Annotated in this window: 112 protein-coding genes and 1 other RNA gene (2 of these 113 running past the window's edge); 46 read left to right on the top strand and 67 right to left on the bottom strand. The window is 70.3% G+C overall.

The annotated features are described in order from the left end of the window. The 6 genes in view from VO99_RS14605 to VO99_RS14580 are tightly spaced (at most 58 nt apart) and all read left to right on the top strand, a layout consistent with a single transcriptional unit that may run on beyond the window. A protein-coding gene (locus tag VO99_RS14605) for a twin-arginine translocation signal domain-containing protein (protein WP_046113584.1) crosses the window boundary here: on the top strand, positions 1-658 show its 3' portion. The gene continues 464 nt to the left of window position 1, outside the view; the window shows 658 of its 1,122 coding nt (coding positions 465-1,122); its start codon lies off the left edge, out of view; its stop codon occupies positions 656-658. Between the two features lie 16 nt (positions 659-674). Next, positions 675-1,298, top strand: coding sequence for a putative 2OG-Fe(II) oxygenase (locus tag VO99_RS14600; protein ID WP_046113583.1), 624 nt, complete (start codon positions 675-677; stop codon positions 1,296-1,298). Positions 1,299-1,332: 34 nt separating this feature from the next. Beyond that, complete coding sequence (locus tag VO99_RS14595) at positions 1,333-2,352, top strand: TRAP transporter substrate-binding protein (protein WP_046113582.1); 1,020 nt, start codon at positions 1,333-1,335, stop codon at positions 2,350-2,352. A gap of 11 nt (positions 2,353-2,363) precedes the next feature. Beyond that, a complete protein-coding gene (locus tag VO99_RS14590) occupies positions 2,364-3,065 on the top strand; it encodes a DUF4286 family protein (RefSeq protein ID WP_046113581.1) in 702 nt (233 codons plus the stop codon). Between the two features lie 58 nt (positions 3,066-3,123). Continuing rightward, a complete protein-coding gene (locus tag VO99_RS14585) occupies positions 3,124-4,428 on the top strand; it encodes a DUF445 domain-containing protein (protein WP_046113580.1) in 1,305 nt (434 codons plus the stop codon). Further along, positions 4,425-5,174: a DUF72 domain-containing protein gene (locus VO99_RS14580; RefSeq protein WP_046113579.1), complete on the top strand. Its 750-nt coding sequence runs from the start codon at positions 4,425-4,427 to the stop codon at positions 5,172-5,174. The genes VO99_RS14585 and VO99_RS14580 overlap by 4 nt, the downstream gene beginning before the upstream one ends. Positions 5,175-5,301: 127 nt before the next feature. On the opposite strand, the gene VO99_RS14575 is transcribed toward VO99_RS14580, so the two are convergent. The 11 genes from VO99_RS14575 to VO99_RS14525 form a co-directional block, all read right to left on the bottom strand. Then, on the bottom strand, positions 5,302-7,551 hold the full coding sequence (locus VO99_RS14575) for a phosphocholine-specific phospholipase C (protein WP_046113578.1): 2,250 nt from the start codon (positions 7,549-7,551) through the stop codon (positions 5,302-5,304). 120 nt (positions 7,552-7,671) lie between these two features. Further along, positions 7,672-8,223 (bottom strand): hypothetical protein, encoded by a 552-nt coding sequence (locus VO99_RS14570; protein WP_046113577.1) that lies wholly within the window; start codon positions 8,221-8,223, stop codon positions 7,672-7,674. Positions 8,224-8,348: 125 nt separating this feature from the next. Beyond that, positions 8,349-9,695 carry a S8 family serine peptidase gene (locus tag VO99_RS14565; protein WP_046113576.1) on the bottom strand — a complete coding sequence of 449 codons (1,347 nt, stop codon included), beginning with the start codon at positions 9,693-9,695 and terminating at the stop codon, positions 8,349-8,351. Positions 9,696-9,796: 101 nt separating this feature from the next. Further along, complete coding sequence (locus VO99_RS14560) at positions 9,797-12,634, bottom strand: CHAT domain-containing tetratricopeptide repeat protein (RefSeq protein ID WP_046113575.1); 2,838 nt, start codon at positions 12,632-12,634, stop codon at positions 9,797-9,799. Then, on the bottom strand, positions 12,631-13,170 hold the full coding sequence (locus VO99_RS14555) for a peptidase associated/transthyretin-like domain-containing protein (protein WP_046113574.1): 540 nt from the start codon (positions 13,168-13,170) through the stop codon (positions 12,631-12,633). Before VO99_RS14555 ends, VO99_RS14560 begins: the two co-directional genes overlap by 4 nt. A 94-nt stretch (positions 13,171-13,264) precedes the next feature. Continuing rightward, positions 13,265-13,873, bottom strand: a complete 609-nt coding sequence (locus VO99_RS14550; protein ID WP_052736336.1) for an RNA polymerase sigma factor — start codon at positions 13,871-13,873, stop codon at positions 13,265-13,267. A 121-nt stretch (positions 13,874-13,994) separates the two neighbouring features. After that, complete coding sequence (locus VO99_RS28840; RefSeq protein WP_157039569.1) at positions 13,995-16,853, bottom strand: PAS domain-containing hybrid sensor histidine kinase/response regulator; 2,859 nt, start codon at positions 16,851-16,853, stop codon at positions 13,995-13,997. 37 nt (positions 16,854-16,890) lie between these two features. Continuing rightward, a complete protein-coding gene (locus VO99_RS30275) occupies positions 16,891-17,163 on the bottom strand; it encodes a hypothetical protein (RefSeq protein WP_157039568.1) in 273 nt (90 codons plus the stop codon). A 41-nt stretch (positions 17,164-17,204) separates the two neighbouring features. Further along, positions 17,205-19,787, bottom strand: a complete 2,583-nt coding sequence (locus tag VO99_RS14535) for a cbb3-type cytochrome c oxidase subunit I (RefSeq protein WP_083440600.1) — start codon at positions 19,785-19,787, stop codon at positions 17,205-17,207. Beyond that, entirely contained in the window at positions 19,784-20,767 is a 984-nt protein-coding gene (gene coxB, locus VO99_RS14530; protein ID WP_046113572.1) for a cytochrome c oxidase subunit II, read from the bottom strand. Before coxB ends, VO99_RS14535 begins: the two co-directional genes overlap by 4 nt. Continuing rightward, positions 20,730-21,104: a c-type cytochrome gene (locus VO99_RS14525; protein WP_046113571.1), complete on the bottom strand. Its 375-nt coding sequence runs from the start codon at positions 21,102-21,104 to the stop codon at positions 20,730-20,732. Before VO99_RS14525 ends, coxB begins: the two co-directional genes overlap by 38 nt. Before the next feature lie 88 nt (positions 21,105-21,192). On the opposite strand from VO99_RS14525, the gene VO99_RS14520 reads away from it, so the two are divergent. Then, on the top strand, positions 21,193-21,819 hold the full coding sequence (locus tag VO99_RS14520; protein ID WP_052736334.1) for a c-type cytochrome: 627 nt from the start codon (positions 21,193-21,195) through the stop codon (positions 21,817-21,819). Here VO99_RS14520 and VO99_RS14515 read toward each other — a convergent pair. The 3 genes from VO99_RS14515 to VO99_RS14505 all read right to left on the bottom strand — a co-directional run bounded on the left by VO99_RS14515 (position 21,758) and on the right by VO99_RS14505 (position 23,716). After that, the gene (locus tag VO99_RS14515; protein WP_052736333.1) at positions 21,758-22,405 is read right to left on the bottom strand and encodes a cytochrome b; all 648 of its coding nucleotides are present in this window, start codon (positions 22,403-22,405) and stop codon (positions 21,758-21,760) included. The genes VO99_RS14520 and VO99_RS14515 overlap by 62 nt on opposite strands. Continuing rightward, positions 22,402-23,181: a cytochrome c oxidase assembly protein gene (locus tag VO99_RS14510; protein ID WP_046113570.1), complete on the bottom strand. Its 780-nt coding sequence runs from the start codon at positions 23,179-23,181 to the stop codon at positions 22,402-22,404. The genes VO99_RS14515 and VO99_RS14510 overlap by 4 nt, the downstream gene beginning before the upstream one ends. Before the next feature lie 61 nt (positions 23,182-23,242). Continuing rightward, positions 23,243-23,716, bottom strand: a complete 474-nt coding sequence (locus VO99_RS14505) for a GFA family protein (RefSeq protein ID WP_046113569.1) — start codon at positions 23,714-23,716, stop codon at positions 23,243-23,245. Between the two features lie 176 nt (positions 23,717-23,892). On the opposite strand from VO99_RS14505, the gene VO99_RS14500 reads away from it, so the two are divergent. The 4 genes from VO99_RS14500 (at position 23,893) to VO99_RS14485 (ending at position 29,430) form a co-directional block, all read left to right on the top strand. Further along, positions 23,893-24,231: a hypothetical protein gene (locus VO99_RS14500; protein WP_157039567.1), complete on the top strand. Its 339-nt coding sequence runs from the start codon at positions 23,893-23,895 to the stop codon at positions 24,229-24,231. A gap of 73 nt (positions 24,232-24,304) precedes the next feature. After that, complete coding sequence (locus VO99_RS14495) at positions 24,305-28,003, top strand: histidine kinase (protein WP_157039566.1); 3,699 nt, start codon at positions 24,305-24,307, stop codon at positions 28,001-28,003. Between the two features lie 15 nt (positions 28,004-28,018). Continuing rightward, entirely contained in the window at positions 28,019-28,636 is a 618-nt protein-coding gene (locus tag VO99_RS14490; protein WP_046113566.1) for a hypothetical protein, read from the top strand. A gap of 38 nt (positions 28,637-28,674) precedes the next feature. Then, positions 28,675-29,430 (top strand): restriction endonuclease subunit S, encoded by a 756-nt coding sequence (locus VO99_RS14485; RefSeq protein WP_046113565.1) that lies wholly within the window; start codon positions 28,675-28,677, stop codon positions 29,428-29,430. Between the two features lie 53 nt (positions 29,431-29,483). On the opposite strand, the gene VO99_RS14480 is transcribed toward VO99_RS14485, so the two are convergent. Continuing rightward, positions 29,484-29,864 carry a hypothetical protein gene (locus VO99_RS14480; RefSeq protein WP_052736332.1) on the bottom strand — a complete coding sequence of 127 codons (381 nt, stop codon included), beginning with the start codon at positions 29,862-29,864 and terminating at the stop codon, positions 29,484-29,486. 148 nt (positions 29,865-30,012) lie between these two features. On the opposite strand from VO99_RS14480, the gene VO99_RS14475 reads away from it, so the two are divergent. Further along, positions 30,013-30,816 carry a hypothetical protein gene (locus VO99_RS14475; protein WP_046113564.1) on the top strand — a complete coding sequence of 268 codons (804 nt, stop codon included), beginning with the start codon at positions 30,013-30,015 and terminating at the stop codon, positions 30,814-30,816. 19 nt (positions 30,817-30,835) lie between these two features. On the opposite strand, the gene VO99_RS14470 is transcribed toward VO99_RS14475, so the two are convergent. Beyond that, complete coding sequence (locus tag VO99_RS14470; protein WP_046113563.1) at positions 30,836-31,630, bottom strand: LysR family transcriptional regulator; 795 nt, start codon at positions 31,628-31,630, stop codon at positions 30,836-30,838. A 103-nt stretch (positions 31,631-31,733) separates the two neighbouring features. Here VO99_RS14470 and VO99_RS14465 point away from each other — a divergent pair, with 103 nt between their 5' ends. After that, positions 31,734-32,573 (top strand): SDR family oxidoreductase, encoded by an 840-nt coding sequence (locus VO99_RS14465; RefSeq protein WP_046113562.1) that lies wholly within the window; start codon positions 31,734-31,736, stop codon positions 32,571-32,573. 31 nt (positions 32,574-32,604) lie between these two features. Here the strand turns inward: VO99_RS14465 and VO99_RS14460 are convergent, their stop codons facing one another. Beyond that, the gene (locus tag VO99_RS14460) at positions 32,605-33,258 is read right to left on the bottom strand and encodes a PEP-CTERM sorting domain-containing protein (protein WP_046113561.1); all 654 of its coding nucleotides are present in this window, start codon (positions 33,256-33,258) and stop codon (positions 32,605-32,607) included. A gap of 330 nt (positions 33,259-33,588) precedes the next feature. Here VO99_RS14460 and VO99_RS14455 point away from each other — a divergent pair, with 330 nt between their 5' ends. Further along, positions 33,589-33,882, top strand: a complete 294-nt coding sequence (locus tag VO99_RS14455; RefSeq protein ID WP_046113560.1) for a hypothetical protein — start codon at positions 33,589-33,591, stop codon at positions 33,880-33,882. A gap of 87 nt (positions 33,883-33,969) precedes the next feature. Here the strand turns inward: VO99_RS14455 and VO99_RS14450 are convergent, their stop codons facing one another. The 7 genes from VO99_RS14450 to VO99_RS14420 form a co-directional block, all read right to left on the bottom strand. Next, positions 33,970-34,413, bottom strand: a complete 444-nt coding sequence (locus VO99_RS14450; protein ID WP_046113559.1) for a hypothetical protein — start codon at positions 34,411-34,413, stop codon at positions 33,970-33,972. Positions 34,414-34,495: 82 nt separating this feature from the next. Further along, positions 34,496-35,494, bottom strand: coding sequence for a porin (locus tag VO99_RS14445; protein WP_083440598.1), 999 nt, complete (start codon positions 35,492-35,494; stop codon positions 34,496-34,498). Between the two features lie 94 nt (positions 35,495-35,588). After that, on the bottom strand, positions 35,589-36,530 hold the full coding sequence (locus tag VO99_RS14440; RefSeq protein WP_052736331.1) for an SMP-30/gluconolactonase/LRE family protein: 942 nt from the start codon (positions 36,528-36,530) through the stop codon (positions 35,589-35,591). Between the two features lies 1 nt (position 36,531). Beyond that, entirely contained in the window at positions 36,532-37,287 is a 756-nt protein-coding gene (locus VO99_RS14435; protein WP_046113557.1) for a ribonuclease activity regulator RraA, read from the bottom strand. After that, positions 37,280-38,482 (bottom strand): mandelate racemase/muconate lactonizing enzyme family protein, encoded by a 1,203-nt coding sequence (locus tag VO99_RS14430; protein ID WP_046113556.1) that lies wholly within the window; start codon positions 38,480-38,482, stop codon positions 37,280-37,282. Before VO99_RS14430 ends, VO99_RS14435 begins: the two co-directional genes overlap by 8 nt. After that, on the bottom strand, positions 38,479-39,465 hold the full coding sequence (locus tag VO99_RS14425) for a Bug family tripartite tricarboxylate transporter substrate binding protein (RefSeq protein ID WP_046113555.1): 987 nt from the start codon (positions 39,463-39,465) through the stop codon (positions 38,479-38,481). Before VO99_RS14425 ends, VO99_RS14430 begins: the two co-directional genes overlap by 4 nt. Positions 39,466-39,509: 44 nt before the next feature. Continuing rightward, on the bottom strand, positions 39,510-40,169 hold the full coding sequence (locus VO99_RS14420; RefSeq protein ID WP_046113554.1) for a GntR family transcriptional regulator: 660 nt from the start codon (positions 40,167-40,169) through the stop codon (positions 39,510-39,512). Positions 40,170-40,270: 101 nt separating this feature from the next. Here VO99_RS14420 and VO99_RS14415 point away from each other — a divergent pair, with 101 nt between their 5' ends. Then, on the top strand, positions 40,271-41,137 hold the full coding sequence (locus tag VO99_RS14415) for an NAD-dependent epimerase/dehydratase family protein (protein ID WP_046113553.1): 867 nt from the start codon (positions 40,271-40,273) through the stop codon (positions 41,135-41,137). On the opposite strand, the gene VO99_RS14410 is transcribed toward VO99_RS14415, so the two are convergent. Continuing rightward, positions 41,091-42,020, bottom strand: coding sequence for a LysR family transcriptional regulator (locus VO99_RS14410; RefSeq protein WP_046113552.1), 930 nt, complete (start codon positions 42,018-42,020; stop codon positions 41,091-41,093). The two genes, VO99_RS14415 and VO99_RS14410, sit on opposite strands and share 47 nt — an antisense overlap. 117 nt (positions 42,021-42,137) lie before the next feature. On the opposite strand from VO99_RS14410, the gene VO99_RS14405 reads away from it, so the two are divergent. Genes VO99_RS14405 through VO99_RS14395 form a run of 3 tightly spaced genes read left to right on the top strand, consistent with a single transcriptional unit; the run spans position 42,138 to position 43,929 of the window. Then, positions 42,138-42,896, top strand: coding sequence for a 3-oxoacyl-ACP reductase family protein (locus VO99_RS14405; protein WP_046113551.1), 759 nt, complete (start codon positions 42,138-42,140; stop codon positions 42,894-42,896). Positions 42,897-42,923: 27 nt separating this feature from the next. After that, a complete protein-coding gene (locus VO99_RS14400) occupies positions 42,924-43,538 on the top strand; it encodes an NADPH-dependent F420 reductase (RefSeq protein WP_198156947.1) in 615 nt (204 codons plus the stop codon). After that, positions 43,531-43,929 carry a nuclear transport factor 2 family protein gene (locus VO99_RS14395; RefSeq protein WP_198156946.1) on the top strand — a complete coding sequence of 133 codons (399 nt, stop codon included), beginning with the start codon at positions 43,531-43,533 and terminating at the stop codon, positions 43,927-43,929. Before VO99_RS14400 ends, VO99_RS14395 begins: the two co-directional genes overlap by 8 nt. Before the next feature lie 89 nt (positions 43,930-44,018). Here VO99_RS14395 and VO99_RS14390 read toward each other — a convergent pair whose 3' ends face one another. From VO99_RS14390 to VO99_RS14375, 4 genes are all read right to left on the bottom strand, one after another. Then, positions 44,019-45,236 (bottom strand): RNA polymerase sigma factor, encoded by a 1,218-nt coding sequence (locus VO99_RS14390; protein ID WP_046113550.1) that lies wholly within the window; start codon positions 45,234-45,236, stop codon positions 44,019-44,021. Between the two features lie 2 nt (positions 45,237-45,238). Beyond that, entirely contained in the window at positions 45,239-45,598 is a 360-nt protein-coding gene (locus VO99_RS14385; RefSeq protein ID WP_046113549.1) for a YciI family protein, read from the bottom strand. 239 nt (positions 45,599-45,837) lie between these two features. Then, positions 45,838-46,452 (bottom strand): hypothetical protein, encoded by a 615-nt coding sequence (locus tag VO99_RS14380; protein WP_046113548.1) that lies wholly within the window; start codon positions 46,450-46,452, stop codon positions 45,838-45,840. Between the two features lie 517 nt (positions 46,453-46,969). Further along, the gene (locus VO99_RS14375; RefSeq protein WP_046113547.1) at positions 46,970-48,226 is read right to left on the bottom strand and encodes a PEP-CTERM sorting domain-containing protein; all 1,257 of its coding nucleotides are present in this window, start codon (positions 48,224-48,226) and stop codon (positions 46,970-46,972) included. Positions 48,227-48,497: 271 nt separating this feature from the next. On the opposite strand from VO99_RS14375, the gene xth reads away from it, so the two are divergent. Further along, entirely contained in the window at positions 48,498-49,274 is a 777-nt protein-coding gene (gene xth / locus VO99_RS14370) for an exodeoxyribonuclease III (RefSeq protein WP_046113546.1), read from the top strand. Between the two features lie 36 nt (positions 49,275-49,310). Here the strand turns inward: xth and VO99_RS31850 are convergent, their stop codons facing one another. The 12 genes from VO99_RS31850 to VO99_RS14310 form a co-directional block, all read right to left on the bottom strand. Beyond that, complete coding sequence (locus VO99_RS31850; protein WP_046113631.1) at positions 49,311-50,858, bottom strand: methyl-accepting chemotaxis protein; 1,548 nt, start codon at positions 50,856-50,858, stop codon at positions 49,311-49,313. Positions 50,859-50,911: 53 nt separating this feature from the next. Beyond that, positions 50,912-52,441, bottom strand: a complete 1,530-nt coding sequence (locus VO99_RS31845) for a methyl-accepting chemotaxis protein (RefSeq protein ID WP_157039565.1) — start codon at positions 52,439-52,441, stop codon at positions 50,912-50,914. Between the two features lie 112 nt (positions 52,442-52,553). Beyond that, positions 52,554-54,227 carry a nitrogen regulation protein NR(I) gene (ntrC, locus tag VO99_RS14355; RefSeq protein WP_046113545.1) on the bottom strand — a complete coding sequence of 558 codons (1,674 nt, stop codon included), beginning with the start codon at positions 54,225-54,227 and terminating at the stop codon, positions 52,554-52,556. Between the two features lie 31 nt (positions 54,228-54,258). Further along, a complete protein-coding gene (glnL, locus tag VO99_RS14350) occupies positions 54,259-55,341 on the bottom strand; it encodes a nitrogen regulation protein NR(II) (protein ID WP_046113544.1) in 1,083 nt (360 codons plus the stop codon). Continuing rightward, positions 55,338-55,853 carry a hypothetical protein gene (locus tag VO99_RS14345; RefSeq protein ID WP_046113543.1) on the bottom strand — a complete coding sequence of 172 codons (516 nt, stop codon included), beginning with the start codon at positions 55,851-55,853 and terminating at the stop codon, positions 55,338-55,340. Before VO99_RS14345 ends, glnL begins: the two co-directional genes overlap by 4 nt. Positions 55,854-55,962: 109 nt before the next feature. Next, positions 55,963-57,378 carry a type I glutamate--ammonia ligase gene (gene glnA, locus VO99_RS14340; RefSeq protein ID WP_046113542.1) on the bottom strand — a complete coding sequence of 472 codons (1,416 nt, stop codon included), beginning with the start codon at positions 57,376-57,378 and terminating at the stop codon, positions 55,963-55,965. A 219-nt stretch (positions 57,379-57,597) separates the two neighbouring features. After that, positions 57,598-58,392 (bottom strand): competence/damage-inducible protein A, encoded by a 795-nt coding sequence (locus VO99_RS14335; protein WP_046113541.1) that lies wholly within the window; start codon positions 58,390-58,392, stop codon positions 57,598-57,600. After that, on the bottom strand, positions 58,389-59,228 hold the full coding sequence (locus VO99_RS14330; RefSeq protein ID WP_046113629.1) for an EI24 domain-containing protein: 840 nt from the start codon (positions 59,226-59,228) through the stop codon (positions 58,389-58,391). Before VO99_RS14330 ends, VO99_RS14335 begins: the two co-directional genes overlap by 4 nt. Positions 59,229-59,236: 8 nt before the next feature. Continuing rightward, positions 59,237-60,208, bottom strand: a complete 972-nt coding sequence (locus VO99_RS14325) for a sterol desaturase family protein (protein ID WP_046113628.1) — start codon at positions 60,206-60,208, stop codon at positions 59,237-59,239. A gap of 7 nt (positions 60,209-60,215) precedes the next feature. Then, positions 60,216-61,007: a polysaccharide deacetylase family protein gene (locus tag VO99_RS14320; protein WP_046113540.1), complete on the bottom strand. Its 792-nt coding sequence runs from the start codon at positions 61,005-61,007 to the stop codon at positions 60,216-60,218. Next, on the bottom strand, positions 60,991-61,959 hold the full coding sequence (locus VO99_RS14315; RefSeq protein ID WP_046113627.1) for a YVTN family beta-propeller repeat protein: 969 nt from the start codon (positions 61,957-61,959) through the stop codon (positions 60,991-60,993). Before VO99_RS14315 ends, VO99_RS14320 begins: the two co-directional genes overlap by 17 nt. Positions 61,960-62,119: 160 nt before the next feature. Next, complete coding sequence (locus VO99_RS14310) at positions 62,120-62,935, bottom strand: TIGR00266 family protein (protein WP_046113539.1); 816 nt, start codon at positions 62,933-62,935, stop codon at positions 62,120-62,122. A 118-nt stretch (positions 62,936-63,053) separates the two neighbouring features. On the opposite strand from VO99_RS14310, the gene VO99_RS14305 reads away from it, so the two are divergent. Next, the gene (locus VO99_RS14305; protein ID WP_046113538.1) at positions 63,054-63,878 is read left to right on the top strand and encodes an IclR family transcriptional regulator domain-containing protein; all 825 of its coding nucleotides are present in this window, start codon (positions 63,054-63,056) and stop codon (positions 63,876-63,878) included. Positions 63,879-64,112: 234 nt separating this feature from the next. Here the strand turns inward: VO99_RS14305 and serC are convergent, their stop codons facing one another. The 3 genes from serC to upp form a co-directional block, all read right to left on the bottom strand. Then, positions 64,113-65,195, bottom strand: coding sequence for a 3-phosphoserine/phosphohydroxythreonine transaminase (gene serC / locus VO99_RS14300; RefSeq protein ID WP_046113537.1), 1,083 nt, complete (start codon positions 65,193-65,195; stop codon positions 64,113-64,115). 62 nt (positions 65,196-65,257) lie between these two features. Then, a complete protein-coding gene (locus tag VO99_RS14295; RefSeq protein WP_046113536.1) occupies positions 65,258-65,740 on the bottom strand; it encodes a universal stress protein in 483 nt (160 codons plus the stop codon). Positions 65,741-65,805: 65 nt separating this feature from the next. Next, complete coding sequence (gene upp, locus VO99_RS14290; protein WP_046113535.1) at positions 65,806-66,447, bottom strand: uracil phosphoribosyltransferase; 642 nt, start codon at positions 66,445-66,447, stop codon at positions 65,806-65,808. Between the two features lie 99 nt (positions 66,448-66,546). Between upp and VO99_RS14285 the strand changes: the two genes are divergently transcribed. After that, positions 66,547-67,125 carry a histidine phosphatase family protein gene (locus VO99_RS14285; protein ID WP_046113534.1) on the top strand — a complete coding sequence of 193 codons (579 nt, stop codon included), beginning with the start codon at positions 66,547-66,549 and terminating at the stop codon, positions 67,123-67,125. Between the two features lie 63 nt (positions 67,126-67,188). Here VO99_RS14285 and VO99_RS14280 read toward each other — a convergent pair whose 3' ends face one another. The 10 genes from VO99_RS14280 to ompA all read right to left on the bottom strand — a co-directional run bounded on the left by VO99_RS14280 (position 67,189) and on the right by ompA (position 73,645). After that, on the bottom strand, positions 67,189-67,932 hold the full coding sequence (locus VO99_RS14280) for an SIR2 family NAD-dependent protein deacylase (RefSeq protein WP_046113533.1): 744 nt from the start codon (positions 67,930-67,932) through the stop codon (positions 67,189-67,191). Next, positions 67,925-68,677 carry a 23S rRNA (guanosine(2251)-2'-O)-methyltransferase RlmB gene (gene rlmB, locus VO99_RS14275; protein WP_046113532.1) on the bottom strand — a complete coding sequence of 251 codons (753 nt, stop codon included), beginning with the start codon at positions 68,675-68,677 and terminating at the stop codon, positions 67,925-67,927. The genes VO99_RS14280 and rlmB overlap by 8 nt, the downstream gene beginning before the upstream one ends. 43 nt (positions 68,678-68,720) lie before the next feature. Further along, complete coding sequence (locus VO99_RS14270) at positions 68,721-69,143, bottom strand: universal stress protein (RefSeq protein WP_046113531.1); 423 nt, start codon at positions 69,141-69,143, stop codon at positions 68,721-68,723. A 63-nt stretch (positions 69,144-69,206) separates the two neighbouring features. Next, positions 69,207-69,941, bottom strand: coding sequence for an acetyltransferase domain-containing protein (locus VO99_RS14265; protein WP_046113530.1), 735 nt, complete (start codon positions 69,939-69,941; stop codon positions 69,207-69,209). Further along, entirely contained in the window at positions 69,938-70,615 is a 678-nt protein-coding gene (locus VO99_RS14260; RefSeq protein ID WP_046113529.1) for an RES family NAD+ phosphorylase, read from the bottom strand. The genes VO99_RS14265 and VO99_RS14260 overlap by 4 nt, the downstream gene beginning before the upstream one ends. After that, positions 70,606-71,034, bottom strand: a complete 429-nt coding sequence (locus VO99_RS14255) for an MbcA/ParS/Xre antitoxin family protein (protein WP_046113528.1) — start codon at positions 71,032-71,034, stop codon at positions 70,606-70,608. The genes VO99_RS14260 and VO99_RS14255 overlap by 10 nt, the downstream gene beginning before the upstream one ends. A 108-nt stretch (positions 71,035-71,142) precedes the next feature. Further along, positions 71,143-71,515, bottom strand: a transfer-messenger RNA (tmRNA) gene (ssrA, locus tag VO99_RS29545). A gap of 13 nt (positions 71,516-71,528) precedes the next feature. Next, on the bottom strand, positions 71,529-72,197 hold the full coding sequence (locus VO99_RS14250) for an HAD-IA family hydrolase (protein ID WP_046113527.1): 669 nt from the start codon (positions 72,195-72,197) through the stop codon (positions 71,529-71,531). Continuing rightward, the gene (ubiG, locus tag VO99_RS14245; protein WP_046113526.1) at positions 72,194-72,898 is read right to left on the bottom strand and encodes a bifunctional 2-polyprenyl-6-hydroxyphenol methylase/3-demethylubiquinol 3-O-methyltransferase UbiG; all 705 of its coding nucleotides are present in this window, start codon (positions 72,896-72,898) and stop codon (positions 72,194-72,196) included. The genes VO99_RS14250 and ubiG overlap by 4 nt, the downstream gene beginning before the upstream one ends. A 93-nt stretch (positions 72,899-72,991) precedes the next feature. After that, positions 72,992-73,645: an outer membrane protein OmpA gene (gene ompA / locus VO99_RS14240; protein ID WP_046113525.1), complete on the bottom strand. Its 654-nt coding sequence runs from the start codon at positions 73,643-73,645 to the stop codon at positions 72,992-72,994. Positions 73,646-73,911: 266 nt separating this feature from the next. Here ompA and gyrA point away from each other — a divergent pair, with 266 nt between their 5' ends. The 16 genes from gyrA to VO99_RS14160 all read left to right on the top strand — a co-directional run bounded on the left by gyrA (position 73,912) and on the right by VO99_RS14160 (position 90,838). Then, on the top strand, positions 73,912-76,545 hold the full coding sequence (gyrA, locus tag VO99_RS14235; protein WP_046113524.1) for a DNA gyrase subunit A: 2,634 nt from the start codon (positions 73,912-73,914) through the stop codon (positions 76,543-76,545). Next, entirely contained in the window at positions 76,545-77,114 is a 570-nt protein-coding gene (locus tag VO99_RS14230; RefSeq protein WP_046113523.1) for a DUF2059 domain-containing protein, read from the top strand. Before gyrA ends, VO99_RS14230 begins: the two co-directional genes overlap by 1 nt. Before the next feature lie 19 nt (positions 77,115-77,133). Then, positions 77,134-78,240, top strand: coding sequence for a prephenate dehydratase (pheA, locus tag VO99_RS14225; RefSeq protein ID WP_046113522.1), 1,107 nt, complete (start codon positions 77,134-77,136; stop codon positions 78,238-78,240). 2 nt (positions 78,241-78,242) lie between these two features. Then, positions 78,243-79,145 carry a prephenate dehydrogenase gene (locus VO99_RS14220; RefSeq protein ID WP_046113521.1) on the top strand — a complete coding sequence of 301 codons (903 nt, stop codon included), beginning with the start codon at positions 78,243-78,245 and terminating at the stop codon, positions 79,143-79,145. Between the two features lie 45 nt (positions 79,146-79,190). After that, on the top strand, positions 79,191-81,206 hold the full coding sequence (locus VO99_RS14215; RefSeq protein WP_046113520.1) for a bifunctional 3-phosphoshikimate 1-carboxyvinyltransferase/cytidylate kinase: 2,016 nt from the start codon (positions 79,191-79,193) through the stop codon (positions 81,204-81,206). Positions 81,207-81,367: 161 nt separating this feature from the next. Continuing rightward, positions 81,368-83,083 carry a 30S ribosomal protein S1 gene (gene rpsA / locus VO99_RS14210; protein ID WP_198156945.1) on the top strand — a complete coding sequence of 572 codons (1,716 nt, stop codon included), beginning with the start codon at positions 81,368-81,370 and terminating at the stop codon, positions 83,081-83,083. Between the two features lie 28 nt (positions 83,084-83,111). Beyond that, positions 83,112-83,450, top strand: a complete 339-nt coding sequence (locus VO99_RS14205) for an integration host factor subunit beta (protein WP_046113518.1) — start codon at positions 83,112-83,114, stop codon at positions 83,448-83,450. A gap of 113 nt (positions 83,451-83,563) precedes the next feature. Next, a complete protein-coding gene (locus tag VO99_RS14200) occupies positions 83,564-83,884 on the top strand; it encodes a LapA family protein (protein ID WP_046113517.1) in 321 nt (106 codons plus the stop codon). Continuing rightward, the gene (gene lapB / locus VO99_RS14195; RefSeq protein WP_046113516.1) at positions 83,874-85,028 is read left to right on the top strand and encodes a lipopolysaccharide assembly protein LapB; all 1,155 of its coding nucleotides are present in this window, start codon (positions 83,874-83,876) and stop codon (positions 85,026-85,028) included. The genes VO99_RS14200 and lapB overlap by 11 nt, the downstream gene beginning before the upstream one ends. Positions 85,029-85,041: 13 nt before the next feature. After that, entirely contained in the window at positions 85,042-85,611 is a 570-nt protein-coding gene (gmhA, locus tag VO99_RS14190; RefSeq protein WP_046113515.1) for a D-sedoheptulose 7-phosphate isomerase, read from the top strand. Between the two features lie 59 nt (positions 85,612-85,670). Beyond that, positions 85,671-86,573 (top strand): D-glycero-beta-D-manno-heptose-7-phosphate kinase, encoded by a 903-nt coding sequence (gene rfaE1, locus VO99_RS14185; protein ID WP_232315367.1) that lies wholly within the window; start codon positions 85,671-85,673, stop codon positions 86,571-86,573. Beyond that, positions 86,570-87,061: an adenylyltransferase/cytidyltransferase family protein gene (locus VO99_RS14180; RefSeq protein ID WP_046113513.1), complete on the top strand. Its 492-nt coding sequence runs from the start codon at positions 86,570-86,572 to the stop codon at positions 87,059-87,061. Before rfaE1 ends, VO99_RS14180 begins: the two co-directional genes overlap by 4 nt. Continuing rightward, positions 87,058-87,630, top strand: coding sequence for a D-glycero-beta-D-manno-heptose 1,7-bisphosphate 7-phosphatase (gene gmhB / locus VO99_RS14175; RefSeq protein ID WP_046113512.1), 573 nt, complete (start codon positions 87,058-87,060; stop codon positions 87,628-87,630). Before VO99_RS14180 ends, gmhB begins: the two co-directional genes overlap by 4 nt. Next, positions 87,627-88,691 carry a glycosyltransferase family 9 protein gene (locus VO99_RS14170; RefSeq protein ID WP_232315365.1) on the top strand — a complete coding sequence of 355 codons (1,065 nt, stop codon included), beginning with the start codon at positions 87,627-87,629 and terminating at the stop codon, positions 88,689-88,691. Before gmhB ends, VO99_RS14170 begins: the two co-directional genes overlap by 4 nt. Then, positions 88,688-89,803 carry a glycosyltransferase gene (locus VO99_RS14165; protein WP_046113511.1) on the top strand — a complete coding sequence of 372 codons (1,116 nt, stop codon included), beginning with the start codon at positions 88,688-88,690 and terminating at the stop codon, positions 89,801-89,803. The genes VO99_RS14170 and VO99_RS14165 overlap by 4 nt, the downstream gene beginning before the upstream one ends. A gap of 6 nt (positions 89,804-89,809) precedes the next feature. Beyond that, a complete protein-coding gene (locus VO99_RS14160; RefSeq protein WP_046113510.1) occupies positions 89,810-90,838 on the top strand; it encodes a polysialyltransferase family glycosyltransferase in 1,029 nt (342 codons plus the stop codon). On the opposite strand, the gene VO99_RS14155 is transcribed toward VO99_RS14160, so the two are convergent. Continuing rightward, the gene (locus tag VO99_RS14155) at positions 90,839-91,861 is read right to left on the bottom strand and encodes a glycosyltransferase family protein (RefSeq protein WP_046113509.1); all 1,023 of its coding nucleotides are present in this window, start codon (positions 91,859-91,861) and stop codon (positions 90,839-90,841) included. 189 nt (positions 91,862-92,050) lie between these two features. Between VO99_RS14155 and VO99_RS14150 the strand changes: the two genes are divergently transcribed. Then, a complete protein-coding gene (locus tag VO99_RS14150) occupies positions 92,051-92,374 on the top strand; it encodes a ComEA family DNA-binding protein (protein WP_046113508.1) in 324 nt (107 codons plus the stop codon). Positions 92,375-92,400: 26 nt separating this feature from the next. Here VO99_RS14150 and VO99_RS14145 read toward each other — a convergent pair whose 3' ends face one another. Next, a complete protein-coding gene (locus tag VO99_RS14145) occupies positions 92,401-92,874 on the bottom strand; it encodes a hypothetical protein (RefSeq protein ID WP_046113507.1) in 474 nt (157 codons plus the stop codon). An 85-nt stretch (positions 92,875-92,959) separates the two neighbouring features. Beyond that, entirely contained in the window at positions 92,960-96,472 is a 3,513-nt protein-coding gene (gene dnaE / locus VO99_RS14140; protein WP_046113506.1) for a DNA polymerase III subunit alpha, read from the bottom strand. A 30-nt stretch (positions 96,473-96,502) separates the two neighbouring features. Between dnaE and VO99_RS14135 the strand changes: the two genes are divergently transcribed. Further along, the gene (locus VO99_RS14135; RefSeq protein WP_046113505.1) at positions 96,503-97,279 is read left to right on the top strand and encodes a sulfurtransferase; all 777 of its coding nucleotides are present in this window, start codon (positions 96,503-96,505) and stop codon (positions 97,277-97,279) included. Further along, entirely contained in the window at positions 97,276-98,295 is a 1,020-nt protein-coding gene (locus VO99_RS14130; RefSeq protein WP_052736327.1) for an alpha/beta fold hydrolase, read from the top strand. The genes VO99_RS14135 and VO99_RS14130 overlap by 4 nt, the downstream gene beginning before the upstream one ends. Before the next feature lie 10 nt (positions 98,296-98,305). Here the strand turns inward: VO99_RS14130 and VO99_RS29540 are convergent, their stop codons facing one another. Both VO99_RS29540 and VO99_RS14125 read right to left on the bottom strand, forming a co-directional pair. Then, complete coding sequence (locus VO99_RS29540) at positions 98,306-98,482, bottom strand: DUF3563 family protein (RefSeq protein WP_083440596.1); 177 nt, start codon at positions 98,480-98,482, stop codon at positions 98,306-98,308. Positions 98,483-98,637: 155 nt separating this feature from the next. After that, entirely contained in the window at positions 98,638-99,360 is a 723-nt protein-coding gene (locus VO99_RS14125; RefSeq protein ID WP_046113504.1) for a pirin family protein, read from the bottom strand. A 93-nt stretch (positions 99,361-99,453) separates the two neighbouring features. On the opposite strand from VO99_RS14125, the gene VO99_RS14120 reads away from it, so the two are divergent. The 3 genes from VO99_RS14120 to VO99_RS14110 are packed head-to-tail and all read left to right on the top strand — an operon-like array spanning position 99,454 to position 101,761. Next, positions 99,454-100,446, top strand: coding sequence for a LysR family transcriptional regulator (locus tag VO99_RS14120; protein WP_046113503.1), 993 nt, complete (start codon positions 99,454-99,456; stop codon positions 100,444-100,446). 2 nt (positions 100,447-100,448) lie between these two features. Then, positions 100,449-101,369 (top strand): tRNA glutamyl-Q(34) synthetase GluQRS, encoded by a 921-nt coding sequence (gene gluQRS / locus VO99_RS14115; protein ID WP_046113502.1) that lies wholly within the window; start codon positions 100,449-100,451, stop codon positions 101,367-101,369. A gap of 35 nt (positions 101,370-101,404) precedes the next feature. Continuing rightward, positions 101,405-101,761, top strand: a complete 357-nt coding sequence (locus tag VO99_RS14110) for an FKBP-type peptidyl-prolyl cis-trans isomerase (protein ID WP_046113501.1) — start codon at positions 101,405-101,407, stop codon at positions 101,759-101,761. Positions 101,762-101,826: 65 nt separating this feature from the next. Here the strand turns inward: VO99_RS14110 and VO99_RS14105 are convergent, their stop codons facing one another. Both VO99_RS14105 and orn read right to left on the bottom strand, forming a co-directional pair. After that, the gene (locus VO99_RS14105; protein ID WP_083440595.1) at positions 101,827-103,227 is read right to left on the bottom strand and encodes a DEAD/DEAH box helicase; all 1,401 of its coding nucleotides are present in this window, start codon (positions 103,225-103,227) and stop codon (positions 101,827-101,829) included. Between the two features lie 299 nt (positions 103,228-103,526). Continuing rightward, complete coding sequence (orn, locus tag VO99_RS14100) at positions 103,527-104,105, bottom strand: oligoribonuclease (RefSeq protein ID WP_046113500.1); 579 nt, start codon at positions 104,103-104,105, stop codon at positions 103,527-103,529. 52 nt (positions 104,106-104,157) lie between these two features. Here orn and VO99_RS14095 point away from each other — a divergent pair, with 52 nt between their 5' ends. Both VO99_RS14095 and rsgA read left to right on the top strand, forming a co-directional pair. Further along, positions 104,158-105,429 carry a M48 family metallopeptidase gene (locus VO99_RS14095; RefSeq protein WP_046113623.1) on the top strand — a complete coding sequence of 424 codons (1,272 nt, stop codon included), beginning with the start codon at positions 104,158-104,160 and terminating at the stop codon, positions 105,427-105,429. Further along, on the top strand, positions 105,426-106,355 hold the full coding sequence (gene rsgA / locus VO99_RS14090; protein ID WP_046113499.1) for a ribosome small subunit-dependent GTPase A: 930 nt from the start codon (positions 105,426-105,428) through the stop codon (positions 106,353-106,355). Before VO99_RS14095 ends, rsgA begins: the two co-directional genes overlap by 4 nt. Positions 106,356-106,367: 12 nt before the next feature. Here rsgA and VO99_RS14085 read toward each other — a convergent pair whose 3' ends face one another. The 6 genes from VO99_RS14085 to rpsP form a co-directional block, all read right to left on the bottom strand. Continuing rightward, positions 106,368-107,357, bottom strand: a complete 990-nt coding sequence (locus tag VO99_RS14085) for a CobD/CbiB family protein (RefSeq protein WP_046113498.1) — start codon at positions 107,355-107,357, stop codon at positions 106,368-106,370. A 24-nt stretch (positions 107,358-107,381) separates the two neighbouring features. Then, a complete protein-coding gene (locus VO99_RS14080) occupies positions 107,382-108,074 on the bottom strand; it encodes a CoA pyrophosphatase (protein ID WP_046113622.1) in 693 nt (230 codons plus the stop codon). Positions 108,075-108,152: 78 nt separating this feature from the next. Further along, positions 108,153-108,506, bottom strand: coding sequence for a 50S ribosomal protein L19 (gene rplS, locus VO99_RS14075; RefSeq protein ID WP_046113621.1), 354 nt, complete (start codon positions 108,504-108,506; stop codon positions 108,153-108,155). 111 nt (positions 108,507-108,617) lie between these two features. Then, on the bottom strand, positions 108,618-109,373 hold the full coding sequence (trmD, locus tag VO99_RS14070; protein WP_046113497.1) for a tRNA (guanosine(37)-N1)-methyltransferase TrmD: 756 nt from the start codon (positions 109,371-109,373) through the stop codon (positions 108,618-108,620). 13 nt (positions 109,374-109,386) lie between these two features. Then, positions 109,387-109,947: a ribosome maturation factor RimM gene (gene rimM / locus VO99_RS14065; protein ID WP_046113496.1), complete on the bottom strand. Its 561-nt coding sequence runs from the start codon at positions 109,945-109,947 to the stop codon at positions 109,387-109,389. 17 nt (positions 109,948-109,964) lie between these two features. After that, entirely contained in the window at positions 109,965-110,213 is a 249-nt protein-coding gene (rpsP, locus tag VO99_RS14060) for a 30S ribosomal protein S16 (protein ID WP_046113495.1), read from the bottom strand. Positions 110,214-110,416: 203 nt separating this feature from the next. On the opposite strand from rpsP, the gene VO99_RS14055 reads away from it, so the two are divergent. Beyond that, positions 110,417-110,693: the 5' portion of a GNAT family N-acetyltransferase gene (locus VO99_RS14055; RefSeq protein ID WP_046113494.1), read on the top strand. Its footprint extends 263 nt past the window's final position; 277 of the gene's 540 nt are visible here — the first part of the coding sequence; the start codon lies at positions 110,417-110,419; its stop codon lies beyond the right edge, outside the window.

Below are 110,693 nucleotides of genomic sequence, written 5' to 3'. Positions count from 1 at the left end.
CTCGGGCGCGGTGGGCTTCGGCAGCAACACCTTCGGCGCGCAGATCACCACGCTGCTGGACGGCGTGCGGCTCAACCACCGCCGGCTGGCCGCCATCAATGCGCAGTACGGCGGCCTGTGCGGCGTGGCCCACACCCATGCCTCCAACATCGGCGTGACGGTGTACGACTACGCCTATGCCATGCAGGGCATCTCGCCCCAGCTCATCGGCATCAACCTGGCCATCGGCCACACCGCCACCGCCGCGCCCGGCACGATGTGGCAGCTGGAGATGCGCCGCAACATGCCGCACATCCAGTGCGTGGCGGTGGAGGACCTGGCCGCCACGGTGGACCCGGAAACCGGCGCCCTGAGCATCGGCCGCGTGCAGCCGCCCGGCGCCACCGGCACCGGCGGCGGCGTCATCAACTGGGCCACCTTTTATTCGCTGCTGCGGCTGGGTGGCTACAGCGGCGCGGTGGAGTCGCAGATCGAGTACCGCATCGCCGGCGCGGACGGCAGCCCGGTGAGCCTGAACAGCGCCTTCTTCGCCGACCATGCGCAGTTCGCTTCCGGCAACCTCACCCCGGCCATGATGATCGCGGCGATGCGGAAGGACTCCGACTTCATCCGCCAGCGCGCAGTGGCCGGCGGCTGGTCGCCCGACCAGGTGCTGTGAACAACGGCCCCGCATGATGGACGAGGTGTTCGGCGTGTTTCCCACGCCCGTGCTGCGCGCGGCCGGCGCGCTGGAGGGCGAACTGGTGCAGGGCCTGCTGCGCCACTTCGCCGGCCTGGCCGACAGCCCCAATGCCGCATCCGGCGCGCTCAGCCACACCCGCCTGCTGCGCCCGGCCGACAGCCCGCTGCTGGGGCAGGTGGCCGCGCGCATCACGCCGCGCATCGTGGACATCGGCGCGCTGATGTTCGGCCAGCGCCTGGGCTGGTCCATCAAGGAGATGTGGGTGAACCTGATGGACGGCGGCGGCCACCAGGCCATGCACCAGCATGCCAACAGCTTCGTCTCCGGCGTGGTGTACCTCACGCCGCTGGAGCCCGCGGCGCGCACCGTGTTCCACAAGCCGGTGGGCGGCACCGAGTTCGTGTTCCGCAACGAGCACGCCGAGGTGGCGCCCACGCCCTTCAATGCCGACCGCTGGATCAGCCCGTCCACCGCGCCCGGCGACCTGCTGCTGTTTCCCAGCTACCTGCTGCATTCCGTGCCGCCCAACCCGGGCGGCCGCCGCATCACCCTGTCGTTCAACGCCATCCCGGGCGGGCTGGACGCCTGGGGCTATGCGGTGCGCTTCGGCGCATGAAGAACCCAACCCACTTCCCTAACGGGGACAAGCCATGAACCTCCACCTCCTCAAGACCACCCTGGCCATCGCCGGCCTTGCCTTCGCAGCCGCCAGCGGCATGGCGCAGGCACAGGACATCAAGGAGCGCAACCTGCGCTTTGCCTTCAGCCTGGCCAAGGACCATCCGCTGGGCCAGGGCGCGCAGAAGTTTGCCGATGCCGTGGCCGCCCGCAGCGGCGGCAAGATGAAGGTGAGCCTCTTCCCCAATGCGGTGCTGGGCAGCGACCCGCAGAACCTGTCCGCCGTGCGCGGCGGCACGCTGGACTTCACCTCGATGGCCACCGGCATCGTCGCCTCGCTGGACAAGCAGTTCATGGTGTTCGACCTGCCCTTCCTGTTCAACGACGCGAAGGAGGCCTATGCCATCACCGACGGCCCGGTGGCCACGCGGCTGCTGGACGGCCTGTCGGCGCACGGGCTGGTGGGCCTGGGCATCTGGGACCTGGGCTTCCGCAACATGACCAACAGCAAGCGCCCCATCGTACGCGCCGAGGACATGCAGGGCCTGAAGATGCGGGTCATCAGCTCGCCGATCTTCATCGACCTGTTCACCACGCTGGGCGCCAACCCGCTGCCCATGACCTTCGGCGAGGTGTACGGCGCGCTGGAGTCCAAGGCCATCGACGGCCAGGACAACCCGGTGGCGGTGATCGAGTCGGCCAAGTTCGCCGAGGTGCAGAAGTACCTGTCGATCACCCGGCATGTCTATACAGGCATGCCCTTCATGATGAGCAAGAAGACCTGGGACGGCATGTCGGCCGACGAGCGCAAGGTGATCCGCGAGGCCGCGCAGGAGGCCAAGACCGAGGAACGCAAGCTCACCCAGCAGAAGGAGGCCCAGGCCATCGACAACCTGCGCAAGACCATGACCGTCAACGAGGTGAGCGAGGCCGAGATGGCCCGCTGGCGGCAGAAGGTGCAGCCGGTGATGGACAAGTTCAGCCGCGAGATCGGCGAAGGCGTGGTCGGCGAGGTGAATGCCGAGCTGGCCCGCATGCGCGCGGCGCGCTGAGGCGGCCTGGCATGGGCTTGATGGGCAAGGCGGCATTGGCCATGTGGTGGGACATGGCCGCCGAGACACGACCCGACTTCGAGCACTGGCACAGCCACGAGCACTTCCCGGAGCGGCTGGGCATCCCCGGCTTCCTGCGGGCCTCGCGCTGGCGCAGCACGGTGGGCCACGAGGACGGCGGCGAAGGCTTCTTCGTGATGTACGAGCTGGCCGACCACACCACGCTGTCCAGCGCGGCCTACCTGGCGCGGCTGAATGCGCCCACGCCCTGGTCCACGCGGCTGATGCCGCACCACCGCCACATGGTGCGCAGCCAGTGCCGGGTGATGGCCTCGGCCGGCAGCGCGGTCAGCGGCCATGCGCTCACGCTGCGCATGGCCACCGGCGGGGTCACCCAGGCGGGCATGGTGGAGGCCTTCGGGCCGCTGTGCGCCCGGCTGGCGCTGCTGCCCGGCCTGGCGGGCGCGCACCTGCTGCGCCATGAGCCGCCGGACATCGCGCCCACCACCGAGCAGCGCATCCGCGGCCTGGGCGACCAGGCCGCCGACTGGGTGCTGCTGGTCACCGGCTACGAGGCGCCGGCCGTCGCCGCGGTGCTGCAGCAGCCGGGCCTGCAGGCCGCACTGGGGGCGGCCGGCGCCACGCAGATGGCACCGCAGGCCTTCCGGCTGTGTCACTCCGCGGTGGCGGGCGAGCCGGCCGCGCTGCAGTAGGCCGCCATTCGTCCCATAACATGGGGCGGATGAAGGAAGTGTCGAGCGAGGTGCTGCCATGAGCACGGGCGCGCTGCCCACCCCGGCCGAGCGCCTGCGCCGCGCCAAGGGGCAGGCGCTGGCGGTGCTGCTGCTGGTGCCCGGCGGCTTCTATGCCGCCTCGCTGGCCTTCGGGCATCCGGTGGCCGCGGGCCTGTGCCGCTCCATCGCCGAGGCCGCGCTGGTGGGCGGCCTGGCCGACTGGTTCGCGGTGGTGGCGCTGTTCCGCCGGCCGCTGGGGCTGCCCATCCGCCATACCGCGGTGATCCCTTCCAACCAGGCCCGCATCGCCGACAACCTGGGCCGCTTCATCCACGAGAAGTTCCTGGACCCCCGGGCGTTGGCCGCGCTGATGCAGCGCACCGACCCGGTGGCGCTGCTGGCCGGCTGGTTCAGCGTGCCGGCCAATTCGCAGCGGCTGGGCACCCATGCGGTCACGCTGGTGCGCCATGGCCTGGCGCTGGTGGACGACCGGCGGGTGCAGGGCTTCGTGTCCGATGCGATGCAGTCCTTCATCGGCAAGCTGGACCTGGCGCAGGCGCTGGGCAACGTGCTGCAGATGCTGACGCGCCAGGGCCGCCACCAGCAGCTGCTGAGCGACGTGGTGGGCCTGGCGCTGCAGCACCTGAAGAAGGACTCGGTGCGCGAGGCCATCGTGGCCCGCGTGCTGGCCTGGATGAAGGCCGAGCATCCGATGCTGGAGAAGGTGCTGCCCAGCGACTGGCTGGGCCAGGAGGCCGCCTCGGTGGTGCAGAAGGTGCTGGGCCAGCTGCTGGAGGAAATGTCGGCCCGCCCGGACCACGACTACCGCGTCGCCTTCGACCGCATGGCCGAGCGCCTGGTGCAGCAGCTGCGCGAGGACGACGAGCTGCGCGAGCGGGCCGAGCAGCTCAAGCGCTACGTGCTGGAGGACCCGCACCTGCTGGCCTTCACCCGCGGCGTCTGGCAGGACATCCGCGGCTGGATCAGCGACGACATCGGCAAGCCGCCCGAGCAGTCGGTGATGGCCGCGCAGGTGCAGCAGATGGGCCTGTGGCTGGGCCGCAAGCTGGGCGAGGACGCGGCGCTGCGCGAATCCCTGGCCGGCCATGTGGTGCAGCTCACGCAGGACCTGGCGCCCGCCTTCGCGGACCACCTGGTGCGCCACATCCGCAACACCGTGCGTACCTGGGACCCGCAGGAGATGGCCCGGCAAGTGGAGCTGCAGATCGGCCCCGACCTGCAGAGCATCCGCATCAGCGGCACGCTGGTGGGCGGGCTCATCGGCGGGCTGTTGTTCGGTGCCGGGCAGTTGCTGCAGCAGCTGCGGGGCGGCACGCCATGACGGTGCAGATCGGCACCGCCGGCTGGTCGATCCCGCGCGACTGCGCGGCGCAGTTTCCCGGCGAAGGCCAGCACCTGCAGCGTTATGCCGGGGTGCTGGGCGTGGCGGAGATCAACAGCTCCTTCCACCGGCCGCACCAGCCCCAGGTGTACGCGCGCTGGGCCGCGATGACGCCGCCGGGTTTCCGCTTCTCGGCCAAGCTGCCGCGGGCCATCACCCATGAAGGCCGGCTGCGTCGTGCGCGGGCGCCGCTGCAGCAGTTCCTGGGCGAAGCCGCCGGCCTGGGGGACAAGCTGGCGGTGCTGCTGGTGCAGCTGCCGCCTTCCCTGGCCTACGAGGCGCGGCCGGTGCGCAGCTTCTTCACGCTGCTGGCCAGCCTGTTCCGTGGAGCGGTGGTGTGCGAGCCGCGGCATGCCAGCTGGTTCACGCCGGGCGCCGATGCGGCGCTGGCGGGCCTGCGGGTCTCGCGCGCGGCGGCCGATCCCGCCCGCTGGCCCGCGGCGGCCGTGCCGGGCGGCTGGCTGGGGCCACGCGGCGATGGCGGCGGTGCGCTGCTGTACCACCGCTGGCATGGCGCGCCGCGCATCTACTGGTCGCGCTACGAGGAGGCCTGGCTGCAGCAGCGCGCCGACGAACTGCACGCCTGGCCTGCCGACGCGCAGCCCTGGTGCATCTTCGACAACACCGCCGGCGGCGGCGCGGCCGCGAATGCACTGCGGCTGCGCCAGCTGCTGGCAGGCCCCTGAGCGAGCACGCACGCAAGCCGGGATTCCGGCCCCGGCCACCACAGCTCCGGCGCTGCGAACGTCCATGGCCGGCAGCCACCCGCCGGACGCCCGGTCCGTGGAGCGCCAGGCGGCGGTGTGGCCGCCGTCAGCCCTGACCCAGCGCCGGATCGCTGACGGTATGGCGCCCGGTTTCCACCCGGCCGGCAAAGCGGCGCAGGTACTCGGGGTGGCCGGTCACCGTGGCGCTGAAGTCGTACCACCAGCCGCTGTCGGCCACCGGCAGGCGCAGCGACAGTTCGCTGCGCGCGGCCAGCACATGGGTGGCCGTCAGGCTGCGGTAGGCGTTGGACCGCAGCGTGAAGGTGCACGGGCCCGAGCCCGCATTGGCCAGCAGCAGCACCAGCTCGCCGGTGCGGGCATCGCTGCGCACCTGCAGCTCCGGCCGCGGCTGCGCCGCCGATACGGCGCGGAATGCGCTGCCGGTGAAGTGCCGGTGGTAGCCGTCGGGGCCCAGCACCCACAGGTCGTACAGGCCGCCGGCGGCGGGCACCCAGGTGTCGGACAGCTGCTTGCCCGGCTCCACCATGTAGCGCCGCGGCACCGCGGCCAGGTCGAGGCGGTTGTAGACATGGAACACGGCCGCCTGCCGGCCGGTGTTGAAGAAGCCCAGCCGCACCCGCGCGTCGGCGATGCTGCGCGTGGCCGGTGGCAGCACGTCGCAATGGGTGGCCAGCTCATACGGCAGTGCGCGCGACGGCCGGGTGCCGGACACTTGTCTAGGCAACTGCTGCTGCGCCGGCGGGCGGATCTGGCCCAGCCTTTCCTGCTGGCGGCGCAGTGCATCGGCCTGCGCCTTGGTGGCACGGCCCTGCAGCACCGGCAGCACCTCGGTGTTGGGCGTGGCGAAGTTGAAGGCGCTGGTGAGGTCGCCGCACACCGCGCGGCGGAACGGGCTGATGTTGGGCTCCATCACGCCGAAGCGCGCTTCCAGGAAGCGCAGCACCGAGGTGTGGTCGAACACCTGCGAATTGACCCAGCCACCGCGGCTCCAGGGCGAGATGAGCAGCATGGGCACCCGCGGGCCGGGGCCGTAGACACGGCCGTCCGGCGGTGGCTGCCGGGTGCTGCCGGGCGGCTTGGGCTGGGTGAAGTACTCGGCCGCCATCTCGGCCGCGCCCAGCGTGGTCTTGCCGGCCAGGCCGCCATGGCCATCGGGCGAGGGAGCGGAGGGCGAAGGCACGTGGTCGAAGTAGCCGTCGTTCTCGTCGAAGTTGACGATCAGCACCGTCTTGCTCCAGACCTCGGGCACGGCGGTCAGCGCGTCCAGCACCTCCTGCAGGAACCAGGCGCCCTGCACCGGGCTGGATGGGCCTGGATGCTCGCAATAGATCGACGGCGCATTCATCCAGGAGACCTGCGGCAGCCGGCCCTCCCTGATGTCGCGGCGGAAGGCGTCCAGGTAGTTCTCGGGCTGGGTGCCGGGCAGCGTGTTGGCGATGCCCTTGTACAGCGGGTTGCCGGCGTTGTCGGTGGCCGGGTCGTAGGCCTTGTAGGGCACGGCCTGGCCGGTCTGGGTGTAGGGCCGGCCCGGCGAGCCGCCGCTGGAGACGGGATAGCCCGAGGCGATGTTGGCACGCTTGAACTGCCGGAACGCGCCCAGCATGTTGTCGCCCCACTCGTCGGGCATGTTCTGGTAGCTGATCCAGCTCACACCGGCCTGCTCCAGCCGCTCGGCATAGGTGGTCCAGGTGTAGCCGGTGTCCACGCCGCCGGGCAGGCCGTCGATGGCATCCCATTCGTTGGTGACGAAGGCGGTGCCGGTCGGCACGGCGCCGTTGGTGCCGGTGAGGAAGAAGGCCCGGTTGGCATCGGTGCCGGTGTGCATCGAGCAGTGGTACGCGTCGCAGATGGTGAAGGCATTGGCCAGCGCGAACTGGAACGGTATCTCGGCCTGCTCGAAGTAGCCCATCGAGATCTGGTTCTTGTAGCGCGGCCACTGGTCCATGCGGCCGTGGTCCCAGGCCTGCTGGCTGTCGTTCCAGTCGTGCGGCGTGCCGTTGGCGCGCTGGGCATTGCCCGCCGTGCCGTCCAGGTGGAAGGGCATCAGCACCTGGCCGGTGGCGGTGCGTTGCTGCCAGACGTTGCGGCCATCGGGCAACGGTATGGGAAAGCGGTCGCCGAAGCCCCGCACGCCGTGCAGCGTGCCGTAGTAGTGGTCGAAGGCCCGGTTCTCCTGCATCAGGATCACCACGTGCTGCACGTCCTGCAGCGTGCCGGTGGCGTTGTGCGCGGGGATGGCCAGGGCGCGCCGGATCGATTCGGGGAAGGCGCCGAGCGAGGCCGCCGCGATGCCCGCCTGGGCACTGCCGCGCAGGAAGCTGCGTCGTGAAGTCATGGGTGTCGGATGAAGGCTGCGTGTGATCGCTGCGCAGCGTAGGCGCGGGGCATGACATGGCCGTGAAGGCCCTGCCCTGCCCCGCGCGGCCGGCTCATCCGGGTCCGGTGGGCGCTGGCCTCACAGCCGGGCGCACTGGTCTTCCTTGCTGGCCGCGCGGTTGCCGCTGCCGGTGGGCGCCGGGATGTTTTCCTTGCACTGCAGGTTGCCGTTCATGCGGTTGTTCAGCAGCGTCACGCCGGCCATGTTCTTGAAGGCCTGCAGGTCGCCGCCCACCACATTGCTGCCGGCCCACAGCGGACCCACGTTCTCGTCGAACTGGATGTCGCCGTTGATGCGCGCGCCGCCAATGGAGGCCGAGCCGCCCTTGACGATCTGCACCGAGCCGCCGAAGGTGGAAGCACCGCCCACCCGCACGTCGGCCGCACCCTCGGCCTGCAGGTTGCCGTTGATCGACACGCTGGTGGCCTGCAACCGGGCGTTGTGGCCCACCACGATGCTGCCCTTGGCGCGGGTGCGGTCCAGCACGCAGCTGGCGTTGTCGGGCACGTAGATGTTGTCCAGCGCCACGGCGCCCACGCGCCCGGTGCAGCGGAATTCCTCCGCCGCGGCCGGAAGGCCGGCAAGGCCCAGCAGGCCGCCCAGGGTGCCGACGATGATCGAGTGCTTCATGAGGTTGCTCCGTCCAGGTTGGGGGTTGATGGCACCGGTGCCCGCAGGCTGTTTCCGGTGCCGCCCTACAGAGCGCTTGCTCAGGCACTTGATACGTCGTCGGCCCGTATTCTTCAGGAAAAATCTCAGCAGGCGATGTCGCGCGGCACTTCGTCGCGCACCGCGCCGGCGGCGTCCACCCGGCGCAGCGTGCTGCCGCACAGCATGGCGCTGCGGTCGGCCAGGCGCTTGGTCACGTCCACCGGCTTCCAGTCGGGGTTGCGCGCCAGCACCAGCGCGGCGATGCCGCTGGCCAGCGGCGCGGCCATCGAGGTGCCACTCCACACGCCGTAGCCGCCGCCGGGCACGGTGCTCGTCAGGCCTTCGCCGGGGGCCGCGGCCATGATCCACGGCCCGCGGTTGCTGAAGGCCGCCACGCGCGCGCCGGCGGTGGAGGCCGCCACCGACAACGCGCCTTCGGCGCCTTCGGCCGCCGGGTACTGGCGCTCGGTGCTGCTGGCGCCATTGCCGGCCGCGGCCACCACCACCGAGCCATGGTGCTGGTTGCAGCGGTCCTGGTCCTGGCGGAAGCCGGCGTCGCTCCAGTCGTCGTCGTCCTCGTCCTCGTCGTCGTCGCTGCAGGTCACCAGTTCCACCACCACGTCCAGCATGCGGGTGGGGCGGGTGGTGCCCAGGCTCAGGTTGATGATGTGCGCGCCATCGTCGGTGGCGCCCACGCCGTCGGGGTCGGCGGCATGCAGCAGGGCTTCGGCGATGGCCCATACGTTGCCGCGGCCGTCGGCGTCCAGCACCCTCAGCGGCAGGATGCGCGCGGCGGGCGCGGCCAGCGCCACCAGGCCGGCCACGTGGGTGCCGTGGCCCCAGGCGGGCCGGCCGGGGCCGCCGCCTTCCGACGCATCGAAGTCGCCGTCGACGAAGTCGCGGCCCGGCAGCAGCCGCGCGGCCAGCGCCGGATGGTTGCGATCCACCCCGGTGTCCAGCACCGCCACGCGCACGCCTGCACCCCGGCTGAGCTGGTGGGCGGCCGCCAGGCCGAGGGTCTGCGGCGCCCATTGCGCGGTGTACTGGCCTTCGCGGCCGATGGCCCACACCGCGGCCTTGCGGGCCTCGGGCGCGCTGGCGCGGTAGTTGGGCTCGGCGATCAGCACCCGTGCGTCGGCCCGCAGCGCGGCCAGCCGGGTGTCGAGTGACGCACCCGCGGGCAGATTGAGGCGGAACATCGGCCGCGCGCCGAAGCGCCCGGCCAGCGTCAGCCGGTGGGTGGACAGCACGCCCGGCAGGTCGGCGCCGCGGCGCAGCTTGACCAGCACCTCGCCGGCCACGGCAGTGTCGGCCGTGGTGGTGCTGGTGGACGCGATGCGCGCCGTGCCGGCCTCACCCTCGGCCCCCTGCGCGGCCTCTTCCTCTTGGCCACCACCGCAGGCAGCCAACAACACGCTGGCGGCAGCGCCCAGCAGGACTCGTCGGACCATGTCGTGTCTCCTCTCGGCGTACCACCGCCGGATGCGCCCACAGAAGGCCCGGCCCGCCGGTTGATACATGCCGCGGTGCGGTGGTTCCGCAACCGGTGGTTTCAGGCGACGCCGTAGAGCCGGAAGGCGGCCCAGTGCGCCGGGTGCGGCCGCTGCGCGCGCAGCGCGCGCTGGGCATCGGCCAGCGCCGCATCGGCCGGCTGGCCGGCCGCCCAGCGGCGGTAGAAGGCGTCCATGAAATCGGCGCTGGCCGCGTCGTCCACCGCCCAGGGGCTGGCCAGCACCTGCCGCGCGCCGGCCATCAGGAAGGCCCGCACCAGGCCCACGCCCTCGTCGGTGGCGCCGGGCTCGCCCAGGCCGGTCTCGCAGGCGCTGAGCACCACCAGCCGCGCGCGCAACTGCAGCTGCTGCACCTGGTCGGCGGTGAGGGCGCCGCCTTCCAGGTACAGCGCGGAGAACAGCGGGCTGTCGGCACGGAAGCGGCCATGGCAGGCCAGGTGCAGCAGCTCGGCCTGGCCGACCGCGACCGCCGCGGCCGTGTCGCCGAGCCCGCCCGCCTGCACCACCTGCGGCCAGCCGAGCGAGTCGGTCACCGCCTGCAGTTCGCGAGCCACATGCGGCAACCGGGTGGCATCGCCCAGCAGCAGCGCGCAATGGCCGGGCGCGGTGGCCACGGAGCCCGCAGCGGCGGCGGCGCGCTGCAAGGCATGCAGGGCCACGCCGGCGCTGGCGGCCAGCGTGATGTCGTGGCGGTCCACCAGCGCCTGCGTGCCATCGTGCAGCGCCGCGAAGGGCAGTTCGTGCAGTGGGCCGTGCGGCACCACCAGCAGTCGACGGCAATCCGCCACCGACGCCGCCAGCGGCGCCCACACCAGCGCATGCAGCTGCTGCAGCCGGCCCTGGGCCCGCTGGCACAGCTGCGCCATCGGGCCCGGGCCCCAGGCCTGGCCGGCGCGCAGCGCATCCACCTGCAGCTGCAGGCCGCGCACGGCTGCCTGCAGCGGCGCCAGGGTGCACAGGCGGCGGTGCAGCCGCAGCCCGTCGTGGCGCAGCACCAGCGCCAGCAGTTCGTCGTCCACGATGCCGTAGCACACCATCACCCGCTGCGGGCCCAGGGCCGCCTGCAGCGCGGCGACGTCCAGCGGGCCGGGTCGGGCGTAAGGCGCCTGGGTGTCGCCGGCAGCCCTGGTCGGTGCATCGGCCCCGGCCAGCAGGCGCTGCCGGCGCGCGCCTTCCAGCAGCCGCTGCTCCAGCGCGGCGGCCTCGGCGCGCAAGGCCTGCGGCGATTCGCCGTCGTCCTCCACCAGGCGCTGCTCGCGGCGGTACAGCCAGTCCAGCCGCTGGCGCAACGGCTCGTCGTCGGCCGCGTTCAGCGGCGGCCGTGCGCTGCCGCCCAGGCGCTCCAGCAGGCTGCGGGCCTTGAAGCGGTCCAGCCAGTGCAGCACCTCGGCCACGCCGGGGCCGTCCGGCGGCTGCGCCTCCTGCAGCGCCAGCCTCAGCCGCTGCAGGTAGGGCTGCAGCGCATCGGCCAGGAAGGCGCGCTGGAAGTCCTCGCCGGGCAGCACCGCGCGCAGGTCTTCCAGCTCGGCGATGGCGGATTCCAGCGCCTGCTGCGCCGGTGCGCGCCGGCCCAGTGCCAGCAGGGCCTGCGCCGATTCGGCACGGGCCCGGGCACGCACCTGCGGCGGCAGCGTGGCATCGGCCAGCAGCGCCTGGCATTCGGCCAGCGCGGCGGCGGCATCGCCGGCGCGGCCGCGGGCAGCGGCGGCCTGGACCCGCGCCGCCGCGGCATGCGCCACCAGCCCCGCCGCCTCGAAGCCCCGCACCGCCTGCTGCGCCGCCGCCACCGCCGCATCCACATCGCCCGCGGCCAGGCGCAGCTGCGATTCGATGGCCTGCGCGGTGGCCTGCCCGGCCGCATTGCCCTGCGCCGCGAAGCCGGCGGCGGCCTCGGCCAGGCAACGCAGCGCGGCCGCCGGCTGGCCGGCGCCGGCCCAGGCACGGGCCAGCTGCGCCTGCACCCAGGGCAAGGTGGCCTGCGCGTCCTGCAGGGCCAGCGCCTCGGCCAGGCCGGTGTACAGCGCGATGGCCTCGGGCAGCAGCCGCAGCTCCAGGTAGGCGTCGGCCACGCTTTTTTCGGCCTCGATGCGGCGATGCACCAGGCCCAGCGCATCGAAGTCCCGGCGCGTGGCCTCCAGCCCGGCCAGCGCCTCGCGGTAGCGGCCCTGGGCCAGCGCCAGCAGGGCGCTGCCGTTGGCGGCGGAGGCGGCCAGCACCTGCTGCCCATGCGCCTGCGCACGCAGCCGGGCACGGTTATAGAAGTGGCCGGCCTCGTCGAAGCGACCCAGGTAGGACATGGCATCGGCCAGGCCGATGTCTGCCATCACCGAATGCTCCGGATCGCCGGCACGGGCAAAACGCACCGCGGCGGCGCGGTAGTGCGCCACCGCGCCGGCATGGTCGTCGCGCGAGAAGGCCAGGCTGCCCTGGTTGAGCCGCACCTTGGCCGCGGCCAGCTCGTCGCCGCCGGCATGCAGCGCGGCCTCGGCCTGCAGCGCCAGGGCCTGCGCGTCATCAAAGCGGCCCAGCACCGCCAGCGCCATGATCTGCGGCACCTGCACCCGCGCGGCCTGCAGCGGCTGCCCCAGCGCCTGCCAGCCGCCACCGGCGCGGCCCAGCACCTGCAGTGCCTCGGCCATGCGCCCATCGATGAGGCAGGCGATGCCCGCCGTCCAGTCGCACAGTGCCTGCAGCTCGCTGCGCACGGCAGGCGCGGCCGTGGGGCCGGCCTGGTCCAGCAGTTGCTGCAGCGCTGCCGCCGCCGCCAGGGCCCGCGGCGGCTCGCTGCTCCAGGCGGCATAACACTGGGCCTTGAGCGCCCAGGCCGTGGCGAGAGCGGCCTGGCCCGCCGCGTCCTCGCCTGCAGGGGCCGCGCTCACGCGCCGACCTGGTCGTCGAGCGCCAGCTCGGGCAGCTCGATCAGCAGCTCGCCGATCTGCACGCTGAACTGGTAGCGGCCCGGCGGCAGCAGGCCGAACTGGAAGTCGCCGAATTCGTCCAGCACCGCGCTGGCCACGTCGACACCGGCCGACTGCAACAGCACGCGACCGCCCTCGCCCGGCCCCAGCACCTGCCCGCTGAGCACGAAACCGCCGGCCTGCGGCGGCTGCGGCCGCGCGATGCGCAGGTCGATGTCGTGCGCGCCGGCATGGAACAGCAGCTGCCGCACCGATGGGGCCGCGCTGCGCATCGCCATCGCCGGCTGCGCGGCCAGGCTGTCGAAGCCCAGCACCGCGGCCAGGCGCTGCAGCATTGGCGCCGGCGCTTGCACCGCGGCGGCAGCGGGCGCCGCCCGGGCCGGCCACAGCGCCAGCGCCTGCTGCAGCAGCGCCGGCGGGGCATCGGGCAGCCGCACGCGGGCCTGCGCGGCCAGTGCGGCCAGTTCGTCGTCGGGCAGGTCGGCGGGTGCGGTCATGGGCACGACTCCAGGAAAGGCGCCGGGCGGCCCGGCAATGTGCTTGCCGGCCCACAGAGGCCCCGCGGCCGGCGGAAATACACGATGGGCGGCTTCATCGCGCGCCGTCCTGCAGCGCCAGCAGCAGGGTGCGCAGCCGGGCCAGGCAGCGTGCCCGGGTGGGCCCGATGCTGCCCACCGGCATGCCCAGCTCGACGGCGATGCGTTCGTAGGGCACGCGCTGGTCGTCGTCGGTGAAGAGCCGGGCCAGCAGGCCGGCACAGCGCTCGTCCAGCCGGTCCAGCGCCAGGCGCAGCAGGTGCAGCTGCTGCAGCTCGTCCAGCTCGGCCTCGGGCAGCGGCAGGTCGCCGGGCAGCTCGTCGATCACGATGTCGCCCGGCGCCGCATCGGCGGCGGACACCAGCGGCAGGTCGCGCCGGGCGCGCCGCCACTGCAGCAGCGATTCACGCTTGGCGGTGGTGACGATCCAGGCGCGCAGCCGGTCGGGCTGGGCCAGCGTGGGCAGCGCCTGCAGCAGCCGGGTGAACACGGTCTGGAACACGTCGGCGGCGGCATGTTCGTCCAGGCCGGTGCGGCAGGCCACCGCGTACACCAGGCGCTGGTAGCGCATCACCAGGGCCTGCCACCCGGCGGCGTCGCCCCGGCGGCAGCGGGCCACCAGGTCGGCATCGGCCACGGCATCGTCGTCGGCATGCATCGTCATGGTCGTGGACCCGGGCTGGGAGGGTCGGCCGATGATAGGGGCGCCACGCCGCCGGGCTCAGCACCCAGTGCTTGAAGCGCACCGGCCCGTCCCGCTGCGCGCGGCGCTCGGGTGGCTGCGATCAGCCGGCCGCCTCGCGCTGCAGCAGCGCGCCGATGCAGGCCTCCAGCTCGTCGAGCGTGAAGGGCTTGCGCAGCATGCCCACGCCGGCGCCCACGGCCTGCTGGATGGCCGACGAATCGGAATAGCCGCTCATCAAGGACACGGGCAGGTTCGGCCGCTTGGCCATGGCCTCGCGGGCCACCACGGCGCCGCTCATGCCCGGCATCGCGAAGTCCACCAGCGCGGCGTCCACGGCGTGGCTGTCCAGCAGGGCCAGGGCCTCATGGCCGTTGCCGGCCTGCAGCACCACGTAGCCCGCGGCTTCCAGCGATTCGGCCACCACTTGGCGCACCGCCTCCTCGTCGTCCACCACCAGCAAGGTGGCGGCGCGGCGCACGGGCGGCAAATCGGCCTGCGCGTCGGCCGCATCGTCGGACGGCGGCTCGCAGGCCGGCAGCGTGAGCACGACGGTGGTGCCGCGCGCAGGGGCGCTGTCCAGCCGCGCGGCGCCGCCCAGGCCGGTGGCCAGGCCATACACCTGGCTCAGGCCCAGGCCAGTGCCGCTGCCCACCTCCTTGGTGGTGAAGAACGGGTCGAAGGCCTTGGCCGCCACCTCCGGCGGCATGCCGCAGCCGGTGTCCGCCGCGCGCAGCTCCACGTAGGCACCCGGCGGCAGGCCGCTGCCGGCGCCGGGCTCCTGCACCGGCCGCACCGACAGCTGGAAGCGGCCGCCCTCGCGCATCGCGTCGCGCGCATTGATGGCCAGGTTGAGCACCGCCGTCTCCAGCTGGGTGCGGTCGCCCATCACCCACAGCGGCTGCGCCGGCACGTCCACCGACAGCGCGACCGCCGGCCCGAAGGTGGTGCGCAGCAGGTCGTGCATGCGCAGCAGCACATCGCACACCGGCACCGGCCGGGTCTCCAGCGCCTGCCGGCGCGAGAAGGTGAGCAGCTGGGAGGTCAGCCGCGCGGCGCGCCGGGTCACCTCGATGCCCTTGCCGGCGTAGTTGACCACCCGCTCGTCGGCGCGGCCCACGCGGCGGATCAGCTCCAGGTTGGCCGAGATGGCCTGCAGCAGGTTGTTGAAGTCGTGCGCGATGCCGCCGGTGAGCTGGCCGATCGCATCCATCTTCTGGCTCTGCCGCACCGCCGATTCGGCCAGCGCCAGCCGTTCCTGCTCATGCAGCCGCTCGGTCACGTCGTACACGAACTGGTAGGCGCCGATCTGGCGGCCCTGCTCGTCGCGCAGCGCATCGAAGTGCACCTCGTAGTAGCGGCGGTGGCGGTTCAGGTCGCCGAAGGGCGCGATCTCGGTGAAGCGCTCTCCCGCCAGCGCACGCGACCACATGGTGCGCACCTCCTGCTGGTGCTCGGGCTGGTGGGACAGCACCGCCAGCATGTTGTCGCCCACGCGGGCATCCACGTCGTAGGCCCGGCGGAACTCGCGCGCGCCGGCCGGGTTGACGGCCAGCCAGTTGAAGTCCATGTCCAGGATGTGGACCATGGCCGCGGTGCCGTCCACGATGTCGGCCAGCAGCTTGCGTTCGGCCAGCGACTGCGACACCCGCTGCTGCAGCGTCGCCGCCAGCTCGTGCAGCTGGGACTCGCGCCGCTTGCGCTCGGTGATGTCCAGCGCCACGCCGATGCCGCGGATGCACTCGCCCTGCTCGTTGAAGAAGCCGCGGCCGCGCGCGGCCACCCAGCGCAGCATGCCGTCGTCCAGGCCCACGGTGCGGTACTCCACGTCGTACACGCTGCGGCGCGCCGGGTCCATCGCGGAGTCGAAGGCCTCCAGCGTGGCCTGCCGGTCGTCCGGGTGCAGGCCGGCATGGAAGTCGTGCAGGGTCACCGGGCGCTCGGTGGTGATGCCGAACAGCCGCTGCACCCGCGGCGGCCAGTACAGCGTGTGGCTGCGCGGGTCCACGTCCCACAGGCCGATGTCGCCCGCCTCGATGGCCAGGCGCAGTCGCTCCTCGCTCAGCTCCAGCTCGGCCTCGGCGCGCTTGTGCGAGGTGACGTCGATGCCCATCACCATGATGCCGGCGGTGCGGCCGTGCTCGTCGGCGATGGGCTGGAACACGAAGTCGAAGAACTGCTGCTGGTACGGCGCATCCGGGCTGCTGGCGCGGAATTCCGAGCCATGCGCGGTGGCCGCCACGCCGGTGGCATACACCTCGTCCAGGATGCGCGCATAACCCTGGGCCACCGTCTCGGGCAGCGCATCGGCCAGCTTGCGGCCGACGAACTGGCTGCGGCCGGTGAAGGTCATGTAGCGCTGGTTGACGAACTCGTACACATGCTCCGGGCCCTTGAGGATGGCGATGAAGGCCGGCGCGTTCTCGAACAGCCGCGCCCAGTGCGAGTTGGCCGCGGCCAGCCGCTGCTGCGACTGCACCGCGGCGGTGGTGTTGGCGCACAGCACCAGCACGCCGCCCACGCCGTGCGGCGCCTGGTCGTCGAACAGCGGCGTGTGCGAATAGGTCCAGAAGGACTCCTGCACCCGCCCGTCGCGCAGCAGCGGCACCGGCTCGTTCTCATGCCAGGTGGAAGGCCCGCCGGCCAGCACCGTCTGCACCTGCGCACCGATGCGCGGCCATGACTCGGGCCAGGCCTGCGCGCCCGGCAGGCCGAGCACGGACGGATGCCTGTCCGGCCCGACCAGGTCGCGGTAGCCGTCGTTGTAGAAGCAGAAGCTGGCCGGCCCCCACAGCACCAGCGCCGGATGCCGCGTGGCCAGCATCGAGCGCAGGGCCTGCTGCAGCGCCGGCGGCCACTGCGCCGGCGGGCCCAGCGGATGGCGGGACCAGTCGTGGCCACGGATGCACTCGGCCATCTCGCCGGCGGCCTGCAGGAACTTCGGGGGCTCGTCCAGCGGCATGTGCTTCAACCCTCCAGCAAGATCGGCCGCAGCCGCCTCATTCCATGAACACCACCGAGGGCAGCGCGGTGAACAGCACCGCCACCGTGGCGATGGCGATGGCGCCCTGCGCGAAGCGGTGGCCGAAGCCCAGCACCTCGCCCTGCTGCGCCAGGCGGGCCACCTGGCGGACATGCCGGCCCATGGCCAGCAGCGCCAGCGCGGTGAAGGCCCAGGCCAGGTGGTTGGCGCGGTCCTGGCCGGGCCAGATCTCCACCGCGGCCCAGCACAGCATGAAGTGGCCGAACCAGATCAGGAAGGCGGTGAGCATCAGCCGCCGCACCGGCCGGCTCGCCGGCACGCCATCCCGCCTCATGCACCACCCCACGGCACCACGCGCGGCAGCAGCAGGCCGGCCGTGCCTTCCAGCGCGGCATAGAGGAACAGCAACCGCAGCGCTTCCAGCGTCTTGTTGGCCGGCCCGGGCGCCAGGCCGCGCAGCCAGCGCAGCAGGTAGAACAGCGCCGACAGCACCACCGACACCACGATGCAGCCATGCCAGGCCAGCATCGCGTACACCGTGGCGCCCTGCCCGCTGGCGCTGCCGCGCAGCCCGGCCTGCCACCAGTCGTGCACGTCCAGCGCCAGCGCGGCCACCAGGCACAGCGCGCTGAGCATCATCGCCAGCGTGCTGAGGCCGGCGCCGCGCCGCAGGCGCGCCATCACCGGCCGCGCCAGCCAGGCCAGCCCGCCGGCCGCACCCAGCAGCACGAGCCCCGGCACCAGGGTGGCCTGCGGCGCGCTCACGAGCCACCAGTCGGGATGGGCATTGAACAGGTACAGGTACGAGAACATCGCCATGACGAAGATGGTGCCCAGCACCACGTCCAGCAGCACCGCGGCCCACCAGCCGTGGGACTGCGGCCCGGCGACGTAGGTGGGCAGCAGGATGCCGGCGCCCACGTCCACCTGCTTCTGCGGCACATGGCGGTCGTTGTCCCACAGCCAGCGCATCAGCCCGGCCACCGCCAGCACCGCGCACACGGCGCTGAGGGCCAGCGCCTTCACCGTCAGCAGCAGGAAGAAGCCGGCGGTGAACGCCGCCGCCAGAAAGGGCCACCAGGAAGGCCCGGGCATGATCTGCACGTACTGCGGCTCGGCCTGCACGGTGCTGGTGATCAGCGTCTCGCGCGCGCCGGTAGTGGTGCCGGGCAGGAAGTAGCGGCCGGCTTCCACGTCGGCCGCCATGCGCGGCGAGGTCCACAGCGGCTCCAGGTCGCCCACCACCGGGATGGAACGCACCGAGTAGTTGTCCGCGGGCAGCCATTCCAGCGTGCCGCCGTTGAACACGTTGCCGGCGCTGCCGCCGTTCTCCTTGGCGCCGCGGCTGTAGCAGCGCACCGCGTCGATGACGAACAGCAGCGCGCCCGCGGCCATGATGAAGGCGCCCACGGTGGAGATCATGTTCGGCAGGTCCCATGCGCGGCCGGGCAGGTAGGTGTCCACCCGCCGCGGCATGCCCATCAGCCCGACCAGGTGCATGGGCAGGAAGCACACGTGCACGCCGGTGAACATGAGCCAGAAGACCCAGCGGCCCGCCTTCTCCGACAGGCGGCGGCCGTTGATCATCGGCGTCCAGTAGTAGAAGCCGGCGAACAGCGGGAACAGCATGCCGCCGATCAGCACGTAGTGGAAATGCGCGACCACGAAGTAGGTGTCGTGCGCCTGGCCGTCGAAGGCCACCATGCCCACCATCACGCCGGTGAGGCCGCCCATCACGAAGATGAGGATGCCGCCCACCACGAACAGCGAGGGCACGTTGCGCTGCACCTTGCCCGAGGCCAGCGTGGCGATCCAGGCAAACACCTGCGCGCCCGCCGGGATGGCCACCGCCATCGAGGCCGCAGAGAAGTAGCCGGCCGCCAGCCCCGGCATGCCCACGGTGAACATGTGGTGGGCCCACACGCCGAAGCTGATGAAGCCGGTGGCGATCATCGCCAGCACCACGATCTCATGGCCCACCAGCCGCTTCTGCGCGATGGTCACCACCATGGTGGAGACCATCGCCGAGGCGGGGATGAAGATGATGTAGACGTCCGGGTGGCCGAAGAACCAGAACAGGTGCTGGTACAGCAGCGGATCGCCGCCGCGGGTGGCGTCGAACAGCGGCCAGTTGAAGGCGCGCTCCAGCTCCAGCAGCAGCGTGACCAGGATCATCGACGGAAAGGCCAGCAGGATCATCACGCCGAAGATCAGCACCGCCCAGGCGTAGACCGGCATGCGGGCCAGCGTCATGCCGGGTGCGCGGGTGCGCAGCACGCCCACCACCAGCTCGATGGCGCCTGCGATGGCGCTGATCTCGATGAAGCCGATGCCCAGCAGCCAGAAGTCGGCGTTGATGCCCTTGGAGTACACGCCCGAGCTGAGCGGCGGGTACATGAACCAGCCGTCGGCCGGCGCCAGGCTGAAGAACACCGAGCCGAAGAACACCGTGCCGCCGATGGCATAGGTCCAGTACGAATAGGCCGACAGCCGCGGGAAAGGCAGGTCGCGCGCAGCCAGCATCTGCGGCAGCAGCATCACCGCGATGGCCTCGATGGCCGGCACCGCGAACAGGAACATCATCACCGAGCCGTGCATGGTGAACAGCTGGTTGTAGGTCTCCTGCGGCACGATGCCGGCCAGCGGCGCGGCCAGCTGCACCCGCATCACCAGCGCCAGCACGCCCGCGCCGATGAAGAAGGCGAAGGCGGTGACGATGAAGATGAAGCCGATGAAGTTGTTGTTGACGTCGCTCAGCTTGGCCATGCCGGTCGGTGGCGCCCACACCTTCTCCAGCGCCTCCAGCTCCTCCTTCGGTCGCTGGCCGGCGGTGGGAAAGCGCCCGTACAGCCGGGTGTCGAATCCCGTTTCCGACGGCTCGGCCGCCGACCCGGGCACCGTGGCCTGCGTCACCGCAAGGACTCCATGTAGGCCGCCAGCGCATGCAGCTCGGCCGGCTGCAGCGAGCGGTAGGCCGGCATGCGGTTGTTGGGCTTGATCGACTGGCTGTCGCCGATCCAGCCCACCAGCGTGCCGCGGTTGTTGGGCAGGATGCCGGCGCCCAGGCTTTGGCGGGAACCCACGTGCGTGAGGTCCGGCCCCGAGATGCCCTGCGCATCGGTGCCGGCCACGCGGTGGCAGGCCGCGCAGCCCACCTCGCTGAACAGGCGCGCGCCGCGCTGCACCTCGATGTCGGCCGTGGGCAGCGGCGGCCGTGGCGCGCGGCGCGCCTCCATCCAGCGTTGCCAGTCGGCCGGCTCATGCGCCACCACCACGAAGCCCATCAGCGAATGCGCGCCGCCGCAGAACTCGGCGCACTGGCCGCCATAGCTGCCGGGCTTGTCGGCCTGCAGCTTCAGCCGGTTGGTGCGGCCGGGGATCATGTCCATCTTGCCGCCCAGCTTGGGCACCCAGAAGCTGTGGATCACGTCCTCCGACACCATGTCGATGACCACTGGCCGGCCGGTGGGGATGTGCAGCTCGTTGGCATCGGCCATCACCTCGTTGCCGGCCGCATCCAGGTACGAGACACGCCACCAGTAGATGTTGCCGGACACCCGCATGCGCAGCTCGTCGCCCTGGATGGTGGTGATGCCGGCCACCAGCGTGGTGCCGCCGGCCAGCAGCAGCAGCAGGATGCCCGACGGGATGATGAGGCCCAGCCACTTCACCACCTTCTCGCCGCCCAGTCGCGCGCGCAGGCCCGGGCTGCCGTACAGCGCCACCCACATGGCTGCGCACACGAACAGGAAGATCAGCGTCACCAGGGCCAGCAGCACCCAGGCCAGCGTGGTGACGCTGTTGGACAGCGGGCCGTGCGGATCGAGCACCGGCGGCGGCCAGCCGCTCAGCGCCTCAGCGAGGGGCGAGCTGGACGAGATAGGCTGTGACATCGCGGGCATCCTGGTCGGACATGGGAAAGGCGGGCATCGCGGTGCCCGGCACCAGCTCGGGTGCATTGCGTATGAAGGCCATCAGCACGCCGGGCTGGTTGGGCAGCTGCCCGGCGATCAGGCCCTGGCGGCCGAAACCCTCCAGCGACGGGCCGAGCCGGCCACGCGGCCACGGCACATCGGGAAAGGCATGGCAGGCGGTGCAGCCGTGCTGCGCCACCAGCTGGCGGCCGCGCTGCACGTCGGCATCGCCGAGCGCCGGCGTGCGGTCGGGCGGGCCGTCGCAGCCGGCCAGTGCGGCGCAGGCCAGCAGCAGCGCCCGGCTTGACCATGGCATGCTCGCCAGGGAAGATGGCCCGGACCCGATGTTCAACAACTCATTCCCCCTGCTCGTTCAACGCCGTCGATGTGCCCGCTGGGCCATCGTGCTGGCATTCCTGGTGCCCGCGTCGGCCTGCACCGACCGGATGACCCCCAGCGACGATCGTTTCGGCCGCGGCGGCGAGCTGATCGCGATGAGCGGCGGCGAGGGCGGCGCGCGCTACGCCTGCGTCACCTGCCATGGCGCGCGGGGCGAAGGCAACGGCTTCGACGCACCGCGTCTGGCCGGCCTGCCGGCGGGCTACCTGCAAAAGCAGATGGAAGACTTTGCCGCCGGGCTGCGACCGCATGCGCTGATGATGGACGTGGCGCAGTTCCTCGACAGCGACGAGCGGGTGCTGGTGTCCAACCACTATGCCGCCCTGCCGCCGGCCGGCCTGCCGCCGGCCACCACCGAGCAGGCCGCCGCCGGCACGGCCGCGCTGTATGCCCGGGCCTGCCAGAGCTGCCATGGCGCCGAGGGCGTGGGCACCGCGCAGGCACCGCCGCTGAACGGGCAGCCCGCGTTCTATCTCGCCCAGCAGTTGCAGGACTGGCAGCAATCGAAGCGGCGGAACGATGGCGACCATGCAATGTTGAAGGCGGCGCAGCAGCTGGAGGCCGCCGAGGTCAGGCAGCTGAGCCTTTATCTGTCCGCGATCCCAGCACGCCCGGCATCCCCGGCCCGTTGATGTCCAGCATCGACTGCAGCACCCGGTCCTTCTTGATGACGTAGTGCAGCACCGCCGCGCCGGCATGGCCGGGGATGGCCAGCGTGGTGATCCAGACGATCCACAGGTGGGCGGTGGCCGCCCAGCGCATCAGGCGCAGCTGCAGCGCCTCGGAGAGCTGGTCGAACGGCAGGTTGGGAAACGGCACGATGCCGGCGATGAGCAGCGGCAGGTCGCTGGGCAGCGTGGACCACATCACCCAGCCGCTGATGGGCAGCGCGAAGAAGCTGAAATAGAACCAGTTCTGCAGCAGGCGGCTGGCGCGGCCCTCGAAGGAATCCTCCTCCACCGTCTCGGGGCCCTTGATCTGGCTTTTCCAGAAAAATCGAAGCGAGCCCAGCGCCATCAGGGTCAGGCCGATCTGCGTGTGGGTCTGGTAGCCCAGGTACTTGTCGCCGCCGGCGGGCAGCCAGGCCAGATACCAGCCATGGCCGATCTGGAAGAACATCATCGCCGCCATGATCCAGTGGAAGGCCACGCCGATGGGCGAATACAGGCCGCGCCGGTTGTAGCCCTCCGCCCATTCGATGATGCCGACCAGGTTCATGCCGGCTCCACGCGCAGCCGGCGGTCACGCTCCACCCGCATCCAGCGCCAGCCGATCCACACCGCGGCCAGCAGGTAGGCGATGCTGCCCGGCGCCCACATCACGATGCCGGCCAGCTGCTGGTCTTCCAGCGGCGAGACGCCCCAGCCCAGCGTGGAGGCGATGTGCGGCTCGTACAGCGGCCGCGCCGCGAAGGTGATCAGCGCACCCAGCAGGCCCATCAGCACGGTGGTCACCAGGATGGCCGCCAGCGCCTCGGCCGGCCCGCTGCGGCGCACCGCCAGCCAGAAGGCCAGCGCGCTGCCGGCGATGGACAGCTGCATCAGCGCATACACCGCATGGGAGGACAGTGCCGCCGCATACGGCGCCGGCACATGCCAGGTCCAGAAGGCCAGCGCCGCGATGGCGGTGCAGGGCCACAGCGGCGCCGGCAGCCGGCGCAGCGCCGGCTCCAGGCCATGGGCCAGCAGCGGCGCCACCACCAGCACCAGCGCCATGTGGTGCACCACCCGCATGGTGAAGAAGGCGGAGCTGAGGGCGCACAGCGGCGAAAGGTACAGCAGCGCGGTGAAGGCCCAGGCCCAGCGCAGCGCGGTGCGCCGCGACGCGCTGGCGGCCGTCGGCAGCGCGGAGGTTGTTCGTGCGGGCCACCACAAGGCCACCGCCAGCAGCGCCAGCACGGCCCACAGCAGCGGGTCGTCGTTCCACCGCCCCAGCCAGGCTTCGGGCGACGGCGCCTCGCCGCAATAAGGGATCCACCTGCGAACTTCTTGCATGGCGTGTGGGCTGGGCAACTGCAACTTCGTTCGGACCAGTGTAGCGGTCGGGCCTGCCGGGTCAGGCCGTGTCCAGGTCGCCGGCGACGGACGGGTTGTCGGCCTCGTATTCGGCCCGGGTCTTGCGCCGGTGGTCGCCTGCCAGCCGCAGCGAGGCCATCGCCCGGTCCACGTAGATCTCCGAGCGCAGCGGCCAGCCGCGGGCCGCATCGAACAGCCCGGGCATCAGCTCGTAGTGCCGGGGCTCGCCGCCCTCCTCCACGTCGTTGAACCAGAGGTGGGAGCCGCACTGCGGGCAGAAGGCGCGCTCGGCGAAGGAGGAGGACCGGTAGCGCCTGACCTCGCCGTGGACGGTGACGGCCTCGGCATCCGCCTCGAAGCACAGGAACAGCCCGCCCGACCAGCGCTGGCACATCCGGCAGTGGCAGGCGCCCACGCGCGGATCGTGGGCACCTGCCACGGTGATGGTCACGCCGCCGCACAGGCAGCGGCCGGTCAGGGACCGGGACTCGGAGGTGTCGGTCGATGGCTCCATCGCAAAACTCCTGGCGGGATCTTCGACGCGGCAAGCATGCCATGGCAGGCGACCCGCCACCAAAGAGGGGAGCTCCCTCCCACCGATGGAGGGCGAAAAGCGGGCAGCCAGCGCCGATGCTGGTCTCGGCGGGCGGCGAGGTTGCGGCCCGCGTCCGCACCGAGAGGAAGTCGACCATGATCTCCCGCCTGCCCGCAGCGCAAGCCACCGCCCTGCCCGGTGCGCCATCCACCAGGAGAACGGTCTACCTGCGGCTGCTGACCTGGCTGTTCACGCTGTTCAACTCGGTGCGGGTGCTGGCCTACGTGCCGACCGCCTGGGCCATCTTCGTCAGCGGCGACTCCAGCCAGCATTCGCTGTGGACCTGGGGCACCTGGTTCGGCGCCAACCTGACGATGGCCGCCTGGCTGCATGAGCAGAACGGCCAGCACATGAACCGGGCCGCCGTCGTGTGCGCCTGCAATGCCTTCATGTGCGGTGCCACCGCCGTGCTGATCCTCGTCTTCCGCCTGTGAAGCACCGGCTTTCGGCCCGGCTTGTGCGAACGAAGCCACTTCCTACAATCGCCGCGCAAGCGAGGAGTGCGCCATGACGGTCGTTCCTGTGCAACTCGAGGAGGGTCGGTCCGCCCCGGCGGAGGCCCTGCGCGTCGGACGGTGGATCACGCCGGCAGGCACCGGGCCGGCGGCCGAGGAAGCCCGGCGCCGCGGCCACCACCGCCTGCAGGTGGCCATCGACACCATCGCCTACGCGCACAACGTGCCGCTGCGGCTGCTGCTGCCGGAACGCCTGGCGCATCTGCCGCGGGTGGTCGCCGGCGTGCTCGAGGAACCCAGCATCCGCGCCGTGCTGGCGGCCGACGCACCCGAGATGCGCGCGGCCGACTATCCCAGCCTGGCCGATCCCGCGGTGCTGGCGCTGGCCCGGGACTGGATCCTGCAGCTGCCCGTGGCGCTGGCGCCGCCGCCACCCTCGCTGCCGCCGCACTGGCTGCAGGGCGCGCTGGCGCTGCTGCCCTACGTCGAGCGCAAGATCTGGCTGACCGAGATGGGCAATCCCCTGCCCGCCCATGCGCTGTGCCGCATGCAGGACCACTGGGCGCTGTATGTGCTGATGTGGACCTGGAAGCATGTGGCCCAGCTCGGCAAGCCGGATGCGGTGCTGGCCGGCGCCCTCAACGTGACCGGCCTGGAGGTGCGCACGCTGCGCAGCTTCCTGCTGATGCGCCCGGATGGCGTTGAGCAGCTGTGCCTGCCGGTGGTGGGCCCGTACTTCGTGACCGCCGAGGACACCGACGAGGCGCCGGACCACGATGCCTTCTGCGACCGCTTCGAGCGCTTCGTCGAGCATGTGGTGCAGATCGACCGCGACCGCGACGGCCGCATGCACACCGTGCCGCTGCGCGAGGAACTGAAGGACGCCCTCGGCACCCGCATCGGCCTCACGCCTTCGGAGGCCAGCCTGCGCGTGGCCACCACGGCGCACACGCTGGAGCTGTTCCGCAATGCGCGCATCCTGGACGCGGCGGATGCCGACGCGATGACCCGGCCCGACTGGGAACTGGTGGCCGCCCTGTGCGCCTGGCTGGCGCGCTGGGACGACGTGCTCATCCCGGAGATGCGCAGCGGCCAGCAGGTGCTGCTGAGCCATGGCAACGACGTGCCGGCCCTGCTGGTGGACCTGGACACCGACAGCCCGGTGGACCGCCGCACCAAGCCGCGCGTGCGCGTCAGCCTGGTCACGCGGGCCGGCGGGGCTGCACGTGCCCTGGCGCTGGGCGACCTGCTGCGGCGCATCGATGCCGAGCACGGCGCGGCCATGCGCGGCGCCGAGTTCGATGCCTACCGCATCGACCGCCCGGAGCGCTACTACAGCCGCCTGCGCGAACGCCAGAACTCGATGTGGTCCTCCCAGGTCATCGCCATCAATAACCTGCTGAGCCGCCATGCACCTCGCGACGTCTACATCGGCGCCGACGAATTCCCCAGGGAGGATGCCCACGGCCGGCCCGCGGTGCGCCGCGACGAGGCCGAGCACCTGCTGCGCGGCTTCGGCGGCCGCATCTGCCGCTACCTGGTGAGCATGACGCGGGCCGACGCCGCCGCCATCTACTGGCTGGACTATGCGCAGGCGCCGCCGCGGCTGCTGCCGGTGGGCGACTATGCGCGCCATGCCGCGCACCGCGCCCAGGGGCATGCGGTGTGGGAGCAGCTGGACCGCTGGGCCTGGTCGCCCGGCCCGCGCAGCGACAACGACTGCCCGGCCAACCAGCGCGCCCGCTCGGCCGCGCAGGCCTACCGGGTGGCAGCCAGCGGGCAGGAGGATCCGCCGCCGGTGCCGGGCCTGGAGACAGGCCAGCGCAAGGGATCGCCGCCCCGCCAGCGTGTCGTGCCGGTGGAAGCGCAGCCGGCGCCCGGCGGTGAGCCCGCCGACGACCTGGGCGTGCCCACCTACCTGCTCAACTATGCGGAGCCGCGGCCGGTCGATGCGCTGGCCGCGCCGCTGCTGGTCAACGGGCGGGTGATCGGCGTGGTCACGCTGCTGGGCCTGGTCAAGGGCCAGTTCGAGCCGCGGCTGTTCTGGCCGCTGCGCCGCACCACCGGCCTGATGGCCGCCTGCATGAACCACCAGAACCAGGTCTGGCACATGCGGCGGCTGAACTACCTGTTCGCACGCCGCGGCCTGCATGAATTCCAGCGGCGCGGCGGCAATCCGGCCGTGAGTCCGCTGCGCGATGTCTCCCGCTGCCTGGCCAATGTGTTCCTGTGCCCGGTGGCGCACATCTGGCTGCAGAGCGCGAGCAATCCCAACCGCTTCCAGCTGGTGGGCCACAACTGGAACGGCCTGTTCAACTTCGACGGCGCCCCGCCGGAGTTCGCGCGGGAGTTCCAGTACAGCCCGCGGACCGAGCCGCCAGCGGACTGTGTCGCGCGGCCCTTTGCCGCGATGGCCATCGACGTCGCGCGTGCCGAACGCGCCGAGGCCAATCCGCTGGGGCGCTTCGTGCAGGGCCACTTCGATGCCCGGGCCGCCACCACCTCCGGCTACGACGCCGACACCGCCAGCCGGCGCGGCGTGCGGCTGGGGCGCGACTGCTACGACAGCCAATCGACCGACGCCCTCAACCCCACCCATCGCACCCGCGCCCGCATCTACGGCGCGCCCGGCGAAGGCGGCTATGCGCTGCACGACATCATGTCCTTCGCCCTGATGCTGCCCGAGGCGGCCGGCTGGAGCACCGTGGGCGTGGTGACGCTGCATGACAAGGGCGACAGCCAGCGCGACCCGCTGCGCGAACTGCAGCCCTGGGACCGCGGCTGGGCCTCGGTGGTGGCGCACATGCAGACCTACCTGCCCTACCTGTTCCGCCAGGCCGAGGTGCTGAACAACCCCGAGGTGGATGCGCGCCGCTACCTCATCCATGCCGGCCGCGCCGAGCTGATCGCGGTGCGCGACAACATGACCCGCCTGCGCCAGCGCCTGGAGGTGGCCCTGGCGCCCGGGCGCGGCGTGCGCCACATGCTGGACAAGGTCATGTCGCCCCACTTCAACGGCGACTACCGCGAGGCCTTGCGTACGGCGCAGCTCAACGTGGCGGATGCCTGGGAGACGCTGTCGCTGGCCGCCTCGCCCAACTGGGAGCAGAACCTGCGGCTGCTGTCCAACGTCATGCACGAGTACCGGGAGCTCAGCGCCCTGCCGGGCGTGTCGCTCACCGCGGCGCCGGAGCGGGTGCGCATCCATGCGCTGCTGGAGGAGACCATCCTGCGCTTCGCCCATGAGTTCAAGCATCGCCGCAGCCGCCGGCTGGACGTGCCCGAGAACCTGGAGCTGAACGTGCCCGGCCAGTGGCTGCGCATCGTGCTGCGCGACCTGGTGCACAACGCGGCCAAGTACACCACCGGCGACAGCTTCACCGTGAGCTGGGACCACGACACGCGCACGCTGCTGATGGTCAACGAAGGGCCCTACCAGAGCGACCAGGACAGCCAGGAACAGCTGCTGGCCGTGGGCGGCCAGGGCACGGCGGGCAAGGTGGCGCGCCAGCTCGCCTCCGACCGCCGCGCCACCTCCGACAGCCACGGCCACGGCCTGGGTCTGTGGGGCGCCAAGCTGCTGTGCAACGTGATGGACATCGAGTTCTCGATCGAGCCGAAGCCGATGGGCGCCACCCTCAAGGTCGACGGCCAGGGCGTGCAGCGCGGCACCGCCCGCTACAACGTCAGGCTCGTCTTCTCATCCGCTGCGGTGGCCAGCGCGCGCCCGGCCGGCAAGGGCTTCTACTGACAGGAGGAGTTGGACATGTCCGAACGCATCAACCTGCTGTGGTTCGACGACGACCTGCGGCCACGGGCCGAAGGCGCCTCGTCGGAACGGGAACGCCTGCAGACCTGGCTGCGCTACCTCTACACCACCGACCGCATCGAGCGCATCTGCCTGATCGAGGTGCGCGACCTGGCCGGCCTGCGCGAGCAGCTGCAAAGGCGCTGCGACAAGCCGCTGCACGATCCCGACCACATCGATGCCTTCCTCATCGACGTGCTGTGGCGCGAGGACGGCCAGGACGGCGGCTGGAACTTCGGCGAGCTGGCGCCGCAGTTCAGCAGCGAGAAGGTGCTGCCGCTGGACGCCGGCGCGCAGTTGATCGGCCTGATGCGCAACCGCCGCTATGCAGGCCAGCGGCCACCCTGGCTGAGCGCGTTCGAGCAGCATCCCATCGCCGTGCTGACCACGCTCACCGACCACACCGGCACGGTGGAAAAGCACATCGACCAGGAGGTGCTGGCCCAGCTGGACGTGCTGCTCAAGGGCGCCTCCGCCGAGGCCGACATGCCCGACGAGGCCTTCTGCCACTGGGTGAAGAACCTCTCGCGCCGCGCGGCACGGGCCAGGGCAGACAGCGGCCGCGCGCTGCGATGAACCAGCCGGCCGGGCATCGTCGCGGATGGGCCAGGCGCGTGGCGGTGCTGGCCCTGGTGGCCGGCGGCGTGCTGGCCAGCGCGGCCATGCTGGCCGTGATGCTGAGCCTGAGTGCGCAGGTGACCGCCTCCGTGTTCCCGGACGTCAAGCGGCTGATGCAGCCCACGGCAGCCTTGGCGCCCGCGGACACGGCGGCCTCGGTGCCGGCTTCGCCCGTGTCCATGTCGGACGCCAGTGCCACCGTGGGCAATGCGATGACCGCCATCGGCACCGCGGTGGCGGCGGTGGCGCTCATCCTCAGCGTGGGCACCACCTGGTTCGCGCTGCGCCTCAAGGAAATGGAGAACATGACCTTGAAGCTGGAGGAGGCCGACGCGGAGTACGAACGTCGGCTGGCCAAGCTGTCCGAGGCGATCGAACGCAGCGAGCAGGACCGCGCCGACCGGGAGGAGATCCGCCAGCTGCTGCTGGATGCGCTGTTCGCGCTGCGTAAGTGGGTGGACCGCAACGGCGCCGCGGTGACCCGGTATTCGGTGCTGGCGGACCTGGGCGCGCACCTGGAGATGCTGATGTCGCAATCGGCCGACCAGCGGCAGCGGTCGTATGCCGAGCTGACCAAGTTCCTGCCGCGGGCCTCGACGCCCGAGCTGGCGCCGATCGACGCCTATGCCAAGCGCTGCCATCGCCTGCATGGCGGCACCGAGTCCACGCACGGCCTGTGGTGCGACCTCTTCAGCGGCATCGAGCGCGAGGCCTTTCTGAAGTCACGCGCGCAGGACAGGCCGTTCTACTGAGCGCAGGCCGAGGCCGCACGCGCCGAGGCCGTGCGGGCTTGGCGCAGACCGCCCTAGGGCAGCTTGGTCTCCACCGTGCGCACGCCCTTCTCGGGCGGTCCGTACCGGCGCAGGACGGTCGCGCCCTTGGCAAACTCGAATCGCGCAAGCACGGGTTCGACGGCGCGCAGGAGCCGGTCGGCATCCGGGCCGTACAGGTAGAACCGGCCATTGCTGCCATCGACCGCCACGTCGTAGCCGTCCAGCTGGCCGACACCTGCCGCCTCGATCGCCGCCGCCAGCTGGCTTTCGGCCTTCGACAAGGCGTCCAGGTTGGTGCTGCCATAGCGGAAATGCACGATGACCGCATGGCCGTCCGTCGGCGGTGCGGCCACCGCGGCAACGCACCAGGTCCACGCCGCGGCCACCGACACCAGGATCTTCTTCCAACGCACTGCTGTTCCTTCGTGGAGCTGGTCGACGCCGGGCCGGCGGCCGGTGGTCGCAGGACGACGTCGAGGTTCTGGGGCCAGTCTATCGCCCGCAGTTCAGCAGCCGGCCTGCGGATTGACGGAGCGCAGGAACAGGCGCACAACCACGTGCATGGACGGCAAGCACTTCGAGGCCACGGCAAGGCGGCGCACGCTCGCCGCCGCCTGCCTGCTGGTGGGCATTCCGGCGGCGCTGGCCATTGGCATCGGCATGGCGATCGACGACGGCGAGCTGCGCAAGACGCTGTACACCGCCGCCATCACGCTGGTGTTCGCCGGCCTGTTGGGTGGCCTGCTGAAGATGCAGCTCGACGAGGTGGCGGCCTTCAAGCGCCGGCAGGAGGATGCGGCTGCCTTCGTGACCCATGTGCTGGCAGACCTCAAGGGCGTGTTCGACGAGGTCGCGCGCGCCCGCATCCTGATCCCGGCCCACCAGTCGGTGGCCACCCATGGCGAGGAAATGCGCGCCCTGATCCTGGCGCGGGTGCAGCTGCGCAACGTGATCCGGGCGCTGGAGCGCAGGACGGACGGCATCGACGAGGCCACCCGCTCCGAGGTCACCCGCCAGGTGCGGCGCATGGACCACTTCGTGGAGACGCTGACGACCGAGTTCCGCGACCACTACAAGGCGCTGTCCGACCAGCAGCGCGGCTACGAGGAGCGCGCCAGGGTGCTGATGAAGCAGTTCGGCGAGGACCTGGACCAGCAGGTGCCCCCGGCGCTGCCCGCCTTCGTCTGGCAGGCGATCTCCCGGCTGCCGCGCCTGGCCGACTTCATGGGCCCGGCCACCGCCTACCAGGCGGAGTTCGAGGCACCGTTGGACGAGGCCAGCGCATGGCTCAGGGACGAGCTGGCGCGCATCCTCGGCAGCACCTCGGCGCGCCGGCGCAGTGCGTCGCGCAGGTCGAGCCCATGAAGGCGGCCTGCCGGCCCCGCTAGGCCGGCCCCGGCTGCGCCGCGCCCAGCAGATCGACGAAGGCCCGCAGCGGCGCCGGCATGTGGCGGTTGGCAGGGAAGTACAGGAACAGGCCGGGCACCGGCGGGCACCAGTCGTCCAGCACGCGCACCAGCCGGCCTGCGTCGAGCTCGGCCTGCGCGGCGGTCTCGGGCACGTAGGCGATGCCCAGGCCGCGGAGCGCGGCCTCCACCATCAACGGCACGTTGTCCAGCGTGAGGGCGCAGGGCACGTCGACGGCGACCTCCTGGCCGTGCTGCATGAACTCCCAGCGGTAGCGCTTGCCGCTGGGCAGCCGCTGCCGGATGCAGCGGTGCTGGCGCAGGTCTTCCGGCAAGGCCGGCGGCGCACGATCCGCCAGGTAGCCCGGCGAGGCCACCGCGATGAACCGCAGCGGGCCGCCGATGGGCACGCCCACCATGTCCTGCGGCAGCGATTCGCCCAGGCGGATGCCGGCGTCGAAGCCCTGCTCCACCACATCCACCAGCCGGCCATCGGCCACCAGGTCCAGTTCCACGTCCGGATGCGCCGCAAGGAAGCGCGGCACCACCTGCTGCAGCAGCAGGCGCTCGAGCAGCCGCTGGCCCAGCTCCGTCGGTGCCACGCTGCGGGTGGTGCGGTTGAGCAGCCGTGCGCCCAGCTGCGCCTCCAGTCCCCGCATGGCATGGCTGAGGGCGGAGCGCGACTGGCCGAGCGCATCGGCGGCCTGCCGGAAGCTGCGATGCGCCGCGACGGTCTGGAAGGCGACCAGGTCGGCCAAGGTGGCCTTTGCCATTGGTGAATTCTCCTCACGGGCTCATGCCGCCCGGGCTGGCTTCCGCGGGCGGCGCTGGATTTCCAGAATGCAGGCTCCTGCCCACCCCTCCTGGAAGTACACCATGACGACCCCCAAGACCTGGTTCATCACCGGCGCCTCCTCCGGCCTCGGCCTCGGACTGACCGACACCCTGCTGGCCCGCGGTGACCGCGTCGTGGCCACGGTGCGTCGGCAAGGCGCGCTCTCGACGCTCGAAGCCCGGCATGGCGACCGCCTGGCCGTGCTGCCGCTGGACGTGACCGACGTGCAGGCAATCCGCGCAGTGACGGCCGAGGCCTTCCAGCGCATGGGCCGCATCGATGTGGTGGTGAGCAATGCCGGCTACGGCCTCTTCGGCGCCGCCGAGGAACTCAGCGACCCGCAGATCGACCGGCAGATCGCGACCAACCTGCTGGGTTCGATCCAGCTCATCCGGGCCTGCCTGCCGCTGCTGCGTGCGCAAGGCGGCGGCCAGGTGCTGCAGGTGTCGTCGGAAGGCGGGCAGATCGCCTACCCCGGCTTCAGCCTGTACCACGCGACGAAGTGGGGCATCGAGGGCTTCGTGGAATCCGTGGCGCAGGAAGTGCAGGGCCTGGGCATCGACTTCCTGCTGGTGGAGCCGGGTCCCACCGCCACCGGATTCGGCTCGGCGCTGGACCAGGCCGAGCCCCTGCCCGCCTACGAGCCGACGCCAGCGGGCGCCCTGCGACGGGCCTTCACCAGCGGTGGCTTCGCGTTGCGCGGCGATGCGCAGCGCACCGTCGCGGCCATGATCGCGGCCGCCGACGAACGCACGCCCGGCCTGCGGCGCCTGGCGCTCGGCAGCACCGCCTATGCCTCCATCCATGCCGCCCTGCAGCTGCGCTGCCGGGAACTGCGGGCGCAGCAGGCACTGGCCTTCTCGGCGGACATCGACGGCTGAGCGGCCGACCGAAGCGGCAGGCGCTGCGCCCTCAGGTGGGGCGGCGGCGCCGGGCCAGCAGGCCGACGGCCCCCAGGCCGGCCAGCATCAAAGCCGTGGTGCCGGGCTCCGGCACGGCCAGCACACCGGCGGTGCTGGTGAAGTTGGCGTTGTCCGGCGCGAAGTCCGAGATGGCGGCGAAGCCGGTGAAGGCGCCGTCGCGCGGCCACAGGTTCCAGGTGTAGTCCAGCTTGTTGAAGCCGGTGGAAGGCAGCAGCGAGCCGCTGACGTAGCCGGTGATGGAGTTGCCGGCGATCTTCACCGAGCCAGGCGCCAGGCCCACGCCGCCGATGCTGCCGGTGCCATCGGGACGCAGCAGCACCACGCTGTCGAAGCGCACGCCGGTGATGCCGCTGGCCTGGAAGTTGGCCACGCCGCTGCCGCGGTTGACGCCCCACACGTAGAAGCCCTTGTCGGTGGAGCCGATCGCGCCGGCCATGGTGCTGGTGAGTTCGAAGAGGTCCTTGCCGGCGTCGTAGGTGACGGTGGCGCTCAGCACGTCCAGGTCGGTGCTGGTGATGCTGCCGGCGAAGGTGGGCAGGAAGTCTCCCGCCGTGTCGGTGATGCCGCTCAGGGCATGGCTGGCGAAGGGCACGGCGCACAGCGCCGCGGCACAGGCCAACTGGCCAAGGATCCGGGTCTTCATCTTGCTCGCTCCTGCAATGTGGATGTGCTGCAGGCGCCCCATGCGCCCCGGCACACCCAGGCATACGCGCGACCACGGCGGAACATTCCCCTGCGCCCGACGAACCCGCATCCATGGCGCTGCGCTGGCTTAGACTCGCGCCATGCCTGCCCGCCTGCCCCTGGTCCTCATCGCGATCATTCGAATTCCGCGCTGACCGGGCACGTGCGCGTCGTCCCGGTCAGCCGGGTCGATGTTGCAGCCAGCTTCTTTCCGTCCGCTGTCCTTCGATCCACGCGCACCGCCGCCGGCGCCTCGCGCGCCCGCCCTTGTGGATCACCGGAAGACAGCATGAACGCCCAAGACCTCTTCTCCCGCGCACCGCGCCTGGTGCAGACCTACCTGATGGACCGCGATGCCGGCCTGATGTGCCGCATCCTCGGCCTGTACGCGGCCCGCGGCCTCGACCTGCTGCACGTGGACTACGCCTATGCGGCGCAGGACGTGATGAAGCTGGAAGTGGCCGTGTGCGGACAGCCGGCCGCCACCGCCGACTGCGTGCGCGTGCTGGTGGACAAGGCCTCCACCTTCATCGGCGTGATCGTCGCGACCGAGCAGCCGGTGACGCAGCGCCTGTCCGCATAGCGCCAGCGCCGAGACCACACCGCACCCTGCACAGCACCCACTCGCCGCCGATCAGTTTCAGGAAGGGCGAATGCGCAGGCATGGCCATCACCGCAGCGACCGGGCCACGAAGCCGGGATCGGCGACCAGCACCGGCCAGTCGGCCACCGGCACCTCCACCTTGACGCCGCCGCCCGCCGCGGCGCCCACGGCGGCAGCCGGCATGCGGTAGGCGCGGCCGTCCATCAGGTCGATGTAGAGCGGTCGCTGCGGCTCGCGCCAGGCCAGCCTGCTGCAGCTGATGGACACCACGGCCCGCGGCTCGGCGGTGTCGGCCACCGGCAGCGGCGTCATCTTCCACACGCCCAGCACCGTGTGCTCGCGGCCGCTGCGGTCCTTCTGCAGCCAGGCATGGGCCACGTAGCCGGCCGGCACGGTGCAGCCATGGTCGGCCACCGCCGTGGTGCGCTCGTCGAACAGCGCCGTCACGTTCTGGAAGGCACCGAAGGCGATCTTCTTGCCCTTGACCGACTGGTCGCCGTTGGTGAACACGCTGTCGTCGTTGGGGTCCCAGGTGCCGGTGGTCAGCAGGCCCTTGGTGTTCTTCGCATCGTTGTAGTGCCGCTTCGGGGGTTCAGAAGGAATGCTTGAGGCCGAAGTCCACCGCGGTGGTGCGCGTGCGCTCGACGCCGGCCAGCCGGCCCTGCTGCCTGGCGGAACCCAGGTCGGCATAGACCGAGGTGCGCTTGCTCAGCAGGTGTTCGTAGCCCAGACCGAGCTTGGTGATGTTGTTGTCATCGCCGTCCGGGTCGAGCCGGGCGATGGCGGCGCGCAGGATGCCCCGGCCCAGCGGCACGGAGGCGCCCAGGGTCAGGTTCACCACGTCCTTGGCGGCCACGCGTGAATCGGTGTAGGTGAACATCGGTCGCACCCAGCCCAGGTCATAGGCCGCACCGGCCACCACCACCCGCGTGTCGGCGTTCTGGCGGTCGACGCCCAGGCCGGCGTACAGCGGACCGCTGGCGTATTCCACGTTGGCGCCGGTGGCGCGGTCGCGTGCCGCCTCGCCGGCCGCCACGGCCACGTTGGCGCTGAAGCCGTTCCACTTCGGCGTCTTGTAGCCCACCGAGTTGTTGCCGCGCGCATGGCCGTCGATGCGGTAGGTCGCGAACTGGTGGTTGAGACCGGGCGAGCCCACCGTGTCCCACAGCCACGGGTCGGTCTTCAAGGCGGGCCAGAACGCGGGCACGTACTCGCGGCCGAGATACAGCGTGCCCACCTGTGCACTCTCCAGGTACACATAGGAGCGCGCCTTCCAGAACACCGGATCGGCTTCGCCGGTGTCGCTGCGGAACCGATGCTCGATCTGGAAGCCCGCGCGCAGCCCGCTGCCCAGGTCTTCCACGCCCTGGAAGCCGAGCCGGCTCTCGGAGCCGTGGCGCACGTCCCAGCGCTCGCCCTCGCGGCCCAGGCGGCCGTTGCTGCCGCTCAAGCTGGAGGTGCCGTCGTTCTGCCGCGTGACGCCCAGGTCGAAGCGGCCATAGATCGTGACGTTGGACTGCGCATGCGCGGGCATGCCGGTGCCGCCGGTGAGGGTGGCCAGGGCTGCGAGCGCCAAGACTCTGTGTTGCATCGTTGTCTCCAGGGTCGCGGACTATGGATAGTCCAGTTAATAAAATGTTTGCGGACGTGCGCTTTGGCTGGGCGTGCGCCTGGCGCGGCCTTGTCTAAAGGAAGCGGAAGCTGGCGGCCGGCAGGCCCAGACCGTCCGACACCAGGCGGAACAGGCTGCCGTCGCAGCTGCCCGCGTGCTGCTCATCGTCCTGCGGCGGTCCGGCGGTCCACTCCGGGCGGACCAGCGAGGTGACGAACCACCACTGCAGCGACGGTCCGCCATAGCAGCACATGGTCGGCGCGCGGCAAGGCAGGTGCAGCGCGGGCAGGCGCAGGCCGTCGGCCGAGAACCGGTTGAGCCGCCCGGCGGACACGCCGGCCGACAGGTAGTCGCCCCGGCGGTTGACCACGGCGCCGTCGGGCCGGCCCTCCGCCTCGCCGCTGAACACGAAGTGCCGCGGCGCGCCCAGGTCGCCCCGTGCCTCGTCCCAGGGCGCGACCCACACCTGCCCGGCATGGCTGTCGGAGAAGTAGATCTGCAGGCCGTCCGGGCTGAAGGCGATGCCATTGGCCACGCACAGGCCGCCGCGCAACCGGCGCACGCGGCCGTCGGCACCCAGCACATGCAGGCTGCCGGTGGGCAGCTTGTGGCTGCCGTCGTTCATCGAGCCGAAGACGAACCAGCCCCCGCCCGGCGATACCTTGCCGTCGTTCAACCGGTTGCCCGGTGGCTCGGTGTCCACCTCGGCCACCGGCTTCAGGCTGCCGTCGCGCCGGTCCAGCAGCACCAGCCGCCGCCGCAGCGCCAGCAGCACGCGGCCGTCGGCGCACAGCGCCATGGCACCCACCGGCTCGTCCAGCTGCCAGTGCTGCACCGTCGGCTCGTCGGACTGGGGGTCGATGGACAGCAGCTGCTGCCGCCGGACGTCGATCCACAGCAGGCGGCCGCTGCCGGCGTCCCACACCGGGTTCTCGCCGACGCGGTTGTGCACGCGGTACTCGGTCATGGCGCTGCCGCGCCCGTCCAGGTGCTGGTGCCGGGAGACGTGCCGCATGTCAGCCCGCAACGCGGTGGGGGTAGCGGGCCGCCTGCGCCGCCTTCCACGCCTGGAAGCGCGGCCGCAGTGCATCGTCGGTCAGCGGATACAGCCCGAACAGGCCATCGCCCTGCCCCAGCCGCTCGGCCACCCAGTCTTCGTAGATGGTCTGCTCGTAGGCTTCAGTGGCCACCTCGCTGGCGATGCCTGCAGGGATGACCACCACGCCCTCGGCATCGCCCACCATCACGTCGCCGGGGTACACCGCCACGCCGCCACAGGCGATCGGCAGCTGCAGGTCGATGGCATGGTGGCGGATCAGGTTGGTGGGCGCGGAGGGCCGCTGGTGGTAGGCCGGAAAGGCCATCTGCGCGATCTCCGGGCTGTCACGGAAGCCGCCGTCGGTGACGATGCCGGCGCAGCCGCGCTGCTGCAGCCGCGTGACCAGCAGGTTGCCCGCCGAGGCGGCCGTGGCGTCGCCCCGGCTGTCGATCACCAGCACGCTGCCCGCAGGGCACTGCTCCACCGCCACGCGCTGCGGGTGGGCCCGGTCGTCGAAGGCGCGCAGGCCATCGAGGTCCTCGCGCGCCGGGATGTAGCGCAGCGTGAAGGCACGGCCCACCATCGCCTGGCCGGCGCCGTGCAGCGGGCGCAGGCCCTGCAGGAAGGTGTTGCGGAAGCCACGCTTGAACAGCACGGTGGTGAGCGTGGCCGTGGAAACGGCCGCCAGCCGCTGTGCCGTCAGGCGGTCGAGAGGGGTCGAATGGTCATTCATCGTCTTGCTTCCGTCGGGTGAGTGCCGCGCGCGGCCGGCAGGGCTGCAGGTAGATCGCTTCGTGTTCGGTGCCCGCATTCCAGCCGCCGCTGGCAATGGCGCAGTTGCGCTGGCTGGGGTGGGCCTGCACCGCCGCCAGGTCGAGCGCCACGCCCAGCCCCGGGCGTTCCGGCACGGCCACCGTGCCGTCGCACACCGCCAGGCGGCTCGTCACCACCGCGTCGCGCCCCGGCCAGTCGGGCTCCATGCGTTCCAGGACCAGCACGTTGGGCGTGGCCGCCATGAAGTGCACCGCGGCGAACTCGGCCACCGGCCCCAGCGAGCCGGAATGCGGCGCGATCACCAGGCCATGGGCCTCGCACAGGCCGGCCAGCTTGCGCATCTGCGTCAGGCCACCGAAGCGGCCGGTGTCGGGCTGCAGCACATCCAGCAGCCGCGCCTCGATGAAGCGCTGCATGTCGGCCAGCGTGGCCAGGCGCTCACCGCCGGCCAGCGGCAACGCCACGCCGTCCCGCACGCGCTTCCAGCCGTCGATGTCGTCGGGCGCCACGGGTTCCTCCAGGAACAGCAGGTCCAGCGGTTCCAGTGCACGGCCCACCGCCACCGCATCGGCCGCGCTGGACCAGGGCGGGCCGTGCAGGTCCACCATCAGGTCGATGCCGGGGCCCACCGCGGCACGCACCGCGAAGGCGCGGTCGACCACGCCGGCCCGGCCGCCCACCTTCAGCGCCTTGACGCCACGTGCGACCGCGGCCTGTGCCTGGGCCGCGTCGGCCACATGGCAGTAGTACGGGATGCGGGCGCGCACATGGCCACCCAGCAGCTGTGCGACCGAAGCACCCAGGGCCTGGCCCTTGAGGTCCCACAGCGCCATGTCGATGGCGGCCAGCGCGCCCATGCCGACCACGCCGGTCTGGCCATGGCCCATCATGGCCACCCGCAGCTTCTGGCCCAGCCGTTCGATGTCGAAGGCCGGCTCGCCCAACAGCAGGGGCGCCAGGTCCTCGATGGCGCTGCGCACCACCCGCGGCCACCCGGAGCCTTCTCCGGTGCCCACCAGCCCGGCGTCGGTGTGCACGGTGACGAACAGCCAGTTGCGGCTGGCGGCCAGGGCGCTGGTGCCGGTGGCGCTCCAGCCGGTGTGCGGTGGAGCGCCGGCCTGCATCAGGTGGCACTCGATGGCGGTGATCTTCATTCGGTGCGGATGTTGGCGGCCTTGATGATCCCGGTCCAACGGACCAGCTCGGCGCGGTAGAGCTGCTGGAACTCGGCCGGAGAACGACTGGTGGTCAGCTCGGAGCCCAGCTGCTCGATGCGCTCGCGCACCTGGGGCGAACTGGCCGCCGCCACCGTCGCCGCATGCAGCTTGTCGACGATGTCGGCCGGCGTGCCGCTGCGCACTGCCAGGCCCTGCCAGCTGCGGATGTGGGTGCTGCTGTCCAGCCCCAGCTCCTTGGCGCTGGGCACGTTGGGCAGGGTGGCGATGCGGCTGTCCTGCATCACCGCCAGCGGGCGGATGCGCTGGCCGTCGATCAGCGACTTCAGCGAGCCCGACATCAGGTCGAACATCAGGTCCAGCTCGCCGCCCATCAGCGCCTGGTTGGCCGGCGCGCCGCCGCGGTAGGGCACGTGCAGGATGCGCACCTTCTCCGCCCGCGAGAACAGCTCGGCCGCCAGGTGCGACGAGGTGCCGTTGCCGCCCGATCCCACCTTCAGGCCGGGCTCGATGCGGCCGGCGGCGATCACGTCGGCCGGCGTCTTCAGCCTGCCGGCGGCGGGCACCAGCATGACCACCGGAACGCTCGTCACCTGGGCCACCATCTGCAGGTCGGTCGCCGGGTCGTACTTCACGCCCATCAACGCCGGGTTGGTCGCCAGGTTGATGGCCGCCAGCAGCACCGAGTAGCCGTCCGCCGGCTGCGAGACGACGGCCTGCGTGGCCAGGTTGCCGCCGGCTCCACTCTTGTTCTCGATCACCACGCGCTGGCCGAGCCGCTTGCCCAGTTCCTCGCCCAGCACACGGGCCACGATGTCGGCCGCGCCGCCAGGCGCGAAGCCGACGTACAGGGTGACGGGCCGCTCGGGCCAGGCGCCGGCTTGGGAGGGGGTGGCGGCCGCGCCGAGCAGGCATGCAGCGGCGGCACCGAGCGCCAGGCGGCGCCGGAAAGGGAACTTCATGGTGTCTCCAGTGGAAGAAGGGTCCGGCCAGCCCGGACCGGGCGTCAGCCTCGGCCGGGCTGATCGAGCAGGCGCAGCAGGTCGCGGCGCGAGGCCTCGACATGCTCCATGGCGGCGGCGGCCGCCTTGTCCTCGTCGCGGCGAGCGATGGCCCGCACGATCTTGCGGTGCTGGGCGATCACGCTGTCCAGCCGGCCGCCGCCATAGCCATGCGCGCGGCGGAAGGCATCCACCAGGCTGGAGCGCGACTCCAGCACCTCCAGCGCCAGGGGGTTGTCGGCCATGCCGTCCAGGTGCCGGTGCAGCGCCCGGTTGGCCTTGACGCAGGCCGCCACGTCGTTGCTGGCGGCGGCCGCCTCATGCGCCTCCGCCAGCGCCTGCAGCCGTTCGATCTGCACATCGCTGCCGAGGCGGGCCGCGTCGCGCGCCAGCATCGCTTGCACCGCGCCGCGCAGGCGGTACACGTTGTCGATGTAGCGCGCATCCACCTGCGGGATGACGGCGCCGCGGTGCATGCGCATGTCCACCACGCCTTCACCCTGCAGCTGCAGCAGCGCCTCACGCACCGGGTTGGCACTCACGCCGTAATGGCTGCTCAGCTCCGCCAGCGTCACATGGCTGCCCAGCGCCCAGATGCCGGCAACGATGTCGGCGCGGATCTGCTCGCGCAGGCGGAGGTAGGTGGGAGTGTTGATCGCGTCCATGGCAGCCACTCTACAGCGTGCATTTTATAAAATCAACGTCCGTTCATATATTTTATGAAATCCATAATGCGACCATCGCCACCCGTCGAGAGGACCCGACCATGAACCCCGCCTCCCCCTCCCCCTGGCCCGCCTGCGTGCTGCTCACCGGTGCCGGCGGCAAGGTGGCGCGCGCCGTGCGCCCCTACCTGGCTGCACGCTGCCAAACCCTGCGGCTGACCGACATCGCCGTCAACGACGACGACCCGGCTGCGGACGAGATGCACCTGGCGGATCTCGCCGATCCGGCCCGCGTGCGGGAGCTGCTGCAGGGCGTCGACGCCGTGGTGCATTTCGCCGGCTACCCGCGGGAGGCCGACTGGCCGGCCCTGCTGCATGCCAACGTGCAGGCGGTGGCCTGCCTGTGGGGAGCGGCCGTGGACGCCGGCGTGCAGCGCATCGTGTATGCCAGCTCCAACCATGCCGTCGGCTACTACCCTCGCAGCCAGCGCATCGATGCCGACGCGCCTGCACGGCCCGATTCACGCTACGGGGTGACCAAGGTGTTCATGGAGGCGCTGGCCAGCCTGCATGCGGACAAGCACGGGCTGCGGGCCCTGGGCATCCGCATCGGCTCCTGCGGGCCCCGTCCGGTGGACGCCCGTGCGCTTGCGCACTGGGTGCATCCCGAGGACCTGGCGCAGCTCATCGGCATCGGCCTGACAGCGCACCTCCATCACCAGGTGGTGTATGGCGTGTCCGCCAATCGCCGCAGCTGGTACGACAACCGGGCCGCCGAGCAACTGGGCTACCAGCCCGTGCACAGCGCCGATGGTTTCGAGCCCGCCCTGCTGCATGCGGTGTCGCCCGATCCGGTGGCCGAGCACTTCCAGGGTGGCAGCTTTGCCGCTGCCGGGCACAGATCTCCCGTGCCCAACCGCATCACCCCAGGCTGCCCGCAAAACGCCGCGCGAGGTCCTGCTGCCTGAAGGCCTCGACCACGTGGTCGATGAACGCACGGGTCTTGCCCGGCAACAGGTCGCGGCTGGCGTAGTACAGCGAGATCGCGCCGGCATCGGCCCACCATGCGGGCAGCAGCCGCACCAGCTCGCCCGATTCCAGCGCGGGCAGCGCATCGGGCACCGCCAGCATCGCGATGCCCAGGCCCAGGCGCGCCGCTTCCCGCGCCGCGGCCGGGTCGTTGACGACCACGGCAGGCCGCAGGACGGCAGCGGCCTCGTCGCCCGCTGCATTGCGCAGGGTCCAGGTCCGCACCCGGCCGGTGGCCAGCGAGCGGGTCACCACACCGTCCAGCGTCATCAGGTCGGCCGGCGCGCACGGCGCCGGGTGGCGCTGCAGGAACGAGGGCGATGCCACCGGGACGATGTGCGCCGGTGCCAGGGTGCGCGCCACCACGCCCGGCGCCAGGTCGAAGCCGCCGCCAATGGCGGCGTCGTAGCCCTCGGCGATCAGGTCCACCGCGCGGTTCTCGAAGTGCCACTCCGGCTGCACGCGCGGGTAACGCTGCAGGAAGTCCGGCAACAGCGGCAGCACATGGCCCAGGCCGAAGGTGGGCGGCAGGCTCACCTTCAGCACGCCGGCCGGCTGGCCGTCCTCCGCCGACACCGCGGCGATGGCGCTCTGCAGCGACTCCAGCGTGCCGCCGATGGCCGACAGGAAGCCCTCGCCAGCCTCGGTCAGCGTCAGCCGGCGGGTGGAGCGCTGGAACAGCCGCACACCGAGATTGCGCTCGAGCATGGCCACGTTGCGGCTCACCGCGGCCGGCGTGAGTGCCAGGCGCCGCGCCGCGGCCGAGAAGCTGCCGCCCTCCGCACTGCGCACGAAGGACTCGAGGTTGGCCAAGGTTTCCATGGCCGGATGTTAAACAGACGCTTGAAGATGCTCCAAGCGATTCGCCACTTATCAGCGGGCAATCGCCGGGCGACAGTCACTCCATGCCGAAGCCATCGGCCCTCACCAGGAGTGAACATGAACCCGACCACCTCCTTCCAACCGCTGGCCGGCAAGACCGCGCTGGTCACCGGCGGATCGCGCTCGATCGGCGCAGCGATCGTGCGGCGCCTGGCCGCCGAGGGCGCCCAGGTCGCCTTCACCTACGCCGGATCGGCCGCGCAGGCCGAGCAGGTCGCCGCCGCCATCGTCGCCGCAGGCGGACGCGCCCTGGCGCTGCGCGCCGATGCCGGGCAGCCGGACGAGGTGCGTGCCGCCGTGGCCCGCACCGTCGACACCTTCGGCTACCTGGACATCCTGGTGAACAACGCCGGCATCGCGCTGGGCGGCCCGATCGAGGACATCCGCTTCGAGGACTATCAATCGATGATCGCGGTCAACGTGACCGGCGTCTTCGTCGCGACGCAGGAGGCGGTGCGCCACATGAAGGACGGCGGGCGCATCGTGCACATCGGCAGCTCGATGACACGGTATGCCTCGTTCCCTGGTGCCTCGCTCTACACCTTGACCAAGGGCGCCATCACTGGCTTCAACCGCAGCCTGGTGCGCGACCTGGGCCCGCGCGGCATCACGGTCAACACCGTGCACCCCGGCCCCACCGGCACCGACATGAACCCGGCCGATGGCGAGCTGGCCCGCCGGCTGACGCCGCAGATCGCGGTCGGCCGCTATGGCCAGCCGAACGACATCGCCAACGTGGTCGCCTTCCTGGCCAGCCCGCAGGCCGGTTTTGTCACCGGCGCCGACATCCTGGCCGACGGCGGCTTCACCGCCTGAATCGCCACCCACCCAAGGAGCTTCAACATGAGCAACACCCTGCCCTCCATCGGCATCATCGGCGCCGGCCAGATCGGCAGCGCCTTCGCCCACGCCCTGGCCCGGCACGACATCCCGGCGGTGCTGTCCAACAGCCGCGGGCCGCAGAGCCTGCAGGCCCTGGTGCAGGCCATCGGCCCCAGCGTGCGCGCCGGCACGCGCGAGGAAGCGGCGGCGCAGCAGATGGTGCTGGTGGCCGTCAACTGGTCGAAGCTGCCGGCCGCCCTGGCGGGCCTGCCCGACTTCGATGGCCGCATCGTCATCGATGCCAACAACCCGATCGAGGCACCGCTGTTCAAGCCGGTGGAACTGCAGGGTCGCAGCTCCAGCGAGGTGTTCGCCGGCCTGGTGCCGGGCGCCCGGGTGGTGAAGGCCTTCAACCACCTGAAGCCGGCCCTCGTGGCAGGCGATCCGGCGCAGCGTGGTGGTCAGCGTGTGCTGTTCCTGGCAGCCGACGACACGGCCGCCAAGCAGGCCGTGGGCACGCTGGTGCAGGCGCTGGGCTTTGCGGGCATCGACCTCGGCAGCCTGGCCGGCGGTGGCCGCCTGAGCCAGTTTCCCGGCGGGCCGCTGGCCGCGCAGGAACTGGTGCGCTTTGCCTGAGGCCATCGACATGAGCAGAGAAGCACCCACCGATGTCGACGCGCTGCTCCAGGCGAACCTGGAGCGTGTGTTCAACGAGCGCGACGATGCGAGGCGCGCAGATGCCGTCGCAGCGCTGTACACCGAAGCGCCCGTGATGTACGAGCCCGCCGGTCCGGTGCACGGGCGTGGCGACATCCACCGCATTGCGGGCGAACTGCTGCAGCGGTTCGGGCCCCGCTTCCGCTTCGCCGCCCAAGGCATGGCAGCGGGCCACCACGGCATGGCCACCCTGCTCTGGACCGGCGGCGAACCGGGCCAGCCACCCGTGGTGCAAGGCTTCGACACGGCGGAGATCGTCGACGGCCGCATCGCGCGGCTGTGGGTGCTGATCGAGCCGCCCGGGCGATGAGGCGCACATTGCGCGCATGACCGCCTGTTTCGATCCGTTCAGCGGCCACCCTTCACCCACACGGAAGGGGCCGTCCGGCCAAGAACCCTTCAAGGCGTCATGCGCCAGTCGGCAAGGAAGCGTCGGACGGCGGCGTCCTCCGTCAACCCGATCGCGGTCTGCATGGACTCGGACGCCTCGCTACGCTGGCCTGCGGCCGCACGCGCATGCGCCAACGTCACCCAGTAGGGCTGGTACCTGGAGACGCTGGCCGGCGGCAGGCCGAGCAGCAGATCGAGGGCCTGCCGATGCGCGCCGGCTTCCACCAGGGCTGCAGCGCGCGCCACCAGTACCCCGGTACTCGGACAGCGGTCGGCCAGCAGCCCGTACAGGACGGCCAGCGCCTCATGCCGAGTGCGGCCGGTGATGGCGCGCTGTGCGTGCACCGACTGGATCGCCGCTTCGCATTGGTAGCGGCCGAACACCGCGGCGCGGGATGCCGCGATCAGTTCGTTCTCGGCCTCCACGATCATCTCGTGCGACCACAGCCGGGTATCCTGCAGCTTCAGGGGCACGAAGCTGCCGTCCGGCCCCCTGCGCGCGGCGCGGCGCGCTTCGCAGTGCAGCAGCAGCGCCAGCAGGCCGCGCACCTCCGGCTCGTCGGGCAACAGGGCGACCAGCAGCCGGCTCAGGAACAACGCTTCATCGGCCAGGTCCTGCTGCCCGGTGTCGGCGCCGGCCACCGCGTCCCAGGCCGTGCCGTAGGCCGCATAGATGGCGTCGAGCACGTCGGACAGCCGGGAGGACATGTCCTCGGCCGCAGGCAGTTCGAAGCGCAGGCCCGTGTCCTTGATCCTGGCCTTGGCGCGCACCAGGCGCTGCCCCATGGTCGCCGGGGCCACCAGGAAGGCCGCCGCAATCTGTGCCGCATCCAGGCCGAGCACGGTCTGCAGCATCAGCGGTGCGCGCGCGGCTTCCTCGATGGCCGGGTGGGCGCACACGAACAGCAACTTCAGCCGGTCGTCGGGGATGTCCGGCTGCTCGGGTGCGGCTTCGTCGTGAAGCAGCAGCAGGTCCGCCACCGACGCGTCGACCACCGCCCGGTGACGGGCCGTGTTCCTGGCGCTGTTGCGCGCGGCAGTGAGCAGCCATGCCTCGGGATTGCGCGGCACGCCCGCCGACGGCCAGCTGCGCAAGGCGGCCAGGAAGGCTTCGGCCAGTGCATCTTCAGACGACGCGATGTCGCGCGAGCGCGCCGCCAGGATCGACAGCAGGCGACCGTAGGAAGCCCGGGCCGCCTTTTCCGCGGCCCGACGCGGGTCGTCCATGCTCAGGGCGCCGGGGGCGGCATCACCGGCCGCACTTCGACCGAGGCGGTCGAAGCCGAGGGCGCCCGGGCCGCCCAGGCCAGCGCGGTGTCCAGATCCGGCACGTCGATCACGAAGTAGCCGCCCAGTTGCTCCTTGGTGTCAGCGAACGGACCGTCCTGGACCACGCGCTTGCCATCGCGGATGCGCACCGTCGTGGCCGTGTGCGGCCCGTGCAGACCATCGCCCTTGACGATGACGCCGGCCTGCGCCATGGCGCCGATGAAGGCATTCCAGCCGCCCCAGTAGGCGCCAGCCTGCGCGGGGTCGTCGCGCTTGGCGAATTCACTCGCGGGTTCGTTGAGCAGAAGCATGTAGTGCATGGTGGGGTCCTGTCGTGGTGCGGTATCGAGGAAGAATGGATGTCGACCGAGCAGCTGGCGACGTGCGGCTGTCTGCGCCGCCCAGTTCACCGGAACGCTGCTACCCGGATGACACCCGGATCGATGCGATTTCGACAGGCTGGGCCTTGTCATCAGGCTTTTCAGGTGTGCGCTGTGACCCTGACAGCGGCGTGAAAGGACTGGACCCGGGGAGATTCCGGGTAGCTCCGCCGGGCCGCCTAGGTTTGCTTGTGGGTCAGGTGGCTTGCAATCCGCTTCAGGATGCCGGGTCGGTGGTTGGGTGAAGCCGCCGCGGTCCCGGGGGAATCGTCCAGGATCTGCTGAACCATCGCAGCAGCAGGCTTGCGCTCTTCGCCGCCACGGCCCGGCAGGTACTTGTCCAGCGCCGCCTTGCCGACGTACTGGGCGGTGAAGCCCACCACGACTGCGCCCCAGAAGTCGGTGACGCTGATCTTCACCAGGAACTGGGACTCGGACAGGCGCGCCATCAGGATGGTGATGATGGCGGCATACAGGAAGACACCGAGAATGGCAGAAGCGTTCGCGCTGACCTTCCACAAGCTCGCCCCCCAGGAGCCATCGCGTGGAATGGCTCGGTCTTGACCTGGAAACAGCAGCCAACAGGCGAGCCCGCCGATCATGGCCCCGAAGATGATCACGAACTGGGGCGCGCCGGCCTTGATGGTGGCCACCTGGGAGAAGGTGTAGTAGCCCGGCTCGGTGGGCAGCTCGTTGGCGCCCACCTTGGCCTGCACGAGGATCTTGTAGTCCCCGGGCGAGAAGAACAGGTAGCGCATTTCCATCATGATCTGCGTCCAGGCGGAGTCGGCCACCTCGGCAAGGGTGTAGGCAGGCGCACGCGCGGGGCCGATTTGGCACGCTTCGAGGTGTTCTTGAACACCGCGGTGATGCCGAGGTCGGAGCCGACGACCGGATTGGCTCGCGAGGTCTGCACTTCGATGTCGAGGGTGATGTCCTCCGCCGTCGCCGGCACTGGCACGCTCGCGGCGGCCGCCTGCCGTGTGGCTGCCGTCTTTGCAGCAGGTGCCCCACGCGTCGGGAGCGTCGAGACGGCCATCAACACAAACACCACCCACTTGCAGATCGCTCCTGATGGCATCCGTCGCCTCCCACGCCTGGAGCAGCCGCCAGTGACCACGGCGGGCGCTCGATCCAGCGCCGAGTGTCATGTCGCCGGATGTGCCGGCGGTACCCCTACGTTGGCAGTCGCCAGGTGTCGGCGGTCATGCCCACGGGCACGAACTGCTCCGTGCCACGTTGGCAGAGCTGACCGTCCAGGTTCGTGCTGGCGAAGAGGGCTCTCCTGCGCCTCCCGCCAAAGTCATGGGCTCAATCAGGGCGTCCGCGTCTGACCTGGCTGCTTGGCAGGCCACCCCAGCCGGCCGGCGGCCATGTGGCGCGGCGACCTGCCATTGCCCCGATAAGAGCGAGGCCGCTCAGCATCATGACGACCGATGCGGGCTCGGGCACCGCTGTCAGCGCGTTGATCGTGTCGATCTGCGCGCTTGTCACCGAGTAGACCCACGTGGCAGCACCGTGGTCTCGCGTGGCCCATTCGCCCTGCTCCAGCCGGATGTCGCCGACGCTGATGTTCGAGACGACGGCGGAACTCCCTGCGACGCCCGAATCGACCAGGAAGGTGATCTCGGTGGCGTCGACAGGCTGCAGCGTGAGATCGATGTGCCGCAGGCTCACGGCGCTTGCAAAGGATTCGGTTCGGTAGACAGTGAATCCACCAAGCAGCACACGGAACGTCGTGTTCGGCTCAAGGATCGAGAGGTCGAACTCGAGACGAATCGGCGCGGAGGTGCCCGGCAGCGAGTGGGCTATCGAAGCCGGCGAAGCCGTTTGCAGCCATATGCCGAGGTCGCCAAGGGTCGGCGCCGCGTTCGACTGCCAATCGTTGCGCAGCAGGTCGGTCGCGTCGGTCCGTCTGTCGAGATAGCCTGGCGTCAGGGTCGGCCGCTCATTCGAGTCGCTGTTGAAGAAGAACAGGCGGTCCTGCAAGCCATCGCGCCAGTTGTCCAGGCGCTGCAGCAGACCCGAGCGCGGGGTTGTCTGCGAGGCGGGCGCCTGAACCGACAGCGTGTTGCGCAACGCAACGCGCAGATCGCCGGTGGCCTTGACGCTGGACTCCGGCAGGCCGCCCATCACCGTGAGCAGTTCATAGCTGCCGAGCCGCGGGGTGAACGTCCTGGTGCCTGCGACACCAAGCTCCAGATCCACGGGGTTCGTGCCAAGCACCTTCCGCTGCTCATCTCTCAGCCGGAGCTGCGTTCCAAAGGGCTGCTGCGTGAGCTGCACGAGCAGAGTCGCCGGAACGTTGATGTCGTTCACGCCGCCATCCATGCGACTCAGTGCACCACCAAAGCGTCCGGTCATCGCAACGTTCGAAGCCACAATCGAGGAAATGTCGAGATCGGCGGCTGGCGCAAAGCTGAATGGAAGCTCCCTCACCGAGCCCGTTGCCCTTTCCCAGCGATAGTCGAACACCTTGTCGAGAAAGACATCCTGTGGCGTCGACGATGCGAAGCCCGGCGTTGCGACCATGATGACGGTGAGGCCGAGTGCATGAAGCTGTCTCATGGTGCAAGTGCCCTCCTGCTCGAAGTCACCGTAGCACAGCTCATGGCCTCCGTGCCGGGCCTGGGATCCGTCGTGTTCGAGCCCCCCTAACTTGCATCACGGTCAGCCCGGCGCAGCGCGGCCTGCGTCAGGATGCAGGAGCTCAGCTTGTAGGATGCCAAGAACACCGCGCGACGCACCGACCTGAAGCGTGCACGCGCAAGAAGTGGCGGGGCAGCCTCGACCCGCCTGGCGCACGCGCCCCTTTCAAATCCAATCGGTTAGGACGGCCTTGAAACTCGCCACCTGGAACGTGAACTCCCTTGCCGTGCGGCTGCCGCAGCTGCTGGACTGGCTGGCCCTGCACCAGCCCGATGCCATGGTGCTGCAGGAAACCAAGCTGACCGACGACAAGTTCCCGCATGAGGCGCTGAGCGCCGCGGGTTACCACCCGCAGTGGTTCGGCCAGAAGACCTACAACGGCGTGGCGCTGCTGTCGCGCACGCCGGCCGACGCCATCGCCAGGAACATCGTGGGCGTGGAGGACGAGCAGGCCCGCGTCATCGCCGGCACGGTGGCCGGGGTGCGGGTGATCGGCGCCTACTTCCCGAACGGGCAGGCGCCGGCCAGCGACAAGTTCGCCTACAAGATGCGCTGGCTCGACGGCCTGCGCGCGTGGCTGGCCAGCGAGCTGGCGGCCCATCCGCAACTGGTGCTGATGGGCGACTTCAACATCGCGCCGGAAGACTGCGACGTGCACGATCCGCTGGCCTGGGCCGGGCAGATCCACTGCACGCCGGAAGAGCGGGCGCACTTCCGCGCCCTGCTGGACATGGGCCTGGTCGATGCCTTCCGGCTGTTCGACCAGCCGCCCAAGAGCTGGAGCTGGTGGGACTACCGCGGCCTGGCCTTCCGCAAGAACCAGGGCCTGCGCATCGACCACATCCTGGTGAGCCCGGCACTCAAGCCTCGCGTCACCGCCTGCACCATCGACAAGCTGCCGCGCAAGAACGAACGGCCCAGCGACCACGCACCGGTGGTGGTGGAGCTGGGCCTGCCGGCCGCCTGAGTTCGCGTCACAGCGCCGCGCGCCTGGGGGCCCTGCTCAGGCCGCGATGCGGAAGCGCGACACCGCGCCGGCCAGCTGCTCGGCCTGCGACTTCAGGCTTTCGGCCGCGGCGGCCGACTGCTCGACCAGCGCCGCGTTCTGCTGCGTCATCTGGTCCAGCTGGGTGACGGCGGTGTTCACCTCGCCGATGCCCATGCTCTGCTCGGCGGCCGAGGCGGTGATCTCGCCGATGATGTCGCTCACGCGCTGCACGCTGGCCACGATCTCGTTCATCGTGCGGCCGGCATCGCCCACCAGGCGGGTGCCCGATTCCACGCGGTCCACGCTGGCGCCGATCAGGCTCTTGATCTCCTTGGCGGCTTCGGCGCTGCGCTGGGCCAGGCTGCGCACCTCGCCGGCCACCACCGCGAAGCCGCGGCCCTGTTCGCCCGCGCGGGCGGCTTCCACCGCCGCATTCAGCGCCAGGATGTTGGTCTGGAAGGCGATGCCGTCGATGGTGCCGATGATGTCGGCGATCTTCTGCGAGCTGGTCTGGATGTCGCCCATCGTGGCCACCACCTGGGTCACCACGTCGCCGCCGCGCTGGGCCACCTGGGCCGCCGAATGCGCCAGCTGGTTGGCGGTGCTGGCGGCATCGGCACTCTGGCGCACCGTGCCCGTCAGCTGCTCCATGCTGCTGGCCGTCTGCTGCAGGTTGCTGGCCGTCTGCTCGGTGCGCATCGACAGGTCGGCATTGCCGGTGGCGATCTCCGACGACGCATGGTGGATGCTGTCGGTGGACTGGCGCACGCTGCCCACCATGCCGGCCAGCGCATCGTTCATGTGGCGCAACGCCCGCATCAGCGCGCCGATCTCGTCGCCGCGGCTGGTGTCGATGCGGCGGGTCAGGTCGCCTTCGGCGATGGCATTGGCTGTCTGCACCGCCTCGTCCAGCGGACGCTGGATGGAGCGCACCAGCATGGCCGTGGCGGCTGCGCCCAGCACCAGCACCAGCAGGCCCAGGCCGGCGGCGATGGTGATGACGCGGCTGCGCGCGCTGGTGGCGTCGGCCGCGGCCTGCTCGGCCTTGCGGCGCTGCAGCTGGCCGAACTCGTCGATACTGGCCAGGTAGGCCGCCACCGCGGGCTGGTACTCGCCCTTGAGGATGCTGTCCATCTTCGCGCGGTCGCCGCTGGCGCCGGCTTCCTTGGCCTTGGCGCTGGTGGCCAGCACGGCCTTGCCGTTGGCGGCGATCACCGGGGCCAGCTTCTTGTCCTCGGGCGTCTGCGCCTTCTTCATCAGCTGCTCGCGCAGCTTGGTGATGAAGGGCGCGTCCTTGGCCACGTTCTCCTTGAACAGCTCGCCCACCGCGGGGTCGGTGCTCACCACGGCGGCCATGCTGCGGGCCACGGCGGTCTCGGTCAGGCCTTTCCAGAGCGTGGCCTGCTCCACCAGCGCATGGCTGCTCGCCTGGTCGGCCAGGGCCTGGTCGCTGATGGCGGTGGCCTGCTGCAGCGCCACGCCGGCGCCGCCCACCATCACCACCTGCAGCGCCACCATCACGCCCCACAACTTGCCTGACAGGCGCAGGTTCTCGAACTTCATCGGGTCATCACTCCACTGCGGATTCCAAAGGAACGGGATGCGGGGTCGGGCGATCAGCCGGCCACCACGCGGAAACGGGCCACGGCGCCGGACAGGCTCACCGCCTGCGCCTTGAGGCTTTCGGCGGCGGCGGCGGATTGCTCCACCAGCGCCGCGTTCTGCTGGGTCATGTGGTCGAGCTGGCTGACGGCCTGGCCAACTTCGCCGATGCCCTGGCTCTGCTCGCTGGCCGAGGCGGTGATCTCGCCCACGATGTCGGCCACGCGCTGCACGCTGGCCACGATCTCCTGCATCGTGCGGCCGGCGTCGCCCACCAGGCGGCTGCCGGTGTCCACCCGCTCCACGCTGCTGCCGATCAGCCCGCGGATCTCGCGTGCGGCCTCGCCGGAGCGCTGCGCCAGGCTGCGTACCTCGGAAGCCACCACCGCAAAGCCGCGGCCCTGCTCGCCGGCCCGCGCCGCTTCCACTGCGGCGTTCAGCGCCAGGATGTTGGTCTGGAAGGCGATGCCATCGATGGTGCCGATGATGTCGGCGATGCGGCGCGCACTGGCCTGGATCTCGTCCATCGTGGCCACCACCTGGCCCACCACGGTGCCGCCGCGCTGGGCCACCTCGGCCGCCGAATGGGCCAGCTGGTTGGCGGTGGTGGCGGCATCGGCGCTCTGGCGCACGGTGCCCGTCAGCTGCTCCATCGCGCTCGCGGTTTCCTGCAGGCTGCTGGCCGCCTGCTCGGTGCGGTTGGAGAGGTCGGCATTGCCGCTGGCGATCTCGGCCGAGGCCTGCTGCAGGCCTTCGGTGGAAGCCCGCACGCTGCCCACCATGGTGGAGAGCGCACCGTTCATGTGATGCAGCGCGCGCATCAGTGCGCCAAATTCATCGCCGCGCGTGGTGTCGATGCGGCGGGTAAGGTCGCCCTGTGCAATGGCGTCGGCCGCCTGCACCGCCTGGTCCAGCGGCCGCTGGATGGAGCGCACCAGCAGCGCACCGGCCACGCCCGACATCACCAGCACCGCCAGCGCACCGGCGGCCAGTTCCCAGGCCAGCGTCGCGCGCCCGGCTTCGGCATCGAGCCGGGCCTGCTGGGCACGCTGCACCTGCCAGGCGGCGAATTCGTCGATGCCGGCCACATAGGCCTTGGTGGCGGGCTCGTATTGCTGCTTGACCAGCTCTTCCACCGCCGATGGATCGCCCGCGGTCATCGCCTGGCGAATGCGTTCGTTCACCGCGTCCAGCGTGCTGCCCAGGGCGCGCACGCGGTCGCTGATGGCCTGGTCCTCCGGCGAGGTGGCCAGGGCCAGCACTTCGTCGCGCAGCGCCGCGATGCGCTGGGGATCGGCAGCCACCGCGTCCTTGAACCAGGCGGCCACCGCAGGGTCGGCGCCGATGGCGCCGGCGATGCTGCGGATGGCAGCGGCCTCGGCGGCGGCCTTCCATTGCACCGCGCGTTCGGCCAGGCGGGCCAGCGCGGCTTCGGCGCCGGCGGCATCGCGCGCCATGGCGAATGAACGCATCAGGCCCAGGCCGCCGGCCGTCACCAGCAGCAACTGCAGGCACAGGATGGCGGCCCACAGCTTGTGGGACAAGCGCAGGCGGTTCAACAGCGACACGGCGAACCTTTACAACGGCTAGAGACCGTTGGGGTATCGGCCGGCGCACCGCCCGGCTTGAATCCATGAAGCGCCCGCGCGGGGCGCGTCAGTCGTCCAGGCCCAGTTCCTGGATCTTGCGGGTGATGGTGTTGCGGCCGATGCCCAGCTTGTGCGCCGCCTCGATGCGGCGGCCGCGGGTGATGTCGAGCGCGGTGTGGATGAGCTGGCCCTCGAACTGGCGCGTGAGCATGTCCCACACCTCGGGCGAGCCGGCTTCCAGCAGCTGCCGCGCTTCGCGCTCCAGGTCGGCCAGCCAGGGGCGTGGCCCGCCGGCCGGCGGCATGCCGGTGGCCGCATGCCCCCCGCTGCCCGCATTGCCTAGGCCACCCAGGCCACCCAGCCCGCCTGCGCTGCCCAGCCCACCCAGGCCGCCGGCCATGCCCGCCGGGTCGGACGACAGCGGCGGATAGCCGGCGGGCGTACCCGTCGGCGGCGCGCCGCCCTGGCCCACCGGCTCATGCAACGGGCTGGCCGGTACGCCACCGGCCGACACCACCGGCTCGAAGTGGCTGGCCGCAGGCGCGGCGGCATCGGACGGCGGCGGCACCATCATCGGGATGGAAGGCGACACCGCCAGCAGCTCCGGCGGCAGGTCCTTGGCTTCCACCACCTGGGCCGGCGCCATCACCGTGAGCCAGTGGCACACGTTTTCCAGCTGGCGCACGTTGCCGGGGAAGTCGAAGCCCATCAGCCGTTCCAGCGCGGCATCGGTGATGCGCTTGGCCTCCACGCCCAGTTCCTTCGCGCTCTTCTGCAGGAAGAAGCGGGTGAGCGCGGGCACGTCCTCGCGGCGCTCGCGCAGCGCGGGCAGCCGCAGCCGGATCACGTTGAGTCGGTGGAACAGGTCTTCGCGGAACACGCCCTGCTTGACGCGTTCCTCCAGGTTCTGGTGGGTGGCGGCGATCACCCGCACGTTGCTCTTGAGCGGCTGGTGGCCGCCCACGCGGTAGAACTGCCCGTCGCTCAGCACCCGCAGCAGCCGGGTCTGCAGGTCGAACGGCATGTCGCCGATCTCGTCGAGGAACAGCGTGCCGCCGTCGGCCTGCTCGAAGCGGCCGCGGCGCATGGTCTGTGCGCCGGTGAAGGCACCGCGCTCATGGCCGAAGAGCTCGCTCTCCAGCAGGTCCTTGGGGATGGCGGCGGTGTTGATGGCCACGAACGGGCCGTTGCCGCGCGGGCTGTGCTTGTGCAGAGCGCGGGCCACCAGCTCCTTGCCCGAGCCGCTCTCGCCGGTGATCATCACCGTGACGTTGCTCTGGCTCAGCCGGCCGATGGCGCGGAAAACGTCCTGCATCGCCGGGGCCTGGCCCAGCATCTCGGGCATTTCGGCCTGGCGCTCGTCGATCACCGACTCGCGCATGCTCTCGTCCACCGCGCGGCGGATCAGCTCCACCGCCTTGGGCACGTCGAAGGGCTTGGGAAGGTACTCGAACGCGCCACCCTGGAAGGCCGACACCGCGCTGTCCAGGTCGGAGTAGGCCGTCATGATGATGACGGGCAGGCCGGGATGGCGCGCCTTCACCTTGCTCAGCAGCTCGATGCCCGAGCCACCCGGCATGCGGATGTCGCTCACCAGCACCTGGGGTGCTTCCTCGTCCAGCGCACTCAGCACATCGCGCGGGTTGGAGAAGCTGCGGACCGCGAACTGCTCGCGGGCCAGGGCCTTCTCGAGTACGAAGCGGATGGATTGGTCGTCGTCGACGATCCAGATGGGTTTCATGCGCGCGGAGTTGCTTTCTAGAGCGGTGTGATCACGGCAGCGGGATCACGATCTTGAACACCGTCCGCCCCGGAACGCTGTCGCATTCGATCGTGCCCTGGTGCTGCTGCACGAAGGTCTGCGCCAACGTGAGCCCCAAGCCCGACCCGCCATCGCGCCCCGATACCAAGGGGTAGAAGATGCGATCGCTGATGGACTCCGGTACTCCCGGGCCGTTGTCCTCGATATGCAATTCAAGTGCCAGCCGGAAGCGGTTCTTGCCGATGGTGATCTGCCGCGCGATGCGGGTGCGCAGCCAGATGCAGGCGTCGCCCGCGAAGATGCGCTCGTGCAGCGCCTGCGCCGCGTTGTGCGCGATGTTCAGCACCGCCTGGATCAGCTGTTCGCGGTCGCCGCGGAACTCGGGGATCGAGATGTCGTAGTCGCGCTCGATCGTCAGCCCGCGCGGAAACTCCGCGGTGATCAGCGCCCGCACCCGCTCGCACACCTCGTGGATGTTGACGTCGCTCACCACGTGCGGGCGACGGTGCGGCGCCAGCAGCCGGTCCACCAGCGCCTGCAGCCGGTCGGCTTCCTGCACGATCACCTGCGTGTACTCGGTCAACTCCTTCGATTCGAGCTCCATCTCCAGCAGCTGCGCCGCGCCGCGGATGCCGCCCAGCGGGTTCTTGATCTCGTGCGCCAGGTTGCGGATCAGCTCCTTGTTGGCCTTCACCTGCCCCAGCGTGCGCTCCTCGCGGTCGTGGCGGGTCTGCTGCTCGATCTCGATCACCTCGACCAGGACGCGCTCGGTCTCGCCGTCGATCTGGTTGACGATCACATGCACCGGCATCGGCTCCAGGTGCACGTTGGGCTGGCGGCGCAGTGCGGCCTCGAAGCGGCCGGTGGCGTAGTCGTTGCGGGCCACCGCCAGCAGCGTGTCGCGCAGCTGCTGCGGCTCGACGAAACAATCCAGCAGCGAGCCGCGTTGCAGCGTGCGCCGCGACAGGCCCATCACCTGCTCGAAGCTCGCATTGGCGAACAGGCATTCGCCGGTGGGCCGGGCCACGGCGATCATCGTGGCCAGCAGGTCGAAGGTGTCGAAGTGGTTCGACGGATGAGACGGCTGCTTCATGAGGGCAGGCGCGACAGCTCGCGGCGGATGGCTTCCACATCGCCCTCCTTGCGCTGGATGGCGCTGCGCATTTCCTCCACGCGGTCGAGGTAGCGCTGGTAGTTGCGTTCGTTGCCTTGCCGCTCGGGCTGGCCGTTGTTGAATTCCTGCTTCATGGTGGCCAGGCGGTCCTGTTCCTTGCGGAGTTCGGCTTCGAGGATGCGGCGCGCATCGGCATCGCGGGCGCGCTGCTCGCCGGGGTCGATGCGGCCTTCGCTGCCACGCGCCGCCGGCGCGGCGGGCGAGCCGCCGGGTGGATTGGGCGACGCCACCGGCCGAGGCTTGCTGTTCTGCATGACGGTGACCGGTGCGCTCTCGATGGTGCGGCAGCCGCGGTCCTGGGCCTCGCGCGGGCTCAGCTGGTCGGTGTAGAGCACCGGCGGGCCCGGGCAGCGGTAGACCGTGGTGGCCTGCGCCCACGCACTTCCTGCATTCGCCAGCAACACCACCAGCAGCCATCGACGAACCGTCATGCAGAGTCTCTCCAAGGGTCGGGTCGATGATTGTGCTGCAGCGGCATTGCCATTCCTTTAACGAAAAAGGGACGGCCGAGGCCGTCCCTTCGAGGCAAGCCCGGGGGGCTTACAGGCTGTAGTACATGTCGAACTCGACCGGGTGCGTGGTCATGCGGAAACGCTGCACTTCCTGCATCTTCAGGTCGATGTACGCATCGATGTACGAATCGGTGAACACGCCGCCCTTGGTCAGGAATTCGCGGTCCTTGTCCAGGTACTCCAGCGCCTGGTCCAGGCTGTGGCACACGGTCGGGATCAGCTTGTCCTCTTCCGGCGGCAGGTGGTACAGGTCCTTCGAGGCGGCTTCGCCCGGATGGATCTTGTTTTCCACGCCGTCCAGGCCGGCCATCAGCAGCGCCGAGAAGGCCAGGTACGGGTTGGCCATGGGATCGGGGAAGCGCGCCTCGATGCGGCGGCCCTTCGGGTTGGCCACGAACGGGATGCGGATCGAGGCCGAGCGGTTCTTGGCCGAGTAGGCCAGCTTTACCGGGGCTTCGAAGCCCGGCACCAGGCGCTTGTAGCTGTTGGTGGTCGGGTTGGTGATCGCGTTCAGCGCGCGGCCGTGCTTGATGATGCCGCCGATGTAGTACAGCGCGAACTCGCTCAGGCCGGCGTAGCCGTCGCCGGCGAACAGGTTCTTGCCGTCCTTCCAGACCGACTGGTGCACGTGCATGCCCGAGCCGTTGTCGCCCACGATGGGCTTGGGCATGAAGGTCAGCGTCTTGCCGTAGCTGCGCGCCACGTTCTGCATCACGTACTTCTGCAGCTGGCACCAGTCGGCGCGCTGCAGCAGGGTGCTGAACTTGGTGCCGAGTTCCATCTGGCCGGCGTTGGCCACCTCGTGGTGGTGCACTTCGACGGGGATGCCCAGCGATTCCAGGATCAGGCTCATTTCCGAGCGCAGGTCCTGGCCCGAATCAACCGGCGGCGTGGGGAAGTAGCCGCCCTTGACGGTGGGGCGGTAGCCGGAGTTGCCGTGCTCGTAGTCCTTGCCGGTGCTCCAGGCGCCTTCCTCGGACTCGATCTTCACGAAGCAGCCCGACATGTCGACCTGCCAGCGCACGCTGTCGAACACGAAGAACTCGGGTTCGGGGCCGAAGAAGGCGGTGTCGCCCAGGCCCGACGACTTCAGGTAGGCCTCGGCGCGCTTGGCCAGCGAACGCGGGTCGCGCTCATAGGCCTTGCCGTCGGCCGGCTCCAGCACGTCGCAGGTGAGGATGACCGTCGGCTCTTCGAAGAACGGGTCGATGTTGGCGGTGTTCGGGTCCGGCATCAGCAGCATGTCCGATGCCTCGATGCCCTTCCAGCCGGCGATCGACGAACCGTCGAAGGCATGGCCGGAGGTGAACTTGTCTTCGTCGAAGTGCGAGATGGGAACCGTAACGTGCTGTTCCTTGCCGCGGGTGTCGGTGAAGCGGAAGTCAACGAACTTGACTTCGTTTTCCTTCACCATGGTCATCACGTCGGCGACAGTCTTTGCCATCAGGAATCTCCTAGCGGGCGCTGGTCTGGGGTGGTTTTAGGGGTAAGAAACGGCAGATCGGGGAATTGCAGGCGGCCCAGGAACGCTGGCTGCCAAGCCCCAAAAAGGCGCATCGGAAATTAGCAGAAAGTGTGCCCGCGGAATCTTACCGGTTCCGGGGCATGGAAACCCCATCTTGGTGCAGCCGAGCGCACCGACTTGGGCCGCCTTGCTGCGGCGTCAACGCACCATTTCCGGGCCAAGCGAAAGCTGCATCGCTTGCAGGCTGCCCAGCAGCTGCGCATAGGCGGCCGGCACGCCGGCGGCGGCACCCTTGACGCCCAGTTCGATGTGGCGGCCGTACTGGGGATGGTCGACGCTGGGCAGGCTGAACACCTTGATGCCGGGGTGGTCGCGCTCCACGGTCTCCATCAGCGGCGTCAGCGTGGCTTCCAGTCCGCCGAACACGATGACCGACTGCTCCACCTGCCGGTGGCTGCCATGCAGCGCGGCATAGCGGCCGTCCAGCAGCCACTCGATCATCGGATGCGCCATCACCGGGAAGCCGGGCACGAAATGCACCTCGCCCACGCTGAAGCCCGGGATCTTGTTGTACGGGTTGGGGATGATGGCCGCGCCCTCGGGGAACACGCCCATGTTGAGCCGGTGCAGGTTGTCGGGCCGGTCGGGTTCGTAGGGGGTGCCCTGCTCGGCCGCCACGTCGCGCATGCGCTCCTGGATCAGCGCCTTGGCCTCGGGGTGCAGCACCAGCGGCACGCCCAGGGCCGCGGCGGCGGCCTGGCGGCTGTGGTCGTCGGGCGTGGCGCCGATGCCGCCGCAGCTGAAGACCACGTCGCCGCTGGCGAAGGCGTCGCGCAGGGTGGCGGTCATGCGCTCGCGGTCGTCGCCCACGTAGCGGGCCCAGGCCAGCGACAGGCCGCGGGCGGACAGCAGCTCGATGACCTTGGCCAGGTGCTTGTCCTGCCGCTTGCCCGAGAGGATCTCGTCGCCGACGATGATGAGGCCGAAATTCATGGCAGCTGCTCCAGGGGCGCGGGGGTGATGACGGTGGGGCCGGCCTGCATGCGCAGGCGCTGCAGCGCCGCCAGGCCGTAATGGGTGAACCAGAGCGACGAGAAGGCGAACACCAGCGTGTACAGCCAGACCGAGGCCACGATGAGGATGGGCGCCAGCACCAGCGTCATGGCGCTCACCGCCCACAGCAGCGAAGGCGCGGCGCCGAGGTAGCCGCACACCACGCCGATGCCCATCAACGGCCAGCGGTGCTGGCGCAGCAGCAGCTTGCGCTCCTCGGCGCTGGCATGGTCGGCCAGCGCATCGAAGGCCATCACGCGGTAGGTGAGCCAGCCCCACACCAGCGGCGGGATCACCAGCACCAGCGGCGGGATGAGCCACAGCGGCACGCTGGCCGCCAGCACGATGAAGGCCAGCAGCGTGTAGCCCAGCGAATAGGCCACCGAGCTGGCCAGGCCCGCGCCATGCCGGCGCTCCAGCATCGGGAAGCGGCGGCGGGCCACCAGGGACACCAGCGCCGGCGTCATCATCATGGCCACCAGCACCAGCGATACCAGCACGATGACCGGCACCGCCAGCGCCACCACGATCAGCGGCGCGAGCACTGCGCGAAAGCCCTGCGCGCCCATGGAGTCCAGCCACTGCAGGAAGGCCGAGGTGAGCAGCCAGCTCTCCATCGTGGCGCGCACGCCGTCGATGGCCGCTTCATAGAAGAACCAGCCGGCGGCCAGCGTGAGGCCGCCGGCCACCAGCAGCGGCAGCAGCGACATCGCGATCACGCGCGGGTGCAGGCAGTAGGCGCTGGCGCGCCAGAAGGCATCGATGAGTGCTTTCATGCCGCCCATCATCCCCTGCCGGCCAGGCGCTTGAGGCCCAGCCACTGCTGGGCCCAGAAGCCGCGGCCGTAGTCCCGGCCGCCCTGGTCGGGCAGCTGGTCGCGGATGCCGGTGGGCTCCACCGGCCGGTCGAACTCGGCGGTGCGGAACAGCAGGTCCCACAACGGGAACAGCACCGCGAAGTTGTGGCCACCCAGCGTGCCCGCGCCGTTCGATTCATGGCCGATGCCGATGGCGTGGTGCACCCGGTGGAAGCGCGGGCTGACCAGCAGCCGGTCGCCCCAGCGGCCGAAACCCAGCCGCACGTTGGCATGCGACAGGCTTTCCAGCAGCTGCGTGATCACCACCACCGTCACGAACTGTCCCGGCGCGATGCCCACTGCCAGACCCACCAGCACGAACACGCTGTCGTGGATGAGGTCGTCCAGCAGGTGGTTGCGGTTGTCGCTCCACAGGGTCATCTGGCGCTGGCTGTGGTGCACCGCATGCAGCTGCCACCACCAGCTGAACTGGTGCTGCGCCCGGTGCAGCGCATAGCCCACCAGGTCGAACAGCAGCAGGTACATCAGCAAGGACACCCAGGCCACGTCGGTGACGCCGGGCCACAGGTTGTCCAGGTGAAAGGTAGGCAGGCCCTGCAGCCGCAGCCAGCCGATGCCGTCGTTCCACAGCGGCACCAGCGTGAAGAAGAGGGCCAGCCGGAAAACGCCCAGGCGGTGGATCAGCGTGTACAGCACGTCGGTGCGCACGGCGGCGCGGTCGGTCAGCGGCTCGGCGGGCCGCCAGCGCTCCAGCGCACGGAAGACGGTGAGCATCACCACGATCTGCAGCAGCCCGGCCAGCAGCCAGCCGGTGGCGTCGAAGGCGTCTTCCAGCAGGTTGCCCATGCCCAGCGTGTACAGCGCCGGCTGCACCGCCTGCTCGAACAGCCACTGCTGCGCGGTGCCGAAGGCGTCGATGAAGGGGTCGAGAACGGTCATGGACAGGTCAACGCGGCGCGGCCGCGGCGGCATACAGCGGATGCTCGCGCAACGTGGCGAAGCACAGGCCGCGGGCCTGCAGGCCGGTGACCAGCGGCTCCAGCACGGCCGGCGCCCAAGGGTCCTGGCGCGACCAGATGCCCAGGTGCGCCAGCAGGATGTCGCCCGGCCGCACCTTCTGCAGCGCCTGGGACAGCAGCTTGTCGTTGGGGTACTTGTCGCTGGGCAGCTCGTCGCCCAGGAAGCCGGCCGGCGACCAGCCGACGTGGGTGAAGCCGCAGGCCTTGGCCGCGGCCAGCAGCGCCGGCGAGGTGCGGCCGGCGGGCGCGCGGAACAGCGGCAGCATCGTCTGGCCGGTCATTGCCTGGAAGCGCTCGGCAGGCCGGCGAAGCTCGGCGCAGTACTGCGCGGGCGTGAGCGTCAGCGTCTTGCCTGCATCCGGCCCGGCGGTGGGCCGCAGGCGCAGGCCGGCGGCGGTGTCGGCCTGCCACACCAGATGGTCCCAGGTATGGGAGCCGAAGGCATGGCCCTCGGCGGCGCGCGCCCTCCACCAGGGCGCCCATTCGTCGTCCAGGCTGCTGCCGTCGGTGCGGGTGCGCTCGTTGGCCAGGAAGAAGGTGGCCTTCACGCCGTGGCGGGCCAGCACCTCGGCCACCAGCGGCGCCACGCCCATGTGGCCGGTGTCGAAGGTGAGGTAGACCGGTTTGGCGCAGCCGGCAGCGGCCGCCGTGCCCGCAGCGGCCAACGCCGCCGCGGCGGCCAGGAGGCGCAGGCCGCTGCGGCTAGATGCGGCTCGCATGGGCCAGCGTCCACACCCCGTGCGGCGACTTGCCCACGGGCACCTGCCGCACCACCTCGCGCCGGGTGATGTCGATGAAGGTGAGCTTGCGCGCCCAGCGCGAGGTCACCATCAGCGTGCGGCCGTCGTTGAGCATCTCCATGCAGTCCGGGCCGCCGGGCGCGGGATAGTGCTCCACCACGCTCAGCGACTGGGTGTCCAGCAGGCTGATGGTGTTGGCCACCCGGTTGCTGACGAACACATGCCGCCGGTCGCCGCGGGCGCGGAAGGCATGGGCGCCGGCCGCCGTCTTGATGCGCTTGACCAGCCGCGGCTGCGCGCCGGTGACGTCATAGGCCTCGACGAACTGGTCGCCGGTCAGCGCCACCAGCAGCGTGCGGTCGTCGGCGGTGAGGAACACATCCGCCGGCATCTTGCCGATGGGCACCTTCCAGCGCGGCGCCTGGGTGTGGATGTCGATGGCCATCAGCTCGTCGCTGTCCTGCATCGACGAATAGATGACGCTGCTGCGGCTGTCGATGGCCAGGTGGCTGGGCGTGCGGCTGGCGGCCACGCGCTTGACCAGCGCCAGCGGTTGCGCGGCGTCGGCCGGCTGCCAGCGGTACAGGTCGATGTGGTTCAGCCGGTTGGCGGCGGTGACGAACCACTTCATGTCCGGCGAGAAGCGCAGGTGGTAGGGATCGATGATGTCGGTCACCACCCGCTGCACGAGGCCGCTGACGGGATCGATGAAGGTGAGCGAGTCGCTCAGCGCATTGGCCACGATGACGGACTTCTCATCGGGCGTCAGGTACAGGTGGTGCGGCTCCTTGCCGGTGGGCAGGCGCCGGATCTCGGTGAAGCTGGCCGGATCGATCACGCTGACGCTGGCGTCCAGCGAGTTCAGCACGAAGATGGGACCCGCCTTGGCCGGCGGGGTGGCCGGCTGGGCGATGGCCGCACCGGGCAGCACCCCGGCGCTGGCCAGGCCGGCCGCGGCACCCGCCGCCAGGAACGTTCGCCGGCACAGCGGCCGGGCCGAAGGAATGACTTTCAAGACGCACCACCCGGAAACGGGCTGCCGTTATGCAACCCGCTAGTGTAGGCGGAGCGCCCTGCCGGGCACCTGCCGTTTACTCGTCGTCCCCGCCGCCGAGGATGCCACCCAGCAGGCCGCCGGCGGCCACGCCGCCCAGCACCGAACCCTCTTCCCGCGCGCCGCCGCGCTGCGGTGCCGCGGCGAAGATGCGCGAGGCCAGGCGCGACAGCGGCAGGCTCTGCAGCCAGATGGTGCCGGGGCCGGTGAGCTTGGCGAAGAACAGGCCCTCGCCGCCGAATAGCGCCGTCTTGATCTTGCCCACGTACTGGATCTCGAAGCTGACGTTGGGCGTGTAGGCCACCACGCAGCCGGTGTCCACCAGCAAGGTTTCGCCGGGCTGCAGCTCGCGCTTGACCACGGTGCCGCCGGCGTGCACGAAGGCCAGGCCGTCGCCTTCCAGCTTCTGCATGATGAAGCCTTCACCCCCGAAGAAGCCGACCGACAGCTTCTGCTGCAGCGCGATGCCCAGCGACACGCCACGCGCAGCGCACAGGAAGGCGTCCTTCTGGCAGATGAGCGTGCCGCCCAGGCGGCTCAGGTCCATTGCCATGATCTTGCCGGGGTACGGCGAAGCGAAGGCGATGCGGCGCTTGACGTTGGCCTCGTTGGTGTAGATGGTGGTGAACAGCGATTCGCCGGTGACCAGCCGCTTGCCCGCGCCCAGCAGCTTGCCGAAGAAGCCGCCCTGGCTCTTGGAGCCGTCGCCGAACACCGTGTCCATGCCGATGCCGGCATCCATGAACATCATGCTGCCGGCTTCGCCGATGGCAGCTTCGCCGGGGTCGAGCTCGACCTCGACGTACTGCATTTCGGCGCCCTTGATCTCGTAGTCGACGACGTCCATGGCCATGATGGTGGCTCCTGTCTCTGGCATGAGGTGGTTGAAACGGGCGCGATGGTAACGAAGCGGCGCTGCCGATAATGCGCCGCCCGCAACGCCCGCGGCGAGCCGCCCGCCCGCCCCTTCGATGCCCGACCTGCCGCCCTCCCCCGCCCCTGCTGCCCAGGCCGATGCCGCCGAGCGCCCGAAGCCCGGCGACACCTATGTGCAGTCGTTCGCCCGCGGGCTGGCGGTCATCCGCTCCTTCAGCGCCGAGGCCCCGACGCAGACGCTGACGGAGGTGGCCACCCGCACCGGCCTCACCCGCGCCGGCGCGCGCCGCATCCTGCTCACGCTGGAAGGCCTGGGCTACGTGGAGGCGCAGGGCCGGCAGTTCCGCCTCACGCCCAAGATCCTGGACCTGGGCTTTGCCTACCTGTCGTCGCTGCCGCTGTGGAACCTGGCCGAGCCGGTGATGGAAACCCTGGTGGCCGAGGTGAAGGAGAGCTGCTCGGCCGCGGTGCTGGACGGCGCCGAACTGGTGTATGTGCTGCGGGTGCCCACGCACAAGATCATGCGCATCAACCTGGGCATCGGCAGCCGGCTGCCGGCTTTCTGCACCTCGATGGGCCGGGTGCTGCTGGCTGGCCTGCCGCCCGAGGAAGCGCGGGCCCGGCTCGCCTCGCGCGAGCGGCTGCCCTGGACCTCGCGCACCGTGGTGGAGCTGGAAGCCCTGGTGGCGCTGGTGGAGGAAACCCGGCGGCAGGGCTGGTGCCTGGTGAACCAGGAACTGGAGGAAGGCCTGGTTTCGCTGGCCGCACCCATCGTCGACCGCACCGGCCGCACCATTGCCGCGCTGAACATCAGCGGCCAGGCCAACCGCACGCCGCCGGCGGTGATGGTCGAACGCTTCCTGCCGCTGCTGCTGCAGGCCTCGCGGGACATCGCGCGGCTGCTGCAGTTCAAGACATAGCATTCAGCCGCCGGGCCGCCCCAAGGCTGAATGCGCCCCCCTGGGGGGCAGCGAGCGCAGCGAGCTTGGGGGCTTCACGTTCAGCCGCCGGGCCGCCCCAAGGCTGAATGCGCCCCCCTGGGGGGCAGCGAGCGCAGCGAGCTTGGGGGCTCCACGTTCAGCCGCCGGGCCGCCCCAAGGCTGAATGCGCCCCCTCGGGGGGCAGGGAGCGCAGCGAGCTTGGGGGCACCATGCTCAGCCCTTTTCAGCCTCGAACTCCTTCATGTAGTCCACCAGCGCCTGCACCGCCTCCAGCGGCACCGCGTTGTAGATCGACGCGCGCATGCCGCCCACCACGCGGTGGCCCTTGAGCTGCACCATGCCGCGCGCCTCGGCGCCCTTCAGGAACGCAGCGTCGAGCGACGGGTCGGACAGGCGGAACGGCACGTTCATCAGCGAGCGGTCCTCGCGCGCCACCGGGCTGGTGTAGAAGCCGCTGGCATCGATCGCGCCGTACAGCAGGCTGGCCTTGGCCTGGTTGAGGCGGGCCATGCCTTCCAGCCCGCCCTGCGCCTTGATCCACTTGAACACCAGCCCGGCAATGTAGATCGCGTAGGTGGGCGGCGTGTTGATCATCGAATCGTTGTCGGCCAGGTGCTTGTAGTCGAACACCTGCGGCGTGATGGGCAGCGCACCGCCCAGCAGGTCGTCGCGCACGATCACCAGCGTGAGGCCGGCCGGGCCGATGTTCTTCTGCGCACCGCCATAGATCAGGCCGTAGCGGCTCACGTCCACCGGCTTGCTCAGGAAGTTGCTGGACATGTCGGCCACCAGCGGCACGTCGCCGGTGTCGGGCGTCCAGTGGTATTCCACGCCGCCGATGGTCTCGTTGCTGCAGATGTGCACGTAGGCCGCATCGGGGTCGAGCTGCCAGCTGTCCTGCTTCGGCACGTGCGTGAAGCGGCTGCCTTCGGCGGTGGCGGCCACGCGCGCAGTGCAGTACTTGCCGGCTTCCTCGATCGACTTCTTCGACCACTCGCCGGTGTGCACGTAGTCGGCGCTTTGGCGCCCACGCAGCAGGTTCATCGGCAGGATGGCGTTCTGGCCCAGGGCGCCGCCCTGCATGAACAGTACCTTGTAGTTCGGTGGGATGTTCAGCAGCTCGACCAGCAGCGCCTTGGTCTCGGCCAGGATGCCCATGAACTCCTTGCCGCGGTGGCTCATCTCCATGACGGACATGCCCGAGCCGTGCCAGTCCAGCATCTCGGCCGCGGCCTCGCGCAGCACCGGTTCAGGAAGCGCGGCCGGGCCGGCGCTGAAGTTGAAAACACGTGTCATGGAAAAGCGGCTCCAGGGTCGGCTGGTTCACGGAGCCCGGCAGGATAGCGCCTCGCCCGGCATCAGCCTTCTTCGGCCAGTTCGTCCGGGCCGGTGGCCGGCGGCGCCTCGGCAGGCGGCGCATGGCGAACGATGGTCACCGGCACGCCGGCATGCTGCAGCACCTCCTGCGAGACCGAGCCCAGCAGCGCCTCGCTCAACGCGCCGTGGCCGAAGGTGCCCATCACGATGGCGTCGCACTGCTCGCGTTCGGCCACCTCCACGATCTGCTGCGCCGGGTCGCCGGTGGTGATCTCCACTTCGTAGGCCAGGCCGGCCGCGTCCAGCAGCGCCTGCGCCGACTGCAGCGCGCTCTCGCCCGCCTCGCGCGCGGCGGCGGCGCGGGCATCGGCATCGCGCAGCATCAGCACTTCGTACAGGTGCGTGGGTTCCTGCACGTTCAGCAGCAGGAAGCTGGCCTGCAGGCCATCGCGCGCCAGGCGCAGGCCATGGTGGATGGCATCGAGCGAACGCGCGGAACCGTCGACGGGCAGCAGGATGCGCATGGGCACTCTCCGGGCAGTGGGCACCGGCCCATCTTGCCACCGGGCGTGCTGGCGTCAGCGCGGGTTCACACGGTGTCTTCGAACTTGGTGCCGAAGAGCTTGTCGCCGGCGTCGCCCAGGCCGGGAATGATGTAGCCGTTGGCGTCCAGGTGGCTGTCGATGGCGGCCGTCCAGCAGCGCACGTCGGGGTGCGCAGCCTGCAGCGCGGCAATGCCCTCGGGCGCGGCCACGAGCACCAGCGCCCGCACGTCGGTGCAGCCACGGTCCTTCAGCAGCTGCGCGGTGGCGATCATCGAGCCGGCGGTGGCCAGCATCGGGTCGATGATGAGCGCGGTGCGCTGTTCCAGGTGGCCGACGAACTTCTCGAAGTAGCGCTCGGGCTGCAGCGTCTCGTGGTTGCGCGACAGGCCCACCACGCTCACCTTCGCGCCAGGCACGATGTCCAGCACGCCGTCCAGCATGCCCAGGCCGGCGCGCAGGATGGGCACCACCGTCACCTTGCGGCCCTGGATCTGCTCCACCTCCACCGGGCCGCTCCAGCATGGCAGCGTGACCTTGCACAGCGGGAAGTCGGCCGTGGCCTCGTAGGCCAGCAGCCGGGCCAGCTCCTGCGTGAGGGCTCGAAAGTCCTTGGTGGTGATGCCGGCCTCGCGCAGCAGGCCAATCTTGTGGCGCACCAGGGGATGGGCGATCTGGATGACGGGCATGCCGGGGTTTTAGCGAGCTTCGTGCCAAGGCGCCAGCCCGGCCTGCCGCCAAACCCGAGGCGGAAGTGCGGCCATGCGGCAGGCCCTACCCTCGCGCCCATGCCGCACCGCCTTCCACACCGCCGCGTCCTCGTCCTGCTGCTGGCTGCCGCCGGCGCCCTGGCTGCCCTGCCAGCCCATGCCGATCCGCAGGCCGCGCTGGCCGCGCTGCGGGAGCCGGGCACGGTGGTGCTGATGCGGCATGCACGGGCGCCGGGCGTGGGCGACCCGGCCGGCTTCAAGCTCGGCGACTGCAGCACCCAGCGCAACCTGAACGACGAAGGCCGCGCCGATGCCCGCGCGGCCGGCCAGCGGCTGCGTGCGGCGGGTGTGAAGGTGGGCAAGCTGCTCAGCTCGCCGTGGTGCCGCTGCCTGGAGACGGCCCGGCTGCTGGACCTGGGTCCGGTCGTGGCCGATCCCGCCTTCGGCAGCACCTTTCGCTCCGAAACCAGCAGCGACGAGGTCACCGCCGCCGCCCGCCGCGTGATCGCCGATTGGCGCGGCCCCGGCGTGCTGCTGGCGGTGACGCACCAGGTCAACATCCAGGCCCTCACGGGGCGCAGCACCTCGTCGGGCGAGATGATCGTGCTCAAGCGGCAAGCCGACGGCAGCCTGCGCGAGGTGGGTGCGCTGGAATAAGGCGGCGCTTCTTCGGCCGTCCATCGGCCCTCCAGCGTCCATCAACCGCCGTTCAGGCGTTCCTCAGGCCGCCAGCAGGCGCGGCAGCAGCCCGGCGGCGGTGCCGGCCAGGTGCTCGTCGGCATCGCCGTCGATCTCGGTGGCGGCCGGGTTGACGATGGCGACCCAGGCGCCCGCGCGGCGGGCGATGCCGGCCAGCCCGGCCGCCGGCCACACTGCGCCGGAGGTGCCCACCACCAGCATCACCGTGCAGCCGCGGGCGGCGTCCTCGGCGTCGGCCAGGACATCGGCCGGCAGTGCTTCGCCGAACCACACCACGCCCGGCCGCACCAGGTTGCCGCATTGCGCGCAACGCGGCGGATGGCCGGGCAGCGCCTGCCGCAGGTCGCAGGGCGGCATGTGGCGGCTGGGGGCCAGCCAGCGGTCCTGCAGCAGGTCGCCGTGCAGCCGCAGCACGCCGTCCAGGCCGGCGCGCTGGTGCAGGTCGTCCACGTTCTGGGTCACCACCGTGAGCACGCCCGGCCGGCGCTGCGCAAAGGCCGCGAGTGCCTGGTGGCCTGCATGCGGCTGCGCGCGGCGCACGCCTTCGCGCCGCTGCTGGTACCAGTCCCACACCAGCTGCGGATCGGCCCGGAAGCCCGGTTCGCTGGCCAGCTGCATCGGATCGAAGCGGGCCCACAGGCCGGTCTGCGCATCGCGGAACGTGGGAATGCCGCTCTCGGCACTCATGCCCGCGCCGGTGAGCACGCACACGCGGGACGCGCGGGCGATGCGCTCGCGCAGCACGCGCACGGCGGCTTCAGGCACCGGCGCCGCCCGCCCCGCCGCGCTGGCGCAGGGCTTCGTACAGGCACACGCCGGAGGCGACGGAGACGTTCAGGCTCTCCACCGCGCCGCGCATCGGGATGCGCACCAGCTCGTCGCAGGTCTTGCGCGTGAGCTGCCGCATGCCGGGCCCCTCGGCGCCCAGCACCAGCGCCACCGGGCCGGTGAGGTCCACGTCGTACACCGTGCGCTCGGCATCGTCGCTGGTGCCGATGATCCGCAGCCCGCGGTCCTTCAGCTCGTTGAGGGTGCGGGCCAGGTTGGTCACCATCAGGTAAGGCACGGTCTCGGCGGCGCCGCTGGCCACCTTGGCCACCGTGGCATTGAGGCCCACGGCATGGTCGCGCGGGGCCACCACCGCATGGGCACCGGCGCCATCGGCCACGCGCAGGCAGGCGCCCAGGTTGTGCGGGTCGGTCACGCCGTCCAGCACCAGCACCAGCGGATCGCCGGGCACCTGGTCCAGCACGTCGTCCAGGCTGTGCTGCTGCACCAGCGGGCTCACCTTGGCCACCACGCCCTGGTGGCGGGTGGTGCCGCCGATGCGCGACAGGCGCTCGTCGTCGCTGTCCACCAGCTTGGCGCCGGCCTCCTTGGCGCGCTCGACGAACTGCCGCATGCGGGCGTCGCGGCGGGTGGAATCGACGTGGATCTCGCTGATGGACGACGGAGCCGTCTTCAAGCGCACGGTGACGGCATGGAAGCCGAACAGGACCTTGGAACTCATGCCCGCATGGTACGACCCGCGGCGGCGGGCACCCTGCGCGCGGTCAGCGCACGATCAGCACCGGCACCTTGCACAGCCCCAGCACCTTGGCCGTGACGGAGCCCAACACCATGCTGGCCAGTGCGCCGTGGCCATGCGAGCCCATCATCAGGATGTCGAACCTGCCGTGGTCGGCCGCTTCGGCAATCGTCGCGGCCGAGGGCCCGATCTTGGACAGGAAGCTGGCCTTCAGCGATTGCTGCTCGAAGAACTTGCGCACCGGGTCCAGCACCTCGGCGGCCTGGTCGCGGTAGTAGCGCTCGCACACTTCGCGGCCAAGCATGTGGGCGGCGTTGTGAGGCAAGGTGGGCTCCACGTGCAGCACGGTGTATTCGTGCTGCGGGCCCAGCCATTCGTCATGCGCCGCCACGTAGGCCAGCATGCGCTTGGTGTAGGGGCTGCCATCGGCGGCGATGAGGATCTTCATTGCGTACTCCTGCGGTTGACGCAACGAGTATGCGCAGGCGGCCCGCGCCGCCTTTGCCCTGCATCAAGCCCGCTGCAGGAGCGTCAGCAGGCCGATGAAAACCGGCTGGTGCAGCATGTACACGGTGAGCGGCCGGCGCCCCAGCCACACCAGCGGCCGGGCCCAGCCGGACAGCGGCCGCTGCACAGGCGCCTGTGGCCGCCGCAGCCACCACAGCATGGCCGCCACGCCCCACAGCATCACGCCCAGCCAGGGCAGCAGCGGCACATAGTCCTCGGTGGCCGGCTTGCGGGTCACCAGGCCCACCCAGTTGGTCCAGCGGTTGTCGAAGAACGGGTGCTCGATCACCAGCGGTGCCAGCACCGCCAGTGCGCCGGCCGCCAACAGCAGCGCAGGCAGCCACGGCGCGGACAGCCAGCGGGGCCGCAGCGTGGCGCGCAGCACCAGCAGCATCAGCGCAATGCCATGCAGCACGCCGAAGCTGATCCAGCTGCGCGGAAACATCCAGGCGGAGCCGACCGAGACCAGCACCGCGCAAGCCGCCACCTGCAGCCAGCGCCGCCAGAAGCGGCCCGGTACCTGGCCCTGCCGCAGCGCCACTGCCTGGCCCGCGCCGGCACACAGCAGGAACAGGCTGACGATGGCGGTGCGTTGCACCGTCCAGAACGGGTCTTCGTAGAAGTCCTGCGCCGGGATCAGCCGGAACTGGTGCAGGTCGAAGCTGAGGTGGAAGCCCATCATCCACACGATGGCCGCGCCGCGCAGCGCATCCAGCCAGGCCAGGCGCTGCGTGTTCATTCCACCTTTTCGTACACGTCGGTGAAGGCCTTGCCGTCCCAGGCATACAGCAGCACGGCCGCATGCACGCAGCCGCGTGCGCCGGTGGGTTTGAACAGGCCCACGCACTGCCCGCCGGGATGGCGCACGCTGCGGTAGGCCACGCCGGCCGAGCCCTGGTCGTGCAGCTGCCGGCCCAGGGCCTGGGCAGCGCGGTAGTCATCCGGGTGGTAGACGGCTTCGGGCGCCGCGTCGTCAGGCCGCAGGTCGTGCAGGCGGGCGTCGATGCTCACCTTGTACAGCCGCATCGGCAGGTGCATCGGCCCCTGCGCGGTGGCTGCAAGGAAGCGGCCATGGTGGTAGCGCGTCTCGGCCACCGCGGTGGCACGGTCGGCAGCCGCATAGAACACGCCGAAGCTGCCGTCGGAAAAGCGGCTGCCCAGCGGATTAAGGTGGGTGAAGGCGGCCATGATCGGCCCGGTGCCGGGACCGAAGATGCGGTCTTGCGGCGGCACCAGGTGGATCTGCCCCACTTCGTCGCGCACGCGGTCATTGGTCATCGATTCCAGCGCATACAGCGCATCGAAATCATCCGGACCGGCCACGCGGTCGAACAGGTACACCGAGGGATGGCGGGTGGGCACGATCCGGCAGGCCTGCGCCCAGCGGATGCGGCGTACTGCAGTCACGACCATCCGCCTCCGCGCACCGCGTCCAGGTACTGGCGCACCGCGGTCAGGTCGCTCAGGTTGCCCGCCAGCATGCGGTCGAGCGCGCTGCGGCCACCGAACGGCGTGGCCGTGTTGGGCTGGCGCACCCAGGCGTCGGCCGCCGCGGTGTCGGGCAGCAGGATCTGCAGCGCCTTGTAGATGCCCAGCAGGTTGGACAGCCGCTCCAGGGTATCGCGCGACAGGTGGGCCTTGTCCGGCTGCTTGCGCCACGCAAACAGCGTGGACCGGCCGGGGCTGCCCAGCAACACCAGCTGCTCGTCCACCGACAAGCCCCACAAGGCGGCAATGCGCTCGAAGGCCCGCAAGCCTGCGGCGGCCATTTGCTGCTCGGTGATGTCGGGCGCGGCGGATTGCGAGGCAGGGAGCGCGGTCACAATGCCCATCCAGATTCGTACATGATGCCGAATCTAGTCCAGATCCAGACGAAAGTACAGTTTCGGATGGAAAAAGAAAAAGGCCCCGTCGTCACCGACGGAGCCTTGATCGTGGTTTGGTGGAGCCGGGGGGAATCGAACCCCCGTCCGCGAACCATCACCGGACAGTTCTACATGCGTAGCTGGCTGATTTGGAGTCTCACGCTCAGGTCGCGCAGCAGCACGCTACCTTTCACGCCAGTCACTTAATCTCGTCCTGAACCGAGTGACCCGGCCCAGAACCAGCCAATGTGAATGACCTCTCAGCCTAGGATCTTGCGACCTTCAGCCCGGCCCATCGGCCAACCGTTGAGAGGCTCACCGGTGTTAAGCGGCGAGGGCGAAACGTTCGTCGTTCGCAGTTACTTTGTTTCCAGTGGTTTTACGAGCGAACTGGTGCTCGGCATGCCCTGCGCCGGATCCGTACCCACGTCGAAACCAGGTCGGCCCCAGGACTGCGTAGTTTAAGCCAGGTCCAGCCATTTCAAGAGTTCGCCGGGCATATCGATCAAGCCATCCGCACCCCAGCTGCCGATCGCGTCGCCCTGGCCGAGGTATCCCCAGGCCGCGGCCAGCGTGGCCATGCCGGCGGCGCGGCCGGCCTGCACGTCGCGCAGGTCGTCGCCGACGTAAACACATGCGGACGGATCGGCGCCGATGCGCCGCGCCGCCTCCAGCAAGGGCGCGGGATGCGGCTTGGCATGCGGCGTGGTGTCGCCGCACACCACCGCGCCCGCACGCACGTCCAGGCCCAGGCCCTGCACCACAGGCAGCGTGAAGCGCTCGGCCTTGTTGGTGACGATGCCCCAGCGCAGGCCCGCCGCATCCAGGGCGTCCAGCACCGGCACCATCTGCTCGAACACCCGGGTGTGCTGCAGCAGGTTGCGCTCGTACAGCGCCAGGAACTCGTCGCGCAGCGCGTCGAAGCCCTCGTCGCCCGGTTGGAGGCCGAAGGCGGCGCCGATCATGCCGCGCGCACCGGTGCCCACCATGGGCCGCAGGCGTGCATAGGGCACCGGCGCGAGGCCCTTGCGTTCCCGCAGGCTGTTGACGGCACCGGCCAGGTCGGGCGCGCTGTCGATCAGCGTGCCGTCCAGGTCGAACAGCACCGTGCGGATGGCGCGGCCGCTCATGCCAGCGGCTTCCGGCACGCCACCAAGTAGTTCACGCTGGTGTCGGCCGACAGCCAGTAGCGGCGCGTCAGCGGGTTGTATTCCATGCCCTTGGTCTCGCCCAGCAGCAGCCCCGACTCGCGACACCAGCGCGCCAGCTCGCTGGGGCGGATGAACTTGGCATATTCATGCGTGCCCTTGGGCAGCAACTGCAGCACATGCTCGGCGCCCACGATGGCAAACAGGAAGGCCTTGGCATTGCGGTTGATGGTGGAGAAGAAGACCGAGCCGCCCGGCTTCACCAAGGTGGCGCAGGCACGCACCACCGACGACGGATCGGGCACATGTTCCAGCATCTCCATGCAGGTCACCACGTCGAAGCTGGCGGGCTGCTCCGCCGCCAACGCCTCGGCGGCCACCTGGCGGTACTCCACGCCGTCGACGCCTGACTCCATCGCATGCAGCTGGGCCACCTTCAGCGGCTTGTCCGCCAGGTCGATGCCGAGCACCTTGGCGCCGCGCTGGGCCATCGACTCCGCCAGGATGCCGCCGCCGCAGCCGACGTCCAGCACCCGCTTGCCGGCCACTGGAACGGACTGTTCGATCCAACCCAGCCGCAGCGGATTGATCTGGTGCAGCGGCCTGAATTCGCTCTCGGGATCCCACCAGCGATGGGCCAGCTCGCTGAATTTGGCCAGTTCTTGAGGATCGGCATTCATCATGATTTACATCCTACCGCGACCCAACTGGAGATACTTGCCGCACAAATGACAAACCCCGCCGGAGCGGGGTTTGTTTAAGAACCGGAGAACCGATTACTTATTGCGCGTGCCAACCACTTCGATTTCCACGCGGCGATTCTTCGCGCGGCCATCGGCGGTCTTGTTATCGGCGACGGGCTGCTTTTCGCCCTTGCCTTCGGTGTAGACGCGGTTCTTCTCGACGCCCTTGGAGACCAGGTAGGTCTTCACGGCTTCGGCGCGACGCACCGACAGACGCTGGTTGTAGGCATCGCTGCCGACGGAGTCGGTGTGACCCACGGCGATGATGACTTCCAGGTTGATGCCGCCGGTCTTGCTGACCAGGTCGTCCAGCTTGGCGCGGGCTTCCGGCTTCAGGACCGACTTGTCAAAGTCGAAGAAGGCGTCGGCGGCGTAGGTGACCTTTTCGCTGACCGGAGCCGGGCGGACCGGTGCCGGGGCGGGAGCCGGAGCGGGTGCCGGGGCAGCCTGCGGAGCCGGAGCCGGAGCCGGAGCGGCCGGCTTCAGCGCGCCGTCGCAGCTGGGATCCGCCGTGGCGGGGGTCCAGTTGGCATCGCGCCAGCACAGTTCGTTGGTGCCGTTCTTCCAGACGGTACCGTCGGCATTGCGCCAATTGTCGTTCGTCTGCGCTTGGGCGAAGGCCGTCGACAGCGGAGCGGCGAGCGCGACCGATGCGAACAGCACCGCCACGGTGTTCAGTTTCTTCATTGATTCTCCTCTCAAGGAAAGCCGCAGTTGTGCTGCGTAACGTCCAAATTCGGAAGCGTATAACTTGGCAAGCGCCTTGTTTGTCAAGCGCCACCACCGACGCGAAGGATTGTGCCATACGGCGCTCGGCTGGCCCCATTTTGGCAACTGCCCGGCCGGGAGGTAACGCCTGTGTTGCTTTCGAGCGACAAAGCACTGCCGCTTAGAATCCCGCGTCTCATCCCACAGGTCACGGCGCACCCGCGCCGCCCGCGTTTGCCGCCCCCATGACCCAGTTCGCCAAGGAAACCCTGCCCATCAGCCTCGAAGAGGAGATGCGGCGTTCTTACCTCGACTATGCGATGAGCGTGATCGTCGGGCGCGCCCTGCCCGACGCACGCGACGGCCTGAAGCCGGTGCACCGGCGCGTGCTGTTCGCGATGCACGAGCTGAACAACGACTGGAACCGGCCCTACAAGAAATCGGCCCGTATCGTCGGCGACGTGATCGGTAAGTACCACCCGCACGGCGACCAGTCGGTCTACGACACCATCGTGCGGATGGCGCAGGACTTTTCCATGCGCCACATGCTGGTGGACGGCCAGGGCAACTTCGGCTCGATCGACGGCGACAACGCCGCGGCGATGCGTTACACCGAAATCCGGCTGTCGAAGATCGCCCATGAACTGCTGGCCGACATCGACAAGGAAACCGTCGATTTCGGACCCAACTACGACGGCTCGGAGAAGGAGCCGCTGGTGCTGCCGACGCGGTTGCCGAACCTGCTGGTCAACGGCTCGGGCGGCATCGCGGTGGGCATGGCCACCAACATCCCGCCGCACAACCTGAACGAGGTGGTGGACGCCTGCCTGCACCTGCTGCGCAGCCCGGATGCCACGATCGACGAACTGATGTCGATCATCCCGGCGCCCGACTTCCCCACCGCCGGCATCATCTACGGCTTGACGGGTGTGCGCGAGGGCTACCGCACCGGCCGTGGCAAGGTGGTGATGCGCGCCAAGTGCCACTTCGAGGACATCGACCGCGGCCAGCGCCAGTCGATCATCGTCGACGAGATTCCGTACCAGGTGAACAAGAAGACCCTGCTCGAGCGCATCGCCGAGCTGGTCCACGACAAGAAGATCGATGGCATCAGCCACATCCAGGACGAGAGCGACAAGTCCGGCATGCGGGTGGTGATCGAGCTCAAGCGCGGCGAAGTGCCCGAGGTGGTGCTGAACAATCTGTACAAGCAGACGCAGCTGCAGGACAGCTTCGGCATGAACATGGTGGCGCTGGTGGACGGCCAGCCGCGCCTGCTCAACCTGAAGCAGCTGATCGAGTACTTCCTGGAGCACCGCCGCGAAGTGGTGACGCGCCGCACGGTATTCGCGCTGCGCAAGGCACGCGAGCGCGGCCATGTGCTGGAAGGCCTGGCCGTGGCGCTGGCCAACATCGACGAGTTCATCGAGACGATCAAGAACTCGCCGACGCCGCCGGTGGCCAAGGCGGCGCTGATGAGCAAGAGCTGGGACTCGTCGCTGGTGCGCGAGATGCTGGCCCGCGCCGAGAGTGACACCCCCGGCGGCCGCCAGGCCTACCGCCCCGAGGGCCTGCCCGCCGACTACGGCATGCAGGACGACGGCCTGTACCGCCTGTCGGACGACCAGGCCCAGGAAATCCTGCAAATGCGCCTGCAGCGCCTGACCGGGCTGGAGCAGGACAAGATCGTCGGCGAATACAAGGACGTGATGGCGCAGATCGCCGACCTGCTGGACATCCTGGCCAAGCCGGAGCGCGTGACCTTCCTCATCAGCGAGGAACTCACCGCGCTGAAGCAGGAGTTCGGCCAGACCAAGGTAGGCACCCGCCGCAGCGTGATCGAGCACAACGCGCAGGAGCTGGGCACCGAGGACCTGATCACGCCCACCGACATGGTGGTGACGCTCAGCCACAGCGGCTACATCAAGAGCCAGCCGCTCGGCGAATACCGCGCGCAGCGACGCGGCGGCCGCGGCAAGCAGGCCACCACCACGAAGGAAGACGACTGGGTCGACCAGCTCTTCATCGCCAACACGCACGACTGGATCCTGTGCTTCAGCGACCGCGGTCGCGTGTACTGGCTGAAGGTGTGGGAGGTGCCGCAAGGCGGTCGCGCCAGCCGCGGCAAGCCGATCGTCAACATGTTCCCGCTGCAGCCTGGCGAGAAGATCACCGTGGTGCTGCCGCTGACCGGCGAGTTCCGCACCTTCCCGGCCGACAACTACATCTTCATGGCCACCGCGCTGGGCACGGTGAAGAAGACGGCGCTGGACGAATTCAGCAACCCGCGCAAGGCCGGCATCATCGCGGTCGACCTCGACGAAGGCGACCATTTGATCGGCGCCGCGCTGACCGACGGCAAGCACGACGTGATGCTGTTCTCCGATGCCGGCAAGGCCGTGCGATTCGACGAGGACGACGTGCGCCCGATGGGCCGCCAGGCCCGCGGCGTGCGCGGCATGGCGCTGGAGCCGGGGCAGAACCTGATCGCCATGCTGGTGGCCGAGGACGAACTGCAGAGCGTGCTGACCGCCACCGAGAACGGTTTCGGCAAGCGCACCTCGATCGTCGAGTACACCCGCCACGGGCGGGGAACCAAGGGCATGATCGCCATCCAACAGAGCGAGCGCAACGGCAAGGTGGTCGCAGCCACCCTCGTGCGCCCCGAGGACGAGATCATGCTGATCACCGACAAGGGTGTGCTGGTGCGCACCCGGGTCTCCGAGATTCGTGAGCTCGGCCGCGCCACGCAAGGCGTCACGCTGATCGCGCTGGACGACGGCACCAAGCTGTCGGGCCTGCAACGCATCGTCGAAAACGACGCCAACATCGAAACCCCGGGCGAAGGCGATGCCGCCGCCCCTGAGGAGAACACCTGATGAAGAAGACCCTGCTGATGGCGGCCCTGGTGGTCGCCGCGGTCGGCGCGCACGCGCAGACCAAGAAACAGCTGGTGGACAAGATCCTCGCGGCCCAGCAACCCGCCATCGAGAACATCGCCAAGAGCATCGCCGAGCGCCCCGCGCTGCAGATGATGCAGGCCGCGGGCAACGCCCTGCAGCAGCTGCCGGCCGACAAGCGCGAAGCGACCGGCAAGCAGATCGAGGCCGACGTGCGCAAGTTCGTCGACGAGGCGGTGCCGGTGCTGCGCGACCGCGCGATGAAACTGGCGCCCAGCACCCTGGGCGCGCAGATGGAAGAGAAGTTCACCGAGGAGGAGCTGAAGGCGCTGCTGGCCTGGCTGGAGTCGCCGGTGAACAAGAAGTACCAGCAGGTGGCGCCGGAGATCCAGAACGCCTTCGCGCAGAAGCTCATCGTGGAAGCGGCGCCCGCGCTGGACCCCAAGCTGCAGGCACTGCAGTCCAAGGTGCGCAGCACGCTGGGCATCAGCGCGCCCGCCAACGAGGCTTCCCGGCCCGCCGCCGGCAAGGCCAGCGGCGCCAAGTAAACCTTCCATCCCGCTCGACATGGCCGAACCCTCCTCTTCCACGCCGCCGGAGCTGCTGGCGCTGCGCCACCAGATCGACACGCTGGACCGCGACCTGCTGGCGCTGCTGAACCGCCGCGCCGCGCTGGCGCTGGCGGTGGGCGAGATCAAGAAGAAGGAAGGCTCGGTGGTCTTTCGCCCCGAGCGTGAGGCGCAGGTGATCGACGGCCTCAAGCGCATCAACGCCGGCCCGCTGCGCTCGGACAGCGTGGCCCCGATCTGGCGCGAGATCATGTCGGCCTGCCGCTCGCTGGAAACGCCGATGCGCGTGGCCTACCTCGGCCCGGCCGGCACCTTCAGCGAGGAAGCGGCGCTGGGTTACTTCGGCGCTTCCATCGTGCGGGTGCCGTGTGCCAATGCCGACGAGGTGTTCCACGTCACCACCTCGGGCGCGGCCGATTTCGGCGTGGTGCCGGTGGAGAACTCGAACGAGGGCGTGGTCACGCGCTCGCTGGACCTGTTCCTCACCACGCCGCTGTTCATCATCGGCGAGACCAGCCTGATGGTGCGGCAGAACCTGCTGCGCAGCGTCGATTCGCTGGAAGGCATCGAGGCGGTGTGCGCCCACCCGCAGGCGCTGGCGCAGTGCCACGGCTGGCTCAGCAACCACCTGCCGCATGTGGAACGCCGGCCGGTGGCCAGCAATGCCGAGGGCGCGCGGCTGGCCGGCACCGACCCGAAGCTGGCCGGGATCGCCAGCGAGCGCGCCGCCAGCGAATACGGCCTGCATGTGGTGGGCCGCGCCATCCAGGACGATCCCCACAACCGCACCCGCTTCGCGGTGGTCACCCACCCCGACCGCCATCCGCAGCCCAGCCGCTCGGGGCACGACTGCACCAGCCTGGTGGTGTCGGTGGTCAACCGGCCCGGCGCCGTGCACGACATGCTGGTGCCGCTGAAGCGCCACGGCGTGTCGATGACCCGCTTCGAGTCGCGCCCGGCCCGCTCGGGCCAGTGGGAGTACTACTTCTACGTCGACCTGCAAGGCCATCCGGAGGATCCGCCGGTGGCTGCGGCCATGCGTGAGCTGCGCGAGGTATGCGACTTCTTCAAGGTGCTGGGCACCTACCCGCTCGACAGCCACTGACCATGTTCCAGCAACTCGGCCTGATCGGCTGCGGCCTCATGGGCGGCTCGTTCGCGCTGGCACTGAAGCGCGCCGGGCTGGTGAAGCATGTGGTGGGCTACAGCAAGTCGCCCTCCACCACCGAGCGGGCCCGCCGGGCCGGCGCCATCGACGTGGCCGCCGAGTCGGCACTGCTGGCGGTGGCCGGCGCCGACATCGTACTTCTGGCCGTGCCCGTGTCGGCCACGGAAGCCACCTTCAAGGCCATCCGCCACCTCGTCGAGCCGGGCGTGCTCTTCATGGACGTGGGCTCCACCAAGCGCGACGTTGTGGATGCCGCGCGCCGCGTGCTGAAGGAGCGCATCGGCGGCTTCGTGCCGGCGCATCCCATCGCCGGCAAGGAAAAGGCCGGCATCGCCCATGCCGACGCCGACCTCTACGTCGGCCGCCAGGTCATCCTCACGCCGCTGCCACAGACCGACGCGGCCCTGGTGCAGAAGGCCACCGACGTCTGGGCCGCCATCGGGGCGCAGGTGCTGCGCATGTCGCCCGAGAACCATGACGCCGCCTTCGCCGCCGTCAGCCACCTGCCGCACCTGCTGGCCTTCGCGTACTTCAGCGCAGTGGCCAAGCAGCCGGGCGGCGACGATTTCCTGTCGCTGGCCGGGCCGGGCTTCCGGGATTTCACCCGCATCGCCGCCAGCGATCCGACGATCTGGCGCGATATCCTGCTGGCCAACCGGGAAGAGACGCTGAAGCAGTCGATGCGCTTCCGCCATGCGCTGGATGCGCTGGAGCATGTGATCCGCTCCGGCAATGCCGAGGCGCTGGAAGACCTGATCCGCAGCGCCTCCGAAGGCCGCGCCGCCTGGCAGATGAACAGCCCGCGCCCCGCCGCCCCGGTGGCCCTGCCGCCGGCGCGCTGAGCGCTCCCCTCCTCCACGCCCTACCGCCTCCAAGCCGCCGCGTTCGTGTTCGCCATCCCCTTCCTCGACCTGCCGCCGCTCGCCAAGGCGTCCGGATCCATCCGTCTGCCCGGCTCCAAGAGCATCTCCAACCGCGTGCTGTTGCTGGCCGGCCTGGCCGAAGGCAGCACGCTGGTGCACGATCTGCTGGATTCCGACGACACGCGGGTGATGATCGACGCGCTGCGCACCCTGGGCTGCGGCATCGAGCAGGAAGGCGCCACCCTGCGCGTGACCGGCATCGGCGGCCAGCTGCCAGTGCACCAGGCTGCGCTGTTTCTGGGCAATGCCGGCACCGCCATGCGTCCGCTGGCCGCCGCGCTGGCGGTGCTGGCCGCCACGCAGGGCGGGCAGTTCGAGCTGAGCGGCGTCGCCCGCATGCATGAGCGGCCCATCGGCGACCTGGTGGATGCGCTGCGGCAACTCGGCTGCGACATCCGCTACCTGGGCACCGACGGCTACCCGCCGCTGCTGCTGGCCGGCACCGCCAAGGGCACCCTGCGCACCGCCACCGCGGTGCGGGTGCGCGGCGACGTGTCGAGCCAGTTCCTCACCGCGCTGCTGCTGGCGCTGCCGCTGGCCAGCGGCGCCACCGATTCCACGCCGGGCCGCGACATCGTCATCGAGGTCGACGGCGAGCTGATCTCCAAGCCCTATGTCGAGATCACGCTGAACCTGCTGGCGCGCTTCGGCATCCAGGTGCAGCGTGACGGCTGGCAGCGTTTCACCCTCCCCGCCGGCAGCCGCTACCGCTCGCCGGGCGCGGTGCATGTGGAAGGCGATGCGTCGTCCGCCTCGTATTTCGTCGCGCTGGGCGCCATCGCCGCAGTGGACGCGCCGGTGTGCATCGATGGCGTGGGCAGTGCCTCCATCCAGGGTGACGTGCGCTTCGTCGAAGCCGCGCAGGCCATGGGCGCCGACGTGCGCATGGACGCCAACCGCATCGAGGTGCGGCGCGGCGCCTGGCCGCTGCGCGCCATCACGCTGGACTGCAACCACATCCCCGACGCCGCGATGACGCTGGCGGTCATGGCGCTGTATGCCGACGGTCCCACGCGGCTGACCAACATCGCCAGCTGGCGCGTGAAGGAGACCGACCGCATTGCCGCGATGGCCAACGAACTGCGCAAGGTGGGCGCCGAGGTGGTCGAAGGCGACGACTTCCTGGAGGTGCGGCCGCCAGTGCTGTGGCGTCCCGCGGCCATCCACACCTACGACGACCATCGGATGGCGATGTGCCTGTCGCTGGCGGCCTTCAACGGCCTGCCAATGCGCATCCTCGATCCGAAGTGCGTCGGCAAGACCTTCCCCGACTACTTCGAGGCGCTGTTCGAGCTGGCCCATGCCCCGCGCGAGCAGGTGCCGGTGATCACCATCGACGGACCCACCGCCTCCGGCAAGGGCACGCTGGCCAGCACGCTGGCGGCGTCGCTGGGCTACCACTTCCTCGATTCGGGCTCGCTGTACCGCGTGGCGGCGCTGGCCTCGCTGCGCCAGGGCGTGGCCGACAGCGACGGCCCGGGCATCGCCGCGGTGATCGCCCGGCTGAAGCTGCGCTTCGACGGCCCGCGGCTGTTCCTCGATGGCGAGGAAGTGAGCGACGAGCTTCGCCGGGAGGACGTGGGCAGCCGGGCGTCGAAGATCTCCGCGCTGGGCGACGTGCGCTCGGCGCTGTATGCGCTGCAGGTGTCCTTCCGCCGGGCGCCGGGCCTGGTGGCCGACGGCCGCGACATGGGCACGGTGATCTTTCCCGATGCGTTGCTGAAGGTGTTTCTCACCGCCAGCGCCGCCACACGGGCCGAGCGGCGGCATAAGCAGTTGATTTCCAAGGGTTTATCGTCTAATATCGACGACCTTCGCGCAGACTTGGAAGCACGCGACGCCCGGGACCGTACCCGTGCCATCGCACCGCTGCAGCCCGCCGAAGATGCGCTGCTGCTCGACAACTCAGCCCAGACCGTGGATGAATCCGTGGCCCAGGTGCTGGATTGGTGGGAACGGCGCCGGCCTTTCGGCGCATAACCGGCAGGCTTTTCGGGTGCCGCCACCCACCCCAGCAGCGCACAGGCTGCGCCGGGTGGCGGTTTGTTCAACGTAACCGCAACCTCCGTTGCACTCTCTGCCGGCCCCCTTGCAGATCGCTTTCGATCTCTCCCCTCCTCGGCCGGCTCCCAGGAAACTCCATGTCTGAAATGCAATCTGCCACCACCGGCGGCGAATCCTTTGCCGCCATGTTCGAGGAAAGCCTCCAGAAGCGCGACATGCGCGCCGGCGAGGTGATCTCCGCGGAAGTCGTCCGCATCGAGCACAGCTTCGTGGTGGTCAACGCAGGCCTCAAGAGCGAGTCCTACGTTCCCATCGAAGAATTCAAGAACGACCAGGGCGAGGTCGAGGTCGAAGTCGGCGACTTCGTGTCCGTCGCGATCGACTCCCTCGAAAACGGCTACGGCGACACCATCCTGTCGCGCGACAAGGCCAAGCGCCTGGCCTCGTGGCTGTCGCTCGAGAACTCGCTGGAATCCGGCGACTTCGTGACCGGCACCGTGAACGGCAAGGTCAAGGGCGGCCTGACCGTGCTGGTCAACGGCATCCGCGCCTTCCTGCCCGGCTCGCTGCTCGACACGCGTCCGGTCAAGGACATGAGCCCGTTCGAGGGCAAGACCATGGAGTTCAAGGTCATCAAGCTCGACCGCAAGCGCAATAACGTCGTGTTGTCGCGCCGCGCCGTGGTCGAAGCCTCGATGGGCGAGGAACGCGCCAAGCTGATGGAAACGCTGCGCGAAGGCGCCATCGTCAACGGCGTGGTCAAGAACATCACCGAATACGGTGCGTTCGTGGACCTGGGCGGCATCGACGGCCTGCTGCACATCACCGACATGGCCTGGCGCCGTGTGCGTCACCCGAGCGAAGTGGTGACGGTGGGCCAAGAGCTCCAGGCCAAGGTCCTGAAGTTCGACGCCGAGAAGAACCGCGTCTCGCTGGGCATCAAGCAGCTGGGCGACGACCCGTGGATGGGCGTGGCCCGCCGCTACCCGACGGGCACCCGCCTGTTCGGCAAGGTGACCAACATCGCCGACTACGGTGCGTTCGTCGAGATCGAGCCGGGCATCGAAGGCCTGGTGCACGTCTCGGAAATGGACTGGACCAACAAGAACGTCAGCCCGAGCAAGCTGGTGTCGCTGGGCGACGAAGTCGAAGTCATGGTCCTCGAGATCGACGAAGACAAGCGCCGCATCAGCCTGGGCATGAAGCAGTGCAAGGCCAACCCGTGGGAAGAGTTCTCTTCCAACGTGAAGCGTGGCGACCGCGTCAAGGGCCCGGTCAAGTCGATCACCGACTTCGGCGTGTTCGTGGGCCTGGCCCAGGGCATCGACGGCCTGGTGCACCTGTCCGACCTGTCCTGGCACGAGCCGGGCGAAGCGGCCGTGCGCAACTTCAAGAAGGGCCAGGAAGTCGAAGCCATCGTGCTGGCCGTGGACGTCGAGCGCGAGCGCATCTCGCTGGGCATCAAGCAGCTGGACGGTGACCCGTTCGCCACCTTCACCACGCTGAACGACCGGGGCGCCCTGGTCACCGGCAAGGTGAAGACGGTGGACGCCCGCGGCGCCGAGATCCAGCTGACCGACGACGTGACCGGCTACCTGCGTGCTTCCGAAATCAGCCGCGACCGCGTGGAAGACGCGCGCAACGTGCTGAAGGAAGGCGACGAAGTCAACGCCATGATCATCAACATCGACCGCAAGCTGCGTTCGATCCAGCTGTCGATCAAGGCCAAGGACTCCGCCGACCAGCAGGAAGCCATGCAGCGCCTGTCGCAGACCAGCGAGCGTGAATCGGCCGGCACCACCAGCCTGGGCGCCCTGCTGCGCGCCAAGCTGGACAACCAGAACAACGGTTGATGCCTGACGGCCGCCTGGTTTTTCGCGCATGACCCGGTCCGACCTCGTTGCCGCGCTGGCCGAACGCTTCGGCCAGCTGACGCAACGCGACACCGAGTTCGCGGTGAAGACCATGCTCGATGCGATGTCCGATGCGCTGGCGCGCGGTCACCGCATCGAGATCCGCGGCTTTGGCAGCTTCTCGATTAACCGCCGGCCGCCCCGCGTGGGCCGCAACCCGCGCAGCGGCGAGCAGGTGGTGATCCCCGAGAAGCTGGTGCCGCACTTCAAGCCGGGCAAGGCGTTGCGCGAAGCGGTGGACGCCAACGTGCCGCTGGCCTCGACGGCGGCGGACGCGCCCGACGACGAGCCGGCGCTCACGCGCTGAACGCGGCTCGCGCAAGCACACCACACGGCCTTCGGGCCGTGTTTTTCTTTGTGCAACACACGGCCGTGCAGCCCGCCGGCGCCCCTGGAACGCGTGGCTAGAATCCGCCGGCCATGCGCTTTCTCGTCTGGCTCATCCGAGCCTTTGTCTTCTTCGCCCTCTTCGCCTTTGCGCTGAACAACCAGCAGGAGGCCGCGGTGCGTTGGTTCTTCGGTGTGGAATGGCGCGCACCGATGGTCATCATCGTGCTGATCGCCTTTGCCGCCGGCTGTGCCATTGGCGTGCTGGCGATGGTGCCCAGCTGGTGGCGCCACCGCCGCGTGGCCCGCCGCGTGAGCCCCGAGCCTCTGGCACCCGCGCCGGCCGCCGTGCCGGCCAGCGTGCCCCCGCCTTCCGACTTCCTGCCCGAGCATCCCCCGCGCGATGGACTTTGACCTGCAGTGGTTGCTGCTCGGCCTGCCGGTGATGTTTGCACTGGGCTGGGCGGCCTCGCGCTTCGACCTGCGCCAATGGAAGCGTGAGCAGCAGGAGTCGCCCAAGGCCTACTTCAAGGGCCTGAACCTGCTGCTGAACGAGCAGCACGACAAGGCCATCGATGCTTTCATCGAAGCGGTGCAGAACGACCCCGACACCTCGGAGCTGCACTTCGCGCTGGGCAACCTGTTCCGCCGCCGCGGCGAGTTCGAGCGCGCGGTGCGGGTGCACCAGCACCTGCTGAACCGTGGCGACCTGCCGCAGGCCGACCGCGAGCGCGCCCAGTACGCGCTGGCCCAGGACTTCATGAAGGCCGGGCTGTTCGACCGCGCCGAGGAGGCCTATCGCGCACTCGAAGGCACGCCCTTCGACACCGAGGCCCGGCTGGCCCTGCTGTCGCTGCATGAGCGCTCGCGTGACTGGCGTGCGGCGGCCGACGTCGCCGCCAAGCTGGAAAAAGGCGGCACCGGCTCCTTCGCATCGCGCATCGCGCACTACTGGTGCGAGCTGGCCATCGAGGCCGACGAACGCAGCCAGCCCGAGGAAGCCGAAGCCTGCCTGCAGCGTGCCATGACCGCCTCGCCCACGGCCGCGCGGCCCTATGTGCTGGCCGGCCAGCGCCTGGCGCGCCTGGGCCGCCATGCCGAGGCGGTGCAGGTATGGAACGACCTGCGCGCGCGGCATCCGGCCACCTTCAGCCTGATCGCCCGCGACTGGGCCCGCAGCGCCCTGGCCAGCGGCCAGGCCGACACCGCGCGCACGATGCTGCTGGGCCTGTACGAGCGGCATCCCGGCATCGAGCTGCTGCAGGCACTGGCGTTGCTGGATCCCCCGGGGCATGAGGCCGATGCCGTGCAGCGCATGGCGCAGCACCTGGGCCAGCATCCGTCGATTGCCGCGGCCACCGCGCTGATGCAGCTGCCGCCCGCGCCCTGGGGCGACGCCGCTCGCGCCGGGCTGCGGCAGGCGGTGGAGCAGGCCGCCAAGCCCATGCACCGCTACCGCTGCGCCGCTTGTGGTTTCGAGGCGCAGCACTATTTTTGGCAATGCCCTGCCTGCCTGAGCTGGGACAGCTTCCCGCCGCAGCGGCTGGACGACCAGTGAGCACCGACGCCTGATGTCTTCCCTCTTTCTCGACAACGTCGAACAGCATCTCGACGTGATGCGCCGCCTGCCCGCGCTGGAAGCCGACGTGGAGCGCGTGGGCGCACTGCTGGCGGCCGTGCTGCAGGCCGGCAACAAGCTGCTGGTGTGCGGCAACGGTGGCTCGGCGGCCGATGCGCAGCACCTGGCCTCGGAGCTCACCGGCCGCTTCATCAAGGACCGCCGGCCGCTGGCGGCGATCGCGCTGTCCACCGACAGCTCGGCGCTCACCTGCATCGGCAACGACTATGGATTCGACGACGTCTTCGCCCGCCAGGTGCAGGCGCTGGCGCGGCCGGGCGACTGCTTCATCGGCATCAGCACCTCCGGCCGCTCGCCCAACGTGCTGAAGGCCGCCGCCGCCGCGCGCGAGGCCGGCGCCAAGGTGGTGGGCCTGCTCGGCCGCGACGGCGGGCCGCTGCTGGCCAAGAGCGACCTGGCCATCGTGGCGCCCAGCGACGTGACGGCGCGCATCCAGGAAGTGCACATCCTGGTGATCCACACGCTGTGCGGGCTGATCGAAGACAAGCTGGGGATCGCGTGAGTTTTCCGATTCCGCTCAAGAAAAGCGTCTCGCGCGATGCGCTGGCCCGCCGCCGCGTGATGGTGGTGGGCGACGTGATGCTGGACCGCTACTGGTTCGGCGACGTGGAGCGCATCTCGCCCGAGGCGCCGGTGCCGGTGGTGCGCATCCGCCGCGAGGAAGAGCGCCTGGGCGGTGCGGCCAACGTCGCCTACAACGTGCAGATGCTGGGCGTGCCGGCCACGCTGCTGACGGTGGTGGGCACCGACGACGCGGCCCAGCGGCTGCAGAAGCTGCTGGACGAACGCCGCGTGGCCCATGTGCTGGGCCACGACGCCACGCTGCAGACCATCGTCAAGCTCAGGGTGATCGGCCGCTCGCAGCAGCTGCTGCGCATCGACTTCGAAAGCCAGCCCAGCCACGAGGTGCTGTCGCAGCTGCTGGGCGCGGTGGAGCGCGAGGTGCAGCGCCATGATGTGGTGCTGTTCAGCGACTACGCCAAGGGCGGCCTGGCCCACATCCCGCGCATGATCGAGATCGCCCGCGCGGCCGGCCGGCCGGTGCTGGTTGATCCCAAGGGCACCGACTTCGACCGCTACGCCGGCGCCACCGTCATCACGCCCAACCGCTTGGAGCTGGCGCAGGTGATCGGCCGCTGGAGCGACGAGGCCATGCTGACCGAACGCGTCCAGGCGCTGCGCGAGCGGCTGAAGCTGCAAGCGGTGCTGCTCACCCGTTCGGAAGAAGGCATGACGCTCTTCGATGCCCAGGGCGCGCTGCATGTGCCGGCGCTGGCGCGCGAGGTGTTTGACGTGACGGGTGCGGGGGACACGGTGATCGCCACGCTGGCCGCCCTGGTGGCCGACGGCACGACGCTGCGCGAGGCCGTGCCGCATGCCAACCGCGCCGGCAGCATCGTGGTGGGCAAGTTCGGCACCGCCGGTGTCACCTTCGACGAGCTGTTTGCCCGCACCACCGCATGAACCCGTCACCCGACAGCAAGCTCTGCCTGCCCGACGAGCTGCCCGCGCGCCTGGCCACGCTGCCGCGGCCCTGGGTGTTCACCAACGGCGTGTTCGACCTGCTGCACCGCGGCCATGTGCAGTACCTGCACCAGGCATCGCAGCTGGGTGCGTCGCTGATCGTGGCGCTGAACACCGACCGTTCGGCCCGCGGCCTGGGCAAGGGCCCGGAGCGGCCGATCAACACCGAGCTGGACCGCGCGCTGGTCATCGCCGGGCTGGGCTCGGTGGCGCTGGTCACCTTCTTCGACGAGCCCACGCCGGTGGCGCTGCTGGCCCGCGTGCGGCCCGACGTCTACGTCAAGGGCGGCGACTACGACATGGACACGTTGGCCGAAACCGCGCTGGTGCGCGGCTGGGGCGGTCGCTCGCTGGCCATCCCTTTCGTGGATGGCTACAGCACCACCCGCCTGGTCAAGCGCATGGCCGCAGGCGGCGGCGCGGCATGAAGCGCGCCGCCTTCCTCGACCGCGACGGCGTGATCAACGTCGAGCACGGCTATGTGCACACCTGGGAAGACTTCGAGTTCGTGCCCGGCAGCGTGGACGCGATGCGCCGGCTGCACGAGGCGGGTTATGCGCTGGTGGTGATCACCAACCAGTCGGGCCTGGCGCGCGGGATGTACACCGAGGCGCAGTACCAGCAGCTCACCGCCACGCTGCGCGAGCACCTGCTTGGACAAGGCGTGCCGCTGGCCGCGGTGTACCACTGCCCGCACCATCCCAAGGGCACGGTGCCGGCACTGGCCGTCGATTGCGACTGCCGCAAGCCGGCGCCGGGCATGCTGCTGCAAGCGGCCCGCGCGCTGGACCTGTCGCTGGCCGATTCGGTGCTGGTGGGCGACAAGGGCTCCGACGCCGAAGCCGGCCGCGCCGCCGGTGTCGGCCGGGTGATGCTGGTGCGCTCGGGCCACGTGCTGACGCCGGCCGACCTGGCGCTGGCCGACAGCGTGCATGCCGACCTGGCCGCGGCCACCGCCGACCTGCTGGCGGACGCCACCGCCGCCCGCGCGCCGTGAGCGAACGGGCAGCCAACACGGCGGCGCAGCGCATCCTCATCGTGCGGTTGTCAGCGCTGGGCGACGTGATGATGGCCTCGGGCCTGATCCCGGCGCTGCGCTCGCAGCACCCCGATGCGCACATCGCCTGGCTGACCGAATCACCCGCCGCGCCGCTGCTGCGCCAGCACCCGCTGCTCGACGAGGTGATCGTCTGGCCGCGCCAGCAGTGGCAGCAGTTATGGAGAGACAAGCAGTACGGCGCGCTGTGGCGCGAGCTGCGCAGCTTCCGCCGCGCCTTGCGCGAACGGCGCTTCACCGTGGCCCTGGATGCGCAGGGCCTGCTCAAGAGCGGGTTGTGGGCCTGGATGAGCGGCGCACCGCGGCGGGTGGGCCTGCTGGCGCGCGAAGGCGCGCAGTGGCTGGCCACCGAGCGGCTCGATCCGCCCAAGGCCGGCGACCCGCGCATCGGCGCCGAATACCGCGCGCTGGCCCGCCACATGGGTGCACCGGACGAGGCCTTCCGGCTCGACCTGCGCTTCGACGAAGCCACCCACCGGCGTGCGCTGGATGCGCTGGCCGCGCGCAAGGTGCTGCCGCCCTTCGCCGTGCTGTGCCCCTTCACCACGCGGCCGCAGAAGCACTGGTTCGAGGACCGCTGGTCCGCGCTGGCCGAGCGGCTGGCGATGCATGGCATCACGCCGGTGCTGCTGGGCGGCCCGGCCGACCGGCCCGCGGCCGCGCGCATCGCGTCGGCGGCGCCGTCGGCGATCGACCTGGCCGGCCAGCTCAAGCTGGACGAGAGCGTGGCGCTCATCTCGCATGCCGCGCTGCTCATCGGCGTGGACACCGGCCTCACGCATGCCGGCAGCGCCTTCCGCATCCCGACGATCGCGCTGTTCGGCTCCACGCGGCCCTACCGCGACGCCGATGCGCCGCGCACCGCCATCCTCTACGAGCCGCTGCCCTGCTCGCCCTGCAAGCGCAACCCCACCTGCGGCGGCCGCTTCGACTGCATGCGCGCGCACACCGTCGACCACGTGTTCTCCACCGCGCAGCACCTGCTCGCCCAGCCCGCATGAAAGTCCTGCACGTCGAATCCGGCCGCCACCTCTACGGCGGCGCGCTGCAGGCGGTGCTGCTGATGCAGGGCCTGCAGCAGCGCGGCCACGAGAACCACCTCGCCTGCCGCATCGGCGCGGCCATCGGGCCGGCCGCGGCGCAGCACGGCGCGACGGTGCACGAGACGGTGATGAAGGGCGACGTGGACGTGTTCACCTGGTGGCGGCTGCGCCGGCTGATCCGCCAGGTGCGGCCCGACATCGTGCACCTGCATGCCCGTTTCGGCACCGACGTGTGGGGCGCGCTGGCCGCCCGCAGCGAGGGCGTGCCGGTGGTGCACAGCCGGCGCGTGGACAACCGCGAGCGGCCCTTCGTCGTGCGCCACAAGTACCCGCTGTACGACAAGGTGGTGGCCATCTCGCACGGCATCCGCGAGGTGCTGCTGAGCGAAGGCGTGCCGCCCGAGCAGGTGGTGTGCGTGCATTCGGCGGTGGACACCGAGCGCTACCGGCCGAACGAGCCGCGCGACGCGGACCGCGCCTGGTTCGATGCCCAGTTCGGCCTGCAGCCCGGCGACCTGGCGGTGGCGCTGATCGCGCAGTTCATCCCGCGCAAGGGCCACCGGGTGCTGGTGGATGCCATGCCGGCGGTGCTGGCCGCGCAGCCGCGTACCAAGGTCGTCTTCCTGGGCCAGGGGCCGCAGGTCGAGCCGATGAAGCAGCTGGTGGCCGAGCGCGGTTTGCAGGCCAGCGTGCTGTTCGGCGGCTTCCGCGACGACCTGCACCGGGTGATGCCCAGCCTGGACCTGGTGGTGCATCCCGCGGCCACCGAAGGCCTGGGCGTGTCGCTGCTGCAGGCCGCTTCCTGCGGCGTGCCGATCGTGGCCACGCGCGCCGGCGGCATCCCCGAGATCGTGCAGCCCGGCCTCAACGGCGAGCTGGTGCAGCCGGGCGATGCGCCGGCGCTGGCCGCCGCGATGCTCAAGCTGCTGGCCGACGAGGCGCTGCGGCGGCACTACGGCCAGGCGGCCCGGCAATGGGTGCTGGACGGCTTTTCCACCCGCTCGATGGTCGAAGGCAACCTGGCCGTCTACCACGAGGTGCTGGCCCGCCGCGGCCGGCGCCCGGCTTGAAGCGGCATGGCCACCGTCGCCGTCTATTTCGTCGCCTCGCCGCTGCAGTACCTGGCGGCGCGGCAGATCGCGCGCACGCATGAGGCGGGCCACCGCCAGGTGCTGGTGTGGTACCAGCCGGGCGTCGGCCCCATCGTGCGGCAGGAGGACTGGGACGCCGCCGTCTACCTGCCCTGGCCGCGGCTGAAGCCGCTGCCCGGCCCCTTCGGTCGCCACCGCCGGCTGCGCGAGAACATCCGCCTGGTGGCCGATGCGGTGGGTCGGGCCGACACGCTGCACCTGCACAGCGCGGTGTTCGACACCGAGGCGATCAACTACTTCCTGCATGCGCTGCCACGGGCCACCGGCGCGCGCCAGATGCGCGCGCGCATCCTGCCCGACGGCCTGATCAGCGTGCGGCGCTATCCGCTGTCGCGCGGCAAGCGGCTGCTGCAGCACCTGCGGCGGCTGCGCCGGCTGGCAGCGCCGGAGCTGCGCTTCACGCCGTTCGCGGGCGACCGCATCGGCTCCGACGCGCCCTTCTGCGACCGCATCTACGTGCTGCCCGGCATGCCGCATGAATACCCGGCTGCCAAGGTGGTGACGCTGGCGCCCATCGCCGGCCCGGTATCGCCGATCGCCACGGCCGGCCTGCGCCGCCGCGCGCTGGTGATCGGCCAGCCGCTGGTGGGCGCGGGCCTGCTGGCCGAGGCCGACCTGCCGGTGCTGTCGGCCGCGGTGCGACAGTGGCTGCGGGACCGCGGCATCGAGGAAGTGCTCTACAAGGGCCATCCCAAGGACCCCAACCGCGAGCTGTCGGCCCCGGGCGACGAGGTGCTGGTGCTGGACGAGCCGCTGGAGCTGTGGATGTCGCGCCAGCATTTCAGCGCCGTGGTGGGCGTGCGCTCCACCGCCCTGCTGTTCGCGCGCCAGGTCTACGGCGCCGACACCGAGGTGGTGGCCATCGGCTGGGACAAGGTGCGCTTCAAGTCCGACCAGGAACGGCGCGACATGCAGCGCACCTTCGAGCAGGTCGGCGTGAAGGTGCTGGGCTGATCAGCCGCTGACGAAGCGCAGCCACTGCGCCGCGAACAGGTCGACATCGCTCAACGGCCGCAGCCGCTGCGCCAGGCCCTCGCTCAGGCGCGCGCGTTCGGCGGGCTGCAGCGCATGGCGCAGCTGCTGCAGCCACTCGGCCTGCGTCGTGGCGAACAGCACGCCGGGCACTTGCAGCCGCAGCACGTCGCCCAGCGGCGTGGCCACCGTCGGCACGTCGAAGAAGCCGGCCTCGATGGTCTTGAGCGCCGACTTGCCGCGGGTGAACGGCGTGTCCTCCAGCGGCGCGATGTTCAGCCAGCTGGCGGCCACGGCCGCCGGATAGTCGCCGAACGGCAGCTTGGCCACGCGCTCCAGGCGCGGGTGCTGCAGCGGCGTGTCAAGCCGGCCCACCACGCGCACTTCCAGGTCGGGCATCTCGTCGAGCAGCTGCTGCAGCGCCGGCGCCACCAGCGCGAAGTCGCGGTCGTGGGTGCTGGTGCCGCTGAAGTAGGTCAGCACGCGGCGGCTGGCCCGCGGCAGCTGCAGCGCGCGCCAGCTGCGGTGCACCGCGTTCGGCACCACCGCGCAGGGCATGTCGGGCAGCAGCGGCCGCAAGCGGTGCTGCAGCTCGTCGGTGGAAACGGTCACACGGTCGAACAGGGCCAGGGCCGCCAGCGCCCTGGCGAACTTGCCCTCCGTCTTGCGCAGGCTGGCGCTGCCGGCCAGCACCGAAGGCCGGTAGGCGGCCGCCGCGGGGTCGAAGTTCAGGTCGTCGGTATCGGCCACCACGCGGCAGCCGCGGCGGCGCAGCATCGCCAGCGCCAGCCGCAGGCGCCAGGACCGCGAGGGCCGCAGGAACACCGCCACGTCGGGCCGGTCGGGGCGCAGCAGCAGTTCGTTCAGGTGCAGCAGCCGCACCTCGTGGCCCATCGCACGCAGGGCCAGGCCCAGGTTCTCGCAGCGGTAGATGAAGGAGGCGTCCTGCCGGAAGAAGCGGCGGCGCGGATGGTCGGAGACGAAGCAGATCTGCAGGGGCGGCATGGCCGGCGCACTGTAGCTGCTGCCGGCCTGTCAAGCGGGCGATGGGCCGCCGGCGTGATGGATCTGGCGGCCGCGCGGGCTCTTGCGGGTGCACCCTGCTGCGGGATTCACGGCAGCCTTGCGGCGCACGAACACGCAAGAGGGCCGGCAGTGCGTCGCGGCCCTCAACCCTTCGCAAAGGATCTGCCCATGTTCGCTCCCCTCAAGTCCCTGGCTGCCGCGCTGGCGGCTGCCGTGATGTGTGTCTCCGCCTGGGCGGCGGTCGACGTCAACAAGGCCGACCAGGCGCAGCTGGAAACGGTCAAGGGCATCGGGCCCGCCATGTCCTCGCGCGTGCTGGAGGCCCGCAAGACGGCGCCCTTCAAGGACTGGAACGACCTCATCGACCGGGTGCAGGGCATCGGCCCGGCCAAGGCCGGCAAGCTGTCGGCCGAAGGCCTGACGGTCAACGGCGCGGTGTTCGCGCCGCCCGGGGCCACCGCGGCCGCCAAGCTGGTGACCGACAAGAAGTAGCTCGCACCGCCGGCGCGCCGGTGGCTTCAGTCGCGGCCATGGCCCTTGCCATGGCCGTTTCCCTTGTCGTTTCCATGACCGTGGCCCTTGCCGGGGCCCTTGTCATGGTGCTTGCCGGGGCCACGGTCGTCGTCGCGGCCGCCGGGCTGGCCGTGCGGCCCGTCGCGCCGGTCGACATGCTGGTGGTACCAGTCGTCCCGCACGAAGTACACCGGCACGCCGCAGGCGTTGTAGCGGCCGCAGTGCTTGGCCCAGTTCTTCTGGTGGCCCGGCGGCACCCACATGTACACCGGCGGCGGCTGGTAGCCGCGCTGCACCGGCTGCACCCACACCGGCTCCGCCAGCACCACCTGGGGCTGCGGGAAGCGGCCGATGTCGATGCGGCCATAGACACCCGGCTCGCTGATGGTGACGGACACGCCGACGTCGGCCGCGCCCGCGGACGCCGCGGCCAGCAGGCCGGCAGCCGCCAGCGCCAGGCCGGCAGAGAGCTTGTTCATGGAGACTTCCTTCTTGAAGATGAGACAGCGCAGGGCACCCCGGCCTGCGGCCACTGCCGTGCCCGCGGCGGGGGCCGGCGCCTGATCAGGTGGTTTCCGCGTCGTACACCACGGTGGCGCCGCCGGGCACGCTGCGCAGCCAGCGCTCGAGCGCCGCGTCGCTGGGGAAAAACCTGCCCGCGTCGCCCAGGTCGACCACGCCCACCGCCTGCTCGCGCTGCAGCGCCAGCCGCACCGGCAGGCCCTGCAGCCGCTCGCCTTCCTCGGTGACAAGGCGGCGCGCCGGAAACTCCTGCACCAGCGCGGCCAGCGGCTGCAGCGCGTCCAGGCCCGCGCTGCCCAGCTTCACCTGCAGGTAGCGGCCGAAGCGGCAGCGCGCGGTGGGCAGGTCCCAGACCTGCTGCACGTTCAGCCGCAGGCCGCCGCTGAAGCGGTCGGGCTGCACCCGGCCCTGGATCACCAGCAGTTCGTCGTCGCGCAGCAGTTCCTTGTTCGCGTCCAGCGTCTTCTCGTCGGCCACCGCCTCGATGAAGCCGCTCTTGTCGTCCAGCTTGAAGATGGCCACGCGGCCGCGGTTGCCGTTGACGATGCGCAGGTCGCCGACGATGCCGGCCACCACCTGCGGATCGCGGCTGTCGCCCAGGTCGGCGATCTCGCGGCGCACGAACTGCCGCACCTCGGCCTCGCTCTGGTCGAACATGTGGCCCGACAGGTAGAAGCCGATGGCCGTCTTCTCCAGCGTCAGACGCTCCTTCACGCTCCAGGGCTCGGCGGGCACCAGCGGCGGCTCCTGCGTGCTGCTGCCGTGGGAATCGTCGAAGTCGAACAGGCCGCCCTGGTCGGCATGCGCGGCCTGGGTGTCGGCCCAGTCGAGTGCCAGGCTCACGCTGGCCAGCGCGCTGGCGCGGTCGGCATGCAGCTTGTCGAAGGCGCCGGCCTTGATCAGCGCTTCCACCACGCGCTTGTTGATGCGCTGGCGGTCCACCCGGGCGCAGAAATCGAACAGGCTGCGGAACGGCCCGCCCTGCGCGCGTGCGGCCACGATGGCCTCGATCGCGCCCTGGCCGGTGCCCTTGATCGCACCCAGGCCGTAGCGCACGGTCTTGTCGTCGATCGGCTCGAAGCGGTAGGTGCCGCTGTTGACGTCGGGCGGCTCGAAGCGGATGTCGAAGTTGGTCTGCGCGTCGTTGAGCAACACCTTCAGCTTGTCGGTGTCGTCGGTCTCGATGCACATGTTGGCCGCGAAGAACTCGGCCGTGAAATGCACCTTCAGCCAGGCCGTGTGGTAGGCCAGCAGTGCGTAGGCCGCGGCATGGCTCTTGTTGAAGCCATAGCCCGCGAACTTCTCCATCAGGTCGAACACCTCGTCGGCGGTCTTGCCGTCGATGCCCTTGGCGGCCGCGCCCTCGCGGAAGATCTCGCGGTGCTTGGCCATCTCCTCGGGCTTCTTCTTGCCCATGGCCCGGCGCAGCAGGTCGGCGCCGCCGAGCGAGTAGCCGCCCAGCACCTGGGCTGACTGCATCACCTGCTCCTGGTAGATCATCACGCCGTAGGTCTCGGCGAGCACGCCTTCCAGCAGCTTGTGCGGGTACACCACCTCCTCGCGGCCGTGCTTGCGGGCGCAGAAGCTGGGGATCAGGTCCATCGGGCCCGGCCGGTACAGCGCCACCAGCGCGATGATGTCCTCGAACACGCTGGGCCGCGCATCGCGCAGCATGCGCTGCATGCCGGGCGATTCGAACTGGAACACCGACTCGGTCAGGCCGTCGGAGAACAGCTTGTAGGCCCGTGCGTCGTCCAGCGGAATCGTCTCGTACGCGAAGTCCTTCTTCGCCGGATGCCGGCGCACGATGAACTCCTTGGCCGTCTCCAGGATGGTGAGCGTGGCCAGGCCCAGGAAGTCGAACTTCACCAGGCCGATGGATTCGACGTCGTCCTTGTCGTACTGGCTGACGGCCGAGTCGCTGCCCGGCTGCTGGTACAGCGGGCAGAAGTCGGTGATCTTGCCCGGCGCGATCAGCACGCCGCCGGCATGCATGCCGATGTTGCGCACCATGCCTTCCACGCGGGCGGCCAGGTCGAGCAGCGCGGCCACTTCCTCTTCGGCGGCTTCGCGCTGTTCCAGCTCGGGCGCCTCCTTGCGGGCGTAGATCACGCCGCCATCGGGGTTCTCGGGCACCTTGGCCAGCGTCACCGTCTTGCCGGGCGGCGCCGGGATCAGCTTGGCGATGGAATCGACATGGCCATAGCCCATGCCCAGCACCCGGCCCACGTCGCGCAGCGCGGCCTTGGCCGCCATGGTGCCGAAGGTGGCGATCTGGCTCACCGCGTCCAGCCCGTACTTCTGCTTGACGTAGTCGATCACCCGGTCGCGGTTGCCCTGGCAGAAGTCGATGTCGAAGTCGGGCATCGAGACCCGTTCCGGGTTCAGGAAGCGCTCGAACAGCAGGTTGTAGCGCAGCGGGTCGAGGTCGGTGATCGACAGCGCATAGGCCACCAGCGAGCCGGCGCCAGAGCCGCGGCCCGGGCCCACCGGGCAGCCGTTGTTCTTGGCCCAGGTGATGAAGTCCGACACGATCAGGAAATAGCCCGGAAAGCCCATCTTCAGGATCACGTCGATCTCGAAGTCCAGCCGCTCCACGTAGCGCGGCCGCTCGGCCTGGCGCCTGGCTTCGTCGGGGTAGAGCTGGCGCAGCCGGTGCTCCAGGCCTTCCAGCGACGCCGCGCGGAAGTGCTGCTCGATCGGGATGCCGCCGGGCGTCGGGAAGTCGGGCAGCCGCGGCTTGCCCAGCACCAGGCTCAGGTTGCAGCGCTGGGCGATGCGCACGGTGTTGGCCACCGCGCTGGGGATGTCCGCGAACAGCGCCTCCATCTCGGCCTGCGACTTGAAGTACTGCTCTCGGCTGAAGCGCTTGACGCGCCGCGGGTTGGCCAGCGTCTCGCCCTCGGCGATACACACCCGGGCCTCGTGTGCCTCGAAGTCGTCGGGCGTGGCGAACTGCACCGGATGCGTGGCCACCACCGGCAGCTTCAGCCGCGCGGCCAGCGGCACGGCCACCCGCACATGCGGCTCGTGCAGCGGCAGGCCGGCGCGCTGCAGCTCGATGTAGAAGCGGCCGGGAAAGGTGGCGGCCAGCCGCTCGGCGATGGCGGCGGCGCGGGCCTCGTCGCCCGCCAGCAGCGCCTGGCCGACGGCGCCGGCATCGCCGCCGGACAGCGCGACGAGCCCGCCGTTCAGCTCGGCCAGCCAACTCCACTTCACCCAGGCCTGCGCCCGCTGGGTGTTGCCCGTCCAGGCGCGTGACAGCAGCTGGTTGATGTTCAGGTAGCCCTGCGAGTCCTGCGCGATCAGCAGCAGCCGGCTCGGCTGCTTCTCCCCGCTTTCGGGCTCCATCCACACGTCCACGCCGATCAGCGGCTTGACACCCGCCTTGCGGCAGGCCGAATAGAACTTGACCGTGCCGAACAGGTTGGACAGGTCGCTGATGCCCAGGGCCACCTGGCCGTCGGCGCGGGCGCCCTGGGCCGCCTCGTCGATGCGCAGGGTGCCGTCGACGACGGAGTATTCGGTGTGGATGCGGAGGTGGACAAAAGGCATCGCGGGATTGTAGGCAGCGCCCCTCCTAGAATGCCCGCCGTGCAGCCTTCCACACCTTCCGTCCTGAATGCCTCGGCCTACAAGTTCGTCACCCTCGACGACCTGCCTGCCCTGCGCGACCGCCTGCATGAAGCCGCCGCTTCCCTGGGCCTGAAGGGCACCGTGCTGCTGGCCGAGGAAGGCATCAACCTGTTCGTCGCCGGCCCCATCGACGGCCTGCGCGCCTGGCTGGCACAGCTGCGCGCCGACCCGCGCTTTGCCGACCTGGCGCACAAGGAAAGCTTCAGCGACAAGACGCCCTTCCGCCGGCTGCTGGTGAAGGTCAAGCGCGAGATTATCCGCATGAACCAGCCGGCCATCCGGCCGGAGGCGCGGCGTGCGCCCTCGGTGCCGGCCAAGACCCTGGCCCGCTGGCTGGACCGCGGTACCGACGACGAAGGCCGCCCGGTGGTGATGCTGGACACCCGCAATGCCTTCGAGGTGAAGGCCGGCGCCTTCGAGCACGCCATCGACTGGCAGCTGCGCCGCTTCAGCGACTTTCCGAAGGCCCTGGCCACGCATGCACCCGAGCTGGCCGGCAAGACGGTGGTGAGCTACTGCACCGGCGGCATCCGCTGCGAGAAGGCCGCGCTGGCGATGCAGGAAGCCGGCATCGAGCACGTCTACCAGCTTGAAGGCGGCATCCTCAAGTACTTCGAGGAGACCGACGGCGCGCCGCACTGGCGCGGCGGCTGCTTTGTGTTCGACGAGCGTGAGCTGCTCGACGCCACCCTGGCGCCCCAGGCGGCGCCCGACGCCACACCGTGAAGCGGGGCCCGGCCGATCCGCCATCGGCCGCCGGCAGCTGGGCGCTGCGACTGCTGGGCGGGCTGCTGATCTGCACGGCGCTGGCGGTGTCCCTGTCCCGCGCGCCCGACCGCGCGCCCGAATCCCTGGTCGCGCGCTGGGCGCCGCCACCCTCGCAGTTCATCGAACTGGCCGGCCAGGTGGTGCACCTGCGCGACGAAGGCCATCCGCAGGATCCGCTGCCGGTGCTGATGCTGCACGACCTCGGCAACAGCCTGCACACCTGGTCCGCCTGGGCGCCGCGGCTGGCGCGCCAGCGGCGGGTCGTCAGCGTCGACCTGCCAGGCGCCGGCCTCACTGGCCCGCAGCCCGAGGCCGACTACCGCCTGTCCACCCAGGCGCGCTTCGTCCTGGCGCTGATGGACCGGCTGCAGCTGCGGCAGGTGCAGCTCGTCGGCCACGGGCGCGGTGGCGAGGTGGCACTGGAGCTGGTGGCTCAAGCACCCAGCCGTGTGGAACGGCTGCTGCTGCTCAATCCGGGCAGCGGTCCGATCCTGGCGCGGCGGACGCCGCCGCTGTTCCTGGTGGCGCGGCTGCCGGTGCTGCACTGGTTGGCGGAATCGCTGCTGCCCCGGGCGCTGGTGCAGGCGCACCTGGCGGCCCTGGTGGCGCGGCCCGATCGGCTCAGCGCCGAGCAGGTCGACCGCCATTTCGAGCTGCTGCTGCGCGAGGGCAACCGCCGCGCGCTGCATGAGCAGCTGCTGCAGGTGCAGGCTGAGGCCCATGCCCAGGGCGCAGCCGCCGCGGGTGGCAACGGCAGTCCGGCGCAGAATGCGACCCGCCAACTGCCAACGCCGATGCCGGTGCAGGTGATGTGGGGCCAGCAGAACCGCTGGATGCCGGGCGATCGGGCCGCTCGGGTCACCGCGTCCATCCCGAACGCCGTGCTGGTGCGCCTGCCGGAAGCCGGCCACCTGCCGCAGGAAGAAGACTTGCCCAGTGCGCTGGATGCAGCGCGGGCCTTCCTGGGCGCTTGAAGCGGGAAACTCAGGCCGTGCCGTGCGACATCAGGCCGCCCCACTGCGGGTTCATGCGGCGGTCGTCCAGCTCGCGCATGCGGCGCTCCAGGTCGTAGATGTCGACCGACTCGGCCAGGTAGGCTTCGTCCAGGGCGGCGGGTTCGGGGCGCATGAGGTCATGCAGCATTTCGATGATCTTGGTCATTACTATCTCTCTTTCGACTCAGCAAGAGGGTCGGTCTAAGTGCTAACCCTTAGACCTAGTGTAAACCCTAGGTCAAACCCTTGCCGGCGGAGGTGTGGGGCGTTTGCCTCACTGCTTGGCCCACTGCGCCGGCGACAGGGGGAAAGCGCACGGTTTCAAGGAGCCAGCTCGAACACCAGCACCTCGGCATCGCGGCCGTTGGCCAGCGTCAGCAGCGACTCGCCTTGCAGCTGCGCCGCGTCGCCGGCCTGCAGCGTCAGGCCGTTCACCTCCAGCTGGCCACGGGCCAGGTGCACATAGGCCGGGCGCGCCGGGTCCAGCGCCAGCTGCGCCCGCTCGCCCGCATCGAACAGCCCGGCGTGGATGCGTGCGTCGGCATTCAGCGTCACCGCGCCGTCTTCACCGCCGGGCGCCGCCAGCAGCCGCAGCCGGCCGCGTTTGCTGTCGGCGTCGAAGTGCTTCTGCTCATAGCCAGGCGGCAGGTTGCGACGCTCGGGCAGCAGCCAGATCTGCAGGAAGTGCGTCGTGCCGTCCTTCGAGTGGTTGAACTCGCTGTGGCGCACGCCGGTGCCCGCGGTCATGCGCTGCACGTCGCCGGGCCGGATCACGCCACTGTGGGCGCCGCTGGCGGTGCCGTTGCCCATGCTGTCCTGGTGCGCGAGCGCGCCGTCCAGCACGTAGCTGACGATCTCCATGTCCCGGTGGCCGTGGGTGCCGAAGCCGGTCCCGGGCGCCACGCGGTCCTCGTTGATCACCCGCAGGTTGCCCCAGCCCATGTGCGCCGGGTCGTGGTAGTCGGCGAACGAGAAGCTGTGGTGGCTCTTGAGCCAGCCGTGGTCGGCATAGCCCCGGTCTTCGCTCTTGCGCAGGGTGATCATGGTGCGGACTCCTTGTGTGAATCCAATGTAGGAGCCGCGGCCCGCCGCTCCAGCCGGCCTTGCTTGAAGCGTCCATTCAAATAAGATGAAGGCATGCCCGACCGCCGCAGCGCCCTCACGCCCGATGCCCTGACGATGATGGACACCATCGGCCGGCTCGGCAGCTTTGCGGCCGCCGCGCGGGAGCTGGGCAAGGTGCCTTCGGCGCTGACCTACAGCGTGCGCCAGCTGGAAGACGCGCTGGACGTGCTGTTGTTCGACCGCCGTTCAGGCCAGGCCCGGCTGACCGCCGCGGGCGAGGAGCTGCTCAACGAGGGCCGCCGCTTGCTGGCCGAGATGGACGCAGTGGCCAACCGGGTCAAGCGCGTGGCCACCGGCTGGGAGTCCTCCCTCACCATTGCGGTGGATGGCGTGATCTCCCGCCTCACCATGTTCGAATTGTGCGAATCCTTCTTTGCGATGCGCCCCGACGACGGCCAGGGCGGGCCGGGCACGCGGCTGCGGCTGCGCACCGAGGTGCTGGCGGGCACCTGGGAAGCGCTGGTGTCGGGCCAGGCCGACCTCGCGATCGGGGTGGGCACCGGGGTGGCGCCGCCGCAGGGCATCGCGATGAAGCCGCTGGGTGGCATGGACTTCGTGTTCACCGTGGCGCCGCACCATCCGCTGGCGGCAGTGGAAGGACCGATCAGCGATACCGAGCTGATCCGCCACCGCGCGGTCGCCGTGGCCGACTCGGCGCACCGCCTGTCCCCGCTGACGGTGAACCTGCTGCCCGGGCAGGACGTGTTCACCGTGGCCAGCACCCAGGCCAAGATCGAGGCGCAGATCCGCTGCCTGGGCTGCGGCTTCCTGCCCGAGCCCTTGATCCGCGAGCATGTGAACGCCGGCCGGCTGGTCATCAAGCCGGTGCAGCGCGAGCGCAGCCAGGTGCTGCTGGGCTACGCCTGGCGCACCACCGCCGCGCCGCAACCCAGGAAGGCGCCGCAGGGCCTGGCGCTGGCCTGGTGGCTGGAGCAACTGGAAAGCCCGGCCACCCGCCTGGCGCTGCTGGAGCGGCACATGGGCCTGCCGCAGCGGGTGGACTGACGGTGGCCGCCGGCCCCGGCGCCGCAGCGGCCTACCGCGGCCGCTTCGCGCCCTCGCCCACCGGCCTGCTGCATGCCGGGTCGCTGGTGGCCGCGCTGGCCAGCTGGCTGGACGCCCGCGCGCACCGCGGCGCGTGGCTGGTGCGCATCGAGGACGTGGACACGCCCCGCTGCGTGGCCGGTGCCGACCACGCCATCCTCGACCAGCTGCAGCGCCTGGGCCTGGTGGCCGACGAAGCGCCCTGGTGGCAATCCCGGCGCGGCGACGCCTATGCGGCCGCCTTGCAGGCGCTGCAGGCGGCCGGTGCGGTGTATCCCTGCGGCTGCACCCGCAAGCAGATCGAAGCCGCGCTGGCGGCGGCCGGCCACCCGCCCGAGCGCTTCGGCGAGCTGGTGTACCCCGGTACCTGCCGCCAGGGCCTGAACGGCAAGCCGGCCCGCGCCTGGCGGGTGCGGTGCGGCACCGAGGCGCAGCCGCTGCACATCGGCTGGCATGACCACCGCCTGGGCGACGCGCACCAGGACCTCACGCACGAGGTGGGCGACTTCATCGTGCGCCGGGCCGACGGCCTGTGGGCCTACCAGCTGGCGGTGGTGGTGGACGACGCGGCGCAGCGCATCAGCGACGTGGTGCGCGGCGAGGACCTGGCCGACAACACGCCGCGCCAGATCCACCTGCAGCGGCTGCTGGGCCTGCCCACGCCGCGCTACCTGCACACGCCGCTGGTGCTGGCGCCGGACGGGCACAAGCTGTCCAAGCAGAACGGGGCCGCGCCGCTGGCGCTGGGCGCGCCCGGGGAGGTGCTGCAGGCGCTGCGGCAGGCCGGCCAGGCGCTGGGCCTGCCACCGCTGGCCGCCGCCCACCGTGACGCCTGGCTGGCCGAAGCCACCGCAGCCTGGGCGCGCATCCACGGGCTGGCATGATGTGGGGCTGACAACACAAGAAGGACGCTCCGATCATGGTCACCACCTCCTCCGGCCTGCAGTACGAAGACACCGTGCCGGGCACCGGCGACGAAGCCCGCGCCGGCCAGCATGTCACCGTGCACTACACCGGCTGGCTGCATGACGCTGCCGCCCCCAACCAGCGCGGCCGCAAGTTCGATTCCAGCAAGGACCGCAACGACCCGTTCCAGTTCGGCCTCGGCCAGGGCATGGTCATCCGCGGCTGGGACGAAGGCGTGCAGGGCATGAAGGTCGGCGGCACGCGCGTGCTGACGATCCCCGCCGACCTGGGCTATGGCGCCCGCGGTGCCGGCGGCGTCATTCCGCCGAACGCCACGCTGGTGTTCGAGGTGGAGCTGCTGGGCGTCTGACGCACCGGCCCTGCCAAAGAAAAAGGGCTCGCATTGCGAGCCCTTTCTTCATGGCCGGAGCGCGATCAACGCTGGCGCGGCGACGACTTGAAACCGCCGCCGTTGCGCGGGCCGCCGAAGGCCGGACGGTCGCCGCCACCCGAGCGGAAGCCGCCCTTGTTGAACGGACGACCACGCGGGCGGTCGCCACCGGCGCCACCACCGAAGCCACCTTCACGGCGCTGCGTGAACAGGCGCGGGGCGGGCTTCTGCGGCTCCAGGCCGGCGATGGTCGCCACCGGGATCTGCTGGGTGGTGAACTGCTGGATGCGGCGGATCATGCCGGCGTCCGGCGCCTCGGCCAGCGTGATCGCCAGGCCATTGCGGCCGGCACGGCCGGTACGGCCGATGCGGTGCACGTAGTCCTCGGCCTTCATCGGCAGGCCGTAGTTGATCACGTGGCTGATCGTCGGCACGTCGATGCCGCGGGCGGCCACGTCGGTGGCGACCAGCACGCGCAGCTGCTTGTTGCGCAGGCCCTGCAGCACGCGGGTGCGGCGGCCTTGCGGCATGCCGCCGTGCAGCGAGGCGACATGGTGGCCCATGTCGGCCAGGCGGTCGGCCAGCCAGTCGGCATCACGCTGGGTGCTGGTGAACACCACGGCCTGCTCCATGTCGCGCTCCGACAGGATCTGGTCCAGCAGCGCATTCTTGTGCTGGCCGTTGTCGGCCCAGTGCAGGCGCTGCTCGATGTTCTCGTGCGTGTCGGTGTGCGAGGCGACGTCGATCGTCTGCGCATCGTCGCGCAGCAGTTCGGCGGCCAGGCGGCCGACGTGGCCGGCGAAGGTGGCGCTGTACATCACCGTCTGGCGCTCTTGCGGCAGCGATTCGGCGATGTGGCGGATGTCGTCGATGAAGCCCATGTCCAGCATGCGGTCGGCTTCGTCCAGTACCAGCATCTCGACGTTCGCCAGGATGGCCTTGCCGCTGGCCATGTGGTCCATCAGGCGGCCAGGGGTGGCGATCAGCACGTCCAGCGGGCCGCGCAGCGCCTTCAGCTGGGCGCCGTAAGGCACGCCGCCGACGATGGTGGCCACGCGCAGGCCCTGCACGTGGGTGCCGTAGGTGGAAGCGGCCTTGGAGACCTGCATCGCCAGTTCGCGGGTGGGCGTCAGCACGAGGATGCGCGGGCCGTGGACCACGCCCTTCTCGCGGCGCTTGCCATCGCCGCGGGCGGCCAGCACGCGGGTCAGTGCCGGCAGCACGAAGGACGCGGTCTTGCCGCTGCCGGTGCTGGAGGACACGCGCAGGTCCTGGCCGGCCAGCGCCGGCGGAATCGCGCGGCCCTGCACTTCGGTCGGGGTGGTGTAGCCGGAATCGGCCACGGCGCGCACCAGGGCGGCATGCAGGCCCAGGGTGGCGAAACCGTTGGTCTCGCCGTCGCCCGCGGGAATGTCGGCTGCGGGGGTGTTGGCTTCAGTGAACATGGAACTCTTTCTCTTCTCTCGGCGCGCAGCACAAAGCTTGCGCGGGCTGCACGGACGGTGCAGCCGGGTCAGGTCGCAGCAACAGGAACGCTCGACGGGCAACTCTGAGTGAGTGCCGCACAGTGACAAACGGGCCCAAGCGACGGCATCGCCGCCGACCCGCGCCCCGAGAGGGGCTTCCGGGCAGATTGCCCGGCCACAGAGTCAGTGGGGATGAACGAAACGGCTGGCAGCAACCACCAGCCGAAGCGCGGATTCTACTGTGAATCCGGGTTTTTACCAAGCACCCCGCTGCAATTTCACGCCGGGTCGACGGAAAGCAGGTGATTGCGGTAATACGCCAGCTCGTCTATGGACTCGTGGATGTCGGCCAGGGCGGTGTGCGCCTGCGCCTTCTTGAAGCCACCCAGGATCTCCGGCTTCCAGCGCTTGGCCAGTTCCTTCAGCGTGCTGACGTCCAGGTTGCGGTAGTGGAAGAAGGCTTCCAGCGCCGGCATGTAGTTGGCCAGGAAGCGGCGGTCCTGGCAGATGGAGTTGCCGCACATCGGGCTCTTGCCGGCGGGCAGGTACTGCGCAAGCCAGGCGATGACCTCGGCCTCGGCATGCGCCTCGTTCACGGTGGAGGCCTTGACCCGCTCGGTCAGGCCGCTGCGGCCGTGCGTGCCCTTGTTCCAGGCGTCCATCGCGTCCAGCGTGGCGTCGCTCTGGTGGATGGCGAACACCGGGCCTTCGATGCGCACCTGCAGCTGCGGATCGGTGACCACCACCGCGATCTCGATGATGCGGTCGGTGGTGGGAAAGAGACCGGTCATCTCGAGGTCGATCCAGATCAGGTTCTGGTCGCTCTTGGCGAGGCTGGGAGTCGTGGTGTCGGTCATGGCACGGCGGGTCTGGGAAAGCGGTCGATTGTCGCAGCCCTACACTTCGGCCATGCAAGCCCTCCTGCTGTCTCTGCTCTTCGCCGCCGCACTGCTGGCGTCGATGGGCGTCAAGTTCTGGCTCGCATCGCGCCAGATGCGCCACGTGGCCGCACACCGCAACGAGGTGCCCGCCGATTTCGCCCGCACGGTGACCCTGACCGCCCACCAGCGCGCGGCCGACTACACGCTGGCCAAGGGCCGCGTCGGCCTGCTGTCCACGGCGTTTTCCACGCTGGTGCTGCTGGGCTGGACGCTGCTGGGCGGGCTGGATGCGCTCAACGGCTGGCTTCTGGAAGCGGTGCAGCCGCGCTGGGGCGACATGGCCTACCAGCTCAGCCTGCTGGTGGCCTTCGCGCTGGTCGCTGGCGCGCTGGACCTGCCCTTCGACCTGTACAACACCTTCCGCATCGAGCAACGCTTCGGCTTCAACCGCATGACCTGGCGCATGGTGCTGGGCGACATGCTCAAGGGCCTGGCGGTGGCAGCGGTCATCGGCCTGCCGCTGGCGGCCCTCATCCTGTGGATCATGGGCGCCACCGGCAGCCTGTGGTGGCTGTGGGCCTGGGCCGCCTGGACGGGCTTCCAGCTGCTGCTGCTGGTGCTGTATCCCACGCTGATCGCGCCCCTGTTCAACAAGTTCGAGCCGCTGCCCGACGAATCGCTGAAGGCGCGGGTGCAGTCGCTGATGCAGCGCTGCGGCTTCGCGGCCAAGGGCCTGTACGTGATGGATGGCAGCCGCCGCTCCGCCCATGCCAATGCCTACTTCACCGGCCTGGGCGCGGCCAAGCGGGTGGTGTTCTTCGACACGCTGCTGTCCAAGCTGTCGCCCGGCGAGGTGGAAGCGGTGCTGGCGCACGAGCTCGGCCACTTCAAGCACCGGCATGTGCAAAAGCGCATGGCGGTGATGTTCGGCCTCAGCCTGGCCGGCTTGGCGCTGCTGGGCTGGCTGTCGCAGCAGGCCTGGTTCTATACCGGCCTGGGCGTGCAGCCCAACCTCGGCGCGCCCAACGATGCGCTGGCGCTGCTGTTGTTCCTGCTGGCGCTGCCGCCCTTCACCTTCCTGCTGGCGCCGCTGACGGCGCGCAGCTCGCGCAAGCACGAGTTCGAGGCCGACGCCTACGCCTGTGCACAGGCGAACGGCCGCGACCTGGCGAGTGCGCTGCTCAAGCTGCATGAGGACAACGCCTCCACGCTGACGCCCGATCCGGTCTACGTGCGCTTCTACTATTCGCATCCGCCCGCCACCGAGCGGCTGGCCGCACTGCGGCTGCACGGCGCATGACGGCCGCTTCCCGACGCGCCGAGCACGACACCGGCCTCATCGTCGCCGCCCACGGCCGCCACTTCATCGTCGAGACGCCGGAAGGCCGGCGCCTGACCTGCCATCCGCGCGGCAAGAAAAGCGACTGCGTGGTGGGCGACCGCGTGCGCTGGATGCCCACTGGCTCCGGCGGCGACGACGAAGGCGTGATCGAGAAGATCGAGCCGCGGCGCAACCTGCTGTTCCGGCAGGACGAGTGGAAGACCAAGAGCTTCGCCGCCAACCTCGACCGCATCATCGTGCTGGTGGCGGGTGATCCGATGTTCAGCGAGTCGCAGCTCACGCGCGCGCTCATCGCCGCCGAGGCGGCGGAGATCGACGTCTGCGTGGTGCTCAACAAGGCCGACCTGCCGCAGGCGGCGCTGGCCCGCGAGCGCCTGGCGCCCTACCGGGCCATGGGCGTGGAGGTGCACGACAGCTCCATCAAGCACGATGCCGAAGGCGCCCGCGCCCTCTTCGCGCCGCTGCTGGCCGGCCGCACGACGCTGGTGCTGGGTCCCAGCGGCACCGGCAAGAGCACGCTGATCAACCTCATGGTGCCCGAGGCCGCGGCGCAGGTGGGCGAGATCTCCACCGCGCTGAATTCAGGCCGCCACACCACCACCACCACGCGCTGGTACTGGGTGGACCGTGACGCCGGCACGGCGCTGATCGACTCGCCGGGCTTCCAGGAATTCGGCCTGCAGCAGATCGACGTGCAGCGCCTGCCGCGGCTCATGCCCGACCTGGCGGCGCACCTGAGCGAATGCCGCTTCTACAACTGCACCCATCGCCAGGAGCCGGGCTGCGGCGTGCGGGCGGCGGTCGAGCGCGGCGAGATCAGCCCCTCACGCTGGCGCATCTACGGCGAGCTGTTCGACGAGCTCTCGCGCAGCAGCCACCGCTGACCGCAGCGGGCTTCAGCCCAGCACGTTGGCCAGCGACAGCAGCGCCACCAGCAGCATCCACAGCACCACCGATCGCCACACCAGGCCCACCAGGCTGTGCAGGTGGCCCAGCTGCGGCGGCAGGCCGGGCGTGGTGCCCTGGGCGCGCACCGCCTCGGGATCCACGCCGCTCTCGAAGGTCTTGGAGCGGTCCGGCGTGATGCCCGGCGCCCAGCCGCCACCCAGCTGCACGTTCAACGCCCCGGCGGCGGCCGACAGGATGATGCCTTCGTTGACATGCAGCCACAGGCCGGCGTCGCGCCGCCACACATTGATGGCTTCCTCGAAGTTGCCGACCACCGCGAAGCCGAAGGCCGTCAGTCGCGCCGGCACATGGTCGATCAGCGAGAACATGCGCTGCGAGATCTCGCGCAGCCGGTCGTTCGACGGCGCCTGCAACGCACGCTGCTTGTAGGCCCAGTAGCGGCTGGCGAATTCGGCCATGCGGTACAGCACCGCCCCCGCCGGCCCCAGGCCGAAGGCCGAGAGCACGATGAAGCAGAAGAACACGCCCAGGACATGCCGGTGCGCGGCCAGCAGCGAATGCTCGATCACGTGGCGCATCAGCTCTGTGCGCGGCAGCTCGCTGGCGTCCAGGTGGCGCCACTCGGCCAGCAGGCGCCGCGCCTCGTTCTCCTGGCCGCGGTCCAGTGCGTCGCGGATGTCGGTGAAGTAGTGGCTGAACTGCCGGAAGCCCAGCGTGAGGTACAGCGTGGCCACGTTGAAGGCCAGTGCCAGCAGCAGGCTGTAGTGGGCGATGGCGGCATGCAGGCCCCAGGCCACCAGGGCGGGCGCGATCACGGTCACGCCCCACACCACCCAGGCGTGATGGGCCTTGCCCGCGTCGAAGTTGCGACCGCTCCAGCCGACCCAAGAGATCAGCGAATCGTGCACCCAGTTGTCACGCGGCAGCGGCTTGAGCTGTTCGATCAGCAGCGCAAAAAGGACGGCGAAGAAACTCATCGCCGGCGATGATAGCGACGACAACTACGCTGCCAGAAAGCGATAGAGGTTGCGCAGCATGGAGGCTGTTGCGCCCCAGATGAAAAACGCCTGCTGCCGGCCATCGGCGGCCGGTCCTTCCCAGTGCATCGACAGGAAGTGGCGTTCGTGGCCCTCGTATTCGAAGCGGTGCCGGCGGTGGTTGGCCGGCGTCATCAGGAAGGCCAGCGGCACCTCGAAGGCCTCGGCCACCTCGAACGGATCCAGCGTCAGCTCGAACCCGGGCCGCACCAGGCCCACCACCGGCGTGACCACGAAGTTGGTGACGGTGCTGTAGGGATGCAGCAGGCCCATCACCTCCACATGCTGGCGCTGCAGGCCCACCTCCTCCTGCGCCTCCCGCAGCGCGGTGTCGACGGCGTCGGCGTCGGTGGGCTCGGCGCGGCCGCCCGGAAAGCTCACCTGGCCCGCATGGTCGCGCAGGTGCGCGGTGCGCTGCGTCAGCAGCACCGACAGGCCCTGCGGCCGGTCCACCAGCGGCACCAGCACCGAAGCAGCGGCCGGCGCGCGCTCGGACTGGCCGCCGTCACCCGTGAACTCGGGCGTCCAGCCGCGGGCCTCGGCGAAGCGTTCGCGCAGCGCTGAAGCGGTGAGCAAGGCCGGGTCGATGGGCGGCAGTGCATCGTCGATGGCGACGATGGGCACGGCCCGGGGGTCTCGGATGATCGGTCGGGGCATGGCGTCGGCGAGCATAGGCTGCAAACGACAAAGCCGCCCGAAGGCGGCTTTGCGAGGCGGTGAGGACCGCGGCGACGATCAGGACAGCTTTTCCTTGATCCGTGCCGACTTGCCCGAGCGCTGGCGCAGGTAGTACAGCTTGGCGCGGCGCACGTCGCCGCGGCGCTTGACTTCGATGCTGGAGATCAGCGGGCTGTACAGCTGGAACGTACGCTCCACGCCTTCGCCACTGGAGATCTTGCGCACGATGAAGCTGCTGTTCAGGCCGCGGTTGCGCTTGGCGATGACCACGCCTTCATAGGCCTGCACACGCTTGCGGGTGCCTTCGACCACGTTGACGCTGACGATCACCGTGTCGCCCGGCGCAAAGGCCGGAATGGTCTTGTTCAGGCGAGCAATTTCTTCTTGCTCGAGGGTTTGGATCAGGTTCACGAAATTCTCCAGGTGATCTTGCCGGCGCGTGGTGTTCGTGTGCGGTGCCGGGCCCACGAGGGTGGGCCTGCCAGCACCGCGCCCGGTAGAGGATCGGTGAAAAGCCTGCGATTATATGCCGAGACTCGACAGGTAATGCTCGTCGGCCTTCGACAGCCGTCCTGCGGCCCGTGCGGCCTCGATGAGCTCCGGTCGCCGGCGCGCGGTGAGCTCCAGCGAACGCTCGCGCCGCCAGCGTGCGATGTGCGCATGGTGGCCCGACAGCAGCACCGCCGGCACCGGCACCTCCTCGCCGTCGTGCAGCCAGCTCTCGGGGCGGCTGTAGTGCGGGCAATCGAGCAGGCCGTCCTCGGAAAAGCTGTCCTGCTGGTGCGAGGCCGCGTCGTTCAGCACGCCGGGCTGCAGGCGGGCAATGGCATCCAGCAATGCCATCGCCGGCAGCTCTCCGCCGGACAGGACGAAGTCCCCCAGGCTCAGCTCGACATGCGGATGGCGGTCGAGAAAACGCTGGTCGATGCCCTCGTAGCGGCCGCACAGCAGCACGGCGCCGGGCCCGGCAGCCATCTCGCGCACCAGTGCCTGCGTGATCGGCCGGCCGGTGGGCGAAAAGTGGATCAGCGGCACCGCATCGCCGCGCTGCTGCCGAACATCGGCCAGCGCACGCGCCAGCGGGTCGGCCAGCATCACCATGCCGGGGCCGCCACCGAAGGGCCGGTCGTCGATGCGGCGGTAGGTCCCTTCCCCGTACTCGCGCAGCGGCCACAGGCGCACGTCCACCAGGCCGGATTCATACGCGCGACGGCTCACGCCCAGCGACAGCTGCGGGGCGAACAGTTCGGGAAACAGCGTGAGCACGTCGAAGCGCATGGCGTTCGGCGGCTCAGTAGTCCAGGCCCCAGTCGACGGTGATGCGGCGGGCGGGCAGGTCGACCTGGTCGACATAGGCGTCGACGAAGGGGATGAGGCGCTCGGAAGCCTCGGCTTCGGTGTCGGCCGGCACGCCGGCCGACCGCACCTTCAACACACTGTGCGGGCCGGTGCTGAGCAGGTCGGACACCACGCCCAGCTGCACGCCTTCGCGATTGACCACGTCCAGGCCGATCAGGTCGACCCAGTAGTACTCGTCGTCGTCGGGCGTGGGAAAGCTGCTGCGCGAGACGAACACCTGCGCGCCCTTGAGTGCCTCGGCGGCATTGCGGTCGGGCACTTCCTGGGCGGTGGCGACGACGGCGTCGCCCTGCTCGCGGGCGCCGGTGATCTTCAAGAGCCGGTGACCCGGTTCGATGAACCAGCGCCGCGAGGAGAACAAGGCCTTGGGATCGGACGCATAGGGCAGCACCTTCAGCGCGCCCTTGACCCCCCAGGGCCCCAGGATCCGGCCGACCTCCACCGCATCGTCGGGCCAGGCGGGATCGCCGGGCGCGTGGGCGGTGGTGTCCATCGGCCGGTATCCCGGACTCAAGCGGCGGTCTTTGCGTTGCCGACCAGGCGCTCGACGGTGGGCGACAGCTGGGCGCCGACGCCCTTCCAGTACGTCACGCGGTCGTGCGCGACGCGCAGCGACTCGGCGGCGCCGGAAGCCACGGGGTTGTAGAAGCCCACGCGCTCGATGAAGCGGCCGTCACGGCGCTCACGCGAGTCGGCGACGACGATGTTGTAGAAGGGGCGCTTCTTTGAGCCGCCACGGGCCAGACGGATGACAACCATTGTGTTTCCTCGGAGATTCCTGCGAATCGACCGCCTCACCGGGGAGACACCACCAGGTCTGGCAATCGTTGAAAGGCGCCGCTTGCGAAGACTGCAAGCCGGGCACCACGGTTCGGTTCTGTAGATACGCCAAAAGCAGCCAGCGGGCTTGCACCCGACAACCACCGGCCAGCGCCGAAACCGCGCATTATAAACTGTTGCGCATGACCAATCTGTTGATCCGTGCCAGCGCGGCGCATGACCTGCCGGCCATCACGGCCATCTACCAACATGCGGTGCTGCACGGTACCGGCACCTTCGAGCTGGAAGCACCCGACGAAGCCGAGATGGCCAAGCGGCGCGAGGCGGTGCTGGGCAATGGCCTGCCCTGGCTGGTGGCCGAGCGCGACGGCCAGGTACTGGGTTATGCCTATGCCAACTTCTTCCGGCCCCGCCGCGCCTACCGCTTCTGCCTCGAGGACTCGATCTACCTGCACGAGC

Origin of the sequence: Aquincola tertiaricarbonis, from assembly GCF_000969605.1 — a bacterium.
Classification (GTDB): Bacteria; Pseudomonadota; Gammaproteobacteria; order Burkholderiales; family Burkholderiaceae_C; genus Aquincola; species Aquincola tertiaricarbonis.
Note: the sequence above shows the minus strand (reverse complement) of the source record. Positions and strands in the feature narration are given on the sequence as shown.

Bases quoted from the DNA above. Each gene is read 5' to 3' on its own strand.
- VO99_RS31850 (WP_046113631.1), bottom strand. From the start codon at position 50,858: ATGAAGTTCGAGAACCTGCGCCTGTCAGGCAAGTTGTGGGGCGTGATG.
- VO99_RS30275 (WP_157039568.1), bottom strand. From the start codon at position 17,163: ATGCTCACCGCCTTCCTGATCTGGTTCGGCCACTTCATGCTGTGCTGG.
- VO99_RS14105 (WP_083440595.1), bottom strand. From the start codon at position 103,227: ATGTTCACTGAAGCCAACACCCCCGCAGCCGACATTCCCGCGGGCGAC.
- VO99_RS14390 (WP_046113550.1), bottom strand. From the start codon at position 45,236: ATGGACGACCCGCGTCGGGCCGCGGAAAAGGCGGCCCGGGCTTCCTAC.
- ompA (WP_046113525.1), bottom strand. From the start codon at position 73,645: ATGAAGAAACTGAACACCGTGGCGGTGCTGTTCGCATCGGTCGCGCTC.
- VO99_RS14585 (WP_046113580.1), top strand. From the start codon at position 3,124: ATGAGCACGGGCGCGCTGCCCACCCCGGCCGAGCGCCTGCGCCGCGCC.
- VO99_RS14335 (WP_046113541.1), bottom strand. From the start codon at position 58,392: ATGAATTTCGGCCTCATCATCGTCGGCGACGAGATCCTCTCGGGCAAG.
- VO99_RS14230 (WP_046113523.1), top strand. From the start codon at position 76,545: ATGAAGAAGACCCTGCTGATGGCGGCCCTGGTGGTCGCCGCGGTCGGC.
- VO99_RS14440 (WP_052736331.1), bottom strand. From the start codon at position 36,530: ATGCGGCACGTCTCCCGGCACCAGCACCTGGACGGGCGCGGCAGCGCC.
- VO99_RS14305 (WP_046113538.1), top strand. From the start codon at position 63,054: ATGCCCGACCTGCCGCCCTCCCCCGCCCCTGCTGCCCAGGCCGATGCC.
- VO99_RS14125 (WP_046113504.1), bottom strand. From the start codon at position 99,360: ATGATCACCCTGCGCAAGAGCGAAGACCGGGGCTATGCCGACCACGGC.
- VO99_RS14265 (WP_046113530.1), bottom strand. From the start codon at position 69,941: ATGAACACGCAGCGCCTGGCCTGGCTGGATGCGCTGCGCGGCGCGGCC.
- VO99_RS14555 (WP_046113574.1), bottom strand. From the start codon at position 13,170: ATGACCGCACCCGCCGACCTGCCCGACGACGAACTGGCCGCACTGGCC.
- pheA (WP_046113522.1), top strand. From the start codon at position 77,134: ATGGCCGAACCCTCCTCTTCCACGCCGCCGGAGCTGCTGGCGCTGCGC.
- rimM (WP_046113496.1), bottom strand. From the start codon at position 109,947: ATGGACACCACCGCCCACGCGCCCGGCGATCCCGCCTGGCCCGACGAT.
- VO99_RS14405 (WP_046113551.1), top strand. From the start codon at position 42,138: ATGAACCCGACCACCTCCTTCCAACCGCTGGCCGGCAAGACCGCGCTG.
- VO99_RS14320 (WP_046113540.1), bottom strand. From the start codon at position 61,007: ATGCGAGCCGCATCTAGCCGCAGCGGCCTGCGCCTCCTGGCCGCCGCG.
- VO99_RS28840 (WP_157039569.1), bottom strand. From the start codon at position 16,853: ATGCCGCTGGACGAGCCCCCGAAGTTCCTGCAGGCCGCCGGCGAGATG.
- VO99_RS14565 (WP_046113576.1), bottom strand. From the start codon at position 9,695: ATGGTCCGACGAGTCCTGCTGGGCGCTGCCGCCAGCGTGTTGTTGGCT.
- VO99_RS14570 (WP_046113577.1), bottom strand. From the start codon at position 8,223: ATGAAGCACTCGATCATCGTCGGCACCCTGGGCGGCCTGCTGGGCCTT.
- rpsP (WP_046113495.1), bottom strand. From the start codon at position 110,213: ATGGTTGTCATCCGTCTGGCCCGTGGCGGCTCAAAGAAGCGCCCCTTC.
- VO99_RS14330 (WP_046113629.1), bottom strand. From the start codon at position 59,228: ATGAAAGCACTCATCGATGCCTTCTGGCGCGCCAGCGCCTACTGCCTG.
- rlmB (WP_046113532.1), bottom strand. From the start codon at position 68,677: ATGAGTTCCAAGGTCCTGTTCGGCTTCCATGCCGTCACCGTGCGCTTG.
- gmhA (WP_046113515.1), top strand. From the start codon at position 85,042: ATGTCTTCCCTCTTTCTCGACAACGTCGAACAGCATCTCGACGTGATG.
- VO99_RS14220 (WP_046113521.1), top strand. From the start codon at position 78,243: ATGTTCCAGCAACTCGGCCTGATCGGCTGCGGCCTCATGGGCGGCTCG.
- VO99_RS14575 (WP_046113578.1), bottom strand. From the start codon at position 7,551: ATGACTTCACGACGCAGCTTCCTGCGCGGCAGTGCCCAGGCGGGCATC.
- gyrA (WP_046113524.1), top strand. From the start codon at position 73,912: ATGACCCAGTTCGCCAAGGAAACCCTGCCCATCAGCCTCGAAGAGGAG.
- lapB (WP_046113516.1), top strand. From the start codon at position 83,874: ATGGACTTTGACCTGCAGTGGTTGCTGCTCGGCCTGCCGGTGATGTTT.
- VO99_RS14525 (WP_046113571.1), bottom strand. From the start codon at position 21,104: ATGCCATGGTCAAGCCGGGCGCTGCTGCTGGCCTGCGCCGCACTGGCC.
- VO99_RS14160 (WP_046113510.1), top strand. From the start codon at position 89,810: ATGGCCACCGTCGCCGTCTATTTCGTCGCCTCGCCGCTGCAGTACCTG.
- VO99_RS14180 (WP_046113513.1), top strand. From the start codon at position 86,570: ATGAACCCGTCACCCGACAGCAAGCTCTGCCTGCCCGACGAGCTGCCC.
- VO99_RS14415 (WP_046113553.1), top strand. From the start codon at position 40,271: ATGAACCCCGCCTCCCCCTCCCCCTGGCCCGCCTGCGTGCTGCTCACC.
- VO99_RS14495 (WP_157039566.1), top strand. From the start codon at position 24,305: ATGACGGTCGTTCCTGTGCAACTCGAGGAGGGTCGGTCCGCCCCGGCG.
- VO99_RS14295 (WP_046113536.1), bottom strand. From the start codon at position 65,740: ATGCGCATCCTGCTGCCCGTCGACGGTTCCGCGCGTTCGCTCGATGCC.
- VO99_RS14510 (WP_046113570.1), bottom strand. From the start codon at position 23,181: ATGCAAGAAGTTCGCAGGTGGATCCCTTATTGCGGCGAGGCGCCGTCG.
- VO99_RS14500 (WP_157039567.1), top strand. From the start codon at position 23,893: ATGATCTCCCGCCTGCCCGCAGCGCAAGCCACCGCCCTGCCCGGTGCG.
- VO99_RS14420 (WP_046113554.1), bottom strand. From the start codon at position 40,169: ATGGACGCGATCAACACTCCCACCTACCTCCGCCTGCGCGAGCAGATC.
- VO99_RS14250 (WP_046113527.1), bottom strand. From the start codon at position 72,197: ATGAGCGGCCGCGCCATCCGCACGGTGCTGTTCGACCTGGACGGCACG.
- VO99_RS14400 (WP_198156947.1), top strand. From the start codon at position 42,924: ATGAGCAACACCCTGCCCTCCATCGGCATCATCGGCGCCGGCCAGATC.
- VO99_RS14270 (WP_046113531.1), bottom strand. From the start codon at position 69,143: ATGAAGATCCTCATCGCCGCCGATGGCAGCCCCTACACCAAGCGCATG.
- VO99_RS14135 (WP_046113505.1), top strand. From the start codon at position 96,503: ATGCCCGCCGTGCAGCCTTCCACACCTTCCGTCCTGAATGCCTCGGCC.
- VO99_RS14505 (WP_046113569.1), bottom strand. From the start codon at position 23,716: ATGGAGCCATCGACCGACACCTCCGAGTCCCGGTCCCTGACCGGCCGC.
- VO99_RS14550 (WP_052736336.1), bottom strand. From the start codon at position 13,873: ATGACGATGCATGCCGACGACGATGCCGTGGCCGATGCCGACCTGGTG.
- VO99_RS14435 (WP_046113557.1), bottom strand. From the start codon at position 37,287: ATGAATGACCATTCGACCCCTCTCGACCGCCTGACGGCACAGCGGCTG.
- VO99_RS14475 (WP_046113564.1), top strand. From the start codon at position 30,013: ATGGACGGCAAGCACTTCGAGGCCACGGCAAGGCGGCGCACGCTCGCC.
- VO99_RS14325 (WP_046113628.1), bottom strand. From the start codon at position 60,208: ATGACCGTTCTCGACCCCTTCATCGACGCCTTCGGCACCGCGCAGCAG.
- coxB (WP_046113572.1), bottom strand. From the start codon at position 20,767: ATGTCACAGCCTATCTCGTCCAGCTCGCCCCTCGCTGAGGCGCTGAGC.
- VO99_RS14205 (WP_046113518.1), top strand. From the start codon at position 83,112: ATGACCCGGTCCGACCTCGTTGCCGCGCTGGCCGAACGCTTCGGCCAG.
- gmhB (WP_046113512.1), top strand. From the start codon at position 87,058: ATGAAGCGCGCCGCCTTCCTCGACCGCGACGGCGTGATCAACGTCGAG.
- VO99_RS14110 (WP_046113501.1), top strand. From the start codon at position 101,405: ATGGTCACCACCTCCTCCGGCCTGCAGTACGAAGACACCGTGCCGGGC.
- VO99_RS14600 (WP_046113583.1), top strand. From the start codon at position 675: ATGGACGAGGTGTTCGGCGTGTTTCCCACGCCCGTGCTGCGCGCGGCC.
- ntrC (WP_046113545.1), bottom strand. From the start codon at position 54,227: ATGAAACCCATCTGGATCGTCGACGACGACCAATCCATCCGCTTCGTA.
- VO99_RS14455 (WP_046113560.1), top strand. From the start codon at position 33,589: ATGAACGCCCAAGACCTCTTCTCCCGCGCACCGCGCCTGGTGCAGACC.
- glnA (WP_046113542.1), bottom strand. From the start codon at position 57,378: ATGGCAAAGACTGTCGCCGACGTGATGACCATGGTGAAGGAAAACGAA.
- VO99_RS14095 (WP_046113623.1), top strand. From the start codon at position 104,158: ATGCAAGCCCTCCTGCTGTCTCTGCTCTTCGCCGCCGCACTGCTGGCG.
- VO99_RS14120 (WP_046113503.1), top strand. From the start codon at position 99,454: ATGCCCGACCGCCGCAGCGCCCTCACGCCCGATGCCCTGACGATGATG.
- upp (WP_046113535.1), bottom strand. From the start codon at position 66,447: ATGCCCGTCATCCAGATCGCCCATCCCCTGGTGCGCCACAAGATTGGC.
- VO99_RS14465 (WP_046113562.1), top strand. From the start codon at position 31,734: ATGACGACCCCCAAGACCTGGTTCATCACCGGCGCCTCCTCCGGCCTC.
- VO99_RS14310 (WP_046113539.1), bottom strand. From the start codon at position 62,935: ATGGCCATGGACGTCGTCGACTACGAGATCAAGGGCGCCGAAATGCAG.
- VO99_RS29540 (WP_083440596.1), bottom strand. From the start codon at position 98,482: ATGACCAAGATCATCGAAATGCTGCATGACCTCATGCGCCCCGAACCC.
- rpsA (WP_198156945.1), top strand. From the start codon at position 81,368: ATGTCTGAAATGCAATCTGCCACCACCGGCGGCGAATCCTTTGCCGCC.
- VO99_RS14165 (WP_046113511.1), top strand. From the start codon at position 88,688: ATGAAAGTCCTGCACGTCGAATCCGGCCGCCACCTCTACGGCGGCGCG.
- VO99_RS14285 (WP_046113534.1), top strand. From the start codon at position 66,547: ATGCCGCACCGCCTTCCACACCGCCGCGTCCTCGTCCTGCTGCTGGCT.
- VO99_RS14150 (WP_046113508.1), top strand. From the start codon at position 92,051: ATGTTCGCTCCCCTCAAGTCCCTGGCTGCCGCGCTGGCGGCTGCCGTG.
- VO99_RS14080 (WP_046113622.1), bottom strand. From the start codon at position 108,074: ATGCCCCGACCGATCATCCGAGACCCCCGGGCCGTGCCCATCGTCGCC.
- VO99_RS14590 (WP_046113581.1), top strand. From the start codon at position 2,364: ATGGGCTTGATGGGCAAGGCGGCATTGGCCATGTGGTGGGACATGGCC.
- VO99_RS14085 (WP_046113498.1), bottom strand. From the start codon at position 107,357: ATGAGTTTCTTCGCCGTCCTTTTTGCGCTGCTGATCGAACAGCTCAAG.
- VO99_RS14145 (WP_046113507.1), bottom strand. From the start codon at position 92,874: ATGAACAAGCTCTCTGCCGGCCTGGCGCTGGCGGCTGCCGGCCTGCTG.
- trmD (WP_046113497.1), bottom strand. From the start codon at position 109,373: ATGCGCTTCGACGTGCTCACGCTGTTTCCCGAACTGTTCGCCCCGCAG.
- VO99_RS14460 (WP_046113561.1), bottom strand. From the start codon at position 33,258: ATGAAGACCCGGATCCTTGGCCAGTTGGCCTGTGCCGCGGCGCTGTGC.
- VO99_RS14430 (WP_046113556.1), bottom strand. From the start codon at position 38,482: ATGAAGATCACCGCCATCGAGTGCCACCTGATGCAGGCCGGCGCTCCA.
- VO99_RS14470 (WP_046113563.1), bottom strand. From the start codon at position 31,630: ATGGCAAAGGCCACCTTGGCCGACCTGGTCGCCTTCCAGACCGTCGCG.
- VO99_RS14260 (WP_046113529.1), bottom strand. From the start codon at position 70,615: ATGGTCGTGACTGCAGTACGCCGCATCCGCTGGGCGCAGGCCTGCCGG.
- VO99_RS14385 (WP_046113549.1), bottom strand. From the start codon at position 45,598: ATGCACTACATGCTTCTGCTCAACGAACCCGCGAGTGAATTCGCCAAG.
- VO99_RS14410 (WP_046113552.1), bottom strand. From the start codon at position 42,020: ATGGAAACCTTGGCCAACCTCGAGTCCTTCGTGCGCAGTGCGGAGGGC.
- VO99_RS14515 (WP_052736333.1), bottom strand. From the start codon at position 22,405: ATGAACCTGGTCGGCATCATCGAATGGGCGGAGGGCTACAACCGGCGC.
- VO99_RS14445 (WP_083440598.1), bottom strand. From the start codon at position 35,494: ATGCAACACAGAGTCTTGGCGCTCGCAGCCCTGGCCACCCTCACCGGC.
- VO99_RS14595 (WP_046113582.1), top strand. From the start codon at position 1,333: ATGAACCTCCACCTCCTCAAGACCACCCTGGCCATCGCCGGCCTTGCC.
- VO99_RS14155 (WP_046113509.1), bottom strand. From the start codon at position 91,861: ATGCCGCCCCTGCAGATCTGCTTCGTCTCCGACCATCCGCGCCGCCGC.
- VO99_RS14580 (WP_046113579.1), top strand. From the start codon at position 4,425: ATGACGGTGCAGATCGGCACCGCCGGCTGGTCGATCCCGCGCGACTGC.
- dnaE (WP_046113506.1), bottom strand. From the start codon at position 96,472: ATGCCTTTTGTCCACCTCCGCATCCACACCGAATACTCCGTCGTCGAC.
- VO99_RS14255 (WP_046113528.1), bottom strand. From the start codon at position 71,034: ATGGGCATTGTGACCGCGCTCCCTGCCTCGCAATCCGCCGCGCCCGAC.
- serC (WP_046113537.1), bottom strand. From the start codon at position 65,195: ATGACACGTGTTTTCAACTTCAGCGCCGGCCCGGCCGCGCTTCCTGAA.
- VO99_RS14375 (WP_046113547.1), bottom strand. From the start codon at position 48,226: ATGAGACAGCTTCATGCACTCGGCCTCACCGTCATCATGGTCGCAACG.
- glnL (WP_046113544.1), bottom strand. From the start codon at position 55,341: ATGAAGCAGCCGTCTCATCCGTCGAACCACTTCGACACCTTCGACCTG.
- rfaE1 (WP_232315367.1), top strand. From the start codon at position 85,671: ATGGTGGTGGGCGACGTGATGCTGGACCGCTACTGGTTCGGCGACGTG.
- VO99_RS14345 (WP_046113543.1), bottom strand. From the start codon at position 55,853: ATGACGGTTCGTCGATGGCTGCTGGTGGTGTTGCTGGCGAATGCAGGA.
- VO99_RS14200 (WP_046113517.1), top strand. From the start codon at position 83,564: ATGCGCTTTCTCGTCTGGCTCATCCGAGCCTTTGTCTTCTTCGCCCTC.
- orn (WP_046113500.1), bottom strand. From the start codon at position 104,105: ATGACCGACACCACGACTCCCAGCCTCGCCAAGAGCGACCAGAACCTG.
- rsgA (WP_046113499.1), top strand. From the start codon at position 105,426: ATGACGGCCGCTTCCCGACGCGCCGAGCACGACACCGGCCTCATCGTC.
- ubiG (WP_046113526.1), bottom strand. From the start codon at position 72,898: ATGATGAATGCCGATCCTCAAGAACTGGCCAAATTCAGCGAGCTGGCC.
- VO99_RS14490 (WP_046113566.1), top strand. From the start codon at position 28,019: ATGTCCGAACGCATCAACCTGCTGTGGTTCGACGACGACCTGCGGCCA.
- VO99_RS14425 (WP_046113555.1), bottom strand. From the start codon at position 39,465: ATGAAGTTCCCTTTCCGGCGCCGCCTGGCGCTCGGTGCCGCCGCTGCA.